Here is a 115,343-nt window from a genome sequence, read left to right as displayed (position 1 = left end):
GCTTCACTTCATAAATCGCCTTCTGAGTGTCCTTTTTGTTGAGGAGCGAAGTATAGTTTGCGGGCAATATGCTTTCGATTTCTTCATAGGAACCGATGCCGGGCCCCGCAAGGTCAGCCCTTTTTAGTTCTACGGTATTCATGTTGTCTGTTTTAAGGAAAAAGTTGCGGCAAAGCTATTCAGCAAATGGCGCGGGGAAAATGACTTATATCAGTAACAGTTTTGATTTGCGTCATGCCATCGAGGTGATAATGGATTGCAGCTTATTCCAGGTGAAAGCTCAAAGTGATATAAACACCACCTATTGTTCATTATGGCATCCAGTTCAAAAAGAAGGTAATGATGATGGCATTCGTGAAATCAATAAAAAATGCGCCCACCATGGGAACGATAAGAAATGCTCTCGGCGCAGGGCCATATTTATGTACAAGTGTTCTCATATTAGCCACCGCATTGGCTGTTGTGCCGAGCACGAAACCAATGAAGCCGCTGGCCATAACGGCCGACTGATAGTCCTTTCCCATTAAACGATAAGAGATCATCAAGGCAAAAAGCACAACGAGTATCACTTGCGTAAAAAGTATGGCAGCAAGCGGAATAGCAAGATGCACAAGTTCCCAGAGCTTAAGATCCATGAGGGCAACAATGAGAAAAATATTCAATGCAATCCCTCCCACAAAATCCATGATAGGCTGACTGATTCTGAACCATCTTGTGTTGTCGTCCATATTACGAAGCAGCGCACCAATGATCATTGCACCAATATAAGCCGGCAAGGTCCATCCGATGGATTGAAAATAATAACTCACAATGCTGCCAAGTCCCATGGCAAACGCTGCGATCATGATCGTGAGCACAAATCCCGAATCTTCACGCTCGGTATCAATGGTAACCGTATGTGGAGCATCTGTGACTTCCTTCTGCAGTTCCGTGTTAGAAATATCCTTCGGTGATTGCAGATGAAAATGCGTGATCAGCCAGGTTCCGGCGGGGCCGCCGAGAATGCCGCCGCAGACAATACCTATAGTGGCTGCGGTAATGGCAATGGTTGATGCGCCGGTGACACCTGCACTTTCAAATAGTGGCGCGAAGGCCAGGCCTGTTGCAGGACCGCCTACCAGCGTAACGGATCCTGCAATTACTCCGAGCAATGGATTCACGCCAAAAAGCGAAGCGACACCCATGCCGGCAAAATTCTGCAGGAAACAAAAAACAGTAGCCATCAGCAGAAACAGCACTACCTGTATGCCTCCTTTTTTCAGTAATGGAAGACTGGCACTGATGCCGATGGTGGTGAAGAACAAAACCATGCAGAGTGATTGCATGGAGGTGTCGAATTTCAGGTTAAGATACCGGTCGTGCAACACGAGGTTCATTGCGGCGAAAAGCAGGCCACCAATGACGGCAGATGGAATATTGAGTTGTTCAAGTATGCCGATCCTTTTCCTCAGTTGCATACCGATGAAATACATGATACTGGCAATGGCCAGTGTCTGAATGAGATCAAGCTGAAGCGAGGAGATAGCGGCAACGGATGCTGGCATATTACTTTTGTATGGAGCAAGATCGAAATTGTTCCACTGAAAAACGAAACATTAAGTGTACTGCCCGTTGATTTTCACCTCCGTTCATTCGTTTGCCTTGCTGTGTCAGGATGCAATCGCTGATAATTAACGCGGAACAAGCTTCGCGCGTTTCGCTTCCCATCGGCGCTTAAAAAATTTCCTTTCCAGGTATTTCCGTGTGAACCGCTCTTTCCAGTTGCCCCAGCCAAGATGTATGCCTTGTGACTGCCCGTTCTTTTTTATTGCGAGGTAGCCTTTCCTCGTGTGCGGACTGGGAGGATGATAAATAATTCTTTCGGGCACATAAATGTCAGGATATCGGCCGGCGTAATAAACCCTCGTTAGCAGGCCTGGTCCTGTAGCTTCGGCCACATCATATTCATCTCTTACTTTTGGAATATTTTGCAAGAGTTCCTCAATCACATCATGCCAGAATGGATGCCGTGGTATGGAAGCGAAGAAAGCATTCCCGATTCCTTCATAGCCGTCACCAAAGGCAATACTTCTTTCCCGTGGCAACACCACCGGCGCCTGATCCACATCAAAAGGAACAAGTAATTCATAGTCAAGGTCAAGGTATAATCCGCCGATTTCAAACATTAACAGGTAACGTATGACATCGGCCCGCATAATGTTATAACGATAACGGGCAAATGACGGGTAGAGAGCGGGAAACTTATGGCTGACAAATTCCATGATGGCTTCATCGGTCCACAGCCGGTATTCAAACCCCGGCGACAGCGCGATGTTCTGCTGCTGAATTTTCAGCCAGCGCTTCGGAATCACATCAGTCTTCCAGGTCTGATGAATAATTTTTGGAATAGCCATGACCTGCAAATATGATTAAATTATGCAGTTGGTTGCTCCGGAAAAAGTGTGACTGAACAAATGGCTGCGTAAATGAATGTGCTGGTGGATTTTTTATCAATGATCCTTCAACAGCAACTTACCGTAAGCATGCGACTTGTCACTGACCCGTGCTTAGTTATGTTACCTGCTTCAAAAAAATGCATAACTTTCCAATATCATGTGCAGATGGCTGGCATATACCGGAGCTCCGATCCTGATGAGTGACCTTATCATTAAACCTAAGGACAATCTCATTCATCAAAGCTTGCATGCAAGGGCACCACGAACACCAACCAATGGTGATGGATTTGGTATGGGCTGGTATGATAAACAACCTTTTCCCGGCCTGTTTCGCAGCATTCGCCCGGCATGGAATGATGCTAACCTGCAGGATCTTGCAGCGCATATTGAATCACCATTGTTCATGGCGCATGTACGCGCTACTTCACTCGCCACCATACAGGAAACAAACTGTCATCCCTTCCGCTATAAACAGTGGTTGTTCCTGCATAACGGACAGATAGCAGAATTTGGCAAGGTGCGGCAATCTTTACTGGCAATGGTGGATGAGAAATATTTTGAAAACATCCTGGGCAGCACCGATTCAGAACTCATGTTTCATCTCGCACTCACCTTTGGATTGGAGACTGATACCGTTGGCGCTGTCTCACAAATGGTGAAGGTGGTGGAGTCCACTGCCAAAGCACAGGGCGTGGAGGAATCGCTTTGGATGACACTCGGTATTTCCGACGGGAAAAGTCTTTGGGGATTCCGCTATGGCAGCAACGGGAAAGGCCCCACTTTATATATCAGTCCAAGCGTAGAAGAACTCACACAGGTGAATCCGGCTGTAGAAGGCAGGTTCGGCGACTTTGCGGCCTGCCTCGTATCAGAACCTATCGGTAACTACCAGGAAATCTGGGATCTCATGGATGAAAACTCGATGGTACATATCAGCAATGAAGATATTGTGAGAGGCACATTCAATCCCTGAACCCACTTCATCCGGTATTGGAACCATAAAGCAGACAGAGCACGCTTCCCGGTTAAAGAATCTCTCACCAATCATGAAGTTAAAGCTGGCTGGCCTCTTTAATCAGTCTGTTACAGCAAAATGATTGACGGATTACAACTATACTCTCCTGCGAAGATCATTTGACGTCATGATTTTTATCATCATTTCCGGCAGCTCAACATTTTAAATTCGCTTCGCTTCTAATGGAATATATCAACGTGATGAGCAATACGATATTCAGGAAGGGTTGTGCCTTGCTGTTGGTTGTCATTATGTGTTTTATAAAGTCGGAAGCACAAACAATAAGTTCCTTCACTCCCACGTCGGGCCCGGTAGGAACGGTTGTTACTATCGCGGGCACAGGGTTCAGCACCACTACCACTGCCAACATTGTTTTCTTTGGTGCTGCTATGGCAACCGTATCAGCGGCAACGGCAACATCACTGACAGTAACGGTGCCGTATGGTGTCAACTATCAGTATATCACTGTTACCAATCTCAGTACCAACTTAACCGCATACTCCGCCAAACCCTTTAATGTAACAACTTTGTGCAGCACGGCTTCCACCTTTGCAGCAGCTGTCAGTGTACAGGGCGGCTCTCATAATGTTGAAATCTGTGATATGGATCTCGATGGCAAGCCGGACCTGATCATTCCGGATTATTTCAACAACTACCTTACCGTAACAAGAAACACGAGCACGTCAGGTGTTATCTCTTTTGCCGCAAAGGTCACCTTCCCGTGGGCATCAGGCGGACAACCCAATGAAGTTTCTATCGGTGACTTCGACGGCGACGGCAAACCCGATGTTGCCCTTGGCGGCAATGGCGGTGGCACTTTTGTTTCTGTATATAGAAATACATCTACTCCCGGTACTATCTCTTTTGCTACACGCATGGATTTCACAGCATCATCCGGTCAGGGAAACGGAAACAAAGTGATTGATATTGATGGTGACGGTAAACCCGACCTGTTGTCCGTACACTGGTCGGGCAATTGTCTCTGGGTTTTAAGAAATACAAGTTCCGGCTCCGGAAATATTTCTTTTGCAACAGGCGTAAGTTTTGGTACTACGTCACAACCTCATAAAATTGATGTAGGCGACCTTGATGGCGATGGTAAACCGGATGTGGTGATAACCGCCTTCACCAGCAATACCATGTCAGTATTCAGAAATACCAGTGCTCCCGGAATGATCTCTTTTGCCACCAGGCAGGATTTTGCGCCGGGAACGGTTCCCTATTTCGTGCATATCGGTGACCTCGATGGTGATAACAAAGCGGATATAGCAGTTGTGAATCGCGATGTTGCCACACTGGCCGTTTACAGAAACACGAGCGTAGCTGGCACCATCTCTTTCGCCACCAAACAGGATTTTGCAACCATGGCAGGCACGATGACACACTACGGTGTTGCCTTCGGTGATCTGGACGGCGATGGCAAACCTGATATCGCCGTTGGAAATTATACCCTTAACAAAACCAGCGTATTTAAAAATACCAGCACCACCGGCGCTATTTCATTTGCCACAAGAGTGGATATTTCGTCAGGTGTTTCCTATGATGTGGGTATAGATGATTTTGATGGCGATGGGCGCCCTGACATTGCCGTCACCAACAGCGGCAGTACGGTTTCCATTCTGAGAAATACCTGTCTCACTTTGCCGATTGAACTTTATTCCTTTAAAGCATCCCTGCAATCGGAAAAGGTGCTGTTGCAATGGAGTACGGCTTCAGAGTTAAACAACGATTTCTTTACGATAGAAAGAAGCAGGGATGCCTTTGTCTTCAAAAGCATTGGCGAGGTGAATGGTGCCGGTGTCTCGGGCGTAACACTTAGTTATGCCTTTACCGACGATCATCCTCTTGACGGTCTCAATTATTACCGGCTGAAACAAACGGATTTTGATGGCCGGTATTCTTACTCTGCCGTGGAGGTTGTAGAGGTAATTTCAGGAGAGCAGGCCATTATTGCATATCCAAATCCTTTCATGCATGAACTGATGGTGCAAGCTACGAAGGCTGGTGGCATTGTGACGATCTATGATATTGTCGGCCAGGAAATATTTCGCGGTACAACCAATGAAGGCATGACGAAAATCAGCACAACAAATTTGTTATCCGGCATTTACCTGGTCCGTTATACAAGGAATAATCAAACGGTGCAGCTTCGCATGGTGAAAGATGATTAGATAGCAGTTAAATGGCCGTAAAGTCAAATAGAAGTGCAGGGCTGAGTGTATTCGCGGTGTACTTAGAAAGCCCTGCTGTTGAATTCATCCGTGGTATTGGAATGAGGAAAAGGAGATGCAGGAACCGGAACTTCTAAAAAGCGGCAAAGCGGTTCCCAGCCCTGCTTTGCATCAAACACTAATATTTTTTCTTTGGGCACCGTCTCCAGCACCTGCCGGTTCCATTCATGAAATGTGGCAATGGTTTTTTCTTTGTCCTCAAAACCATGCGGCATTAAAGATTTCAAAAATGCACCGGCAAACTTAAATACACGAAGCTGCCCTCTCAGCTTTGATGAGAATGGCAGGCGTAAACTCATGCTGAGCATTTTTGCTACGGAAGGCTTCGATTGCCTGATGATTGTTGCACCAAAACTTTTGTACCAGCTTTCTGCATCGCGTGTGGTGTGAATGATCTTCGCATCCGGATATTTTTGCATGAGTTCTTTATAAAAAATGAATGTTGGTATGTCAACGGCTGCCGTATATCCTGTAAACAAGGTATCCCAGTCAACGGGCTTGCCTGCCATTGCTGCTTCCCAGTGTACGATATCGGCAGGATGCTCCAAAAGGGATATCATGTGATAACATTGTGTGAATCCCAGTTCTTCCAGTGCCAGTTTCAGTGAATGTGTTCCTGTGCGGCCGAGGCCGGTGCCTATTATTTTCAATGCCATGTTTTATAAGATTGATGCATCACAAATTAATTCTTTTAATGTGTAAATTAAAAATTTATCGTATCGGTTGTTTCAACTTTTGTTTGTGAGACTCACTGCATTTGCTAAAATTTACGCTTTCATCGGCGCATGGTTCAATTTAATACAACCGTCTTGAAGTTTGACCGGCAGGGAGAAAAAACCGGCTGGACCTATATCGTTATTCCTTCCTCTATTGCAGAAAAGATCAGGCCGGGCAACAAAAAATCTTTCCGGGTAAAAGGAAATCTGAACGGACAGACCATCAGGCAAAAAGCATTGCTGCCAATGGGTAATGGCGACTTTATTCTCCCGCTGAATGGTACGCTGCGCAAGCAACTCGGCATCCGTAAAGGTGAAAAACTGAAGGTACGGCTGGAAGAAGATGCTAAGCCTTTACAGCTTTCTCCCGCACTCTTAAGCTGCCTTGCCGATGAGCCGGATGCGCTTGCTTACTTCAATACTTTACCTCCGTCGCACCGCCGGTACTATTCGAAATGGATTGAAGATGCAAAGTCGGCATCTACACAGGCAAAGCGCATTACGCAGGCTATAAACGCATTTGTTCGCAAACAAAGCTTCTCGGAGATGATGCGTTCACTGAAAAAAGACAGGAATGAATTGCATACATGAAACTATGGTATTGCATCCGGCACTGTGAACAAAAACTTATTTCTGTCGCGTCTGTCTGTGCATCTGCCTGCTGAGGAGGCAATCGTGGTTGCTGCAATACTTCCGCAGCGTTAGGTTAAAAGGATGGTTGATTTATGGAGAAGCTTTTCACTATTGCACCAACAGCATTTTCACCAGCACCTGATCAGCTAACTGCACTTTAACAAGATAGGTGCCCGGCAACAGGTTGTGATCAAATACAAGATCAAACTGAAGCACGCCTTCTGACACTATCCTGTTTTCCATGTACACGATGCGGCCCATCAGATCCGACAGTTCAATTGTTGCTTCTTCTTCCGCCATTTGTTGAAACCGCGCATCAACCATCACATGGCCGCTGGCAGGGTTAGGATAAACAGACATCTTTCCATTTTCAATCGGATCATTCAATGAAGATGCTTTGCAGGAAGAGGTCACCTTAGTAATGGTGGATGTTTTTACACACCCTCCTTCATTGGTCACGACAACCCGATAACTACCCTTGGAGGTAGCAGTGTATAAACTGTTTGTGGCGCCGGCAAGCAGCGTGCTGCCTTTTTTCCATTGGTAAAGTAGTGACGCACCTTGATTGGCCTGCAAGTCAACGGAACCTGTTCCGCAAATATCAAGATTGCCCAGCGGAGTGACTACTGCAAGCGGCTTATCAATACGGTTGATGACGGTGGTTGCTGAAGTAGCTGTGCAGCCCGCAACGGTACTCACTTTCACGAGAAAATTTCCGGCTTTCGTGGTTGAATAGGTATTGCCTGTTGCGCCATTCTGCAATGCATTAGCCTTATACCATTGATAACTCAACGATGGATCAAAAGTTGTTGTAAGCTCTACATTCTCTCCGGTGCAGGCAACAACGGTTCCCGACGGTGTCACAACAGGTACTGGCAATGGATTTTCATCCGTAACAAAATTGCAGTTATCATCTATGCCATTGCACTGATCATATACGCCAGGGTTCACTGCTGCATTGTTGTCGTTGCAATCACCGGAAGAGACGGAGGTAAAAGCAGGCTGCAAACATGCTGTGATGCCAATGCCGGCTCCATAAGTATCTTGATCATTATCCGTAAAATAAGTGCCCTGTCCTATGATTTCAGGGTCGGCATCATCTGCTAATCCATTGCAGTTATCATCAATGCCGGCATCACATATTTCCACGGCACCCGGATGAATGCTGGTATTATTGTCATCGCAATCATTGTCTTGCAGGGCCGTACCTGCAGGTTGAATACAAGCGAATAAGGCGGTGCCTGTTCCGTAACTATCAAGGTCATTGTCGGTATAGTAGGAGGTTTGTCCTGTAACAGCCGGGTCGGCATCATCTGCTAATCCATTGCAGTTATCATCAATGCCGGCATCACATATTTCCACGGCACCCGGATGAATGCTGGTATTATTGTCATCGCAATCATTGTCTTGCAGGGCCGTACCTGCAGGTTGAATACAAGCGAATAAAGCGGCGCCTGTTCCGTAACTATCAAGGTCATTGTCGGTATAGTAGGAGGTTTGTCCTGTGACAGCCGGATCCGCATCATCAGCAAATCCATTACAGTTGTCATCAATACCCGCATTACATATTTCCGCGGCACCCGGATGAACGCTGGCAATATTGTCATCGCAATCATTGTCTTGCAGGGCCGTACCTGCCGGTGGAATACAAGCGAATAAGGCAGTGCCGGTTCCATAATTATCAAGGTCATTGTCGGTATAGTAGGCGGTTTGTCCTGTAACAGCCGGGTCCGCATCATCAGCGAATCCGTTGCAGTTGTCATCAATACCTGCATTGCAAATTTCTGCGGCATCAGGGCGGATAGCAGCATTGGCATCGTTGCAGTCGGTGTTGTTACTCACATATCCCTGCGGCGCCGTCAGTGCCAGTGTGTCTGACGCAGCATCACCAAACCCATCGCCATCATCATCTGCATAAAATGTCTGATTATTTGCTTCTGCCGAAACTTTCACAATCCAGTAATCGTCAATGCCATTATTGGCTTGCGATTTATCTCCGTTCTTTCCTGAATAAGAATGGCCGCCGATAATAAACCCGCCATCGCTTGTTTGCGGCACATCATGCAATCGTTCTTCATTGGTAGCACCAAAGTCAATGTCCCAGATTTTATTGCCTGCGGCGTCCATTCTCACGAGCCAGTAATCGGTTGCGCCTCGTGTATCCTGTGACTTATCGCCGCTGATTAACGATTCTGACCATCCTCCCATAATAAATCCGCCGTCACTGGTCTGGAAAATGGACTTTCCTTTTTCGTCCAGTTGTCCGCCATATCGTTTATCCCAGAGCTTAATCCCATTACCGTCTGTTTTCACGATCCAGAAATCAAAACCGCCTTTTCCCGGAACAGACACTTCACCATTGACATTGGAACGAGTGTATCCTGCCAGGATAAATCCTCCATCATTCGTCTGATCGAGTGCATATAAATACTCATTGTCATTCCCGCCATAACGGCCATCCCACTGTTTCACACCATTGCCATCTGTCTTAATCAGCCACATGTCCGATGATCCTCTGCCGGGTTGCGTCACATCAAAGCCAACCGGTGAAATGGTCCATGCGCCAATGATGTATCCGCCATCAGCGGTTTGCTGAATGGCATTCAGCCTGTCGTCAAGCAGGCCTCCATAAGAATCATCCCACTGCAGGTTGCCGTTAACGTCTGTTTTCACCACCCACACATCAAACTCACCATGGTTGCTCTGTGATTTTTCACCTCCAATCCCTGATGTTGACTCCCCTGCAAAAATGTAACCTCCGTCAGCCGTGGCTGTCATGGAACGCAACTCATCGTCCCCGGGCCCGCCATAACGCTTATCCCATAGTTTATTGCCATTCTCATCTATCCTGATAATCCAGTAATCGCTGCCTCCACGGCTGGCTTGTGTCTGATCACCGTTTATATTCGACATAGACCATCCGCCTAACAGGTAACCGTTGTCGGGCGTCTGCAGTACTGTGAAGAGTTCTTCTTTTGAATTACCGCCAAAGCGCTTATCCCATTGCTTGTTGCCAAGCGCATCTGTCTTCACAATCCAGTAATCACTATAACCCTGGCTGCCCTGTGATTTTTGTCCGCTGACAGGAGAATCAGAATCGCCACCCAAAAGGTAACCACCATCATTGGTCTGTATGATGACATACATTTCATCGGTCTTGGATCCGCCAAAGCTTCTGTCCCATTCCTTAACCGGAACATTTTGAGCAAGCAAAGCACCTTCATCCATCAGCAAAACCGAACAAAAGAGTGCGAGTATCTTAAAGCGGTTGTTCATTGGCAGTATCCGTTGCAGGGTTAGGCGGAGAATGCCCGTGGTAAAAAAGTTTGACATGCAGATAATTTTAAACAGTGTGTTCTGTTTGATTCTAATTAAGGCGTGTTATGCGTTTTCTGTGAGCCCGGCTAACCATTACGCCATCGGGCGTGCTATGTTTCGTATAGCACTGAAGCATTGGGCAAATATAAAGCAATATGCTGCTTTTAACAGTACCGGTATGGTTTGAAGGCTTTGCAATATCCGCGTGAGCGGTTCCCGCTATGATTTATTAGGTTCACAATGGAAGCTTTCTAATTCAAGCTTGTACTATTGAAATTGGCATGGTCATGATATATCTGCTTTTTTCATCCGGCGGTTCAGCACCATGGTAATTAATTGCTGAATGCCATTGAAGTGATTTTATCCGAAGATCAGGCAGTTTCGATGCACCGGCAAATGCAACCTTGCCTATCACAATTCAATTTATCTTTACTGCTATGTTTCAGCATGCCATTACCCGCACACCTTGTAAGAATTATGTGCATGGACTTACGTCTGCACATCTCGGGCCACCTGATCTTCAACTTACACTCGAACAGCACAGGCAATATGTCCAGGCATTGATTCAATGCGGGCTGGAGGTAACCGTACTGGATGCCGATGAATCTTTTCCCGACAGTTGTTTTGTGGAAGATACTGCCGTAATCATTCCCGAAGCTGCCATCATTGCCAATCCGGGCGCCCCTTCAAGAAGAGGAGAGGTGTTGACGATGCAACAGATTTTACAACCACACAGGACATTGCATTTCATTCAGCCGCCGGGCACTTTGGAAGGCGGTGATGTGCTGCAGGTAAACCGTCATTTCTATATCGGCATTACTGCACGCACCAATAAGGAAGGTGGATTGCAGCTAAGCGCATTCCTCCAAAAATATGGGTATTCCAGCACGCTGATTCCAGTAACCAATTCCCTGCATTTAAAAACGGAGGTGAATTACCTAGGTAACAACTACCTGCTTGCTTCGGCCGGCATGGCTGCATTGGAAGCCTTCCGTGCATTCAATGTGATCGTGGTAGAAGAGAAAGATTTGTATGCCGCTAACTGCCTGATGATAAACGGGCACCTGATTATGCCTGCAGGGTTTGGTCGCGTGAAAGCAGTATTGCTGCGGGCCGGCTTTCATCCACTGGAACTGGAGATGTCGGAATTTGAAAAGATGGATGGTGGTCTTACTTGTTTATCGCTTAGGTTTTAATGCCCTGACTGTTGTAATAATTTCAAATATTCGGCACGGCTGATTTTCCTGGCACCCATGCTGGACAGGTGAGCAGTCTCCACCTGGCAATCAATCATACTGTACTTTCCGCTCCGGCATAGTGCAATCAATGCCGTCTTGGATGCGTTAGGCTGCAGCGCAAACATACTTTCGCCGCAAAATATCCTTCCGATGGTGATACCATATAGACCTCCCGCCAGTTGTTGCTGATGCCAGCATTCAACGGAGGTGGCATGACCCGCTTCAAAAAGTTTTTGGTATGCCCTGATAAAATCATCATTGATCCATGTGCCCGCATGCTGCTGTGCATGCACCTGAGCACATAAGCGAATAACGCGGTTGAATGCCTGATTTGCTGTTGTGCGAAACCTGCCCGACCGCATTAACTGTTGCATGCTTCTGCTTATATGAAGCTCATCGGGAAATAATACCATTCGTTCCGGCGGGCAAAACCAAAAGATCATACCTTCCTGAATAAACCAGGGAAAGATGCCGCTGCGATAGGCCAGCATCAGCCTTTCGGTGGAAAGGTCGCCTCCGATAGCAAGCAGGCCATCTGTATCCGCGAGCTCCGGATCAGGAAACCACAGCTCCTTCGTAAGCAACCGCATCGTAAAATTATTGGTTGGCCAAACTTACCTGTTCGCCCTGATATGCAGATAATGATAATGCACGGCTGCACCGTTCAGCGATTTGGCATATGGTGCAGATGCAATGCAGATTAGTGAATCCGTCATCCGTATCACGCCCTTTCCACTTTTTGAAATGCTCCAATAGGTAAATCAAGGTACTCCGGAACGGATGCTGCTTCCACTCAAAAAAATATTTGCGAAAAAACTTGCAGAAGATCATTTTGATGTGCTATCTTTGTGATATCAATTTAATATCAACCCTAAAAAAATGATACAGGAAAAAAATTTTACCGCCAGTTCAGGATTCCTGATGATTGGCGTTGCGGCAGGTTGCCTTGCTGTTTTGGTCTTTCTGCTAATCAATGAAATGCCTTTGGCAGCCATTCCTTTTATCCTTGCTTTTGTATTGATTGTTAAAGGAATTTTCATTGTCAACCCCAATGATGCGAAAGCGCTCACACTTTTTGGGAAGTATGCAGGCACAACCAAGCAGAACGGGCTGTTGTGGGCCAATCCGTTTTTCGCCCGTCAGCATGTTTCACTCCGTGCGCGCAACCTGAATGGTCAGCCGCTGAAGGTGAATGATAAAATCGGCAACCCGATCGAAATAGCGGCCGTCATTGTATGGAATGTGGTAGACACTGCCAAAGCACTGTATGAAGTGAACAACTACGAGCAGTTTGTTGCCATACAAAGTGAAGCAGCGGTACGTCACCTGGCCGGCACTTGTCCGTATGACTTTGCTGAAGATGAAAATGCCACAGTTACGCTTCGCGGCGGCGGCGACAAAGTGAATGAGATGCTCGTGAATGAATTGAATGAGCGGTTATCACAGGCCGGCATCATCGTGAGTGAAGCGCGTATCAGCCACCTCGCCTATGCACCGGAAATTGCCGGTGCCATGTTGCAGCGTCAACAGGCTTCAGCAGTAGTTTCCGCCCGCAAGCTGATTGTAGAAGGTGCTGTTGGTATGGTAGAGATGGCACTGGCAAGGCTTTCTGAAAAGGAAATCGTACAGCTGGATGAAGAAAGAAAAGCCGCGATGGTCAGCAACCTGCTCGTAGTGTTATGTGGTGATAAGAATGTCAGCCCGGTGCTCAATACGGGTACGTTATACGCTTGACCTGCCTGTAATTACTTTTTATGAACTGCATTTCCAACGGAGTGCAGTTCATATTTTCCTGAACTTCATTTCAGAATTACGATGTAATCATGCCTGCTGACAAAAAAGCTTTTGTATTACGCATCAATCCCGACACGCTCAAAGAGCTGGAGAAGTGGGCGGCTGATGAATTCCGCAGCGTGAATGGACAGATTGAATATTTGCTGCAGAAATCATTGACGGATAGCGGTCGCAGCAAAAATAAGTCAGCACAAAAGAAATAATGATTCCTTCCTGTTGTGTACCCTTCATTTCGCCGCCTCTTCACTGAATCTGTGTCAACCATTTTTCATAATGGGAACACCTGTTCACTGCCGGTTGCAAGTCGCTATTATTTTTCCTAAACACAATTATCTGGAATATATTTGCCTGAAGCACCATCGAATGAACAAATACCTCATTACCTTTTACCTGCTCGAGCTCGATGAACACTTCTGGAAGCTGATTCCGGAGCATCGCGAAATAGTAAATGAATTACTGCTCAAAGAGGTGATTGAAACATATGGTGTGAATATGGAACGAACCAAGGGATGGATTACGCTGAATGCCAAAGATGAGGCGGAAGCAATCAACATCATTGAATCATTTCCTATCAGCAATTATTATACTTACGATATTGATCAGCTTTTCATTTTTGAAAATGCACTCGGGTTGATGCCAAAGATGGTTTTTAACTGATGCATAGTGATTCCCACCCGGCAAACCAGTCTACCGCCTGCATAAATATTGCAATCATATGAAATCAGGATGGCCGGCAATGCTGTTCATTTTTCTGCTGATGGCAGTTTCCTGTCAGCATACAAATGATGCCGTACAAAAAGCAACAATCGATTCCCTTGCCGGTAAAGACAGCACGGATCCGCAGATACGGGCCCTCACCACTAAGATAAATGCGGAGCCGAAAAATGCCGAACTGCATTTTCTCAGGAGTAATGTCTTTTTGCAACTCGGCAATATCAACGCTGCTTACCGCGACATGTCTGCTGCCATTTCCCTCGACTCTGCCAATGCGAAATATTTTTTCGCGATAGCGGATATCTACCTTAAAGGCGGTTCTGCCGACGGCGCCATTGATGCTTTTAGACATGTCATCCGCAGCGACCCGGACAACCTCGATGCGCTGATTAAACTGAGCAAGGTCTATTTTTATAAAAAAGACTACAAAGCCTCCATGGAACAGTTGCTGCGTGTTCAGGAACTCGGCAAAGACAACTTTGAAACCTGGTTCATCCGCGGACTCAATTTTAAAGAAATGGGAGATACCGCACGTGCGATCAATTCTTTTCAGCGATCGGTGCAGGTAAAGCCTGATTTTTATGACGGATTCATGCAACTTGGCCTGCTCACCGGCAAGAAAAAATCATCTGCGGCGCCGCAGTATTTCGACAATGCCATACGCATCGACAGCACCACGGCGGAAGCTTACTATGCAAAAGGAATGTTTTACCAGGAACACGGAGAAAATGAAAAAGCAAAGTCAACTTACCAGTCACTGATCAGGGTTAACCCTCAATATGAATCCGCTTATTTCAACCTCGGTTATATTTATATCCTGCAGGATTCAATCGACAAAGCATACCGCATGTTTGATTTTGCCGTCAAGGTGAAACCCGCTTATGCGGAAGCGTATTACTATCGCGGACTTTGCTCCAGGGAAAAAGGAAATACCGAACAGGCTATGGCGGATTTCCGGCAGTCATTAACTTTGAGGCCTGGTTATGAACCGGCGCAGAAAGAATTGAATTCGTTAACACAATCATCCAAGTAAGGCGGGCAGCATGCAATGGCTGAACCGTCTGCAATAAATTTATGATCAACATCTCCTTCCCCGACGGAACCATCCGTCAGTTTGAAAAAGGAACCAATGCGCTTGAAATTGCTAAATCCATCAGTGAGGGATTGGCCAGAAAAGTATTGGCGGCAAAAGTGAACGGAAAAGTGGTGGATGCCTTCCGCCCGATTGAAACAGATGCAACACTCATGCTCCTCACCTGGGACGACCGGGAAGGGAAGGAAACCTTCTGGCATTCTTCCGCCCATTTGATGGCCGAAGCGCTCGAAGCAATGTACCCTGGCATTAAGTTCGGATACGGACCGCCGGTTGACAATGGCTTTTACTATGATGTGGACCTGGGCGGAAGAGACATTGGCGCGGATGACCTGAAAAAAATAGAGATAAAAATGGCGGAACTGGCCGGCTTGAACAACAGCTACCTGCGCACTGAAGTTGCCAAAGCAGACGCCCTGAAATTTTTTACGGAGAAAGGAGATGAGTATAAAGTTGAAACGATTCAGGAGCTGAACGATGGTGAAATCACCTTCTACCAACAGGGCAACTTTATTGATTTATGCCGTGGCCCGCATATTCCGAATACCGGTTTCATCAAAGCCGCCAAGCTCATGAACATCGCCGGCGCCTACTGGAAAGGAGATGAAAAAAACAAACAGTTGACAAGGATATACGGTATCACTTTCCCCAAGCAAAAAGAACTGGATGAATACCTGCAGCAACTGGAAGAAGCAAAGAAACGCGACCACCGGAAGATCGGGAAGGAGTTGGAGATTTTCGTTTTTGATGATGACGTAGGCCCCGGGCTTGCCTTGTGGCTGCCCAACGGTGGCGCCATTATTGAGCAGCTGGAAAGTCTCGCCAAAAAAACGGAGGAAGAGGCCGGCTACTACAGGGTAAAATCACCGCATATTGCCAAAGAGTCGATGTATCTCACCAGCGGCCACCTGCCTTACTATGCCGATTCTATGTTTCCGCCCATGGAGTTGGATGGCGGCAAGTATTACCTGAAAGCGATGAACTGCCCGCATCATCATAAGATTTTTGCCGCCTCTCCCAAGAGCTATAAAGATCTTCCGTTGCGTCTTGCAGAGTATGGAACATGCTACCGCTATGAGCAATCCGGTGAATTGTTCGGACTCATGCGGGTGCGTGCATTGAACATGAACGACGCGCATATTTATTGCACGGAAGAACAGTTTGAAGAGGAATTCCGTGCAGTGAATGAAATGTACCTGAAGTATTTCCGGATTTTCGGGATCGAAAAATATGTAATGCGTTTTTCTACGCATGATCCTGCCAAACGCGGAAAAAAGTACCTGGACCTGCCGGAATTATGGAAGAAGACCGAAGACATGGTGCGCCGTGTACTGATCGATTCCAATATTCCATATATTGAAGTGCCCGATGAAGCGGCTTTCTATGGTCCGAAGATTGACGTGCAGATATGGAGTGTCATTGGCCGTGAATTTACGCTGGCTACCAACCAGGTTGATTTTGGCCAGCCACTGCGGTTCGGCCTGACCTTCAAGAATAAAAACAACCAGGATGAAACCCCGCTTGTTATTCACCGCGCACCGCTTGGAACCCATGAGCGGTTTATCGGTTTTCTGATTGAACATTATGCCGGCAACTTCCCTGTGTGGCTGGCACCACGGCAGGTGGCCATCTTACCCATAAGCGACCGTCACCTCGAGTATGCAAAAAGACTGGAATCAATTTTCAGGAAACAACACATCCGGCTGGAGACAGATGCGCGAAGTGAAAAGATCGGCAAAAAAATAAGGGATGCGGAAATGAAAAAGATTCCATACATGCTCGTGATCGGCGATAAGGAAGAGCAGGAAGGCAAGGTCAGCGTGAGAAGGCATGGTGAAGGCGATAAAGGACAGATGTCCATTGATTCATTCATCGAGCTTGTATTGAAGGAATCTGCCATTGGATGAACACCCCCCAAAAACTATCATCTGATTGTACGGCAAGCCGCTGCGTTCTGCTTTTTTTGAAATGAAAATGCCGGTCGTACTCAAAGAATTCAATGCAACTATGTATAGTAATTTGGAACTTACTACCTTCGTTGCGTATCATTAGTTTATTCATCATTTTTTAACGAAAACATTAATCGATTGGCATTAGACCGTAGAAAACCCAGGGAACTCGAACACCGTATTAACCGCCTTGTGCACGCCCCACAGGTTCGATTGGTGGGAGACAATGTTCCCAACGGCGTATTCACCTCCAGGGAAGCGTTAAGTATGGCCGAAGAACAAGGCCTCGACCTCGTGGAAATTGCCGCCACCGCCAATCCGCCGGTGTGCCGTATTATCGACTACAACAAATTCCTCTACGACAAAAAGCGGAAAGAGAAGGAGATGAAGGCGAAAGCGGTAAAAAGTGTTTTGAAAGAAATCCGTTTCACGTCCAATACAGATGAGCATGATTTTGAATTCAAAACAAGACATGCCGAGCGTTTTTTACAGGAAGGCGCCAAAGTAAAGGCCTATGTGCAGTTTCGCGGCAGGAATATCCTGTTCAAGGAACGTGGCGAACTGCTGCTACTTAAGTTTGTGGAACGTCTTACAGAAGTAGGCACACTGGAACAATTACCGAAACTGGAAGGTAACCGCATGTCAATCCTCATCAATCCCAAGTCGCAAAAAGGAAAATAATCTTCCCGAACGTAAGGAGGGCAGTTGCAGCGGAAAATTCCATCCGAAGGAATATTTGCTGATTTATTCCTTGTGAAGAGAATATTACTATCTTTGCCGTCCCTAATTTTGCAGCAATGCCTAAAATGAAGACAAATTCGAGTGCCAAGAAGCGTTTCAAGCTCACCGGCACCGGAAAAGTGAAAAGAAAAAAAGCCTACAAGCGCCATATTCTCACCAAGAAGGCTCATGACAGGAAAAAGCAGCTCGGAAAATCCGGCCTGGTTGATTCCACCAATATGGCCAATGTGAAGAAAATGCTCCTAATCTGACTTTTTAAATTTTTGAAACATGCCACGTTCAGTAAATAGTGTTGCCTCCCGCGCCCGCCGCAAGCGGATGTTTTCACAGGCAAAAGGATATTTCGGTAAACGGAAAAATGTAACTTCTGTAGCCAAGAATGCCGTTGAAAAATCAATGGTATATGCCTACCAGGGCAGGAAGCAGAAAAAGCGTGATTACAGGGCACTTTGGATCGCCCGTATTAATGCCGCTATCCGTACAGAAGGAATGAGCTATTCGGTATTCATTTCAAAGCTGAAGAATGCCAATGTGATGCTCAACCGAAAAAGCCTTGCCGACCTGGCTATGAATGATATGGCTGCATTCAAGGCCATTGTGGCTTCCGTGAAATAACACCAACAGCAGGCGCTGTTCAACATATCAGCAAATCCGCACGAAAGTTTTCGTGCGGATTTTTTTTTGCCCTGCACGAAATAACCTTGTTGCCTTATTTGCTTAGCGGGCACGAATGTCCATCAACATAACTTCACGATCAGCATCTTTTCCATCAGCGATTGCTCAGACGGAGCATTATGACGATTGCTGCTATGTAATCAACGCAGTTTTGCAAAATCAAATAACAGCTGAACATAGGCCATACGCCCCACATACGGGCCGCCATACACTTCAAACTTTTTATTATTGAGCAGGTTGGAAGCACCCACTTTAATGTTCAGGTAAATCTTGGGAATTTCCTTATTCACCTGCACGTCAACCTTACCATAGGTCGGCACTTCTCCCGTAAACTGAGGGGAGCCTTCATACAGAAATCCTTCCACCCATTTGTAGTTGATGCTGAATCCGTAATTATTGAGTGGTATAACCGGCAGCTTATCCCAGAGTTGGTGAAACAGGCCGATTTGAGTGGCAATATCGCGGCCGCTGATGCCAATGTTAAATTTATTTTCCGGCGTATTGAAGGCAGGAATAATAGGATCAGTGGAACCCTGCCGGTTCAGTTTGTTATAGGAATAATTACCATTGATGGAATAGGATTCTCTGAAATAATAATTCAGCCCAACAGAGAAGCCGGTGGTGGTTACCCGGTCATCGGTATTAGCCGCCACCCGATAAACCTGGAAACCATTCAGGCGATTGAAGATTTCGTTGTAATCAATCACAGCACCCAACTTGTAACCGATAAAATAACGGTACCAGCTGTAATAGTAACTCATGTCAATATACAGGTGCTGAAACAGTGATGCGCGATAACCCACTTCAATGCTCTTTACCTGCTCGGGCCGGATGGGATTGATGTTAAAAAATTCAAGGGTATCATATTTCTGCGTATTGATGTAATCCAGCAACGATTCAGTGGTAACCAGCGAATCAAAACCGTTCAGATTTCCCACCAGGATGGCCCGGCCCACATTATAGTAAAGGTATTGATCAGCCAGGGTGGGGTTGCGGATAGCTGAGGAGAAAGATGCCCTGAATACACTTTTATTCAGCGTATACACGGCAGAAACGGCAGGTGAAAAAAGCGCGTCGTAATTCTCATTCTTGTCCATGCGCAGCGTTGCGTTGACCTTCAGCAGGCTGTCAAGAAATTTTTTTTCAATGCCGGCATAGATGCCATATTCCGAATTGGTGATTTTAACGCCGGCCGTATCACTGAAAATTGTTCCATGTGAATTTGGCCGGTACATCCTGTAGTTTGCACCAATGGTTACATCCATGAAACGTGGCGTGAATTTATATTCGCCATGCACATGATATAGCGCCGACTTATCAAAAAACCGAGATCCGCCTTCAGCATATGATTCATGTGAAATGATATAGTTGAATGCAGAATCAAAGGCTGCTGTGCCGGGAACATAGAATGCGTGCTGCCCGGGACTGATACTTTCGTTATTCGCATAATTCTCCGCATTGTTATGCAGCGAATCAATGAGCGGTACATAATTGGTCAGCAGGCTGCTGATGCTGTCAACATAATCCTGGTATCCGTTCGGGTTATCCGGATCAAACACATAGGTCGGGTAGCCGGGCAGATTCCTGATCACAGGCACTGCCTGCGTGGAGTAATTGGTAAAATAATCTGTGCCCCAGTCCACATCTCCTTTTGCGCCGCGTTCCAGCAAGAGCGCCGTGAAATACGCATCATAGGATTTTCCGGCATTTTCATTCGTAGCATAAGCCCTGATAAAAAATTTATCCTTCTGCTGCAGTTCAATCCTGTTTTGAAAGAACAAAATATCTTTCAGTGAATAGCGGTTGTCGCCCTGGTAAACCGTGGTGCCTGAACCGAAGTTGGTGGCATAAATGAGCTGCAGGTCTTTCCGCAGCCGGTAATGAAATGCGCCTGTCAATTTATAATTGCGGGTGTCGTAATCCACCATGTCTGTTTCGAGATAACCTGTACGGTAAAATCTTCCCAGCCCCGGATATGCCGCTATACTCTTCGAGTAATCATGTGCAAAATAGAATTCGTCACCATAGCGGTTCACGGCATCATATCCGCCCGGATTATGCTGATCGTCCAGTGTTTCAAATACGGGATCGAGATTGGTTGCTTCCCAGTCGTTGGCACGCAGCATAAACGCATTGATCTTATAGGCGAATTTTTCTATGCCAATTTTATTCCTGATCACCTGGTCCCAACGCAGCGCACCTTCAAACAAGCTGCGCTCACCTCCTTTAAGTGAGACGGAAAATCCCGGTGTCTGAAACGGGTCTTTCGTCGTCATGCTGATCACACCATTGAATGCATTGGGTCCGTAAAAAGCAGAACTGGCACCAACGACAAGATCCACTTTCAACACATCGAGATCCGGTGCGCCTAAGAAATTTCCCAGTGAAAAGCTGAGGCCGGGCGCCTGATTATCCACGCCATCAATAATCTGCAGCGAGCGTACTGGTGAAGTGGAATTGAATCCGCGTGTATTGATGATTTTAAATCCTAAACTTGCCGAGGTAACATCCACTCCTTTCAACTGCCCGAGCCCTTCATAAAAGTTAAATGCTGGTGTTTGCCTTATTGCCAGCTGATCCATTGATTCTATAGTAAGTGGAGATTCCTTTTGCTTTTCAGAAAGGCGGCTGCCCGTGACCTGCACCTCATTCAATATCACCTTGTCGGCGTTTAATTTAATCGTGATGGTATTGTTGCCGTCTCTCACTGTTACCTCACTATTCAGGTATCCGAGATAGGAAATAATCAGCGCTACAGGAAATGACTGCGCAATGTCCAGCGAAAATTTGCCGTCTTCATCTGTAACAGCACCAATGGTAGTACCTTTCACCACTACATTGGCTCCAATTAGTGCTTCTCCGGTCTGCGCATCCTTAACTATGCCGCGCACCGTTTGCGCGAACGCATGTTGTACCAGCAGAATGATGAATAAAGTAAGCGTAAGGCTTTTATACATAAGCAGCGCGTTATGATTTGCTTCTGTTAATATAGGTAAAGGAAGATTATTTCAAAACTTTCGCATGGAGGAGAAAAGAGGCGATAAATTTTGCGGTAGTATCTGTATTAACTGCAACAGATACTGTTATGGGCAGCATAACGGCACAGTGTAATTATGGGAGGATTTCGCTGACGAATATCCTGCGGCAGCATAGCAATCAGCGCATTAGTTTTTCTTAAGCCGTTCTTCGAGTTCGTGAAACTGCAAGGCTGTCAGTTTATCCTGTATTTGCTGAAATAGAATCCGTTCTTCTTTCCGGATATGTGTTTCCAGCAGCCTGCCCATTTCATCAAGGTATGATGCAACATCACTCTCCGTTTCAACATGGTGCAATATGATTTCCATCGCGCGGTGATCCGCTATCAGTTCATCAATCAACGTATTCATCTCCGGTGCGCTTTCCTTCACAAACGGAAACAATACCGATTCTTCTTCCTGAAAATGTCCCCGAAGCTCTTCTTTGACAAATTCCATCATGTATTGCCGTTTTGCCTGCAGTAATACGGGAAGCCCGCGAAATACCGGCGCTCCTATTTTCATGCTTTGCGCGATAATCAATGCCTTATGATGATCACGCGAAAGGCCGGCTAATACAGCGTGTCGTTTCATGCACCTAAGTTAACGAACATTCAGCATGTACTTTGCAACCATAAAATCCCTGTCTTCACTGTTGTTTTCTGTTGCACCGCAATAGCTTTGCAATCATCAATGTGCATCATCATTCACCATGGTGGCATGCAGTTTTTTCGCAAGGCCTTTCCATCCGCGCCTCATGACAACATCATGGTTCCATTTAAAGGCCGGCTTCAGTATGGGCGCGAGCACATTCATCCAGGCACGGGTAGTTTTTACATTCCAGTTGTATTGAATACGGACGACATCCTGGTCCATATCAAAAGTCCAGGTACCCGTTCCTTCCAGTTCACCACTGGCCTGGCCAATCATAAAGTGGTGATGTTGCAGCCGTATCAGCTCCAACTGAAAAACCAGCCGGTAGGGTAAAACAGATTTAAAAATAAACCGGGAAACTTTACCGATACAGTCCGCATCACCCTCTTTTATCGTGGTAACGCTGATGACACCTTTCCACCATTGCGGCCATTCTTCAACAGCCTTTATCGTATTCCAGGCTTCTGCCAACGATGTATGCTTCAGTTTCCACACAGTAACAAAAGTGTATTCATGCATCAGTCATCTGTTTTGAAAACTTACGTGATGTGTAACGACATGGATGTGCCGGAGCGGCACTGTAAAGTATGATCAATATATTACCTGCACCGAATGAGCATAAAATTCACGGTTACCTGTCAATGCCACCAGGTATATGCCTGCCGGCAACTTTCCGGTATTGATCCTGATTGGTGTCTCATCGGTCGCTCCGTTATTGTTGAAGGATTGGCTGATCATTACTTTTCCATTGATATCAATCAACCGGACAGTTCCTTCCGTAACGGGTTGTCCTTGCATGTTTATCATCAGGTAACCATTGCCGTCAGTGTAAGCGATCATGGAAGAAGCAGCAGTCTGTTCGCAGGAAGTGCTAACGGCCGGTGAGTAAATTTTACTCCCGTTGGCCGCAAGCTGTACCAACCGGTAATAGGCACGGCCCGGCACAGGATTGTTATCGGTCCAGTTATAATGTTGTACTGTGGCAGAGGTACCTGCACCCGGCAACTTCATGACTTCCAGGAAATGGATTCCGTCTTCTGATCGTTCAATAATAAAATATTCATTATTGATTTCAGAAAGTGTTTGCCATTGCAGCACCACTTCATTTTCATTCGTGCAATCAGCAGTGAACGATGCCAGATCCACCGGCAACAAAAGTGGCGACAGGCAGGCAGACTGCAGGTTACTTAAGGCACCTGTTGATGCGGTAAATCCAAAATACGGCGTTTGTGTTCCAAAAACCGTTAACGGGTTGAAGGCGTAAGAAAAGGTGGCGTAAGTGGTGGTGGCACTGCTGTTCATTACGCTGACGGTGAGCGTACCCGTAGCCCCCGACGGAACCCAGCTGATGCGCAATGTATGATCGAGGCCGTTTTCAATGTTATAAGCTGTAGCACCGTTCATCAGTGCCACTGCCGAAGGAATGATGCGTGCGCCTGCTGTACTGCCACAAACACCCGTGGGATTAACATTGCCATTCAGCCAAAGATCAATGTGATCCGGCGTGGAGCCACCGGAGCAAACTACGCCGGGCAATCCATCATCACGGTCCTCATAGTTGAGGTATGTATCCAGTTCAACAATCACACTGTTTGTAATTCCTCCGGCACCCATTCCTCCACCGGAAGAACCGCAGGCGCATAGCCCCAGCGGATCATGCTGCATAACGAAAGCCAATCCATCTGCACCGTCATCGGATGAACCAAGGTTTACAGTAAAATCATAGCTGAAAGCACTATTAAAATCGAGTGTTGAATTAACATCCCACGCACATCCGATATTGCCGGTGGCATCTGCAGTAAGCGTTGCACATCCGGAAGGAGCGGTAGCGGTTCCAACCAGTGCATATTCTGAAGTGATTGTATTCTGCGGTATCATTTTGTACATCAGCGTACCGGTAGACGCGCTGCTGTTGGAACAACCGGTTTTCGTGATGAAGATCCTGTAAGTTGAATTGGCCGAAGGCATCCATTCTAAATACGACTTTACCGAACAATAATCATCATTGTAACCGCCGGTGTTTGCGGCGCCTGTATTATCATCCACCGTCATCTCCGTGTTCCAGGATACAACGCCGCCATCTGCAGGACAAAAAGAAAATACATATTTGTTACAGCTTGAACCGTCAAACTTCCAATAGTCGCCGGCGCTGACGGACGTGACAGACTGAAATGAACTGGTGGGAACAAGGATGCCTTTGTAGTTGGCGCCGGAAGCTGAACTACAACCCTGCGATGACGAATACATCGGTTGAACAACCAACAGCATTGCCATTGCCGCATTCCATATGAAACATTGTCTTATCACTTGAGTGCTGACGTAAGCGAAACTATCAATTTTTCACCAGGCGTGAAACAGTTATTGTTTAACGAGCTTAACTGCCTGACGTCCCGCTTCAGTTGATATCACAAGCAGGTACATGCCGTTGGGATATGCTGCAAGATGCAATATGTTATCAGATGGTTTAAGCGCAGCACGATAAATTAATTTACCGCTTAACGTGTAAAGACTTGCCTCTGATTTTGAAAAATCACTGCCTTCCACCATCACCGCATCATCGGTAACCGTTGGATAAACCTGCAGATCATTCAATGTTGGAATAGGTAAAATATCGGTCAGCTCACCCTGGTAAGCGAGTTGATCTACGCGGTAAGCAAGGCTATCGGTATTAAAATCAGCTGTTCGGCTAAGGCGAAGCCAGCCATATAATGTATCGGTGGCGGCAATACGAAATGCCAGGTAACGAAAGGCCGGTATGGAAAACTGGCCATAGCTGTTTGATCCGCTTTTTACATATAAAACGGCACCATCAAAAGCAGATTCATCAAAGTCATAAGAATACTGATCAGCAAAGAGAGAATCGCCCGGCTTAAAGGCAACTACCGTCAGGTTATCAGCATTGCTAAGTGCCAGTTCTGCGGCAGCATTCGGGAAGGTGATATAGGCAGATTCATACAGTGCTGATAATTTTCTCTCGATATTGATGCTTATATCGCCGCTACCATCTGTATTCAGATCAAAATTTTGTGAAGTACTGCCAGAACCATACTGCACCACACTGATGACAGGGCTGAAGTTCAGTATAGAAACGTTGGCAGGATTTCCAAAGATAAGTTCAGGCAATTGCGCATAACTGATGATACATTGAGAGAGTGTCAACACCAGTAAGTAAAATTTTTTCATGGGATGGAGTAGATTGAAGTGAATGAATTTCAAAGGTACAATTACTATGAAAAGCGGCTAAGGTTATTTTAGCCGGATTAAATTAAGGCCAAGGTACGGCATAGCAGGTCTTCATGGATGCGGCATTAAGCTGCATACGTTGCCTTTAACTAAACCTTAACCACTAATGAAATGCCTGGCAGCCTGATGATTCAACGATGCGGTCCTGACATCCACATTAAAACATGAATACACTAGCAGGAAAAATTCATTTGCATGCTATCAGCGAATGCCGGGAGATAATTAGTGCAATTCAGTGAATTCAGTTTACGGCAGGTTCCTCTTCAGCCACTTTGTCTGCATCTGCTGATTTTGGTTTCGGCTTAAAAAAACGTTTCTGAAAAAGAATGATCAGCAATACGCCGGTGGTGATGGAGGCATCTGCAATATTAAATATCGGTCGGAAGAAGATGACATATTCACCGCCCCAATAGGGAATCCATGATGGAATAAACCCTTCATACAGTGGAAAATACAGCATGTCCACCACCCGGCCATGCAGCCATCCGGCATAACCTCCTGCAGCCGGCAAAAATGTGGCTGCGGTTTGCACGGTGCTGGCCGAGAAAATCATTCCATAGAATACGGAATCGAGAATATTCCCGATTGCGCCGGCCAGTATGAAGGAAATGGAAGTGATAAACCCGGGATGTGCATTTTGTTTAACCAGCCGCACGAGGTAATAGCCTATCAGGAATACTGCAACAAGCCTGAAAAGGCTCAGCAGTAATTTTCCCCATTCACCTCCCAGTGACCAGCCAAAAGCCATGCCTTCGTTCTCAATAAAATAAAGGTAAAACCAACTGGTGATGCGAATGCTTTCCGTATATGCAAAAGTCAACTTCACCCAAAACTTGAGGGTTTGGTCAATTATCAATACTGACAAGATAACTAAGAGAGGACGGAGGTACTTCAAGTGCACGACTAATGTGACTGCATCAGTTTGGCCTCCATGCTAAGCGTAGCGTGCGGCACAGATTTGAGGCGTTCTTTCTCGATCAGCTTACCGGTTACACGGCAAATGCCATAGGTCTTGTTTTGTATGCGTACCAGCGCCTTGTCAAGATGATCAAGATACATGATCTGGCGCGCCGCCATCTGGTTAAGATATTCACGCTCCATACTGCTGGAGCCGTCATCGGCGGAAGCAAACTTATTTTCAGTGTCGTCTGTACCGTTGTCATCCTTGCGGTTAATCTGGTCCTGCAGGTACTTCAGTTCCTTTTTTGCTGCATCCAGTTTATCAAGGATCAACAGTCTGAACTCTTCCAGTTCATCATCGCTATAGCGTGTTCTCAATTCCGGTTCTTTCTTTTTTGCAGGCTGAATGGTTTTTCTCACGATCGGCTTAACCACATCTTTGCCATGTACCTGCGGCGTTACTTTTGCTGTCGGTTTGATTACAGGTTTGATTTCTGCCTTTACAACTTTTTTCGCCTCGGGTTTTACCACTTTCTTTGCTGGGGTGGTTTTTACTACCTTCTTTATCAATGGTTTAGAAGTTGCCTTTTTTACCGCTTTGGAAACGTGCTTTGTGGCAGCTTTTGCCGGTTTTGCCTGTTTCTTAGAAGCAACAGCAGGTTTCGATTTTTTAGGTGCTGGTTTTACCACTTTTTTGGCAACAGGTTTTTTCTTGGTGGCGGCTGACTTCTTCGCGGGCTTGGGGGCAACCTTTTTTATGCTCTTTGCCATGTTCACGTTCACTTTTTTTGTTTGACAATTACCTCCACCTGAAAATCGTTCACCTCAATGAATGTTGCATCTGTCAGTGAATCAACCAATTCTAAAGTATCGGCTAAAATTTCGGCGCAAATATAGTTTTTAAAATTCATTACAGCCGAATTTATTGCCTCGCTTTGCCTGATGGAAACAGTGATCCGGTCGGTGACGCTCAGGCCCATATCTTTCCTTATTTTCTGGATTTTGTTTACCAGTTCGCGGGCATGTCCTTCTTCCTGCAATGCCGGAGTGATCGTTACATCCAGTGCCACCGTGAGGTCATTCTGATTGGCAACCTGCCAGCCAGGAATATCTTCTGAAATCACTTCCACTTCGGCAAGATTAACCACAACAGCTTCATTATCAAGTATTAATTCTACAAACCCTTCCAATTCCAGCATCTGTATCTGATCCTGATGGAGCGTCAGTAATTGTTCGCTTACGGCTTTCATCTTCTTTCCGAGGCGTGCTCCCAGCAACTTGAAATTGGGTTTTACCTTTTTGGTGACAAGTCCTGAGGTATCTGTTACAAAGTCGAGCTCCTTGACATTCACTTCCGACAAGATCAGTTCCCTGACTCTGAGCATCTGTGCCCTGAATGCATCACCGGAATAGGGGATCATTATCCTGCTCAATGGCTGTCGAACCTTGATATTCACCTTTTTTCGAAGCGATAAAACGAGGGAAGAGATATGCTGTGCCAGTTGCATCCGTTCTTCCAGCTGCTTATCAACGAGGTGTGCCCGGAAGGCTGGAAATGCGGTGAGGTGAACGGATGGTTCAGCCATTCTGCCGGTAACAAGGTTGAGGTTTCTGAACAGCCAGTCGGTGAAAAACGGCGATACCGATGACATGAGTTGCGTAAGTGTTTCCAGGCAGGTATAAAGTGTCTGATATGCCGCAATCTTATCTGCCTCATAATCTCCTTTCCAGAAGCGGCGCCGGCAAAGCCTGACATACCAGTTACTCAGGTGTTCATCAACGAAAGTCTGTATGGCCCTTGCAGCCTTAGTCGGTTCATAATCTTCATAGGCCGATTCCGTTTCTTTCACCAGCGAGTTTAATAAGGAAAGTATCCAGCGATCAATTTCCGGCCTTTCCGCTACGGGAACCTCTTCTTCCCGGTAGGTAAACCCGTCTATATTGGCATAGAGTGCAAAGAAGGCATACGTATTATAGAGTGTGCCAAACAGCTTTCTGCGAACCTCATCAATGCCATTGCTGTCAAACTTCAGGTTATCCCACGGTTGCGCATTGCTGATGAGGTACCAGCGCGTGGCATCTGCGCCATACTGACTCAGTGTTTCAAATGGTTCTACGATATTGCCCAGCCGTTTCGACATTTTGTTGCCGAACTTATCGAGCACCAGTCCATTCGCTATTACATTTTTGAATGCCACCGAATCAAAGAGCATTACAGCAATTACATGCAGGGTGAAAAACCAGCCGCGGGTCTGATCAACTCCTTCGGCAATATAGTCGGCAGGAAAATTTTCCGCAAGCGTCTCCCTATTTTCAAACGGAAAGTGTAACTGAGCATACGGCATAGCACCGGAGTCGAACCAAACGTCGATCAGGTCAGGCACCCGTTTCATGGGCTTGCCGGAAGGTGAGAGCAGTACGATCTCATCCACAAAGGGTTTATGCAAATCAATAACGAGCTTCCCGTCTTCGATCTCCAGCGCCAGCGATTGATTATAACCGGCTGCTTTTGCCTGCTGATAAGCCGTAGTGAGCTCCTCAATAGAACCGATGCAGCATTCTTCCGAACGGTCGTCTGTAATCCAAACCGGAAGCGGCGTACCCCAAAAGCGGGAGCGGGAAAGATTCCAGTCCTGCAGGTTTTCCAGCCAGTTGCCAAACCTGCCCGTACCGGTGGATTCGGGTTTCCAGTTGATCGATTTGTTGAGTTCAATAAGCCGTTCGCGTGCGGCGGTGGTTTTGATAAACCAAGAATCAAGCGGGTAATAAAGTATGGGTTTATCGGTGCGCCAGCAGTGCGGATAGCTGTGCTCGAGCTTTTCTACTTTAAAGGCTTTATTTTCCTGCTTCAGCCTGATGGCGATCCTTTCATCAACAGAAAGGTATTTATCACGTCCCTGCTTTTTCGTTTCCGCTGCCTTCTCTTCATCGGTGAGGTATTGCTCTTTCACAAATTCATTGGCAAAATCTGTTACTTCCGGCACAAACCTTCCGCGCTTGTCTACTAAGGTGAGTGACCCTATGCCATATTTTTTGGCCACGCGAAAATCATCCGCTCCAAAGCTCGGTGCAATATGAACGATACCAGTACCATCTTCTGTGGTAACAAAATCACCCGCAACCACCATTAAGGCTTTGCCTGCTGGCTGTACATAAGGCATGAGTTGCTCATATACGATGCCTTCCAGTTGTTTTCCGGTTACATCACCCAGTACAGCAAATGGAATATCCTTGTTGCCGGGCTGATAGTCATCCCAGTTCAGTGTGGCATTCTTCACCGGAAAATATTTACCGGTGAGCTCTTTGGCAAGAATCAGGATAACTTCTTTGTACGTGTAAGGGTTAAACGTTCTGACCAGTGAATAGGTAATTTTTTCTCCTATGGCCAATGCACAGTTAGAGGGCAATGTCCATGGCGTGGTGGTCCAGGCAAGAAAATAACAGGCGCTGTCGCCGGCCACAAATTTCGACAATGGGCTTTGTGCCAGCGAATCGGGGCTGATCTTGAACTGCGCCACAATGGCCGTATCGCGCAGTGGCTTGTAGGTACCCGGCTGATTGAGTTCGTGGCTGCTGAGGCCGGTGCCGGCTGCCGGTGAATACGGCTGAATGGAATAGCCTTCATACAAATATCCTTTTTCGTGAAACTGTTTCAACAGCCACCAAAGGGTTTCAATGTAATCGGTCTCGAAGGTGATATATGGATGATCAAGATCCAGCCAATAGCCCATCTTCCTGGTCAGGTCTTCCCATACATCTTTATATTTTAAAACTTCCTCTTTGCAGATCCGGTTGTATTCTTCCACCGATATTTTTTTACCGATATCATCTTTGCGGATACCCAGCAGTTTCTCAACAGCCAGTTCAACCGGCAATCCATGCGTATCCCATCCCGCCTTGCGTTTCACTTCAAATCCTTTAAGTGTTTTATAGCGGCAAAACAGATCCTTGATGGTACGGGAAATCACATGGTGAATGCCGGGCCGGCCATTGGCGGATGGCGGGCCATCATAAAAAATATACGGTGTATTTCCTTTGCGGGACGATACACTTTTCTCAAAAATGTGTTCATCGTTCCAGAACTGCAGGATCTCCTTGTCGATACCGGCGAGGTCCAGCGCTTTATACTCAGGATAGGATTTGTTCATATGCAAGTCAATTGTGAATTCAACCATTTATTGGCAGCACTGCCCTTTCCCGCTAAGTGACTGTTGTGTGCTGTATCGTTTTCTCTTCTTCACCTTCCGCATCAGCCCTGCCTTCAACCGTTAACAACCACACAATGATTCATTGAATCCTCAACCCTGTAATACAGTTCCGGCCGGAAGATAAAAAGTGGGCGAAGTTACAAAAAGAAGAGCCGCATGCATGCGAGGATGATGGTGGCTGAGACCATGTAAAACAGATTGCCCAATCAACCATTTTCATCCGCTGTGTGCTGATCCTGCATCTTTGATGCTGAAGTATCAGAAGCTATGTCCAAACAGGCCATCAATGCGGTCATGCCGAATTTATTTCGGTATCTGCCAATGAACTGAAGAGATCCTGATCCCGATCAATCGGAGCAACATGACTACAAGCATTTTGAGACAGCTTCCAGTAACTGCAACCGGCAACATGCCAGTGATGTAATAAAGCATGAGATGTCACGTTCCATTCCTCTGATCATTTCTTTCTATTTTCGCTACCTGATGATAAGAATATTTTTCCTTCTGTTTGTCGTATTCACTGCCGGCTTATGTCACTGTTCGTTTGCTCAGCCACTTGCCCTGGGTCAATGGAAAACCGAACTACCCTATCGCAATGCCATTGGTGTTACGGCCTCGGACAATAAGATTTATTGTGCTACAGAGCTGACGGTGTATGCAGTTGATAAAAGCGACAATTCAATGGAAGCGCTTACTACTGTTACCGGCCTCTCCGATATTCAGTCCAACATTGTGGCATTTGATAAAGCACATAATCAATTAATCATCTGCTATCTCAACAGCAACATTGATATTATTAAAAACGGCCAGGTTATTAATATCTCAGATATCAAGCGCAAGAGTATTGTTGGTGATAAATCCATTTACGGTGTGTATGTGTATGGTGATTATGCCTACCTCAGTTGCGGCTTCGGCATTGTAGTGCTGGATGTTCAGAAGTATGAGATCAAAGACACTTATTTTATTGGCGAGAATGGTGCTAACCTGCAGGTAAATGATCTGACCTGCGACGGCAGTTATTTATATGCAGCAACCACAGCAGGTGTACTTCGCGGGCAGCTTAACGACCCTACCCTGGTTGACTTCAGGAGCTGGTACACTTTTACCACCGCTGATGGTCTAGCGAAAGGCAACTATACAGATATTACCTACTTCAACGGACAGGTATACACTGCAAAGGGTGATACCTTGTTCAGGCAGCAGGATAACACATGGTCTGTCGGTCTTATCCGTCAAGGTTACCCTGTGCGCAAGATGGAACCGGGCAGCACCAGGCTGGTGATGTCGCAAATCGGCAGTTCGGGAACACGGGTGATGACGCTCAATACTTCCGGCGCATTAGATTCGATGTACAGCGGGCAACCTTATCAGGCCATTGAAGACGGCGATGCCTTGTGGATCGCCGATCTTTATGAAGGCCTGAAAAAAGTTTCAAACGACTACACGGAAGTGCTCTATCCTAACGGGCCGAATACGTCGAGCGTATTTGACCTTGCCGTAAACAGTACCACCAACAACCTGTATGTTGCGCCCGGCGGCTACAATGCATCTTATGGGTTTGTCTATAACCGCAGCGGATTTTTTGTACGCATAGATGACGAGTGGTCATCGTACGATGTGAATAATACGCCGATACTGAAGGATTCTTTTGACATTGTTTGCGTAACGGTGAATGCGGCTAATAATCATGCATACTTTGGCAGCCTTTGGCTTGGCATGTTTGAATATGATGATGTGCTGGGCATCGTGAATCAATACACGCAGGAAAACAGCTCACTTACCGGTGCCAATGGCGACATCGCCAGGGTTAAGGTAACCGACATTGCATTCGACCGTTATGGAAATCTGTGGGCGGCCAACTTCGGCTCATTGTCTCCCATCTGTGTAAAAACAACAGACGATAACTGGCTGAGTTTTGAACCCACCTTCCCCATCGATCAGCAATGGGTGTTGCAAATGACTTTTGATCAATACGATCAGGCCTGGTTTGTGCTTCCCCGGCAAGGGCTCATGGTTTTCAATTATGGCAGCGACCTGGAAAACAAGTCAGATGACCAATACAAGAAACTGATTACCGGACCCGGACAGGGCAACCTGCCTTCACAAAATGTGAACTGTGTGGCGACTGATAAGGATGGTAATATCTGGGTGGGCACGGATCAGGGTGTCACAGTTTATTATTGTCCCGGCGATATCTTTTCTGATTATCCCTGCGATGCACAACAGATTGTGATAACCGCTGCCGATGGATACAATGGTTATTTGCTGGGCACAGAAAATGTGAAAAAGATTGCCGTGGATGGCGCCAACAGAAAATGGTTTGCCACCGACAATGGTGTCTGGCTTTTTTCGGAAGACGGCACGCAGGAGATTCTTCATTTTACCACGGAAAACAGCCCGTTGCTTTCCGACTATATTACCGCGCTTGATATTGACAATACAACAGGCGAAGTGTTTATCGGCACTGAAAAGGGTATCATGGTATATCGCAGCGACGCGACTGCCGGTTCTGTAAAAAGCTGTGAGCCGGTTGTGTTTCCTAATCCTGTAAGGGAAAACTATACAGGGCCGATTGCCATCAGCCATGTTGTGAACAATGCGGAAGTGAAAATAACCGATGCGGAAGGCATTCTCATTTATAAAACCAATGCACTCGGCGGGCAGGTGATCTGGGATGGCAATGACTACAATGGCCGGCGTGCAAAAACAGGAGTGTACTTAGTGATGGCGTCGAACGAAGACGGTTCCGTAACCTGCGTCGCCAAGTTGCTGATCGTGAATTAATGGCTGCAGTATTTACTGCCATTCGGCGGAAATATGCTTATCGTAATCAGCAGACAATGAACGGCGGCAGAACCATCTCTTCCGTCGGGCAACACCACACCCTCAGGATGTCATTAACCGCTTGAAGATGCAGATGAAAACAGCTCCCGGAAAAAAATTCCTCACCCCTGCGCAGGCGCTGGAAAAATTGCGAAAGTATTGCACTTACCAGGAACGCTGTCAGCAGGAGGTGCGCTACAAACTGCTGGAATCAGGTCAGCGCGGTATTGCACTGGAGAATATTATCGTTGCCCTGATTGAAGAGAACTTCCTGAATGAAGAAAGATTTGCCGTGGCCTATGCACGGGGAAAATTCAGGATGAAGGGTTGGGGGAAAACAAAAATCAAACAGTCATTAAAGTTTAAGGGTGTGTCTGACTACTGCATCAACAAGGCAATGAAAGAAATTGAAGCGGGTGATTATGAAAAAACATTTATGCAGGAGCTCCAAAAGAAATCGGCGCTGATTAAAGGCGGAACGATGCCCGCCCGGCAGCAGAAGCTTGCTGCACACCTGATACGGAAGGGTTATGAGCCGGAGATGGTGTGGGAAGCGGTGAAAAAAGTTGTTAGAACTTAGTCGTTAGTCGTCAGATCACTAAAGACTAATGAATCAGGACTCACGACTTTTCTACCCTAAAACCAATTTTTTCTTTTGAAAAAATAAACCATCAACCCTGCAATAATAACCATCACGCCAAGCACAGTATAATATCCGTAATTCCAGTCAAGTTCCGGCATCACTCTAAAGTTCATGCCATAAACACCGACGATAAAGGTGAGTGGAATAAAAATGGTGGAAATAATCGTCAGTACTTTCATCACCTCATTCATCTTCAGGCTTAGCGTGCTGAGATAGAGATCCATGATATCTGAAAACAAGTCGCGATAGGTTTCGGTGGTATCAATTACCTGTATGGTATGATCATACAGATCGCGGAAGTAGGGAAGCACTTCGGTTTTGATAAGTTGCATGTCGCCGCGCAACATATAATTGATCACTTCGCGCAGCGGCCAGACCGATTTGCGGAGGTAAATGCCGTTTTGTTTGAGCTCATTGTACCGTTGTAAAAATTCCTTAGTAGGGTTTCCCGACACTTCATCTTCCATGTCTTCGAGTTCGGTTCCCATGGATTCAATGATGATAAAATATTCATCCACAATTTTATCCATCAGGCAATAGGCCAGGTAATCGGAGCCATATTTCCGGATGCGTGAATCAGCGTCCCTGAGCCGTATGCGGATGCTGTCGAAAAGGTCTCCTTCATTTTCCTGGAAAGAGATCACAAAATTTTTGCCCAGCACCAGGCTCACCTGTTCAATATTGAGGTTATGCTTCGCGGTATCGTAGGTCAGCATCTTCAGGATGATGAATGCATAATCCTTATTATCATCGATCTTAGGCCGCGAGTTGGTATTCACCACATCTTCGAGCACAAGCGTACTGATGCCAAAATGTTTCCCCACCTTTTCAATCACTTCCGTACGGTGAATGCCATCCACATTGATCCAGGTGCTGCTGGGCGTATCACGGTATTTGAAACATTCTTCTACGGTCAGCGCCTGTCTCTCTTCAATGAAATTCAGATCGTAATCAATCACGCTGATGTTTACTTGTTCCGTGCGGTCATCACCTACATAGATGATTTTACCCGGCGCCAGTCCGGGCGTCTTTTTATTGGTCTGTGGCTTGCGGAAGGGTTTCTTTCTTTTGTTTTTCAAAGTATAGCATTGTGGCAGAACAAAAGTAGGAGAATTCATTTGTGATGGATGCAGTGACGGCATCAGCCAAAAGATATACGGTATCAGTAAAGGGAGTTATTGAGAGCGCCACAAGCTTAAATATCCATTTCTAAAAGTTAATTACCCGGAAGAGAGCACTTCCTGGCATAGGCGAATCATGTTACCGGCAAATGAACCATCCTCCACCCCTTTTTGTTAACTTTGCTTCCTGTTCCTAAAATCATATCCATGGAAACCGCCCTGAAAATCAAGATAGTGGATGTCTATACTGAGATGACGCCCAACCCGGAAACAATGAAGTTTGTTACCGATGTAATGCTGTTTGCCGGCAGTTCCGCCGATTTTGCCGATGAAGCCAGTGCTAAAGATTCAGCGCTTGCCACGGAACTCTTCGGTTTTCCGTTTGTGAAAGGTGTCTTTATCATGAATAATTTCGTTACGGTTACCAAGACACCGGAATCGGAATGGACAGAGATTATTCCCACCATTCGTGAGTTTGTCAAAAACTACCTTGAAGCGGATAAAGAAGTATTGTCGAAAGACTTCAAGCCATCGAACAGAAATGAGGTGGCGCAGGATGAGTCGGCGGTGATCGGCAAGATAAAAGAGATGCTGGAAAATTATGTAAAGCCGGCAGTAGAAATGGATGGCGGCGCTATTCAGTTCAAATCATTTCATGAAGGAAAAGTAACACTGATGCTGCAGGGTTCCTGCAGCGGCTGTCCTTCTTCCATGATTACTTTGAAAGCCGGTATTGAAGGATTGCTGAAACGCATGGTACCGGAAGTGGAAGAAGTGGTGGCGGAAGCGATGTAATTTATGAATCTCCGGTATACAGATAAATGCAAACAGGCAAGATGCACTGAGTACCTGTTATGGAATCTACTGCTGATTATACAAAAGCTGAAATAAATTCCCCGGTACATTACAGGCCTGCTTAGGAAGTTACATTGTCCACTTCCAGCATCTTTTCCATCACCTCCATTGCCTGGTGCATGTTTCTCACCGATTGAATGGTAAGCAGCATATTCTTTTCCATCTGCCGCATGCTGCATCGATTGGGGTGCCTTAGCACAAATCCCATCACACGCGCAAAAATATCAGAGTCGTAATATGTGGATTCGGGATTTTCCACCGTATAGCATTTCAGGATGCCTTTACGTTGCTGCAGGCGTTCAAATCCAAGTTGCCGCGCGAGTTTACGTAACCTTACGCCATCCAATAATTCCTTCACCTCTTTGGGTACCGGCCCGAAGCGGTCGCGCAGCCGCTGTTCAAACAACTTAAGCCCTTCTTCATCACTAATATTATCCAGCTCTGTATAAAGTGCCAGCCGTTCATTGATATTGGAAACATAGCTGTCGGGGAATAGCATCTCCGCATCCGAATCAATCATACAGTCGCGCACAAACTTTTCTTCCGCTTTTACTTCATCGGCAAATAACTCCCTGAAGTCGGTATGTTTCAATTCACGGATCGCTTCATCGAGGATTTTGTGATAAGTATCATAGCCGATGTCGGCGATAAATCCGCTTTGTTCGCCACCCAATAGATTTCCCGCGCCCCGGATGTCCATGTCGCGCATTGATATCTGGAAACCACTGCCGAGATCAGCGAATTCTTCAATTGTTTTCAGTCGCTTGCGTGCATCGGTGGTAAGCGTTGACAATGGCGGCGTCACGAGATAACAAAACGCTTTTTTATTAGACCGTCCGACACGTCCGCGCAACTGATGCAAATCACTCAATCCGAAATGTTGCGCATCGTTGATGATGATGGTATTGGCGTTGGGAATGTCGAGCCCCGACTCCACAATATTTGTACAAACCAGCACATCATAGCGCCGTTCGATGAAGTCAATCATTTTTTCTTCGAGAATGTGGCCTTCAAGCTGTCCGTGCGCAACGGTGATGTCGGTATCCGGACAAATCTTTTTCAGCATGGCGGAAACTTCACCAATGTCTTTCACACGGTTGTGAATGAAAAAAACCTGTCCGCCACGACTGATTTCAAAATCTATCGCTTCCTTAATCTTATCAGGATCAAATACCATCAGCTCTGTCTCAATCGGTTGCCTGTTGGGCGGTGGCGTATTGATGATGGAGAGGTCGCGCGCGCCGAGCAGTGAGAATTGCAGGGTGCGCGGAATGGGTGTTGCCGTTAAGGTAAGGGTGTCAACATTCGCTTTCAGCTGCCGTAGTTTTTCTTTGGCTGCCACGCCGAATTTTTGTTCTTCATCAATAATCAGCAAGCCCAGGCTCTTGAACTTAACACGCTGACTGATGAGTGCCGAGGTGCCGATGATGATATCAATTTTCCCATCCTGCAGTTTGGTCAGCGTTTCTTTTTGCTGTTTGGCCGACTTGAAACGGTTGATATAATCCACCGTACAGGGAAAATCAGCGAGCCGTTCGCCGAAAGTTTTAAAATGCTGCAAGGCGAGAATGGTGGTGGGAACGAGTACAGCCACCTGCTTACCATCCGCCACGGCTTTGAATGCAGCACGTATGGCCACTTCTGTTTTACCAAATCCCACATCACCGCAGACGAGGCGGTCCATGGGAAATTCTCTTTCCATGTCGCGCTTGATGTCCGTGATGGATTTCATCTGATCGGGCGTGTCTTCATAGATGAAACTTGATTCCAGTTCCGCCTGCATATAGGAATCCGGTGTGAAGGCAAATCCTTTGGTCGCTTTGCGCTTTGCATAAAGCTCAATCAGGTCTTTGGCAATGTCTTTTACCTTCGATTTTGTTTTCCTTTTCAACGCCTCCCAGGCATCCGTTCCCAGTTTATTGATGCGTGGTGGCGTCCCGTCTTTGCCGATGTATTTGCTGATCTTATGCAGCGACTGAATATTGACATACAACAGGTCATTGTCGCGGTACACGATGCGAACGGCCTCCTGCAACTGTCCGTTCACCTCCATCTTTTCCAGTCCGCTGAACACACCCACGCCATGATCAATGTGCGTGACAAAATCGCCGGGGCGCAGCTCCCGCAGCAATTTCACCGTAAGTGATTTGCTTTTTGAAAATCCCTGTTTGAGATGATAGCGGTGATAGCGGTCGAATACCTGGTGATCGGTATAGCAGGCGATTTTCCGTTCTCTGTCAATAAACCCTTCGCGGATAGCGAAAGGAAACGGATGATAAATCACATTGGCCTTCAGGTCGTCGAGAATGGAATCGAGACGGCGGAACTGGTTGGCATTATCAGAAAACAATAAAATATCAATATGTTCATCACGGTACTTTTTCCAGTAGCCGATCAGCAGGTTAAAATTTTTGTTGATGCTTGGCTGTGGTTCCATATTAAACTGCAGCCATTCATCTTTTTCAAAGAAAAACTGCTTGCCGAATTCGATGACGGGAAATTTTTCAAGCGACTGCATCATCGCGGTCTCTTCGGAAAACAATTCTTCCGGCGTGGCCTGTACGATCAGTTCATCTTCATCCGGTAATGTTTCCTTTAAGCGGCCGAGTAATTCACCGGCTGTTTGAAAGCAGGTTTTGATGCGATCGCGGGCAAAGGCCACATCCTGGAACCAAAGCACACTGTCTTCTCCTATAAAATCGAGGAAAGAGATTTTCTCCGCGCCCGAAAAACGGGTTTGAATATTCGGCACAATGGTGACCTGTGCTATTCTCTTCTGCGACAGCTGTGTGAGCGGATCAAATACCCGGATGGATTCCACTTCATCTGTAAATAACTCTATGCGATAGGGTAATTCATTGCCGAAGGAAAAAATATCTATGATGCCTCCGCGGATGGCAAACTGTCCGGGCTCATATACGAAGTCGGTGCGGCTGAAACCGTAGCTGATGAGCATCTCAATCATAAAATCCTCATCCAGCCTTTCATTCATTCTTATCAGAATGGTTGACTTTTTCAAAGCCTGCGTGTTCACCACTTTCTCCATCAATGCTTCCGGGTAAGTAACCAGCAACTCATTCCTGGCGGGTGAATTCGCGATACGGTTCAGCGCTTCCGTCCGCAACTGTACATGGCTGTTGTTGAGCTCATCAAAATGGCCTGGTTTCTTGAAGGCATCCGTCAGATAGAGGACTTCCTTCTTCTCCATAAATTCCTGTAAATCATTTTGGAAATAGGCCGCTTCCTCTTTGTCATTCAGCACAAAAACAAATGGCCTGTTGAGCAGCTGATGCAATGCCGCGGCCACGAGTGAAGCGGATGAACCTGCCAGCCCTTTTAGATGAAGGCGCAGAGGATTCCCTCTTTCTTCCCCCAACAAAATCTTTTGTGTATCTCCGCCTGGCTGCGGATGACTGATAACTGAAGAAGGATGAAACCCGGATGCGATGCCTGTCAACCGCTCATCTGCAACATACTGTTGCAGCAATTCCGACTTATTCACGCGGCGAATTTAAAGCATTGACACCAATGATTTTCACGCTGTATAAAAAAACGAAGAGCAACGATAACAGCAACAAGGACGTGCTGATGAGCAACAGCCATTGCGTGAATGTTGTATCGAACCGGAACTCCACGCGGTGACTGCCGGCAGGCAACAGCACCGACATCATGGAAAAGTTGGCAATCAGCAGATTGGCCGGTTTATTATCCACCATCACCTTCCAGCCCGGGTAAAAGGTTTGCTGCAGGACGAGCAGCGCCATGCGATCAGTATGCACATTCGCCATCAGCCGGTTTGCGGAAAATGAAGTAAGCCGGATATCATACGCCAGTGAATCTGCCGTGAAAGGCGGCAACTGCCGAAGCACGGCATCATTTACCAGCACTGCATGACGGTTAATCAAGCGAACGCTGTCGGATGAGTTCGGCGGAACTTGTAGCAGGGTGCCGCTAATGTAAATGACCGGGCGATCCATCAGTTCCTCACTCACCGGTGAATGATCGAGATCCCGTTTTAGCTTCAGTACAAATGGAGAATAAGCATCTCTTGAAAATTGTTTCCTGAACAGGTTATTATTGAAGTAAGCAGGTGCAAAGCTGCCGTCACCGATATTGGTGGTTTCCGTCGCAGACATGGCATCCCAAAACGGCAGTCCTGCAGGCGTTGCTGATAGTTTTTTATTCAGCTCCCCTGAAGCAAACGGACTCGACATGATGGTGGTGAAGTTGATGCGGGAAGCGATAAATAAATCCAGCAGTAGCAAGAGTGTGACCATGCTATACCAGTTGCGGCTTTGCCATTGCTGTTTTGAAAAAAACACAGCCAACAATGCCAGCAGCAGGATCAGCTGCAGGATTGATTGCCAGACCATGTTGTTCACCGCGCTGCTTTCGCCAAAGAACTTCAGTAATCCGGCGGTGGAAAATGTTCGCGGCGCAAAAAAATTGGTGTTGTAATATACTGCAACGGTGCATAGCAGCAGCAGCAGCAAAATAAAAGTGACGATAAAAATCCGTAGTTTTTTCGATCTCGTAGATTGTTCCGTCATCATTACTGCTGCCGCAGAAAGCAGGCAACCGATGATGGCAAACAAACGGAAGGCTGCCGGAAAGCGAATATGATCGAAGAACGGAACAGTGTCGAAGAGCAATGGCCAAAGCGGAAGCGCATCACCGAAGGCAATCAGCAAAAAGAGGAAGGCCATAATAATGCCGGCACGCACAGCCTTCTGCCTTAAGTACACGATACCCAGCAAGAAAAACAGCAGTGCCGTGAGGCCGATGTAAATATTGGTCATCGAAGTATCGGTTTGGAAGACACCGTTTTGCCCCAACGGAACTGCCGGCAAGAAAAAGGTGACCAGGCTTTGCGGCGTGAAAGCACTGAAGCTGGTATTTCCTCTTACAAGCGCTTCGCCGCGTGTCATGAGCGGTATGCCTTGCAGGAAAGAAAAAATGTACGGGGCTGCAAGTGCTAAGTAAACGGCGAGTGTTGTACCGCTCCATCTCAACAGGTGAGAAACTGCTTTGCTTTTTTTCCGGAAAAAATTACGCGCAAGCTCATACAAAAAATGACCTCCGAGCAGATAGCCGAGGATAATAAGGAAGGCAGGATAGCCGCCTGTTGTAAACAAAAAAAGCGACAATGACATTTTTACACAATCTGAAAAATGCCCGTATAAAACCAGTCTCCTGTAATAGTGGAAGATATAAGGCAGCCAGGCGGCGCTGATGATCCATGAATAATGTTGGGCGTTGTTTACAAAAAAGCCACAAAACTGATATGACCATGACAGCCACAGGCAGATCATCACGGTATATTTCGATCCCCGCAACAAAAGATACATACCGCAACCTGCTATCACTAAGTGCAACAGGTATTCGATATTGATGATTAAAAAATCGTAACCGGCAAAATATCCGGTCAGCCAGGTGACGGGATAAAAAATGCCGCTTTGCGGATCTGCCGCCATTGGCACACCCATTCCTGTATATGGATTCCACCACGGAAACTGGTGCTGCTGCAAACATTCGCCGATGAAATAACGGTACGGCAAAAAATAATCGGCCATGTCATAAGCCATCGCCTGCGCATGCAGCCACAGGGGCCAGAAAATAATAAACGGCATGATCACCAGTAACAGGTAAGGAATGGCGCCGGCTGTCTTTTGATGTAAAGGGAACTTCATGAATGGAATCCGTCATCCTGTGACAGATTGAAGGTACAGGAAGTACCCTGAAAATGAAACCGCCGTTGTACTTTTGAAAATCATCATGCTGCAAAAGACACAAGGCATCGTATTCAGAACCATCAAGTTTTCCGAAACCAGCGTGGTGAGTAAAATCTATACGGAGAAGTTCGGCTTGCAGTCTTATATCGTGAATGGCGTGCGGTCGGCGCGGTCAAGAACACGGGCAAGCCTGCTGCAGTCATTATCGTTGCTCGATATGGAAGTCTATCACCGCGAGCACCGTAACCTGAACCGTATTAAAGAGATGCAGGCGGCGGTTGTCTTCCGGTCAATTCCGTTTAACCTGGTGAAAGGATCTGTTGGCTTGTTCATGATTGAAATACTGGGCAAATGCATACATGAAGAAGAAGCCAATGAACCGTTGTTTCATTTCCTGTTTCAAAAGATAAAGTCGCTTGATGAAAGCGGGTCGGTACCTTCCGGGTTTCTCGTTGAATTTCTGCTGGAACTGTCCGTGTACCTGGGATTTCATCCAAACGGAAGCAGTACGGAGCACGCGCCGTATTTCAACCTGCGCGAAGGCATTTTCATTGCTTCCGGCAACGGGCTGCCGAATACGCTGGATGCACAATTATCGAAAGAACTTTCGCTTTTCATGCAACGCACCGGCGCGGCGCTTCCGGCTGCCATGCGAAGGTTACTGCTGGAGGCGATGTTGCAGTATTATCAATTGCATGTGCCTAATTTCTCTATGCCTAAATCGCTGAAGGTTTTAGAAGAAGTGTTCAGGACAAATTGAATGAACTTCATTAGGCAACCTGATGAAAGCCATGCAAAAGAAGTGATAAGTGTAGTATGCCATTCTAACAATGCAGGCCCCAGCTTTCTTTCCTACCTTAGAAACGTGAAGCAAGTCATCACCCGCACCATCCTCGTCTTATCGCTCGTCAGTTTATTCACTGATATCTCCAGCGAAATGCTGTATCCCGTAATGCCGGTGTTTTTACAATCCATTGGTTTTTCCACGGTATTGATCGGCGTGCTCGAAGGATTGGCCGAAGCCATTGCGGGGCTGAGCAAAATGTATTTTGGAAGACTGTCGGATGAGGCAGGTAAAAGAATGCCGTTTGTGCGACTCGGCTATTTGCTGAGCGCGGTTTCAAAACCGATGCTGTCGCTGTTCACTTTTCCCGTCTGGATATTTACAGCGCGCACAATGGATCGTTTCGGAAAAGGTGTTCGTACCGGTGCAAGAGATGCGCTGCTTTCAGATGAAACGATGCCGGAAAATAAAGGCACGGTATTCGGTTTTCACCGGGCGATGGATACGGCAGGCGCTGCACTGGGCCCTTTGGCGGCTTTAATCTACCTTCATTTTTATCCGGAAGATTATAAAACGCTTTTCCTCCTTGCCTTTGTGCCGGCCATCTTAAGCGTGTTGCTCACGTTTATCATTCAGGAAAAGCAGCAGGTAACGCTCCCCGTAACGCAACGAAGTTCATTTGCGGAAAAATTTTTTTACTGGAAAAAATCACCAGTTGCATTCCGGCAACTTATGATTGGTTTGCTATTTTTCGCACTCATCAACAGCTCTGATGTATTCCTGTTGCTGCGCGCAAAGGAAATTGCAGGAGATGATTCATCCGTATTGCTCGCTTATATTTTTTACAACCTGGTATTCGCATTGTTTGCTTTCCCGGCAGGCAGACTTGCCGATACATTGGGACTGAAGCGCGTGATCATTACCGGCCTTCTGCTGTTTGGCATCGTGTATTCAATGATGGCATTTGCTGAAAGTTATGTTGTGGTGGTGTTTGCATTTTTTCTGTACGGAATATATGCCGCTGCCACGGAAGGTGTTGCCAAAGCATTCATCAGCAACATTGTTCCAAAAACAGCAACAGCATCCGCTATCGGATTTTATGCAGGATGGAATTCCATCTTTGCTTTCATCGCCAGCAGCCTGACCGGATTCATCTGGTATGCTGTTTCACCGGAAGCCGCTTTCCTCGCAAGTGCCGCGGGCAGCCTGCTCGTGGCAGTGTACCTGCTTTCTACAAAATTTTATCCTGCAACAGAAAATGCGTGATGCACCAGGATTCAGCAGTAGCTTATGACTATTGATCAGTCGTGTCGTTTGTCATACGTATATCATGGCGAATAACACTGACCGCTTTCTCATTCAGAAAGGTACAGGCAATGTTGGTATAGGAACATCTGCACCAAACGATAAGGTGGAAATCAATTCAGGCGCTGCTGCGAAAAGCGGATTGAGATTTACGCAACTTTCTGCGGCATCACCTACAACCGCTACCCCAAATGACTTTGATTGCAATAAGTTCCCTGCGGTTGATAGCAGCGGTGAAGTGATCCTGGTTGATAGAACCATTTGCGGTTCTTCTTCGAAATCTGACGGCAGCGATATTGAACATGCTGCACAACAGGCACAGGTGGATGCATTGCAACGCCAGGTGGAAACACTTAAAAATGAAATTGCTGAAATGAAGGCTATGTTTTCAACCGCTCCGGTGAAATCAACGAAGATGACTTCATCTGTCAATAATGTTCAACTCGGCCAGATCGCACCCAATCCTTTCTCTCAAAACGCAACTATCAGCTTCTCCCTTCCGCTGATATTACGGATGCACAATTGCTGATCAATGACCTGAGCGGAAAAACCTTGAAAAGCTATTCTATCCATTCAGGAGCTACACAAGAAGTGATCAATGGCAATGAACTGAGTGCCGGAAGTTATTTGTACTTGATTGCTGTAAATGGCAAAGAGATCGAAAGCAAACAAACGGTGGTTACGCATTAAGTGCACGGGTTAATGGTGATATTCTGCTAACTTTATTAATGATGAAACCGCCTCCTGACCGGGAGGCGGTTTCTTTGATAGTATTCTGTAGTCGGCAAGAAGAGCCGATCAGTAATTTGTTTTTCAATTTAGCCATCATAGATCTACAATATGCTTTTGCAACAAGAAAATACAAGCCGCGAAAACCTTTCCGGGCGTATTGATTTTGCCCAGCAATTAAACCTTCGCTTATCGGTAATTGATGAAGAAAGCAGTAATCATTTCCGGCCAGGTAAACCGCTGACCGATTTGTAACTGACAGCACTTATTGAAAGTACTCGCAAAAGCGGGAAAATATCAATTCAGGATGCTCATCAAATAATTCGAAAGAATTTAAATGCAGATTAAATATGCTATCACTGCATTTATTGCATTAACAGGCATTGTAAATTTTGTTGAAGCAAAAAACACGTCAGGTGTCGGAATCAGATAGTTGGAAAGATATGAAACGCATATGCATCAAAGACTTATTAAGACTGCTGCAATCAAACTTTGTAACAACGTTACATTCCATCGCATGCATTTAAGATGCATTAATTTCAATGATTGGGTAATTGCATTTTCCATGGATGGAGATGACGTTTTAACTCAAGCCATTCTTCATACTTCCAGATTAGTTGATTCGATTCTTTTCGCTGTACTTCTGTATAAAATCTTCAATTAAAGGTTTTTCATTTCCACCCCTTCATACAGCGCATTTCAATCACCGATTTGGTCCACCGCTCATACAAAAAAGCCATCTGGATGAAACGGCGAAGGATGAATTCTAAAATCAAAAATCATTAATCGATATTCGATATTCTCTTCAAATCTACTTTATCTGAAAAAAATTCTATAGGGAAACCTCATCCAGGTTGTATGCCCGAAGTAGTATATTTCCGTAATGCTTCGCCTCCTTTTCCTGGTAAGTTTTTGTTGCTGCTCCGGCAACATCTGCCGCGCGCAGTACGTGTACATGAAGCATTTAACATCCGCCGACGGCTTGCCCAGTAATGTGGTGTATGATGTGCTGCAGGATGATGACGGGTTTATCTGGTTTGCCACGGATCATGGGGTGAGCCGCTTTGACGGAAAACACTTCGTGAATTTTTTAAAAGCCGATGGCATTGCAGATGATGAAATCATCCGGCTCGGAAAAGATCACCTGCAAAGAATCTGGTTTCTTGGCTTCAACGGAAAAGCTTCCTTTTACCTACATGGAAAATTCTACCATGAAGGCAACTCCGCTGTAGCCGCGCAAACACAGTTGAATTCCGTTTTCTGCAAAGTACTGATCTCTAAAAAAGGCACCGTTTACCTTGTTTCCAACAGCGATGGATTTATTGCGGTGAATGGCGACACGGTTGAACGTTACTCCAAAAAAACCCTGCTCGATTTAACCGGCTTCAATTACCTGAACGGTTTAAAGTCAGTGAAGATGGACACGGCCGGTCAGCTTTTGCTTTTTACCGGAGACAGCGCAACTATCTTTAGCCGTGGCAAAGTAACCCCGTCGCCACAACATTATCCTGCAAATATCATTCATGGCTTTATGTTGTCTGACGGCGCCTGTGTGATTTTGGGTGACAATGGTTTCGTGCGCTACAATGGCAATAAAACAGATACGGCATACGGTTTTGAGCAGAATCCCCTGTCTGAATACAACAGCGTGGAAGAAGACGGTAACAACAACCTATGGCTGATGTCGAAGAGCGGAGCGCGGCTGTTCCGCAATAAAATGCTGGATACAGCGCATCAGCTGAAGATTCTGGAAGGCAAATACTGCGGCCATGTTTTTACCGACAGCGAAGGCAATACATGGATTGCTCCCCTGCGTGATGGTGTTTACATGATTCCCTCCGTTGATATCCGGTTTTTGAATCTGCAGGATGGTTTAGTGAATAATGATGCCATCGTGCTGGCCAACCATCCGGAAGGCGCGATCGCCGGATTCTCAAATGGCAATATTCAACTCATCCGTTTCCCCGGCGGGCATATTGTGGTGATGCCTCCCGAAGAAACCGGGGGTTATCCGGTAAATATTTTTCCGGGAGGGAATAACCGCTGGCAATGCATCACCAATAATGAACTGATTTTTACGGATGCACAATTCAGGCCATTGAAAAGGGTAGTGATCGGATGGACAAAATCCGCAGCACAGCTGCGTGATGGATCATTGTTGCTCGGCGGCGGTCAAAAACTATCTATGCTGCATGAAACCCGTTTATCGGTACTGTATCAGTTTCCGCACGATAAGCGAATCTATGCCGTTGCGGCAGACGATGATGGCAAGTTATGGATGGGCACAGAACAAGGATTGTACACGCTGCACGATACGACAATTCAGTATATGGGAGACAAGTTGCCTGCACTTGCCGGCAGAATAAACGATCTCCGGCTGGATGCGACAGGCAGGCTGTGGATTGCATCGGCAGAAAATGGTTTGCTGATGCTTGAAAACGAGCATCTGCAGATCATGACAGCGCCGGAAGAAAAAATTTCTGCGCGAAACATTTTTGTCGACGATGACCATGTGGTGTATGCCGGAACAGATGCCGGCCTTATCATGCTGAAAGAAATGGAGAACGGCCGCTTTCAGATTACACGGTTCAGGAAACAGGATGGTCTTCCTTCAGAGAAAATAAATGCGCTCCTCGTAAAAGACGGGATGATATGGATAGCGACGGATGAAGGCCTGCAGATTTTTCCCGTTAACAGCAAACTGAAAAAAATTGAAAGTGTCCCGATCTACCTTTCTTCATTCACGGTAAACAGCATGCCTGTCACGATAGCTCCGGACCTGGAATTTGATTCCCGGCAAAACAATATGCAGTTATCTTTTTCAGGCATCAGTTTCCGGGAAGCCGACGCCGTTACATACCGTTACAAGTTACGCGAGAATGATGGCGGCTGGCAATACACAACAAATTCCACTTTGGACTTACCGGCTTTGCCTGCCGGAAAATACCATGTTACAGTACAGGCGGCTACAACAACAGATAACTGGTCGAAGCAGCCATTGCAACTCACCTTCACCATTCAACTGCCATTCTGGAAGACGAACCTGTTTTATGCATTGATCATTTTCCTGTTTGCAGCAAGCGGTGTACTGCTGTTTCGCTACCGTTATACACTCAAATTGCAGAAGGAAGAACAGAAAAGAAAATCCATTGAAGCGGAACTTGCAGCATTGCGGTCGCAGATGAATCCGCATTTTATATTCAACTCGCTCAACGCGATCCAGGATTTTATCTTTCAGCACAAAACGGAAGAAGCCAATGAGTACCTGGCAAAATTTGCAAAGCTGATCCGCGCTGTTTTGCAGCAATCACGCAAAAAAACAGTCACCGTTGATGAAGAATGCGAGTTGCTGAAAACCTATCTTGAGTTGGAATCACTGCGTTTCAATTGTTCCTTCGACTGGGAGATTATCACCGGCAGTGAAATGGATACCGATGAACTGATGATTCCATCCATGCTGCTGCAACCGGTGGTGGAAAATTCCATACGGCATGGATTCAAGAACCTGCAGCGCAAGGGAAAGCTTTCGATCCGCTTTATGAAGGAAGGTGATGATATCTGCTGTGAGATCACCGACAATGGTACCGGCCGTGTTACCGAGAAAAATGGTAAAGGCAGTTCACTGGCGATGGCCATCATAGAGGAACGTATAAAAATTCTCAATCAGTCATTGCAATGGCCCTGTACCATGGAGGTTTTTGATCTCCATGATGGCGGAAATCCTGCAGGGCTAAAGACGGTTTTCAGGTTTCCCTTATCCATTGGGTCATGAAGCTTTTGGACAAACTTATACGCCCCGTAATTTCAAATTTCCTTTTTGCCTGCCAACTCCATTAATAATTAAACTATATTTCATGCGCTTCAAAAATCCCTGCAGATGTTCTCCTTTATTATTGTGGAAGACGAAGAGCATGGCGCAAATGTATTGTTGCAGATTATGATGCTGCATTTTCCCGCTATGCAGTTTAATGGCAGGGCCGCCGGCGTCGGCGAAGCGATAGCACTCATCAAAGAAAAAAAACCAGACCTGGTTTTCCTCGATGCGGAGTTGTCGGACGGCACCGGCCTTGATGTCTTAAGGCACTTTGATCAGCGGCCGTTCAAAACGATCTTCACCACGGCATATGATCATTATGCCTTGCCTGCCATCAAATTTTCTGCCGTTGACTTTCTGCTAAAACCCATCAGCATCGAAGAAACTAAATCGGCGGTAGAAAAAGCCATGCAGCAGTCGCAGACCGAGCGGATCGATCAGCTGGTGAAGACGCCGGAAAGCGGCGCTTTGAAACGCCTGGCGCTGCCTACGCTGGAAGGATTTGCATTTGTTGATATAAGCGATCTTGTTTTTCTGTCGGCGGAAGGAAGTTATACAGTCCTGCACACCACCGATGGACAGAAACATGTTGTTTCCAGGCCCTTGAAAGAATATGAAGAGTTGCTGGAGCCGCTGGGCTTTTTCAGGATTCACCACAGCCACATCGTACGGCTTCATCAGATCAGCAAGTATGTAAAAGGCAGCGGAGGATATGTTGTCATGAAAAACGGCAAATCACTCGATGTGTCGGCAAGACGAAAGGATGATTTTCTGAAGAAGCTGACAGAGATGTAAGCGCGCGCCGGCTTCCTGCTGATTATCTTCATTTACCTGTTCAATCCGCCGGTATTCCCTGGCGGGCAAACCGCTATTGATGACAGCCATCCGGCCCTGATTACACTTACCTGTCTAACGCAGACACTTATCAGCTAAAGCCCGACATATATGAGTTACGGCTTTTGCTACGTACGCTGTCCACGTATTTTTATTTTTCTGATGAAAGAACCGAAAATAATCATTGATCATGACGGTAATGAAAACTGGGAAACCTATCAACCTGAGGTGGCGCTGATTTCCATGAAAGAATACATTCAGATTCGATTCACCAAGAAAACCGCGGATGCCGTGAATATTTACAAACGTAAATCAGCAAGTGAATCCTGGGAATTTATTGCCACGGCTGTCAACTCACCATTTGACGATCATGAATCGGAGGAGACCTGGGAATACAGGATTCGCGGCGTCAGAGACAGCCGTGAAGTAGGGCTGCCGGTAGTGCTCGCATACCATTCACACAATCATTCAGCATAAAAAATTTTACAAACCCCAAATTCCAACAGTATGAAAAAATTTTTCCTACGGCTTACAGCTGCTATCATTGTTTTGATAAGTGCCCAGCAATTCAGCGCGGCACAATATGTAGCCAAGATCACACAAAATCCGACCTATCCCTGCGATGCCGGATCAGTGGGTGGTGGCACCGGGCAGGATTGTATCCATGTTTGCCTGGGTGATACTGTTGATTATACTACGGATGGGCAGGGCATTGATATCAAATGGAACATCAATGGCGATGGAACCATACTGAGCGGACAGGGAACACAGACCATAACCGTGGCCTGGAATTCACCGGGCACCTACCAGGTGATTGTAGTGATACAAGGCCCCGACGGCAATCCAACCGTTGCACACTTATGTGTGATTGTAGAACCCGGCGTCACGGCTGTCATTGGTTATGACCCCGGCCTTACGATCGTAAACGGCTGCATCAAAATCTGCAACAACACCACCATCAATTTTAACAGCACAGGATCCTATGCCAACATTGTAAGCAGCGACTGGGACTTCGGTGATGGCTTCACCACCACCACTACAGGAAGCACCATAAGTCATACATACACGACACCCGGCACTTATACTGTTATGCTGACTGCCCACAGTGCGTGCTGCAGCGATACTGCGCAATACTGTGTTACTGTCGACTCTTCTTCGGGGCCCGATATTTTTTGCATCTCACCGGTATGTGGCGGCACACAAGGTGTGCAATACTGTACCAATGCCGTTTGCAGTACCTATAGCTGGTCTATCCTCGGAGGCACCGGCACCATACAGGGGCCCAGCAATGCAACCTGTGTGACGGTAAACTGGGGAGCAGGCCCTGCAGGATCTCTTTCACTTGCCACCACGCTGTGCACTCCGGCCACTTGCCCTGTTGCAACTGTTGCAACGATACCCATCATGCCCAACGGGCCTTTTACCATTAACGGTCCCACTATTGTTTGTTCTCCCGCAACCAACACCTATTCGGCACCTATCATTCCAGGCGCACAATACACCTGGACGCTGACAGAACCTTGCACCAATAACACCACTACGTTACCGTCCGGCTCACCGGCTTATTTACAGACCATCAACTTCCCTTGTGTAGGCACGTATGTACTCACCTGTCACATGAGTAATGATGTGCTGGAGTGCGAAGGAGATGGAATCATCACCATCAATGTGCTGGATAAGTACAGCATCTCCGGACCGGATTCCGTGTGCGAAAATACCAGTGGCACTTTTTCAGCTTTGCAGAATTTTTTGCCTTTCAATTGTGACTGGACGACATCTCCATCCGTTGGCACCGTGCTGAACAGCCCGAATGCATCCTTGAATTTTACGACAGCAGGAACATACGTTATTACAGCGGTGCCCTCCGTCCCGAACACTGCATGCAACCCGCCACAGACATTAACGGTGGTGGTAATGCCCGCACCTTTACAGGCTACCATCACACCAAATCCGACCGTTTGCCCGGGAACACCTTATAACTACACGGCAGCGGGTTCAGGTCCCGGCGTCACCTATAACTGGACTTCAACGGGAGGAATAACCTTTGGCAATGCATCCGCCAATCCGGTAACAGCCAATATCCCGAATACATTTTCTACCGGCACCATAACCGTAACTCCGGTGAGTTCAATTGGCTGTGCAGGTCCATCCACCACCATCACGGTGAATGGATATTCCACTCCATCGCCCACCATCACCGGCCCGTCTTCTGCCTGTCCTGATGTGAATACTACCTACAACATTGCACTCTCTTATCCAGGCAGTTCAACGGTTAACATCACCATCTCACCAGCCAATGCCGGCGTGATTGTGAATCAGACCACCACCACGGTTGATATCAAGTGGTTTGTCATCAGTCCGCCCAATGCCACAATCACCATAACAGAAACAATTTGTGGCAACCTGACCGGCACTTTCACAACACCGCTCATCAATATTCTGCCATTGCCTACACCTACTGCTGCCGCTTCCGGCGGTTGCACTGGAAGCAATGTCACGCTCACTGCTACGGGCGGTACCAGCTATGCATGGTTTCTCGCCAATGGCATTCCCGTTGGATCGGGCAGTCCGTTATCTACGCCTTATGTAGCGCCCGGAAATTATTATGTTGTTGCCACCGGGGCGAATGGTTGCTCGAAAATAGCCTATGCATTAGCAGCCGCATTTCCGGAACCAACCGTTTCAAATCCTTTAGGCCCTGCAACCGGGTCATGCGATCCGTTGACCGGACTTTTCAGCCCTGCCGTTACGCTGCAAACAGTAAATGGCCCTTATACATTTTTATGGTCGAATGGCAGCACCACTTATTCGACCGCTGTAACCACGCCCGGCACCTATACCGTTACCGTTACTTCTGCCAATGGTTGCATAAAAACGCAAACGCATACAGTCCTTTGCGGATGCGGAGCACCATGTCCTACCTGTGTGGATGGCGGCAATTGTGACATCGTAACCGGAGACCTGTTATCGCCCGCAACGCTTACCTCACCGGCAGCGGTTAGTTACACGTGGAGCCCTGGTGGACAAACTACACAGACGATCAGTACTGTTGTTCCGGGACTTTATTCCGTTACTGTTCCTAATCCGGGCAACCTGGCTTGCCCGACGTCTACGTATTCATTTTATGTGCATTGCACTAATGATGTTTGTCCTTACAGCGGAAATCCGGTGTGTACGGCAAATCCGCCAACGGTAACACAAGGCGTTCCCATCTGCAATGATTTCACTTTTGTGACCAATAGCAATTGCGCGGGTACTGCGGTATGGAACTTTGGAGATGGTTCACCCGGCGCATCAGGAAATACGGTAATGCATACCTATTCACAGGTGGGCACCTACCAGGTGTGCTATACTTTCGGCGGTAATCCGCCCTGCGATCCGGGTGCAACAGCCTGTACGAACGTGACGGTGCCTGTTGCTGCCAACTTCAGTACGCTGGTGAACTGTTCCACCGTTCAGTTTACCGATCTCTCCACTTTCCTTTCAGGCTCCATCAGCGGATGGTTCTGGCAGTTCGGTGATCCCGGCAGCAATACTTCAACTTTGCAAAATCCTTCCTTCACCTATCCAAACGGCGGCGTTTACCTCGTGACACTCACCGTCACTGTCGGCCTCTGCCAGGCAAAGATTACTATTCCGGTAACCATCAATGCGCCGAACATTGCTGCAAATTTTGTAACGAGTGCCTGCAATGCGCCGGTGCAGTTTTCCGGCTTCGACCTGGGTTCCAGTCCGCCCATCGTGAGCTGGAACTGGAACTTTGGCGATGGCAGCTTTTCAACCGTTTCGAGTCCATCACATACTTTCCCGCCTCCAGGTCCGCTTTCGTATAATGTGACGGTAACAGCTACCAGTGGTGCAGGCTGCACGACTACAGCTTCCGGAACGGTAAATATTAATATTCCGCCGCCGCCATTCAACCTGCTATACAATTCACCGGATTGTGGTTTTGTATTGCTCGATGCCGGGCCGGGTTATGCCTCGTATCAATGGTACCTGAACGGAACAGCGCTCAGCGGCGAAACTTCTCCAATGCACCTGGCAATCGTTTCCGGTAACTACTATTGCGTGGTGACTGATATGAATGGTTGTATCATTCAAAGCAACATCGCTTCAATTGTGGTGAATCCTTTACCTGTCCTGACACTTTCGGCAAGCCCGCAGCCTTTGTGCTCGGGTCAGCCAATAACGCTCAGCTCAGGGCTTGGTGCGGGATATACCGTGAAGTGGTATGATAACACCTTTACATACCTGGCTACCGGTTCCACTTATTCACCGGGTATGCTGCCGGCAGGAACCTACACTTTCAATGCGATTGCTGAAGATAACGTTACAATGTGCCAGTCGAACGCTGCCATTACAATCACCGTTAACCCATCACCGTCTGTTACCATTTCCAATTCCAGTCCCGGTGGTATTTGCGCACCTAACGGCGTAACACTTACGGCTACTGGTCTGCCCCCAAGCGTAAATTATGCATGGAGCACCGGCGCCATCACCACTGCTATTACCGTATACAGCAGTGGGCTCTATACGGTAACCGTTACAGATCCTGCAAGCGGTTGTATGGCAACGGCCAGTGATAATGTAGTCATCTTTCCGCTACCTGACCTGAGCCTGCTGCCGATTGGCTGCGATTCAGGTTGTATCAGCCCTGTGGCAGATACCATTCATGGACCTCCCGGGATGATTATGTATGACTGGCAGATCAATGGCGTGAACGTCAGCAATCTTCAGGATCTTGGATTGAATCCAGGCAACATGCCCAACTACGGAGTTGCTTATGTAATAAAACTGATTGCCACTACGCCCTATGGCTGTGTCGACAGCACCAGCTTTGAATATACACCAAGAAGCTGTGACTCATCACACTGCTACGAGATGACCGACACGATCTGGTGTAACCTTGATGGAACCTATTCTTTCCAGCTGAATGTCAACAACCTCAATGCAACGCAGTCAGCTTCCATCATGCTGAATAATTTCACGTCACCGTTCATGGTAAACGGACTGAGTTATTATTACCAGTTCCTCAATCTTCCGCCAAACAGCTCAAGCGGTTGGTTCCCTGCCACTCCACTGATACTGAGTTTGCCGCCCAATTCGCCGGTACCCGCGGAATTCTGCCTGCATTCCATCATGATCTATGGTGATACCTGTTGCTACGATTCTATCTGCATCCCCATTCCGGATTGTGTGCCGTGTGATAACATCAGCATCAGTTCAACCGATGAAGATTCATCCTGCTGCAAAACCGTATCGTTGTATAACAATTACAACGGAGGGTATTTTTCAGGAATACAGGTTACGCCAATTACCGTGGGCGCCACAATTGGGTCCACGTACCTGGGAGGCGCTTATACGGGATCATGGAATTCTCCGGTGAATAATGCTTCGACGGTGATTTATGAGCCGAATGTTGGTTTCATTCCTACCGGGAATACGCCCGGACTGTTCACGATGTGCCTGTCACTGGCTCCCGGAACGCCTTCACCGCAGATTGTGGTGCTGAACTGGCTGACCCCAAATTCCATGGGCGACGATAGCATTGCCTGTTCCGATACCCTTAAATTCTACTGCATCTCAGAACCACTGAATCCATGTGGCACGGTAGAAGATACTATCATCTGCCTGGGCGACGGAACGTACCAATACAGCTTTACGCTCACGAATAACAGCCCTAATCCGATCAGCCAGGCCGTGATTGATTACATGAACCCAACAGGAATGCTCAACAACTTCCCGCTGGTATTCTTCTACCCGCCGCTTGCGCCCGGAGGCAGCTACACACAGACCTTTACCTTTAATACTGCATTACCCGCCGGCTCTGTTATATGCTACCATATCACTTTACTTGACAGCATCGGTTGCTGTTGCCATGCCGTAGATACCGTATGCTTTACTATACCGGATTGCGATGTGTCCTGCGCCTGTGGCCATTGGGATGATATTTTTGAGATTCATGTTGACCCTGTTCCCGCCGGATCATCCAATACACAGCTCATTGAATGCGGGGCTATGCTTACTAACCTGATGCCCGGTGCTGCTATCAGTTTCGTAACACCAATGTATTTCTGCACCGGCAACGATGCCACCTGTACCTCCAATATATCGTGGAACATTGCAGGTGCATCGCCTTCATCCGGAACAGGATTGCCTGTCTTTACACTGAATACAGCCGGCACGTATGTTCTTAAATTGTATGCATCCTGCGGAGGCAATATCTGCGATTCCTGTACGATTACATTTGTAGTGGAAGAGCCATGTGCCTGCGGTCACTGGTCAACATTTACTGCCGATATAGTAGCCGGTGGCATCACAAGCACGGGTGTTATGTATTGCGGCGCTCAGTTTGACCAGGTGCTAACGGGAACAAGCTATAACTTCACTTCCGGCGGATTTGGCTGCAACGGTGATCCCGCTGTCTGCCAGTCGCAAATTACATGGAGCCTGCCCGGTGCCATTCCTTCATCAGGAACAGGGTTGCCATCATTTACGTTTAATGCCGCCGGCAGCTACACGCTGCAACTGTATGGCTATTGCGGTGGTAACCTCTGCGACAGTTGTTCAATGACCTTCTATGTAACGGAAGACTGTAATTGCGGCGCGTGGGCTCCGTTTGATGTTACCACGAGTAATGTGTCTTACATCAATCAGGCATGTGGAACAACCTATAACTCGAAGTTAGGATTTCCGATTACCGTAGGCGGCGCCTATACCTGCCAGGGCGGGCCGGCCTGCAATGCATCCTATTCATGGGTGATAAACAAAGGAACAGTGCTCATTCAGAGCGGCACCTCGCTGCCGGTAACATTCACACCGGTAACAACAGGCAGCTATTCTGTAGTGATCACGGCTACCTGCAACGGTCAGTCATGCGGTACCTGCACCTTTACCTTCAAGGTGAAGAACCCCGCACTTGCTTTCGGAACACCGGCTGATGGCAGCGGTGAAAAGGCAGTGATTGAAACCGTGCAGCTTAAGGCAACGCCTAACCCGGCTCGCGGCATAGTGACGCTGCACATCACATCAACTGATACGGAAAGCGGTGTCATTGGCTGGTATGATGGATTAGGTATTGCACGTAAGCAAATCAGCGCATCATGGACCGGTCCTGAAACAGATATTGAGATGGATGTAAGCGACCTTGCGGAAGGAATCTATTTCGTGAGGTTCAATGGAACAGGAGGCAGTGGATTAACGAAGGTGATAATCATGCGATGATGAATATGCTTCACTGAATTAACCCCTCCTGTCGCTTCGGCAGGAGGGTTTTTTTATCCCTAAAGGAAAGTCATAAATCTGCTTTGCGGAGTATAAATTTCCGGTTAACGATAATTCATCCGCTGCTTCAGGCATATTTTTCAGCCATACAATTCAAGGCGCACCTGTTTGTCTTCATATCCCATGGCAATAATCCGGCGGCGCGCTTCATCAACCATGTTCTTCCATCCACATAAATAAAACTGTGCGGGCCGCTTATCGGAGAACAATGATTCATACACTTCATGTACATATCCTTTATGGCCGGTGAATGCCGCTGTTTCCCTGCTGAGGGCGATATGATAGTGGAACCCCTCCACTTTTTGTTGTAACACTTCCAGTTCTTCGCGATAGAGCAGGTCTTTCAGGAAGCGTGAGCCAAAAATCAAGTGCATCTCTTTATGCGCCCGCGGGTGATTTTCGAGGTCGAGCAGCATGGAACGAAAAGGAGCAATGCCCGTGCCGGTGGCAATCAGGCACAGGTCTTCTTTCATCTCCGGTGGTAGAATAAAATTGCCGGCAGGGCCTTTAAATAATAATGCAGAACCTTTATGAAGCTCTTTCCATAAATAGTTAGTGCCCAGTCCGTGGGGAGCATGCACAATCAGCAATTCAAAACAATTACTGCCATCAGGCGTTGAAGCTATCGAGTAACTGCGCCAGCGATGATTTTTTTTATGATGTATTGGCAAGTCAACGGTAATAAACTGCCCGGGAATGAAATCAAAGACCTCCAGCTCCGGCACTTTGAAAAAGAATCGCTTTGTGTTTTCAGTAACGTCAGTGATACCCGTCACCACGGCGGTATACCATTTATCCAATGCCATATCCAGTCACTTTTTATGATAATAGCAGATAACTGTATTTCGCGAAAGAATGTTCACTTTGGAAAGCCGGGAATATGATTAAGCAGGCTAACCCGCTTTGTTTTCAAAATACGGTATTTCATCATGCGGCTGCTTTTCCTGCTGCAGCCAATAGGCCAGCGTTACGATGTGGCCGCTTTCCGTTTTCAGCGATCGTCCAAAAACAGCATTCGTGGCATTAAACATCACATCCGTTACGCCGATGGTATATGTTTCGGGTGGTGAAGGCTGCGTTGGCAATGCCTCGCCGGAATTTGCGGCCGTTACAGGAACATCGGTGGCAGCTGCCGGTTTTGCGGCGGCGGCTTTGGGCGGAGGAGATTTAACCACAACTACTGCATAACCATTGAAGGCCAGCAGGTCCTTTAAAAAGGAAATGCGCGCAGGGGCGGCATTCTTTTCCACTATAGCGCATTTCACACCTTCCAGATCTTCAAACTCATGGTTTTTATTGATGGCCATCTGTCGCTTTCATTAAAAGGTGGGGCTCAATGCATAAATGTAATCATACAATGTTGTAGAGAATCCGATCGTCAGCAGGCCTGCCACGCATAGCAACAATGATATTTGAGGCAGCATACTGATCTCCAGTTTCTGAAGCGGTGTTTCATTGGTATCCATGAACATCGCTTTCACAATGCGCAGGTAATAATAAAGTGAAACCACCATGTTCAGTGCGGCAATTGTTATCAGCAGATAATTTCCTTTTCCCGCACCGGCCATCAAAAGAAAAAACTTTCCGAAAAACCCGGCCGTGGGTGGAATTCCCGCCAGCGAAAAAAGAGAAAGCGTAAGCACCAGTGCCGGCCACGGATTTGAATGATACAGGCCACGATAATCTTCCACACTTTCCTTTCCCGTTTTGGAAGCTATCAGCGTTACTACACCAAAAGCACCCAGATTGGAGAAAATGTAAATCATGATGAAGTAGATGACCGATGCCGTTGCTTCCTGCGAGCTGCCCGACAAGCCGATCAATATAAATCCCACTTGTGCAACAGATGAAAAAGCAAGGAATCGTTTGAGGTTGTTTTGTCGGATGGCGAAGAGATTTCCCGTAATCATGGTAAGCACAGCAAGCAGGAACAACATATTATACCAGGTTGCTGCCAATGGCTTAAATACAATATAGAGCACGGATGCCATCACAAAAAACATCGCACCTTTCGATATCACAGACAAATATGCCGTAACTGACACGGGTGATCCCTCATAAACATCGGCTGTCCACAGATGAAATGGTACCGCCGATATTTTAAATCCAAAACCCGCCAGTAACAGAATGAAGGACAACAATTGCAACGGGCTTCCGGTCAGGGCACCGGAAATCGCTGCAAAATTCAATGTGCCGGTAGTGCCGTAAAGGAGGGAAATGCCAAACAATAACATTCCGGAAGAGAATGCCGACGACATGATAAACTTCATAGCCGCTTCAGAAGAACGCCTTTTTTCAAGATCGAAATTGGAAAGCGCGGTTAATGGAATGGCCGACAGTTCAAGCCCGAGATAAAACATCAGCAGGTTATTGCTTGAAATCATGAAGAACATACCAACCAGCGTGGACAGCAGTAACAGGTAAAATTCACTTACGTGCTCGTGTTTCTTCAGCCAGTCATAAGTCTGCAGGGAAATAAGCAGGGTGCCAAGGTTGAGCAGGCTTTTTTCAAATGCAATCAGTGTCCCCGTAGTAAACATACCGCCGAAGAGTGATCCGGTTCTGTTGAAAAAACAACCGGCAATGAAATTCAGCAGCAGTAATATATTAACCAGGCGCAACAGGCTTTCGTTTTTCATCTCATCACTGCTGATCTTAATAATGAGCAGGATGAACATGATGACCAATACGATCAGCTCTGATTTCATTAAAATAAAAAACTCCTCCATCAAGATGTTCCTGTTTGAATGACAGTCAACTTATGATTACCTATTTCAAAACCGGGTTCGAAATGTGCCTCTGTATGATTGATTTCATACCCTGCTGAATTTTTCTCCACATGAAAAATATCACTCCGTACTTTTTTCATTTCAGCATCACCGTTCTTCCCAAACTATGCATGATCTCTTCTGCGCCGGGCTGAATCAGGTCGTTCAGCCAAAACGGCGCAACGCCTATAACAACAATTCCTGCCAGCAGCACTACTGCGGCAAGCTTTTCATTCCAGTCTGCATCGCCCAGCACAAGGAATTCTTTATTGACCAATGGCCCCATGATTGCTGATCCAACGGCACGCAAAATGTAAACTGCTGTTACAACGATGGATGCGCAGGCAAGCACCGTTGCAATACGGTAAAAGACATCCGCCCTTTGCCATGATCCCATGAATACTGTCATCTCTGCCACAAAGCCGCTGAAACCCGGTAGCCCGAGAGAACAAAGTCCTGCCAGGACAAACACCGTAGAAATGAAAGGCATGATCTTCATCACGCCACCCAATTGTGAAACCATCCGTGTATGCGTCCTGGAATATATCATCCCGATGGCAGCAAAGAAAAGGGCTGTCATTAATCCATGAGAAACCATTTGCATCACAGCACCGGTGATGGCGGTCTGCGTAAGCATGCCGATACCAAGTAACACGAAGCCGCAATGACTAACCGAAGAGTACGCGTTGATATACTTAAGATCCGTTTGCATCATGGTGGCGAAGGCGCCATAGATGATGGCTATGGTGGCAAGCAAAACAATGAGCCATGAATATTCCTGTGCTGCCTGCGGCATAAGATAGGTGGCCACACGCAGGCAGCCATATCCACCCAGCTTCATGGAAATGCCTGCAAGGAACATGGATGCTGCCGTAGGTGCTGAAGAGTGGCCATCGGGCACCCATGTATGAAAAGGAAACAAAGCCGTGAATATGCCGAAGCCCACGAATGCAAATGGAAAAAAGATGCGCTGCGTTTCGATCGGAATATTCATTTGGGAAATCTGAATCAAATCGAAACTGTATGATCCACCTGCTGCTGCCGTGCTGTAGTATAATCCAAGCAACCCTACCAGCACCAGTGCGGAACCACCCATGAGCATCAATGCAAGTTTCATGGCACTGTATGTTTTCTTCCCGCTGCCCCATATACCAATCAGGAGAAACTTTGGTATCACGGCCACTTCGAGAAAGAAAAACAGGGTAAAGAGATCCAGCGAAATAAAAAATCCATATGCTCCCGCGGCGAGCAGGGTGAGGAGGAAAAAAAATTCGCGGCTCATCGTCTCTTCCCTCCATGAAACCAGGATGCCGGCAAATACTACAAAAGCCGTCAGCAGTATCATGGCGATGGAAATGCCGTCAACACCCAAATGGAAGTTGATATGCAGCGGTGCAAACCACGCATAGCTTGATTGAAAAAGCATTTGTCCGGTATTGCCTGCAGCCCTTTCCTTCCAGTATAAGTACAGCAGGATTTTAGCGGCGGCTATTTGTAACGTGGCGCCGGCAAGGGCAATTATTCTCACCTGCTTAAGTCCTTTGCCAAAAAGTATTCCCAGCAATGTCAGCAGCGGCAATATCAGGAGCAGTGAAAGATTCATGGACAACAGGCAAAATTTGCTCTGGCAAAATAAGAAAGGCGAATTGAATTTGACTCATTAATTTATGAATGCATTGTCATTGCAAAATGCTTGCATTCACCGGCGATACTGATTTGTCTCCGATAATTTCGATCACACTCGTTTCTTTCTTAATATGAAAAAAATGCGGGTAACTATATCTGCAGAACGGTGCACCTGTACAGCATCGTTTTCATTTGCCATGGTTACATGCCTGGATAAACCCGCCGGTGTATCAAAATGATTTTATTCCACTGTCGGTAAAAAGAAATCAATTTTGGAATGGCAGTAATGATTCCTGCTATCACGATTCCTCGTATTTTAGCCAATAGCCGAACAGGTCTTGTGGTGCTTTCTCTGCTTATGACATTTCAATTCTTTTGCATGAACCGGTTATTGTTATTGCTCCTTCTTGTTGAATCTGGCATTGCATACGCTCAATTCGAGAATATTAAAATTGATGATAGCGGCGGGCCCGAAGAACCAAGCATTTGCATCAATCCGAAAAACACGAACAACATTGTGGCCGGTGCGAATATCAATTACGTGTATCAATCGCTTGACGGCGGATTAACCTGGGAAAAAGATGCACTGGAATCGCCCTATGGCGTATGGGGCGATCCCTGCGTGTTCGCCGATACCGGCGGTGTTTTTTATTTCATCCATCTTTCCAATCCGCCAAACGGAAACTGGATCGACCGCATCGTCTGCCAGCGGTCTGTCAACCAGGGCACTTCATGGTCGGGAGGAAGCTATACGGGTTTAAATAGCAACAAAGCGCAGGACAAGGCATGGGCCACCGTTGACCGTACTACCAATACCATTTATGTTACCTGGACACAATTTGATGAGTATGGCAGCGCCAACCCCAACGACAGCTCTGTCATTCTCTTTTCAAAATCAACTGACCATGCTTCCACATGGAGCACGCCGGTCCGCATCAGCAACATTGCCGGGGACTGCCTCGATGGCGACAACACAGCCGAAGGCGCAGTGCCTGCCATAGGTGCCAATGGCGAAATTTATGTTTGCTGGTCAAACCGCGACACGCTCTATTTCGACAGGTCACTCGACGGTGGCACCACCTGGCTGGATGATGATATTGTGGTAGCGGATCAGCCGGGCGGATGGGATTATTTTATTCCGGGCATGTTGCGTTGCAATGGATTGCCGGTTACTGAAACGGATTTGAGCAACGGTCCTTATCATGGAACTATTTATGTCAACTGGACCGATCAGCGCAATGGTACCGACAATACCGATGTGTGGTTATCGAAATCCGGTGACGGAGGATCGACATGGAGCGCACCATTCAAAGTGAATGATGATGCATTTGCCAAGCACCAGTTTCTTACATGGATGGATATTGATCAGTCAACCGGTTTTATTTACGTTATCTTCTATGACCGCCGCAACTATGTCGATCAGTCAACTGATGTGTACCTGGCATATTCAACTGATGGCGGCACAACGTTCACCAATCAAAAAATCAGCGAACAACCCTTTCAGCTCACCACCGATGTCTTCTTTGGCGATTATACCAACATCAGTGTCTGCGATGGAAAAATTGCGCCGATATGGACGCGGCAGGATGGTATCTCCACCTCCGTTTGGACAGCCATGGTGGATATTGCCACGCTCGCAGAAACTACAACAGCGCCGGAAGCCAGTCACTTCACCCTCTATCAAAACTATCCGAATCCATTCAGCGGACAGACCACCCTGGAAGTGAACATTACCCGGCCGGGAATTTACTCACTTACACTGTATGATTTGTTTGGAAAAAAAGTTGCTGAAATTATCACAAACGATTTTTTGCGATTGGGTTGGCACCGGTTTACGATTGATGCAAAAAAGCTGAACCTGTCGTCCAATACTTATTATTACACCCTGCAAAAAGGGAATGAAATACAAAGCAAAAAGCTGTTGGTTGTATATTGAGGTGGTAAACCCTGGTTTCAAAAAATTTCGGCTTCGGTCATAAAAGTGATGTTGCGCTTCATCATTTTCTTACTCATCTTGCCCCCGTTTTCACCAGCAGAAATTATGCAAAGCAGCTATAAAGAATATTCCCTTTTGTGCCTCGGCGACTCTTATACCATCGGCGAACGTGTTGACGAAGCCGACCGTTTTCCCAACCAAACTGTATTGCAACTGCATTCAAAAGGAATCTATCTGGAAAATCCGCGTATCATCGCCACAACCGGATGGACGACAGATGAACTGCTCCATGCCATTGAGCAGGCGGATATCCGGCAGAACTATGACTTCGTAACCTTGCTTATTGGTGTAAACAATCAATACCGCGGCAGAAGCGCTGCAGATTACAGGAAAGAATTTGTGGATTTGCTGCAGCTGGCAATCCGGTTTGCGGCCGGCAACAAGCTGCATGTGGTGGTGTTGTCCATTCCTGATTGGGGCGCCACACCGTTTGCCGAAGGTCGCGACAGGCTAAAGATTGCAGAGGAAATAGATCTTTTCAACGCAATCAATAAAGAGGAAAGTGAAAAATATGGTGTGCATTATATAGATGTGACGGCAATTTCAAGAAAGGGATTGAATGATCTTTCGCTGCTGACAGATGACGGACTCCATCCTTCAGCAAAAATGTATGCCGAATGGGCCACCTTACTGACAACAACGATTGCGGGAGTAGTGAACCAGTCCGGCAATAGTGTAACAAAATAATAACGGCAGTGACGATGCCGCAAACATCATAATATACATTTAGAATGACTAATACGATCTTCATCACCGGCGGCACCTCAGGCTTCGGCCATGCCATTGCACGCATCTTTGCAAAAAATAAATGGCGTATCATCATAACAGGCCGCAGAGTGGAGCGGTTGCAAAATGTTGCTTCAACATTAAAAGAAGAATTCAATGCTGAGGTGCTCACATTGCATTTCGATGTGCGCGACAAGGAGGCCGTTAACAAGGCTGTTGCATCAATGCCTGATGAATGGAAAAATGAAATTTCCATAATGGTGAATAATGCCGGCCTTGCCGCCGGCCTCGACCTGTTGCAGGATGGCAACACCGATGACTGGGACCAGATGATTGATACGAATGTGAAAGGATTGCTTTATGTAACCAGCGCAATTGTTCCGTTCCTCATAAAGAAACAACAAGGTCATATTTTCAATATGGGATCACTGGCTGCCAAACAGGTGTATGAAAAGGGAAACGTGTACTGCGCTTCTAAATTTGCAGTGGATGCCCTCTCCCAAAGCATGCGCATCGATCTGCTGAAACACAGAATTAAGGTGACAGCCATTCATCCTGGAGCAGTGGAAACGGAATTCTCCAATGTGCGTTTCAAAGGTGATACGGAAAGAGCAAAGGCTGTTTATAAAGGCTATCAGCCATTAGTGGCAGATGATATCGCCGGCGTGGTGTACTATTGTGCCACGCTCCCGCCGAATGTCTGTATCAACGAATTGCAGATTTCACCCATTGCACAGGCAAGCCCGTTTTACCTCGACCGCACATCGTAAATTTCCTTATCTTCAAGATGTATCTTCTGAAAACTATTGTTGATGCGTATCCTTCACACGGCTGATTGGCACCTTGGCAAACGCCTGGAGAATTTTTCCCGCTTACCCGAACAGGAAGCGGTGCTGGATGAGATCTGCCACATTGCCGAAGAGCATCAGGCAGCTGCCGTAATCATTGCAGGCGATTTATTCGATACCTTCAATCCTTCCACAGAAGCCGTTGAACTTTTTTACCGAACGGTAAAAAGATTAGCGGCCAATGGCAAACGCGCCGTGGTGGCTATTGCGGGAAATCATGATTCACCCGAACGCATTGAGGCACCTGATCCTCTTGCCCGCGAATGCGGAATCATCTTCGCCGGCTTTCCTGATTCAATGGTCAGGCCATTTGCACTCGCTGATGGAATATCCGTTACTAAAAGCGATGCCGGCTTCATCGAACTGCAGCTGCCGGGCATTTCCTTTCCGTTGCGGCTTTTACTTACACCTTATGCAAGTGAATTACGGCTGAAAACCTTCCTGGGAACGGAAGACGCTGAATCTGCCTTGCGTGACTTATTGCAGCGGCACTGGCAGCAACTTGCTGATAAGTATTGTGATGAGCAAGGTATCAACCTGCTTGCCGCGCATCTTTTCTTTATGAAGAAAGGCACAACGCCTCCCGGTGAACCGGAAGAAGAGAAACCCATTCTGCATCTCGGTGGGGCACAGGCTGTTTATTCAGAGAATATTCCTTCAGCAATACAATATGCGGCCCTCGGGCACTTGCACCGAAAACAGTTGATAGACACTTTTCCCTGCCCGGTCATTTACAGCAGCAGTCCGCTGGCCTGCAGTTTCAGTGAATCTAATCAGCAGAAGTATGTAATGCTGGTGGATGCCGAACCCGGACAACCTGTGGTGGTAATGGAAATTCCCCTGCAGCAAGGCCGGCGTTTGCTGCGTTACCGCGCCGAAAACATGACGGAAGCCATTGCATGGCTGCAAAATAATCAGGAAGCCTTAGTGGAACTCACGATGGTAACCGGCGATTTTCTTACTGCCGAAGAACGTAAGCAATTGATGTCGGCTCATCCTTTCCTGGTGAATATTATTCCAGAATTGAAAAATATCAGCCAGGAAGGAAAAAATAAGACGGTCCGTCCCGACATCACTAAAAGTATGCAGGAACTGTTTGAAGATTACTTCATGCACCGCTACGGTCAACAGCCCAACGAAAACATCAAACATCTTTTTAAAGAGCTGCTCGCTGTGGAGGATCACACATGATACCCGTCAGCCTTACATTGGCCGGTATCTATTCCTACCGGGAAAAACAAACTATCGACTTCCAGCCGCTGACCGGAGCCGGCATCTTCGGCATTTTCGGATCAGTGGGCAGCGGTAAATCCACCATCCTTGAAGCGATCTCTTATGCACTGTACGGCGAAACAGAACGGCTGCACAAACGCGATGATCGTGCTTATAATATGATGAATCTGAAATCGAAAGAACTTTTTATCGACTTCATTTTCAAGGCGGGCAAAGAGGAACAGGAATACCGCTTCATGGTAAAAGGAAAACGCAACAGCAAAAACTTTGAAAAGATCACCTCGCTGGACCGCACTGCTTATAAAAAGATAAATGACACATGGGAGCCGGTGGAGGTAACCACCATCGCTTCCATCCTGCAGCTGAGTTATGAAAACTTCCGGCGCACCATCATCATCCCGCAGGGAAAATTCCAGGAGTTCCTGGAGCTCGGCCAGGCGGAACGTAATGAGATGATGAAAGAACTGTTTCACCTGCAACGCTTCGACTTGTCAGAAAAAGCTGCCACGCTGGAAGCCGAAAACAATGAGCAACGCATCCGGCTGGAAGAACGGTTGCAACAGACAGGCAGCATAACCGCTGAAGAAATCAGCGCAAAAGAAAATGAATCGCAGCTGCTGTTGCAACAGCTTCAAAGTCATCAGCAGGAACTGGCACAGAAAAGAATAACGGAACAATCACTGCAGCAGCTTAAAAAAATAGCGGAACGGATCGTGGAACAAAAATCCATACAGCTGTCACTGCAACAACAGGAGGGAGAGATGCTCCTGCTCGAACAACGAATTAAAAACTATGAATTTTGTCTGCTGCAGTTCAAGCCACTCTTCGAACGGAGCGCTGCATTGCAGGCAGAAATGAACAGCCAGGACGCAACGCTGAAAGCACAGCATGATCAGTTGCAGCAAACCATACATGCTTTACAGGAAAAGGAAAATTTGTTTCCGGCCGTAAAAGCAGCATTCGAAAACAGGCAGGAACTGAAATCACGCTGTGATGAACTGATTAAAATAAAGCAGCTGCATCAGTTACAAAGTGATCTTCGCGCAACAGCGGAACGGAGCAGCAAAGGCACAATTTTTTTGCTAAGCGCCGATAGAGAACTTGCAGCATTGCAACTGCAGAAAGATGCCCTATCCGCACAACTGAAGGAACTGAAAACACAACTGCCCGATTTGCAGGAGCTCTCTGATATCAGCAACTGGTTTGTGCAGAAAAATGCCATGGTATCCGCCATTCAGGCATTGGAAAAGGAACAACAAAGTGTGATGGCAACCCGGAAAAAAGTTGCCAGTCAAAGGCAAGCATTGTTTACTCCGGCGATTAATAAGCTGATCCGGGAAATGCCGGACGATCTGTCCGCATCAGGAATGATCAGTGAACTGAGAACAGTTGTCGAAACGATTGAGGAAAACATAACCGAGCACGCAGCCGCCTTACAACATTTATTACTACAGCAGAAACTGGAAGAACATGCCGCGCAGCTGAAGCCCGGAGAGCCTTGCCCGCTTTGCGGCGCCACGGATCATCCGCACATACTGTCTGCCACAGCCGTAAAAGCTGCCGTAAAAAAAGCGTTGGCAGAAAAAGATGCTACACAAAAAAAGCTGGAAGCACTGCAGGCGCTGATTCACGAACTGGATATCATAAGCAGCCGAGAAGCAGGTTATGCGGAACAATTGTCATCGCTTCAGGAAAGGCTGTTACTGGCAACCACAATGTTGCAGGAACACGATAAAAATTTTACCTGGGCCGGCTGGAGCAGGGAAGCTGCTAAAAAAGTTAAGCTTCAGTTTGATGCAGCGTCGAAAAGTCAAACGGAGATCGCCGCAATAGAACTGCAGCTTGAAACCATTGAAAAATCGAAAATAGAAAAAGAGGCATTGCGTGAAAAGGGACGTTTGACTTTTGAAGCACTCAACGCAACATCAGCCTCACTTCAGGCGCAGGTAGATTTGCTGCTTTCACAGTTTGTATTAATCAGGCCTGCGGAATATGAAGACGTGGAAGAAGCTTTTTTGGATGAAGAAATCAGGCAACTGAATGACGGTTATCTCACCGCCGAAAAAAATTACCATGCCTTTGATCAGCAGCTGCAGCAGTTGCGTAACACTGCGGGCCAGCTGAAAGGAAGCATCACGGCCGGTCATGCTGCACAGGATCGTACTACATTGCTCTTGCAGGAAACGAACGGCAATATCGGAATGCTGGCAAGTGATTCCGGCATCAGCCAAAAAGAAGCCGCGGCACTGCTTGCCTCATCATTGCATATAGCTGATGCGAAACAGACCATTCTTTTGTATCAGCAAAAATTACACACCACCCAACAGCTGCTGCACGAATTGGAAACGGAAGCCGCGGGACGAACGTATGATCAGGCCCTGCATACGCAGCTGCTGTCGGAAATCACGGCGCTGACCGATGGCACCGAACAAACTCATCGGCAGCTGGCCGGCCTGGAGGCGATGATCAGACATGCAAAGCAGCAGCTGGTGCAACGCATACTGATTATGCAGCAACAAAGTGCCGTGCAGCTGCGTGGCGAAGACATTGCCACTATCCGGCAACTATTCAAAGCAAACGGATTTGTTACCTATGTATCCGGTGTTCATCTGCAGCAGTTATGCAATGCTGCCAATGAACGGTTCTATAAACTCACCCGGCAAAAGATGCGGCTCGAACTGAGCGAAGGCAACAATTTCCTGGTGCGCGACTATATGAACAACGGGCAGACACGCAGCGTGAAGACATTGTCGGGCGGACAAAAATTCCAGGCAGCGCTTTCGCTCGCCCTTGCCCTTGCCGACAGCATTCAGCAACATGCACAGTCGAACCAGAATTTCTTTTTCCTCGATGAAGGATTCGGATCACTTGATGCAGATTCGCTCGACCTTGTGTTTGAAACATTGCGTGCACTCAGAAAGGAAAACCGCATCGTCGGCATCATCTCTCATGTAAAGGAAATGCAGCAGGAGATTGATACCTGTCTCAGTATCGTGAATGATGAAGAAGCCGGCAGCAGGATTACTGCCAACTGGTAAACGGAGATGATATTCCTTTAACGTATTAGCATTTTTGTGCCACGCAATCAACACAGAAAAAACACAGATGATCCGCAATAACAGATGGCCGCAGTGTGAAACAGGCAGGTGACGGACTGTTTCGCAACCGCATTTTCAACTAAAAATTTTTAACACCTGCTTCTTATCTCCATGCTATTTTATTTACTTTTATCAAACTTACTTTTATTCCTGACGCATATATATACTTCGCCGCTATGTCATCACGCCGCAACTTCATCAGACAATCCGGAGCAGCCATGTTTGCTGCTGCAGGCATCCCTGCATTTTCAACCATCATCAGCATAGGAGAAGTAAGTGCAGCAGTAAAGTACAGGGCACAGTTACCCGCCGCTGATTTTGCGCAGGATGAAGATTTCTGGGCTATGATACGGCAAGCCTACACTGTTTCGCCCAATATCATCAACCTGAATAATGGCGGCGTAAGCCCGCAGACCATGCATGTTCAGGAGATGCAATACAAATACATTCAAATGAGCAATGAGGCGCCCAGCTATTACATGTGGCATGTACTAGACCTGGGACGGGAACCATTGCGCCAAAAGCTGGCACTCCTTGCCGGATGCAGCGCCGAGGAGATTGCCATCAACCGCAATGCAACGGAAGCGCTTGAGACGGTCATCTTCGGGCTCAACCTGTCAGCCGGCGATGAGGTGATTCTTACCCGTCAGGACTATCCCAACATGATACATGCCTGGGAACAGCGCGAAAAACGCGATGGCATCAAACTCATCTGGCTCAACCTGGAAGTGCCGCAGGAGAGTGATGATTATTTCGTGAGGCAGTTTGTAAGTGCCATAACGGAAAAAACCAGGATAGTGCATGTTACACACATGATCAACTGGATGGGGCAGATTCAGCCCGTGAAAAAAATCTCCGATGCCGTTAAGAAGATCAACCCGGCTATTGAAGTGATCTCCGACTCGGCACATACCTTTGGTCATTTCGAGTATAACATTCCCGACCTTGGCTGCGACTATTGGGGCACCAGCCTGCACAAGTGGTTGTGTGCACCCTTCGGCACCGGCTTGCTGTGGGTGAAGAAAGAAAAAATTCCTTCGGTGTGGCCACTCTTTGCCAACGGTGATCCGCAGAGTGCCGACATCAAAAAATTTGAAGCACAGGGCACCCGTTCGTTTCCGGCGGAGATGGCAATCGGCTATGCCCTCGATTTTCATAATGCTATTGGTACACAGCGAAAAGAGGCGCGCCTTCGTTACCTCAAAAACTATTGGGCCGGCCAGGTGAAGAACGTGCCCGGCGTAAAACTGCATACATCATTAAAAGACGCTTTCTCCTGCGCAATCTGCGGCGTGTCTGTGGATGGCATAACTACAGGAGCGTTGAATGACTTTCTCTTTGCTAAATATAAAATTCATACGGTGAATATTGAATGGGAAAACATCAAATGTGTCCGCATCACTCCGCATGTATATACTTCCCTCGCCGACCTTGACAAACTCGTGGCTGCACTCACGTATGCTGCCACCAATGGTGTAAAGTGATTTTGCTGCATGTAATTGCTCGGATAAATAACATTTATTGCAATGCCTTTTTCTTTGTCAGCTTTTTCCGTAAGACAACCGGCCTCTGCAATACCGCGAGAGGTTACAGCCTGGATGCATGCGTTACACAAAATCATTTGCATCGGTGAAAAGTACATCGCATTTCACCATGCTAGCACACACTCCATCTGTATTGATTTCAAACCACACCAACGAAAAGAAAAAACATATAAGTTCTGCCGCAAAAAAAATGCGCTTCAGGTGAAGTCATCAAGACAGCTGTTTCCATAGCAAAAAATTATCTGACAAATGGAACCAAATAAGAATTCTGTTATCCGTGGTTTTCATCCTATAAAGGAAAAAGATGAACCGCATTACTTACTCAACTGAATTCAACCTTTCACTATTGCTTGTGCAAGCGCCCAACCCGTACGAACATCATATATGATGTCCCCGCCAAAAGCTTGAATCAGGATCCTCTCGGGAAGTTGTACTTTTCAAATCGATACAATAAACTGCTAAGCAATGAAAAACGCGCTAAACTGGTTTGAGCTACCGGCACTGGATTTTACCCGGGCCAGGAAATTTTATGAAACCCTCTTCAACTATTCCATGCCGGTTATTATTGATGAAGAAAATTTTAAGATGGGACTATTGCCCGCCGATGCGGAAGCCACTGGTGGTGCCATTGTTTTTAACACCGGCTATTATCAGCCGGCCGGCACTGCAGGACCACTGATTTACCTCAATGCCAATCCTGACTTATCTGTCGTGCTGCAAAGGGTTGAACCTGCCGGCGGAAAAATACTGATTGTAAAACGGCAGGTGTCTGTGCAATTTGGGTACATGGCAATATTCACCGACAGCGAAGGAAACCGGCTTGCCCTTCATTCAAAATCATAATTTACTGCCGCAGGTTTTTAGGGCTTGTAAAATGAAGCCGGCACATTTCGGTTGGTGGCTGAAATGGCTTGTCATCCGGCAAAGTATCACGGATCGCTGCTTGCAATCCCGTCTCTTTTCATTTACTTTGCCGCCATCTGAAACATCTCTTCTATGAAAAAACTACTGCTGCTGCTTCCGGTACTGATCCTCGTCTCCTTCAAGCCAAAAGAAAAACGCCATACCGTGGAAATCACCACCGATTATGGCGTAATCAAAATCATGTTGTACAATGAAACACCGCAACACCGCGACAACATGCTGAAGCTGGTCAATGAACATTTCTACGACAGCACGCTTTTTCATAGGGTTATTAAAGAGTTTATGATTCAGGGTGGTGATCCGGAGTCAAAACATGCTGCAGCAGGCACGATGCTCGGCAGTGGCGACGTAGGTTATACAATTCCCGCAGAATTCAATGCTGCCCTCTTTCACAAAAAGGGAGCACTGGCAGCCGCGCGCGACAATAACCCCGAAAAAAAATCCTCCGGCTGCCAGTTTTACATCGTGCAGGGGAAAAAATATGCGGACAGCGACCTTGATAACATCGAAAAAAGAGCAGGCATCAAGTACACGCCGGAGCAACGTGAAGTTTACAAGACGGTCGGAGGCACTCCTTTCCTTGATCAGAACTACACCGTGTACGGAGAGGTGTATGAAGGATTGAATATTGTTGATTCAATCGCCAGCGTGGCTACGGCACCGGGCGACAGGCCGTTGAAGGATGTCCGCATGTATATGAAGGAAGGCAAAAAGATAAAGGTGAAGTAATAGCAAGAGCAAGATGGCTTTCACGCCATCAATATAATCGATAGTGGTGCTGGCATTTATTAGTCAATAAGACATTTTTTAAAGCGCTTGCGCGAACGGAGATTGGGCCACCACTGCTTACCGCGAACTCCTGTTGCCGGTTAAACTAATTCTGCATTATGTGCAATATGCCGCAATAATCCTGTTGCCTGCGGGCCGTTTCATCTATGCCCGCTGCACCAAATGAAGTAAATAAGTAGCGCCGGCAGGAAAGCTAATCGCTTCATTATTTTTATCTTTCCCCTATACACCGGTAATGCTTTACTATCTCTTCAAACGGCTGCTGCTTTTTATTCCAACGCTCATCGTAATCACGCTGCTTGCTTTCGTCATCAGCGTGCATGCTCCGGGCAATCCGGTGGAGCGCTTGCTGACATCAGCCGAATCAGGTGATATGAGCGCATCCGTAACAGCATCGATGCAGGAAGAGAAGCAATACTGGGCCCACCGGTTGGGCTTCGACCTTCCTGTATTTTATCTTACCATCGCCCCGCTTGCCTGGCCGGATACCTTATTTAAGATTATGGATAAGCAGGAAAATGCCGCTGCCAAAAGCCTGCTGCAGCAATATGGCAACTGGCCTGCAATTGAGAACTACCGGATCAGCGTAGAACAACTATGCAACACATTCCGGCAATTGCCCGGCGATACAACGCTGATCAGTCCGAATGGAAAAAATGAAATGTATGAAACAGACAGGCAAGCCGCATTCATCGCATATTCTCTTCCGGCAGCAAGTGATGCCAAAGTGATGCCTGCGAAATTAAATGCACTGGAAATGCATTGTAAAAAATATCCCGACTCAGATATGCGGTCCATTCGTCTGCAACAAACCCGGCTTGCTTACGAAACAATGATTGCCTCATCTGTGAGCTGGCGTAATTATTTTCCTGTTATACAATTTCACTTTGAGAATCAGTATCACCGGTGGATGTTCGGCGATGGCAACTGGCTCACCGGCGAAGGAAGCACCTTTTCAAAGGGCCTTATACGCGGGGATTTAGGCATGTCTTATGTCACCAGGATGCCGGTGAGCGAGGTGATATCTGCCCGTATCGGGTGGTCGTTGTTCTTCACCCTGCTCTCTGTATTGTTAGCTTACCTCATCAGTATTCCGGTCGGCATCAGGGCCGCTGAAAAGCCCGGTTCTTTCTACGATCGTGCATCATCTATCATATTGTTCGTGTTGCATTCAATGCCAGCATTCTGGCTGGCCACAATGCTGCTGATGCTGTTTGCCAATACGGATGCCTTTCGATGGTTTCCTGCCTCAGGCGTTAAGCCCATTTCAGGTTATCCCGCAGGTGCAGGGTTTTTTGAAAAGGTAAAACTATCATTGCCCTATATCGTACTGCCACTGATAGCATACACCTACAGCTCGCTCGCATTTCTCAGCAGGCTGACACGTGTATCACTGCTCGAAACCTTACAACAGGACTATATCAGAACGGCCCGGGCAAAGGGGCTTTCCGAATACCACGTTATCTACAAACATGCCTTTCGTAACGCATTGCTTCCCGTCATTACGGTGTTCGCCAATGTTTTTCCGGCTGCCATTGGCGGCTCGGTAATCCTCGAAACCATATTCACTATTCCCGGCATGGGGCTGGAAACATACCAGGCTATCCAGTCGCAGAATTATCCCGTGGTGATAGGTGTGTTGACGTTAACCGGTTTGCTTACACTGACAGGCTACCTCGTGGCCGACATACTTTATGCATTTGCTGATCCGCGCATTTCACTTTCAAAAGAAAAGGCATGAACGGCACGCATCATCAGCCATTACGTTTTGGCGCGCACGTAATACACGCGTTCAGAAAAAACAAACCTGCCATGATCTCATTGGTTGTGCTGCTGCTGATGATGATAATAGCATTGCTGGCACCGTTACTCGCCAATGAACGTCCGTGGTATATGCAATATCATGGAATGAATTATTACCCGGCCTTCACCTGGAAAAAAACTTATTACATCGGGAATGAAGGCGGTGCTGCGGAGAAAATTCAACTCGATATTACGGATTGGAAAAAGCTGAACACGGAAAAAATAATTTTCGCACCCATACCTTATTCGCCCGGCAAAAGTGATTATGCCAACGCGGGTTACATTTGTCCTGGCTGTGAACAGCACTTCACCAATGCCGAAGGTCATAAGGTGGCGATGCCTTTGCGCTTCAGGCACTGGCTAGGCACAGGCAACCGTGGTGATGACCTCCTGGCAGGCCTCATTCACGGATCACGTGTTTCGCTGACCATCGGTTTTCTCTCCATGGGTATAGCTACGTTGATCGGCATTCTGCTGGGAGCATTTGCCGGCTTTTTCGGCGATCATTCCCTCACCGCAAGCCGTGGAAAAATTGGATTCACCTGTCTCGGCATCTTCTTCGGCTGGTTCTATGGATTTCAGTTGCCGGCTACCTCGTTCAGTGAAAACATACTGCTCCGGCTGAGTGTTAGTACAGCGATCTTTCTCTTTATAGTATTTGCATTTTCATTGTTAGGCAACCTGGCAGGACGCATTTATGGTTTGCATAAAAAAGTGAAAGTACCGGTAGACAGACTGATTTCCCGCATCATTGAAATCATGGTTTCCTTGCCGCTGTTCATGCTGATGCTTGCAGTGGCCGCCGTCTCAAAGCCCTCACTGACCAATATGATGGTGATCATTGGTCTCACCAACTGGACCGGAATTGCAAGGCTTACCCGTGCAGAAATGCTGCGGATCAGGGAACAGGAATTTATTCAGTCGGCCAAAGCACTGGGTTTCAGTCAGACCAGGATTATGTTGCGGCATGCATTACCCAATGCCATAGCACCTGCCCTTATTTCCATTTCATTCGGTATCGCCAATGCCATTATTATTGAATCATCCTTGTCATTTCTTGGACTGGGAGTGCCACAAACAGTAACAACCTGGGGATCACTCTTGAGCGCCGGTCATGGTAACTTCAGCGCATGGTGGCTCGTGGTCTTTCCCGGCCTTTGCATATTCATCACTGTAACCGCTTATAACCTGATTGGGGAAGGTCTCCGCGATGCACTCGACCCTAAAATGAAATCATAGCGGATCAAGGATAGTAGTGGTGTACGCGCACAAACTGCCTCCTCAATTATTATATTGAAACAGCATGAAACCTGTCCACTGCAATCTGAACTTTCACTCTCCATCACTTGAAAATTCATGTACAAACCTGTAGGTTTGCTTCCGCAAAAAACAAGCAATATGACGCCCGAACAAATTATGAAGGAGACAAAGAGCCACATGGAGAAAACCATTCAACATCTTGAAGTGGAGCTGACAAAGGTTCGTGCTGGAAAAATTTCTGCTGGCATGCTCGACGGTATCATGGTGGATTATTATGGCTCGCACATTCCTATTAATCAGGCCGCCAATGTTTCTGTGCTTGATGCACGCACACTCAGCATACAACCATGGGAACGCAAAATGCTGGAAGTAATTGAAAAAGCTATCCTGGCCGCCAACATCGGTATCACCCCGCACAACGATGGCGTGGCCATTAAACTTTATCAGCCGCCGCTCACCGAAGAACGCCGAAAGGAATATGTGAAAAAAGCGCATTCCATCGCGGAGACTGCACGGGTGAGTATCCGCAATATTCGCCGCGAGGCTGTTGACCAGGTAAAGAAATTAGGAAAGGAACATGTATCTGAAGATCAGATAAAAGACGCTGAAGCTGAAATGCAAAATATTACCAATAAATACATAGCACAGATAGACAAGCATGTGGAGGTCAAGGAAAAAGAAATAATGACCGTCTAAAAAAATCCTTACTGTGCGGCAGTGTTAATCTTATAAACAAAATACTTCGTGTTGCCCTGCCATGGCATATTCTTCAGTTTTTCCCTGTAAAAAACGGTAATCACTTTTCCTTCATAGTTACTTAGTTCATTCACCACTTCTTTTTCAGAGCCCAACACGGAAAAGTCCCAAAGGTAATTGGCCACTGAGTTATTGTTTGCATTCATGCCACCGAGGTTCATTTCACCTTCATACGTTTTAAAAATATATCCTGTCCTGGCAAATTTTATCAGGTATCCTGTCCTGCTTCCTTCGCCGTAAGTATAGTTGCAAACCAACAGGTAACCGGCAATGCCTGCAGCCACTATAAGTAAAAGCACAAGAAGAAATTTTTTCATACGTACGTGAATTTGCCGTAAAAATAGTGTTTAACTGAAAAAATGAATGGATGAAATAAACCTTTCACAGCTGCACTACCGCTGCCGGTTTGAAATCAAAACAGGATTGCCCATCAGGTCCAGACTGTAGTGCCTTCCGAACAATTTGTGCAAATATCTATTTCCTTTCTCGAACGCAGCACTGCCCGCCTGAACTGCTGATAAGCATCGCTCTTCCAAATGGTAGCGAAACTGCTCGACTGCAAATCACCCATCTGATGGTGAGCGTCTTTGTCGAAACAACAGGGCACCACCTTGCCATCCCAGGTCACTACACTTGAATGCCACAGCTTCCAGCAATGATTGTACAACTTGTTTTTGATGTTGAATGACCCGTCTTCTTGCTGCTGATACCTGGAAAATTTTGGATTTGCAGGCATCAACGAATGGCCCTGCCTGAAATCATTAAGTTGTGCTGTCTTAAAGCGTAATTCATTCACACCAGTAGACTTTGCCAGTTCTTTTACCTCGTTTAGCTGATGCTCATTTGCTGCTACCACTAAGAACTGAAAAATCAGGTGTGGCGTTTCGGAATGTAATTGCTTTTTCCAGCGTACAATATTCCGGGTGCCTTCCAGCACTTTTTCCAGTGTTCCGCCTTTGCGGTACGATTCATAAACCTCCTGCGTGGTGCCATCAATGGAAATAATCAAACGGTGTAATCCAGATTCCACCGTTTTACGTGCTGTATCATCATCGAGGAAATGAGCGTTGGTGGAAGTGGCGGTGTATATGTTTTTCTGGGCAGCATAACGAACCATCTCTAAAAATCCAGGGTGAAGAAATGGCTCTCCCTGAAAATAAAACAACAGATACCATAAATGATCGCTTAGTTCATCAATAGTTTTTCTGAAAAAAGTAGGTTCCAGCATGCCTGTGTCGCGTGAAAATGAACGAAGCCCGCTCGGACATTCAGGGCATCGAAGGTTGCACGAGGTGGTTGGTTCAATCGAAATACTTACCGGCCATCCAATCTGCCGGAGATTGCCGGTCCAGCGGGATAAGTAATATGATAAAAGCAGTTTCCATAGATTCCAGGCTTTACTAAAAGTAAGTTTGGAAAGTAAGTTGATCTTGTCATTTAAATGAATCGCCGGCATCTTTCAAAAGTACTATAGTTTACCACGGAATATTCATTTCACAGACAATGTACCTTCCGGCATTTACAACGCTCGTTTCCTGTTGCAGATTGACCGGACACCCACTGGCTGGGGTAAAATAAAGATGCATTCGTTTTTGAGATTTGAACTTTTTTAAACTCATCAACAACTGTTAATAATAACCCGGGTTGAATGTGGATTATTAAAAAACAACAAACAACCCCGCAGAAAAAAAGTGAATGAAACGTTTGTAAACTGTGCACAACCCGTCGATTTCCAATCCAACTGTATAACCTTAAAAAGATGTTGATAGCAATGGATAATCTGTGGCTGTTATGCACGTTTCGAAATCAAATGTCTTCACAACTTTGGGAGAAATTTTCCCCATTGACTTTAATCAACACCATGTTAAGAAATACCTAATGCGCTGACATTCATCAGTGACCGGTGTGGATTGATTAACTTCGCCGGTGGACAGGATATGGATAAGCAGAAATGCATACTGAAAGGAATAGAGTTGTGAACCAATCCACATCCCTAATAACCTTTAATAGTAACTTTCAATTTACTTTAAAATAAATTATATGAGTGCATTACTTGAGCAAGCGAAGAAAAAAATAGAGGGAAACGGATTTCTTGACCTCGAAATTGATCCGTCGCTTGATTTGTTTGGTGAAATAAAAAAACTGAAGGAAGAAAAAAATGCTGTAGTTATAGCGCATTATTACCAGGAAGCCGATATTCAGGATGTTGCGGATTATATTGGTGACAGCCTCGGATTGTCGCAACAGGCGGCAAGTACCAATGCCGATATGATAGTGTTCGCAGGCGTGCATTTCATGGCCGAGACAGCCAAAATTTTATCGCCTCAGAAGAAAGTGCTACTGCCCGATCTGAAAGCCGGATGCTCACTGGCAGATGCATGTCCTGCTGAATTTTTTTCCCGTTTTAAAGCACGTCATCCTGATCATGTAGTGATTTCCTATATCAATTGCTCTGCCGAGATCAAGGCCCTGAGCGATATCATTTGCACTTCTTCCAATGCGCAGAAAGTGATTGAGTCAGTTCCACGTGATAAGAAAATAATCTTTGCACCGGATAAAAATCTAGGGAAATACCTTATCCTGAAAACAGGGCGCGATATGTTATTATGGGAAGGTGCCTGTATGGTACATGAAATTTTTTCTGTGGAAAAAATATGGAAGCTTAAAAGCCGGCACCCGCATGCAAAAGTGATTGCTCACCCGGAATGTGAAATTCCGGTACTTGATCTGGCTGATTACATCGCTTCCACTACCGGACTGCTGAAATACACAAAGAGTAATCCTGCCAGTGAATTTATTGTGGCTACGGAACCGGGTATTATTCATCAGATGCAGAAAGAGTCGCCCAATAAAGTATTTATTCCTGCTCCTCCGGATAATGGTTGTGCCTGTAATGATTGTCCGCATATGAAACGTAATACACTTGAAAAGCTATACCTCTGCATGAAGTATGAACTGCCGGAGATTATTGTTCCGGAGCCAGTCAGGGTGCAGGCGAAAAGATCAATTGACCGCATGCTGGAAATTTCAGCAATGCATGGCCTGTAGATGAACGCCGGTTTAAATTTCATTTTTTTGTGCCTCATTTCCTGTGTTTATTGCAATGATACTGCAGGCATTACTGTTAATGATAAGTCGGCTAATATTTTGATCATATGCAGCTGCGGACAGAAGTATTAAAGGAGCACTCAAAAAAACAAAGTGAAAAGATTGCTGCATGGGTTTGTAAAGACAGCAGCAGGTTTACGGAATTATTAAAATTACTGTTCGACACAGAAGGTAAAGTTGGGCAGCGCACTGCCTGGATTGTAAGGTTAGTGGCAACTCAACATCCTGAATGGATAGCACCGCATCTGCGGCAATTGCTGCTGTTATGCCGTAGGCCGGTGCATGCAGCTGTGAAAAGAAATATACTTGGCATGTTGCAGTATTATCCGTTGCCACGGCAATTACAGGGTTTAGCGGCAACTATTTGTTTTGATTTGCTTGCTGCGGCAGGAATACCGGTTGCCATAAAGGTATTTGCCATGACCGTGCTGCATAACATCACACTTGATCAGCCTGCATTGCGCCATGAACTGCAACTGGTGATTGAAGAACGATTGCAATGTGAAAAGCCGGCCTTCAGATCCAGGGGATTAAAAATATTAAAGCACATAACCGGCATTAATTAATATCAGCGGCAGTGTATTTCAAAAATGTATGGAAAGTCAGCGCAATACTTCGCTGATGATGCAGAATTTACAGCTTACAATGATAATGATATCAGCCTTTCTGTTGAATGATCTTCTTTTCAATGCGTTGATCCGGAATCAGCCACATAGCAGCTACGATTGCATATAACACCAATCCTATATAGCCGTTAATCAATGAAAGGAAAATAGCCAGTAAATAGATAACAACAGAGATAAGTCCCTTCTTATCTTTACCTACAGCAATGGCAAGTGTTGATTCCTTGCCATGAAGTTGTATCAAGGCCTGCGACAAAATATAGTAAGCTACACCGGCCATAAGTAAAATCACGCCATATAGAATGATTGGCAGGGTAGTGAAGTGATTTTCTCCCATCCAACCGGTAACAAATGGAAACAGGGAAAGCCAGAAGAGCAAATGAATGTTTGCCCATAACACCTTACTGTTTACATTACGAGCCGCATGAAACAGGTGGTGATGATTGTTCCAGTAGATCGCAACATTCAAAAAACTCAGTAGGTAGCTGATGAAAACAGGAAACAAGGGCGCCAGGTTTTGCCATTCATCACCATGTGGTACCTTCATTTCCAAAACCATAATGGTGATGATAATGGCAATCACACCATCACTGAATGCTTCAATTCTTGATTTTCCCACTTTTATATGCCAATTAGGTTCATGATTTAATGGCAATAAATGCTGCCAGTCATTTTTTATTCAGGTGCTGAATATGCTGAGTCCTTAACAATCAACTAAACAAGAAGTTTTTCGGCAACACCAATTAAGAAGCCTAGACCGTTATTCACCTTAGCAATGGCTGCTGCTTTTTGCTGATTGGAAAGTGTGTTTTTCTTGACCACATTAAGCAGTTCGGATAAGGCTTCTTTGTCAATTCCTGATTTATCCATGATGGCTTGCAGTTCGGGGCCTTGCAAACGGGTCAGTGATGCAATTTTTTCGGCAAAATGTGCATCCGTTTTAATGGCGGCACTTTTAGCGATTTTTTTAAAGTCAGTCATAGCGTCATTTATTTGTGTTAAGGATTTCATTCATAGTGTTGTCAAGTTCACTGATGGCATTGTCAATGCTGCCGGCACTTCCAGCTTTGGCAATAAATGCATCCAGTGAGTGTTCAACTTTGTTTAAATCTATTTTTTCTCCGCTGAGTTGCCTGATACGCTCATTGAGTGCAGCTCTTTCAGCATCAACATCAGCTGCCGATTGCAGCAAGGCGTGCAGCGCGTTGGATGCGTCGTAGTAAGCATCATACTCATTGTTCAGCTGACTGATCAGTTTAGTTTTCTGATCATCCAGCGCCTGTATCATGGCATCGCGCCGTTGATTGATTTCAGGAAGTATAGCCAGTAAAATTTGCTGAAGGCTGTCAGCGTCATAATTTTTGATGGTTAGTCCTGATGTAAAATCTTTGACATACTCCGGCAGGTAATCCTGTTCAATGAAATCCGATACGCTTTTTTTCTTTTCACTAAACAGTTCATTGATCACTGCAATATTGATGCTGTGCATACGTGTTCCTTCACGCAGGATAGCATCACTCAGTTGAACTGATTCCACTGGAATTTTTGCACAGCCGCTGAATATAGCTGAAAGAATTACGCAGACAGAGAAGAACTTTTTCATACGCATCGGAAGTTTAGTAGTTGCCTTGTAATTTATCTATTGAAGGTACTATTTTGGTACAACTAAACTGAACCGGTTTAAATAGTATGGTAATGCGCGGAAATTTTTGTACGTGTTCTTATTACAGGCAGCATACATTGAAAGAGGTAAACCACACCAATAGTAGTTCATTCAGTATTATTTGCCGGAAGTAAGACTATTTTCAGGGGTTGATGGAAATGCCCTGCAATTATTGCGAAACGCAGTCATGATGGTTACCCTTCAAATTTTTCAATAGCTGACTTCCAGGCTTCCTTCATGTTAATTGTTTGCTGCAATTCATAATCAAAACAAACCATTACTGTTGATCCTTCTGCAATAGTGATGTCCCCCGCATCTGTTTCTTTCGTAATCAGGTAATCAAAATCAAAACTCTTGGTTCCAAGGCGTGAACACCGAATTGAAATGAAGTAACCATCGTAGCCGTTAATTGGCTGACGGTATTCAATCACCGCCCGTGCAAGAATGATCCCTTCCTTTTTCCAGTCTACCCTTCCTTCGGCAATAATTTCTTCAAAATAACGAATGCGGGCAATTTCAAAGTAGGTGAGGTAATTGGCATTATTTACATGACCCAATGAATCAAAGTCGACAAAGCGAATTGCAAGCGGAATTTTCAATCTGAAGTTTTTCATGTTTTCCATGATTGCGCTATAAGTGATCCAGAACAGACTTACACTAAATATTAAATTAATTTATGCTTTGAGTATTGGTATTAATATAAGTAAAAGATAATGAACTACATAAGACAATTAATTTTATAAAGATCGTGGCTCTATCTTCCCAAATAAACCATTAGCACTGAGATATCGCTGGGTGAAACGCCGCTGATTCTGCTCGCTTGTCCAAGTGTAGCGGGCTTAATGCTGCTTAATTTTTGCCGTGCTTCCATGGAAAGTGATTTAATCGTTGAATAATCAAAATGTGGCACTATAGGTACATCTTCCAGCCTTCCGATTTTTGACACCATTTCCTTCTCCTTTTCAATGTATCCTTCATACTTCATCAGAATTTCCGCTTCTTCCAGAATTTCCGGTTCAAGACCTGCCACGATGCTTTGCACGGCTATAATAACTTTGGTAAGTGAAGTCAGATCAATCTGTGGGCGACTCAGCACTGAAAATAATGTTGTCCGTTCCTTGAGTGGTGAAGTTCCTTTTGCCAGCAGGAATTCATTGATTTCAGCCGGCTCCACTTTAACGCTCTTAAAGGCAAGGAGCACTTTATCCAGTAAATTCATCTTTTGTTTCACGCGGAACATCCTTTCATTGTCTGCAAGCCCGATGCCATGACCAAGAGCAGTGAGCCTGATATCGGCATTATCCTGCCTCAATAAAATTCGGTATTCAGCCCGCGATGTAAACATCCGATAAGGCTCATCGGTACCCTTATTGATCAGATCATCTATAAGTACGCCAATGTAGGCTTCCGACCGCTTTAAGACCACCGCTTCCAGCTGATTGATTTTACGATGTGCATTGATACCTGCCATAAGTCCCTGGCAGGCGGCCTCTTCATAGCCGGTTGTTCCATTGATCTGTCCGGCAAAGAATAAATTTTCAATCAGTTGCGTTTCAAGGCTCAGTTTTAACTGATGCGGCGGAAAGTAGTCGTATTCAATAGCATAGCCCGGCCTGAACATCTTTACATTTTCGAAGCCGGCAATTTTTTTCAGGGCTTTGTATTGCACCGCTTCAGGCAGAGAAGTGGAAAAACCATTCAGATAGATCTCAATGGTATTCCAACCTTCCGGTTCAACAAAGAGCTGATGCCGTTCCTTATCCGCAAACCTGTTGATCTTATCTTCAATAGAAGGGCAATATCTTGGACCAACACCCTTAATTCTACCGGCAAACATGGGCGACTGCGCGAAACCGGTTTTCAGAATTTCATGTACTGACTGATCCGTATAGGTAATGAAACATGACTTTTGCCTGGTAAGTACCTGTGTGCCCTTGTAAGAGAATTTACCGGGATTTTCGTCTCCCTGCTGCTCTTCCATCCTGTCATAATCAAGCGACCTTCCATCAACCCTTGGTGGTGTGCCTGTTTTCATCCTGCCGCTTTCGAATCCTGCTTCAATCAATTGCTCTGTTAAGCCGGAGGATGCTTTCTCTGCCATTCTGCCGCCGCCAAACTGCTTTTCACCAATATGTATGATGCCATTGAGAAATGTACCATTTGTCAGGATAACAGCGTCGGCGTCAATTTCTAACCCCAAACCAGTAACTACTCCGGTAACACGGCCATCATTAATATTAATGGCTCTTACCATATCTTGAAAGAAGTCAACATATTTTGTGTTTTCAAGCATGAGGCGCCATTCCTGTGCGAACAACATCCGGTCATTCTGTGCGCGCGGGCTCCACATGGCAGGGCCCTTGGAACGATTGAGCATTCTGAATTGTATCGCGCTCTTATCTGTTACGATTCCGGAATATCCTCCGAGAGCGTCAATTTCTCTTACAATCTGTCCTTTGGCTACGCCTCCCATGGCGGGATTGCAGCTCATCTGTGCAATTGTTTGCATATTCATGGTGATCAGTAAAACCTTTGATCCCATATTTGCCGCCGCCGCCGCCGCTTCGCAACCAGCATGACCTGCACCAACTACAATGATATCGTATTTATTAAACAAATGAACCCGGTGATTTTACGGTGAGTTGATACAATGTATCGCGACAAAGATACTGAAAGCAGCACTGTTAATAATCAGCATAATTCCAGTGTTGTTAGTTGGATATCGAAAGATCGCTGCATACACATTTTGCGTTTTAAAGACACAGCTGAAGATATATCAGTACGAACGGGACGGCAGCAAATTGAATGAGAAACCGGCGTTATAAAATCGCTGGTATTGAACTGTCTTCCTAAGAAACTAATGGTAAGAAATTGTTCGGCTATTTCAAATTTTTAAAATTGAAGACCGGTTTCCCGTGAAACATCACTTCATCTCTTTATAAAGCCGAAGATATTCCTGTTCCTTCTTTCTCATGATAAGTCTTTGCCGCTGCGTTTTATCTGAATAACCGATACAATGAAGCACACCATGTATAATAACCCGGCGAAGTTCTTCACGAAATGAGGTGCGATAGCTTATCGCGTTTTCATGAACACGTTCTGTGCTAATATAGATTTCCGCGGCAATTTTCCTTTTGGTGGAATTATCGAAAGTAATAATATCAGTGAGTGTTGAATGATGCAGGAATTGCTTGTTCAGTTTTAACAGGTAGGCATCATCGCATAGGATGTAATTGATATTATCTACTTCTTTTTTTTCGAGGTAAGAAACAAGCAGTATCCAGTTTATAACCTGCGCTTTCCCTGTCAGCAGGTGCTTTCTGAATTGATAGTTGAAGGAAATGGGCATATCAGGTAATAAGGAAACTCATGACTACTTTTCTTCCGCCATCAAAATATTCCATTTTATCGCAGAGGTTACGCATCAGGAATATTCCTCGTCCGGTAGGTTTGTCAAGGTTTTCAATAGCGGTGGGATCTCTGACGCATAACAAGTCAAATCCAACACCTTGATCTTCAACAGAAAAGACTATTTCCTTTTCTATTTTTTCGACACAAACCCTTACAGTTTTTAATGGGTCTGACTTATTCCCATGAAAAATGGCATTGTTAACAGCCTCACTCAGGGAAACAAGCATATTGGCTTCAGTTTCTTCAGTCAGTTTGAGTTCTGTCTTGAGTTCTTCTACCAATGCTTCAATAAGATTGATATTCTCGGGCCTGGATGAGAATAGCATATCGCGCAAAGTAATTAACGCAACCATAAGCAATAAGGATTGGTGTTTTTATTGCTGCAGTGACTTAAAATATTCTTCTACCAAATCGCGGTAAAAAGGTTTCAAATTGGGAGGCACAGTTTTATAAAGTTCAAGTTCAGCCTGCTTCTTTTTCAGGTACTCCTCAATCTCAGGCGGCAGTTGTTTTACCATTTCATGGGCGGCATTCGATTCCCGCTTATTATCAGTTTCCCTTTGCCGTTCGGCATTCTCCGCTTCCAGTAAACGTGTGAGTATCTCCTGCTGCCGCTTCAGCATTTCATTGGTGATTTGTTTATTTACCAGTTCCGTTTCCGATTTCTCCATTTCTTTTTGCAACTGTTCCAGGTTACCCAGCGAGTTTTTACCGTCCTTGTTCAACTCATCATTTAACTTCCTCAGGGCTTCCCTGACAGCAGCCTGCCTTGCAGCCACTTGTGCCATCTCTTTACTCATGCCGCCTTCACCATTGGGCATTTTACCATCTTTCATCTGCTGACTCATTTCCGATATCTTGTCATTCAGCTGTTGCTGCATTTGCCGGAGTGAATTCATGCTTTGCTTTTTTCCGCCGGGTTTCTGACAACTTTGATTTCCCGGCATTTGCTGTGCCATCTGTTGTTGCATTTGCTGCATGATTTCCTGGAACATCAATGCAAGATTATTGACGGAAGTCATTACGTATTGCTGCGCCGATGCAGCAGCGGCTGGCTGGCGTTGTTCCAGTGATCTAACAGCCTGGTCGATGTTTTTATTGATATCGCCAAGTTGTTCTGCAACAAAACTCTGAATCTGAAATACCCGTTTGCTTAATTCCTGAATGCTGTCTTCCACCATTTTGAGATCATCAATCAGCTTATACTGATCTTTCATGAGCTGCAGGTACTGCGGGTTATAGACGTTAACACCTTTCGATTTATTAAGCAGATCTTCCTGGTCAAAACTAACTTTGATCAGGTTTTCAAGTATTTGCCTTGTTGACTGCATATCCATTTCCATTTGCTGCATTGCTCCGCTTTGCATGGCCTCTTGCATTTTTTGAGACATGTCTTTCATCTCCTGCGCAGCATTCTTCTGATTTTCGCCCGCCTTCTTCATGTTACTCTTCTGCATGTTCTGCTTCGATTCATTCATTTGTTGATCTGCCTGTTGCTTTTCCTCATCCATATCCGGCATATCATTCGGATGCTCCAGCTCCTGATTCAGCGAATCCAGCTTGTCAAGGTCTTTTTTTATGTCTTCAAATTCATTTTTTACAGCATCCTGGCGCTGCATCAGGGAATCTTTATTGCTGTTGTTTTCCTTCTGTGCGGCTGTTTCTTTGCTCAGCGCTTCCTGTTTTTCAGCAAGCTTATCCAGTTTATTACTGGCATCATTCATCTGTTGCTCAAATTCCAGTTGCTTGAACAGTGCCAGCATCCTGTCCAATTCCTTCTCCAATTCCTGGTTCGATAGTTTGTTATTTTCAAGCTGATCCAATGCTTTATCCTTATTCAGCTCTTCCAGCATTTTCTGCATCTTATCAATCATCTCCTTCATCTCAGGGCTCAGTACATCGTCGAATAACTTTTTTAGCTCCTGCTGTTTCTCCTGTAGTTCGGGGCTGTATTCTTTATAGTCTGACTGGTTGGCAAGATTTTCTTTGAATGTTTCCTGCACCTTCTCAATCTTGCTGTTCAGTTCTTTCTGACGCTTAAGCAAGTCATCAATTTTCTTCTTGTCTTCCCATGATGGATTTTTCTTATTTAATAAATCCTGCTGCATCTTGTCGAATTCTTCCTTAAGCTTTTTCGTTTCCTGTATAGAAGAAGCAAGGTCTTCCTTGATTTTTTCATTGTTTTCTGCCATTTCCTGGTCCATCTCTGCCGCTGTTGGCATGGCATAGGTAAGGTAGGGCGAGTGTGTAGATTTGCTGCCGTTCACACCATCGTTATCCCACACTTCAAAATAGTACATCAACTCATCGCCGGGAGCTAAATTCAATTCATTCAAATCCCAGAATTGCGAAAACTGCGTGTATTTTCCGGAAGGAATACTAACCTTCTTTGATGTAAAGGCGGATGCATGGTCTTCCTCGTCCGCTCTTTTCAATTTATATTTCAGCTGCAGATTGGTTAATCCATAATCATCGGAAGCTTCCCCGATAAAGTACAGGTATTTCTTATTGGTGCTGTCATTAACCTGCGTAACCTGTATAGCGGGATAACGGTCCGGTATCACCGTAACAGCATACCTTATGGAGTCGGCTTTGGGTAACAGGTCACTGGAAACATAGACGGTGTAGGCAGCATCGCTTTTCCATCTCTTTGAAAAGGTAAACTCATCCTTACCTGACGGCCTGGCGTCATACATTGAATCGCCTGATGCAATTTTTATTTCAGCAGTGTTCTGAGAAAAAAACTGCCAGTCAATCTTGGTTCCTTCCGGAATGGTAACATCCCCGATATTCTGTAGAGTTTCATTCTTTTTTCCCAGGTATGCTGGATAATTCAAACTGGTTTTGAATTTAAGGATGATGGGTTTGGGTAGTACTTTCAGCACAAAATCCTTCGACCGGAATCCTGAGGCGGCGAAATAAAAATCAATATCCTTCTGTGGTTTATTAAAGGTATAGGTAAATTCTGTCGCTGATTTTTTGATAAGCGGATAATCAAATCCATTCATTTGAATGGTGGCCTGATCGGGTAGGATTTTGCCGGAAACTTTAATATGTAATTCAAAATCCTGGTATTGAACAGTCTGAACAGGATCATTCACTATGGAAAACTGAAAAGGGGACTGTCGTTCAAAATATTCGTTATGGTGGATGAGGCGCAGCGAACTGTCCCTGATGATATCAGGGGAAGAAAATAATATAAATGCCAGCACAAGCACCGGAAGCAGGAGAAAACGGAGATGTTGCCTGTTTAACTTTAAATTTATTGCTGAACTGAAAGGCACCGGTTGCAGCCGGGTTATCTTCTGGTTGATACTAGCTTCGATCAATGAAGCATCTTCAGTGGCGGAGACCTGTTGGTGCAACTGAAGGATATTGATTAAGCGGTCCTGCACTTCCTGGAAATGTTCACCAATGATGGCTGCGGCCTTTTCATGGGATATAATTTTGCCAAGACGGAAGTAATGCAGCAACGGAAGTATGATCCAGCGAATAATGATGAAAGCACCTCCGCCCAGGAACCCAAAAAAAAGAACAGACCGGATGACGGTAGAAAAGTAAATGAAGTACTCAAGCAGATTAATCAGGAGGAATGCCGCCAGCAATAGTGCGCTTGCATAGATAGTTCCGCGGATTAGCTGGTTTACATAGAATTTTCTTGTAAACTCGTCCAGTTTCTTAAGCAACAACTGATAATTATCGGTCAGCAAAATCTGATTTTTTTTGGTGTCAATTACGCGCTTAAACACTAAGATGTCAAATTATAAATTATTCCACAGAGCATCAAACGATTTTAGCTGCTGCAAATTTTATTCAGGTTATCCGGCTACCGAAGCTATCTTCTGGTCGGATTAATAAAAATGATCCCCATACGTTTGAGGATCATATAGCCTTTATCAACTGGGTAAAACAGGTAGGACTTCAAACATAGCGGTAATCTGCAACCGGGAATTGTCCCCTTTTTTGCATTAAGTTAAAATTTGTAAGTGCCATTCCGGTGTGAAATGAGGTTGAACTGCTTCGGGAACACACCGATGATTAATTAAAATTTGCAGTTGCCTGCGTTGAAATTTTCTGCCGATAAGACTGGAATTAATTAGATTGCTGCCACAGTAAGCATAACAGCTTCTGCTGCGAATGAAAACGAGTTCCAAATCTTTATTTTTTCTTATACAGGCATTAAGTAAGGAAGAAAAAAGGTATGTCCTTAGAACCGCCATTCACTATAGAAAAGGAGGGAAGAATATCCTCATGCAGTTATTTAAGGCAATGGAACATATGCCGCTGGAAAATTATGATGAAAAAAAGCTTGGCCAGAAGATTCCCAATCTGTCTGTCAGAAAGAATGAATTATATGAAACGATATTAACCAGTCTTGCCAACCGGGAAACCGAGAACCAGGCCATTGTAATGCTGGGAAAGCTGCGTTGGGCCGGCATGCTTCATTACCGTAAACTCTTTCCTGAAGCATTGTCTGTGCTGTCGGAGGTGGAAGATTGGGCCAGGGAGCAAAACCAGTTATACATTGAGGGCGTCATATTGCAGTATAAAGCATTTTTCGCCAATACGGGCCTTTACAAGAATCATAACATCAACTTCTCCGGTATTGGGGACAGTATGGTAAGGAATGCACAAAAAATTCTTCATATCACGGAGATATACCGTCAATATGTGGAAGTGGCAAAAATTACCCGTATCAGTTTCCTGTTAAGGTCAGCCGAAGAAGTTCAGCGCGTAAACGATCTCCTGCAGTCGCCCGTTTATGAAAAAGACCTAAGTGATCTCCCCGTCTCATCCAGGTGTTTTATGCACCTTTCCCGCTACTATCTCTACAAACTGAAGGGTGAATATGAGCAGGCCTTTTCAGCAGCGGAAAATTGCTGGAAACTGATGCAAGATGGAACGGTTAACTTCTCAAAACGACGTCCGCAGGAATACCTGATTGGCTTTGTAGCTTACCTCGCTGCATGTCTCGACAGCAAACGGCTTGATGAATGCAAAAAGTGGCTGCCGGAAATGAGAAAATTATGGCTGAATAATTATCATGGGCATGCAGTAGTTGGTGGCAAATACTATTCTTTGTGGCTTGCCTGCCATTACCTGGATGCGAAAAAACATTACATAGTTGCTGTAACAGATGAAGTGATGCAGTTTCACGCAAAGCATGAAGCAATACTGGAGGAGGGCGGTGAAGGCAGGGGCCTGAAATACTTACTCATGTTGTCTTATTTCCAACAAAAGGACTTAATAAATGCATGGGATTATTGCAGGATGATATTAAACAGCAGCGCCACGGCCTCCAGGAGAGAGTTATACGACTGTACACGTCTTGTATTCCTTTTCATATTGTTTGAATCTGGAAAGTTTGATGAACTTGAATATCAATGCAGGCAATTGACCGGCTTTATACGCAAGAAAAACGGGAAGGAATATCTGCTGGAAAGAATATTGCTCAAGCATTTAACCGGAATTCACGGTAAAGCCAACCTGAGAAAGGAGAGGCGTACTATGATGATTAATCTCAGCAAGGATTTGCAATCGCTTTCAATTGGCGAAAATCATTGTGCAAAACAACTATTGCATTGTTTTGATTTTATAAATTATGCAAGGGAAAAAGCAAAAATCAGTCCGGCTATGCGCTGAAGTAACTTCAGGTTTTGCGAAGCCGGTTAACCCTTACTTCCGTTCTGTTGCATTTCATACCACAACTGATCTATATCAGTAAAATCCATTTACTGCACATGTAATTTTGAAGAAAAAATGTGATATGAAACCGTGTATTCACTGCTTCTTATTCCTGTTCCTGTTCGCCGCTTCAAGCAGCACAGCGCAGATTGTTAATCCGCAAAAAATGCTGGAAGGAAAAATGATAAAGAAAACCAACCAGGCGATTGATAAAAAAACTGACGCGGCAATTGACAGCCTCTTGCTGGATAAAACTAACTCCGGTCCGGTTGAAAAAACGCAAAACACCGGAATAAAACAAGAAACTGCTGCGCAAACGGATACCGCTGTCGCTGTCACACAAAAGCAAGAGTCTGTCTTGCAAACATATTCAAAGTTTGATTTTGTGGCCGGCGAAAGGGTGATCTTTTACGATGATTTCAGCCAGGATAATGTTGGTGACTTACCTGTTGCCTGGAACACTAACGGTTCTGCCGAAATCGTCACCAATAATCTGTATGACGGACACTGGATGCAGGTAATTTCCCGGAATTCAGTGTGGACGGAGGCATTGCTCAACCTTCCGGAAAATTATACCATTGAATTTGATATTATACCTATCAAAGGAGAAGATGCGGGAATGGCCGGCTATCACTTCCGCCTGATGCAAAGCATCAACGAAAAGTCATTCGACCCCGGATCCGTGCCGGGCAAGGCAGGCTTTCAGTTTAAATGCGAATATTTCGGAAGGCCGGGTTACAGCACGTATATCAATGGCAATGAAGGCCAGGGACTGGCATTGAGCGGAGTTAAAGAAGACAAGAACCTCTTCGAAAAAATTAATCAAAAATATCACATCTCTATATGGGTGCAGAAATCCAGGATAAGACTGTATCAGAATGAAACCAAATTATTCGACCTGCCGAAAGCATTTCCAGTGAGCACGGTTAAGATGGACAGGATTCGGTTTGAAGACGGAGCAGCACTCATCAGCAATGTGCGAATTGCCATTGGCAATCCCGACATGCGCAGTAAACTACTTACAGAAGGTAAGCTGGTCACCTATGGAATCTACTTCGATGTAAACAAAGATGTGGTGAAACCTGAATCATATGGCACGCTAAAGAGTATAGCTGACGTTCTCAGCGAAAACCCGTCAGTGCGGATAAAAATTGTAGGACATACGGATGCTGATGGTAATGCTGCCGCCAACCTCGATCTTTCAAAACGAAGGGCTGCCGCCGTGAAGAATGAACTCACCGGCAATTTCGGAATTGATGCATCACGTATGGAAATCGATGGCAAGGGGGCAGCGCAACCGGTTGCGCCCAATGACAACAGCACTAATAAAGCACTTAACAGGCGGGTGGAATTCATAAAGCTTTGAAATATTCTTAATTTGCTCTGTCAAATCAGGTGATGTATTACCCTGTTGCAAATCCCGTTTATCCAATCATCATCCGATTTATCAGCATATTGTATCTGCCGGGCATAAAAACACTAAGTGGTCCACCTCAATCTTTTGAACACCGCTAATGCGTGATCAGGATTAAAGCGGAGTGCACGCTGTCTGATAGCTCCAATCGGCCTTGAATGCAGTTAACTCGTCAGCGGGGAATGATCGATCAGTAATATTGCGGACCCATATGGCATTCGTTATTATCCGCTAACTTTACCTGCCAAGATCTCTTCCTTTGAAATATTCATTCACATTATTGTTACTGTTCTCTATTGCTACTGTTCACGCGCAATCATTGCCATTTAATCCATTGTTTGATGTATCGAAAGTGAACAGCATATACATTATCATAGATGAAGATTCGCTCGCTGCATTATATACCTACGTGGAAAGCAATCATGAATACAAGGTCATATTCATCTATGATGATGGCACGCAACGCGATACACTGTCCAACACCGGTTTCAGGCTGCGGGGCAATACCTCCCGCTATTCGGCTAAAAAATCGTTTAAGGTTTCTTTCAACACCTATGATCCGGGAAGAAAATACGAAGGATTTGAAAAGTTAAATCTGAATGGTTCACATAATGACCCAAGTATGGTGCGTGAAAAGTTATTTTACGATGCATGGAATAAATTCGGAATGCCTGCAAGGAGAAGTTCTTTCGTGCGCGTTTACATCAATGATCTCTATTATGGACTTTATACAAATTTGGAGGAGATGGATGAAAACTGGTGCAAAGAACGATTTGGTGATGACAGCGGCAACCGGTATAAATGCACCTATCCCAGTGATCTTACCTACGAAGGTCCGGATCAGCAGGCCTATAAATCTATACAGTCAGCCGCTGCAACCGGCGGCAGGGCATATGACCTGCAAAACAATCAGCCGGCCGATGATTACAGCGACCTTGTCCAGTTTATCACGGTGCTTAATCAGTCATCATTAAGTGATCTTCCCTGTGCGCTGGAAAAAGTTTTTGATGTGGATGCATTTTTACGTGCCTATGCCATGGATGTGGCATCCGGTAACTGGGATGACTATGCATTTAACAAAAACAATTATTATCTCTATCATAATCCTTTTACTGATAAGCTTGAATTTATTGCATACGACTGCGATAATACTTTTGGCGTTGACTGGATTGGCATTGACTGGACCACGCGATCTGTTTACAGCTGGGAAAATGCGATTGAAAGGCCATTGGTATCGCGCCTGCTCGATGTGCCGGAATATAAAGACCGCTACAGCTATTACCTCAACCTGCTGGTGAATACCGTACTCAATCCTGTCAGCATAGGGCCGCATATTGACAGCATGAAAAACCTGATTACCGATGCTGCCCTGGAAGATGAATACAAAGGTTACGATTGGGGTTACACGGATAATGATTTTCTGAATTCATTTGGCAGCAATGGCATCGATGGCCACACTCCTTACGGGGTCAAGAATTTTATTGCGGCGCGGAAAACTGCGGCACAATCGGAGCTGGCATTAAACAATATTGTGCCGGTGCTGCGTGATGAACGTTTTGATCCGGTGTTGCCCGAAGCAGGGGAAGAAATTAATGTTATGGTTACGGCATTTGATAATGTAAGCGTCAGCAGCGTGAAGATTTTTTACGGCACCGATTCACTTTCCTTTACATCAGCTTCACTCTTTGATGATGGGCTGCATAATGATGGATTATCGGGCGATGCGCTTTACGGCGTTCAACTTCCATCGGTCGCCGTTAATGGTTATCTCTATTATCACCTGGAGGCAACCGACAATAGTAGTATCACCTCGCGGCATCCATTGTGCGGCGAATCGCGCATTAAGATTGGATTTGAACCACCAGCTATTTATATCAATGAGTTTCTTGCAGCAAATAATACGGTGATCGGTGACAACGCAGGGGAGTTTGATGATTATGTTGAACTGTATAATGCCGGTACTGTACCGGTTTATCTTGGCAATAAATACCTGACCGATGATTTCCAGGATCCGTCAAAGTGGCGCATGCCGGCCATCACCCTCAACGCCGATGCATACCTTCTCTTCTGGACCGACAATGATCCTGAACAAGGCTTTGATCATTCAAATTTCAGCCTCAATGCAGATGGAGAACAAATAGGGCTATTTGCCTCTGCGGAAGAACATTTTGCTGCAATCGATACCTTCAGTTTTGGAGTGCAGGCAACAGATGTTGCTGTTGGAAGATTGCCCAATGGCACCGGCCCTTTTGGCAACCTTGCCGCACCAACACCGGGATTTAATAATTATGCTGTTGGCATTGCCACGCCATTCAGTAACGGCAATTTTCTGCAAATTCTTTCCAGCCCGTCCTCCACGGCGGCAGTCATTCAACTTAGCTTGTCTGATGCTTCATCCAAAATCCGGCTGCAGTTATTTTCCATAAGAGGAGTGCTGCTGAAGGAAATACAGCCGGAAGGACTTGTCGCCGGCCGATATTTCTTCCCGTTGGAAACAGGAATGCTACCTCCGGGCATATATTTTATTAAAGCAACTATTGACGGAACCGGGCTCGTCAAAAAATTAGTGGTGCAATAACCACTCAATTTTCAATGTAACCGGACATTAATTGCCTAACGGCATCAGGAGATAATATCTTCCGTGCGGAACTAATCTGAAGGTGGAAGCATCCTTCAAAAATTACTTTTTCTGCTTCTTCTTATTTTTCTTTTCTTCCGTACTGTCTGCGGGCAACGCCGAATTACTGTTCTTGTTCTCACCGGCGATGGTATTTTGAGATGAGCCGGATGCAAGGTCTTTGTCTTTATAATAATCCTTTAGCGGATCATAAGCCACCTGAATCTTACCATCTGCCCCATCACGCATGCGCAGGAAAACGCTGGCACCAAGTTTAGTATCGGCACTTACGTTAGTGGGTTTGTAATCTTTCCCGCGCTTCTTCAGATTGCTCAGCGGTATCTGAATACTGATGTCCGTACCACCGTTAAATCCATATGTGCCCTCCACATATAACGTAGCTACATTGGATTGAATTTGCATGCGTGAAAGCGTCATCTTCTGCCCATTGATGGTTATGGTATCCTTTAACTGCGCAAATTCAATATTGCTGAAATCCCTGTTCTTGAAAACGTACTCCGAAATCTTGTCGAGGCCTTCCAGGTTCACCAGCGCTCCGTTTCTGATTGACATTTTGATCGTGCCGCGCATCGATTGCGGGTCAACGGCGTAATCCTTTTTAAGGAGGCTGCTGAAATTAATATTGGCAGTAAGCCGGCCTTTCAGATTGTCATTTGTGATGGCCTTCTGATTAAAATTGTTGAAAGAGTAGAAGAGTGAACTGATATCCGCGTTACCTATAGAAGCGGTTATAGCCATCTTATAGGGCGCTTTCTGCAGGTTTGTTATGCCGCCGTTTAATAAAAACGTTCCGCCCGAGGTATTCATTTGCAGGTTGTTGAACCGCAGGAAATCTTCATTCATAACGATATGTCCGCCAATATCGCTGGCGGAAAACTTACCTGAAATAACCTTGTCTGCCTCCAGCAGAATGTCTGCCTGCATTGTCTTAAAGATGTTATCAATAGAATTATTGATTTGTTTTTGCGAAGATTTCTTCTTCTTGCCGGCGCTTTTTTTCGGGGCTGTCTTCGCGGCCTTACTGTCCGATGCAAAGTTGTTGAAGTTGATGACACCGGCTTTTACCATCAGGTCTGCAAAAAGTGATTGCCCCGGCACAAACAGAAACGGGATAAAATGAATAACCTGGCCCGTTACACTTATTGCATTTTCATTCACCTTCATGCGCAGCTCATTAATCTTAAGCATGGAATCTCCAAACAACATAACAGCATTTACATCGGAAAAAACAAAACGGCGCGGCACATACTCAAACGATGCATTGCTGAGGTGAACGCTCCCTGTAATTTCTGCAAGGAAACGGTTGGTAATGGTATCAACATATTCCATCAGCTTGCCGTCATATTTAAAAGCAATGTCCAGTTTTCCGGAATTGAAGAGGAATTTCGAGGTATCCACAATTCCATAGACCTCTGCAAGGTCCATATTCACATTAGCATTCATCAGCATCGAAGGCTTGATAAGATCGGTGATGGCCACCTTCGACTTAATGGGAATACCACCGAGGTTGGCATTAAACCGGGCTAATATCACCTTTGAATTGTGATCATCGTTTATTTGTGTGGAATCGGCATGATTCATAAACCAGCCCAATGCATTCACTTCTGTAAATGTTTTGGTTTTCATGCTCAGCACGTTGTCGGTTGTCTTGAAAAATACATCTACGGCAGGCTTACTTCCGGGATACAAAGGTCCGTCAATCCTGATAGCGGCGATGAGCGGTTTTTCAAACTTAAATACAATCAGTTTTGCGGCAATGTGCTGCGTCACAATCGAATTTGCCTGTTCAACAGATATGTCAGGAGCATCTATTTCAAGATGCATGTGCGAGGTATCGCTGAAGGTGAAATTGCCACGCAGGAGCAGTTTTTTCTTGTCAACTTCAAGCGTGGAAGAAGTCAGTGTCAGCTTCTTTTCTGCAATATTAAAATCAGCATTCAGCTCAACTTTCACGGTCTTATTGGTGAGGTAACTGCCTTTGTCGGCATTGAAGGCAAGTCCCCCAAAATAGATTGTCCCTGTCATCTTATCGTTGATATGCGCGGGTGACATATCAAGTTTCTGTTCCAAGTCTTTAAACTGAATTTTGAACCATTTGTTTTTCGCGGAATCCACCATGCTGAATTGCACATTCTTCCATAATACCTTATCAATGGATGCCGTGAAAGAAGATTGGGATGCAGTGTCTTTAGGGGCCGCTGAATTTTTCCGGATGATACTGGTATTACTGTATCCGTTTTTCATTTTTACAAGCGAAACGGAAGCATCGGAGATGGTGATACTCTTCAGTTTCAATTCACCTAACAGGAGTCTTCTCAGTATAAGCTGAAGGGTAATTTTTTTTGCATGAAATAGTTCAACATGGTGTACCGGATACAGTGAATCTCGCAATACAGCATCCTGAAGGGTAAGCGAGAAACTTGGAAAGTTATGCAAGACAGTGAAATCAATGTCTTTGATTTCAAGGGTGCCACTTATTTTATCGCTTATGGACCGGTTGACTTCCGCCAGGATTTCGTTCTTATACATTTTGGCAAGCAGGTAACCTCCTGTAATAATTAAAATAAAAAATATTACGAGGCCTATGGCGCCATTCCTGATATATCTTTTTGTCTTCTTCGTCACAAAACGTAATTATACTTGTAAAACTAACAAGATTTATGTTTTGATGCTATGAGATACATTGCAAAACACGTTATCCGGCGTATCATGTTTAACACTTAAAAATGAGATCACCATGGTAAGTAACCGGCAGGCATACTCGTACGATGGTGACTGTTTGGTATCAATTAATGGGACGCTGCTGCCTGAAGTGATAAACTTTTATTTTCATTACAATGCCGCAGTCATATAATGGGATGCATCATTATAGTGCAGATGCGCCGCCTGAAGGTTCACTGCACACTATGAAAATTAATACGCCACCTGGCTGGTTATGCAACAATTGCCTGCAGTAAATGTGTGGTAATTCTCAGGAAACCGAAAACTTTGGCAATTCGACGGGGATATCGGTTTTGGCAATAGCCTGCCATCCGCCTAAAATATTTTTTAAGCTGTGAATACCATTTCGTTTAAGCAGCGATGCGGCTATCATAGAGCGGTAACCGGCCTGGCAATGTATGTACAGATCTTCCTTGTCAGCTAATTTACTGAGTTGCTCATCAAACTGCTGCAGCACTACATTTACCGCACCTTCTACATGACCATTCTCATATTCGCTTTCTTTTCTCACATCCACCACGTTAATACTGTCGTGCTTATAGTCCAGATTAAATTCTTCCGCATCAATGGATATTACCATATCACAGGCGTTTCCCTTATTTTTCCAGTTGTCAAACCCGCCTTCAAGAAAACCAATCACGTTGTCATAACCTACTCTCGACATCCTGATTATCGCTTCCTTTTCTTTTCCAGGTTCAGTTACCAGCAGAACCGGTTCATCTATGTTTACCAGCGTTCCCACCCATTCTGCAAAACGGCCGTTCAGGCCAATAAATACTGAGCCCGGAACAAATCCCTTTTCAAATACGCTTTCATGCCGGGTGTCAATTACCAGCGTCCCCTTCTCCATTTCATGCATAAATGCTTCGGGTGATAGCGGGCGCATGCTTTTATGCAAGATATCATCAAGAGGGGCATAACCTTGTTTGTTAATCTTTGCATTTAAAGGAAAATACTGCGGCGGACGTGACAGGCCGGTTGTAATAGCTTTTATGAAATCTTCGCGGCTAATGTCCTGCAGTGCATAGTTCAGCTTCTTTTGCTGACCAATGGTACTCCAGGTTTCTTTGCCGATATTTTTTCCGCAGGAAGATCCCGGTCCATGTGCCGGATACACTATCACATGATCAGGAAGCTTTTTAACTTCATTCAGCGAATCATACATACGGGAGGCCAACTCTTCTTTGCTGATTGCGGCACCAAACAGATCGGGTCTGCCCACATCACCCACAAATAAAGTGTCGCCGGAAAAGATACAGTAGGGTTCTCCTGATTCATCCCGAAGCAAGTAGCAGGTTGATTCCGGCGTATGCCCCGGCGTATGTATTACTTCGATGTCAATGGCGCCTATCTTAAACCGCTGATGGTTTGCCGCAACAATAACAGGATAACTCGTGGTGGTCTCGGGTCCGTAGACAATTGGAGCACCGGTTTTCTTAGAAAGATCAATGTGGCCTGAAACAAAATCAGCATGAAAGTGCGTTTCAAAGATATATTTGATAGCCACGCCTTTTTGCGCTGCCAGGTCAATATAGCTCTGATAGTCCCGAAGAGGGTCAATTACTGCCGCTTCACCGTTTGACTCTATGAAATAGGCGGCCTCTGAAAGGCAATTCGTGTAAAGTTGTTCTACTTTCATTTAACACCTGATACCGGGGAAAGGAGATCCGTTACCGGGCGCGAAGATATTACTTTTTCGACTCAAACTTTCTAACGATATTCATCAGTTGTTTCACGTTAGCATAGTGAATCGAATAGAAAATGCGTTTGCCATCGCGACGGTACTTTACCAGTTCAGCGGTACGCAGTATTTTCAGATGTTGTGATGTAATAGATTGTTCCAGTCGCAGAGAACGGTAAATCTTATTTACATTGATCTCACCATTCTTATCAATAAAAGTGATAATAGAAAGACGTAATGGATGAGCGAGCGCTTTAATCCGGCTCAATCCCTTTTTTGCCAATGCATAATCAAGCAATAATGTTTCAGCCATTTGTGTATGTTGGTTTTAGAAATTCACACGTATAACGAAAAGAAGGATAAATAGTTTACTTAAAGGCAATGATTTTTTAACTACGGCTGCAAACGTAGCAAAAAATAATATTCTTTTCGTTTGACTGAAGTTACGATCTGCCTCTCAGCCCGTCTTTTACAATATAAAGACGGGACTCATAAGCACAAGCCGTAGGGAATTAATTTGCGAGTTCTTCAACCAGATCAGCAAGTTCTGCAATACGATCCTCATTCAGAGAATAGTAAATAAACTTGCCTTCGCGTTCTGTCTGAACAACTTCCGCATTCCGGAGTATGGCAAGGTGTTGTGAAGCCACTGATTGCTCAAGCCGCAATTTCACGTAGATCTCCGTCACTGTCATTTTTCCGTGATCTTCCAGCAGCTTGATCATTGATTGGCGAAGTTTATGATTCACCGCACGTAACACACCGGCAGCCTTTTTCAGGGCGCTGTAATCTATTTTGATAGGTGCTTTTGAACTTCCGTTTTTTGAAACGAGGGTAAGTTCAGGAACTGTTTTAGCCATGTTTAAAAATTTAACTCAATTGAAAAATAAAGGCACGTATAATTAACAAATTCAATGCCGAAGGGTTTTAAAATCTGCTAATTAATATGCAAAAATGAAGGTTATTTTAATATAAGCCTTATGTCATAGACTCAAATACTACCCAACAGGCAATTTTTATTACTGAATGAGCAAATGGCCGGCATCAACGGGGAATAACAATAAGCCGTAATGTGTCAATTTAGCAGGATATTTCAAATGATAATGACTGTATGGCCCGGTTATACTATTTCAAAGTACGCTGATAACTGGCAACAGCGTTATCCGGCACCTTATCTATCCTGTTGATGCAGTATTAGAGGGCATTAATCTTCAGCAGATTTAACCGGCAATAATACCAGGTACCTTAATAATACCTGGAGAGGACATCTCATTCATAATATCTTCTTTGCCGAAGTGACAAAAGCCGGCTTTATATAGTGGGGTTCAAAATATATGGGATCCGTGAAGGCTGCACTGGCAAACATTCTATCACCCCATTGGATCATCCATTTGGCGGAAGGCGTTGTAATTTCATCAAACTCCGGGCGATGCACCGATACAAATTGCCGGCATTTTGTGGCGCCGCTGCCGCCTATTAATATTTTTTCATCACCCTGCATATCACTTAAGAATCCGGGCGCTAAAATGTGATTTACAGGAGGACGAATGATGTCCACATTGTGCGAATACAATCCATAGTAAATCTCATTCCTTCTTGCATCAATGGTTGGACAATAAATGCACTTCCGTTCACCGACATTTGCACGCATCCCGTTTGCTAATGCCTGCAATGAATCCACAGCAATCAGGGGCTTATTCAATGCATAGCACATACCCTTGGCGGTGGCAGTGCCAATCCGAAGTCCGGTATAAGAGCCCGGGCCTGCGCTGAGTACAATTGCATCCAGCATTTTGGCATCGTATTTCGCTTCCTGCAAAACCTGTTCAATCATGACTATCAGCATTGCTGCATGATTTGCATGCTCCGTTGTTTCCTTCAGCGAAAGCAGGGAACTACCAAGGCTCAATGCTACGGAGCAAACCGGAGATGATGTTTCAATATGAAGCAGCAATGGAGCAGCCATAAGATTGTTGTTAGCGGAACCGGAGGAGAGATGGTGCTGTGTCTGCCAACCGGTATCCTGCATCATAACAGGCTGCGGTGCAGCAAGTGCTGACATACAGCCGGACAGATTGCAACAGTTTTACCATGAAAGCAATCAGCTGTTCTGCTAATAATGCTTTCATTAAAAGGTTGCCTTTAACTCAACATTCATATCGCCCCGCTTAACGATAATGGTTGTGCTCTCGCCTTTCTGAAATGCTGCCAGTGCTTTCATATACGCCATGATGTCAGCTACCTGATAATCGCCGATAGCCAGGATAATATCTCCTTTCTTAATACCGGCCAGCGCAGCAGGTTTTCCTTCATCAACACCATCGACGCGCAAACCTGTACCATCATAAAGATAGTCGGGAATGATGCCCAGCCTTACTTTAAACTGCGGGATATCGGCATTCTCGGTTTCTTTGGTTTTCACAAAGGGAAGCGGTGCAGTATCATCATCAAGCTGTGTGACGATGGTGGCAATCAACTGCACAATGGAGGCTTCAGCTTTATAATTGATCTTCTCCGCATCATCAGAAGGCTTATGATAATCTTCATGTGTACCTGTAAAGAAATTCAATACAGGAATATTTGCATAGTAGAATGAAGTATGATCTGTAGGACCGGTCCCGTTTTCTCCCAATTTAAATTTCAGGCTATCAAATGAAAGTGTACGGATGAAATTAAAGGCATCCGGTGACGTGCCGAGTCCGCTGAGTTCCATCCCCTTCTCACTGTCATAACGGCCAACCATATCCATGTTAACCATAAAATTGATGTTGTTGGTATCAATGGTCGGATGCTGAACCCAGTACTTCGATCCAACTAATCCCAGCTCTTCACCAGAAAAATTTAAAAACAGGTAGTTGTTCTTTTCCTTTATGCCATTGTTTTGAAAATAGCGCGCCAGTTCCAAGATGGCAGCGGTACCGCTGGCATTGTCATCGGCACCATTGTGAATAGCCGGTTCACCGCGATAAAGCGAGTTACCATATTCTCCATAGCCAAGGTGATCGTAATGCGCACCCATCACCACGGTATAAGAAGCGCCATTATCAATAAATGCTGCAACATTGTGTCCGGTCAGCGTCAGCTTATCAAGCTGTGTGCTGATAGATGCCACATTAAATTCAGTACGCCAGTTTTTTTTGAGAGAAGCTGATTTGACAAAGATTACCGGGATTTCAAATGTCGGCGAATTGATATCGAGGTTAGCCTTCAGATCTTCGGCATCGGCTGAGGTATTTGTAAAAATAATTGCAATGGCTCCCTTGTTCTTCGCGGTTTCAATCCTTGTTTTCAAATCTGCAAACGGGCCATATTTGGAATGCGGGTTGTCCCCTTCCGGCGTGCTGCATTCCATCAGGTAAATACTGCCTTTAAGATCCGACAGGTTTTTATAGCTGTCATAACCTATGGCAGGGGCTACGATGCCGAATCCAACATCCACTATTTTACCTTTTGCTTTTCCGTTGCCGGAAGAATTCAGCGGATAAAAATCTTCATTCAGATTCAGATTAATTCCATTTATGGTGAGCTGATTCCTGCCGCTCATCTCTTTGCCATAAGTGAAGTTGAATGGTTGCAGGTAACCGTTTTCACCTTTCGGTGCTAACCCCATTTTTTTATACTGTCCAATGAGATACTGATATGCCTGCTTTTCCCCCTTTGAGCCCGTATTTCTTCCCTTCAGCTTATCGGAAGCCAGGTAATAAACGTGCTCTTTCAAATGGCTCACCAGCAGTGTGTCCTGCGAATCGGCAAAGATTAATATTCCGGGATGGCACAGCAGCAGCAAAAGGTAAAGTGCAAATTTTTGCATGGTGGCAGTTTGTTTATTGCAATTGATGAAATGAAGGTATCAGGAAGAAATCAGATTCAGGCCTCAAAATTAATTCATAGTGGCTGAACAAACGGAAAGAAACGCCACAGCGGGTGGAATAAAAAAAAGCTGTTGCATTCACATCCAACAGCTTCTCTGCGGTATATTGCTGAAGTTACTTTTGTGCCATAAGTGCTTTTGAGTACACTTCCTGATTATTCAGCACCTCGATCGCTTTCTTAACATCAGGATCGTTTTTCAGTCCGGCCTCCAGCCGGCCATCCTTAAAATAGTAACGGCTGGCAATTTCTTCTTCCAGTAATTCGCTGATCTGTTCTTTGTTCTTCTGCAGATCATGTTCTTTGTCATGCATCATCGAGTTTTTCAATGCCGAAAATTGATCATGAATTGCCGCCCAGTAATCTTCCTTTTCTGCCGCTTCCTGCAAAGCTTTCAGTTTTTCTTCTGTCTTGGTGGAGTAGTCATAATCTTTCTGGCTCAGGAATGCAGTAAACTCATTATAGTCGGTATCTGTCAGCTTGAAATCCATTGGATCGGCAATCGTATTATGACGGAGGCGGTATTGCGTTGCAAAGTCGAAAATGAGTCCTTTATCAACCAGGCTGTAAGAAATCGGGGCAAGTTTTTCGGCGTCCGTTGCAAAATCAGGATCAACGCCGCCGCCGTCATAAACGGTCCTCCCGCTTTTCGTCTTAAATGCTGTTTTCAATGAATCCGGGATTTTTCCGACGCTGCCATCTTCATTACGGTGCGCATAATCAAGTGCCTGTATACATCGTCCGCTTGGAGTGAAATAATGAGCGGTTGTTACTTTCAGCTGAGTGCCATAGCTGAGCGGGCGTGTGGTTTGTACCAGTCCTTTTCCAAAGGTTTTTTGCCCGATAATCACTCCACGATCATAGTCCTGCACGGTTCCTGAGACAATTTCAGAAGCGGATGCAGATCCATTATTGGTAAGAATGGCTAATGGAATCCTGGTATCCACTGCAGCATCAATAGCGTAAAAAACCTTATCCCATTCTTTAACCTTGCCGCGGGTGCTGACAATCTCATTTCCCTTATCAATAAAAATATTGGCCACATTAACTGCTTCATTAAGCAAACCGCCGGGATTTCCTCTCAGATCGAGCACAATGGCTTTTAACTGATTTTTAGATTGCAGTTCTTTAAATGCATTTTCCACTTCCTGTCCGCAACCTTCCGTAAATTGTTCGAGCCGGATATATCCGATATTATTGTCGATCATACCGGAATAAGATACACTGCTGACCTTAATCTCTTCACGCTCCAGCGTTTTCAGCAACTGATTTTTTTCACCCGGACGCTGAATCAACAACTTTACTTCCGTACCCGGCGTGCCTTTCAGAATTTTGCTGATATCATCCACATCTTTTCCTTTGGTTGACTTACCATCCACTTCCAGGATGACATCACCGGCCATCAGGCCTGCCTTGTTGGCCGGATAATTAAGATATGGCTCAGCAATAACAATCAGGTCGCCCGATTTACGAATGAGTGCCCCAATTCCTCCATACTTTCCAGTAGTTTGGAAACGATAACCTTCAATATCGGCTTCAGAAATATAATTTGTATAAGGATCCAGTGTTTCAAGCATGGCATCCATACCGGTCTTCATGAACTTTGCCGGTTCAATATCATCCACGTAATAGGTATTTACTTCTTTATAGAGCGTTGCAAAAATGTCGAGGTTCTTGGAGATCTCGAAGTAATTGTTGGTGACTGCCGCAATTGGAAGAAAGGCAGCGACAGACAATCCTGCCAGCAGCAGCAGTGTTTTCATTTTCTTTTTCATAAGCATGTCGGGGTTTACTATTTAGCAGGCGCATATTTTAGGATAGCGCCTCTTAAAATTTTACGCTAAACGAAATTATGCGAAAAATATTGAACCGGCTGCTCATTTAGACGAATGCATTTTCGCTGGCGACCAGCAGCGTTTTTCGGGTAATGGAAGCAGCCAGCAAGACAAACAGCGATTGCATCGGATCATCTTTCATTGATCATCGCCGGAAAAGCCCGGAAACAATCATTTCATGGTACAGGATCATGGCCATGTCCGCCCCAGGGATTGCAACTCACTAAGCGCTTTAATGCCATCCAGCCGCCTTTGAAAGGGCCATACTTAACAATCGCTTCCACGGCATATTGCGAACAGGTGGGCGTGTACCGGCAGGCCGGCAGCAGCCATGGGGAGACGGCGCGCTGGTAAAATCGCACCAATCCGATCAGGACGCTACTTAATATGTTTTTCAGCACCTGCATTGTTTTGTAGGAGACGGTGGATAATGGCATTCATTTTCTCATTAATCAATTCATAAGGCTCCATCACCTTTGCTGCGTAAACAAATGCCAGGAGCAGCTTTTTTGGTTCCGGGTTAATCTGTTCCAGCAATACGTTTTTGTTTAGCCGGTAACATTCCCTCATCATTCTTTTCAACCGGTTACGATCAACGGAGCGCGGAAAATTTCTGGAAGAAACAGCCATCAGCACCTGAACCGAACCCGGGGCCGGGGCGGATTTCAGGAAGAGATGCACTTTAAAAGGGTACAAAAAAAAAGACGAACCGTTGTTAAACAGTTCGTCGATCAGTTTCTTGCCCGAAAGCCGCTCTTCCCTTTTAAAAGTAAATCTAAGTGGATTTGAGGCGTTGTGTTTCACATTGCTACCCGAAAAAGTAATCCAAAGACCGTAGCTCCGGAAAACGCTGATATTACTTCAGGCGTTTTTCATCGGAAACGGTCAGTTTCTTGCGGCCCTGCTTTCTGCGGCTGCTAAGAACGGCACGGCCATCTTTGCTTTTCATGCGCTCGCGGAACCCGTGTTTGTTTTTGCGCTTGGTAGTAGAGGGTTGATACGTTCTCTTCATGACTGTGTTGCTTCGTTTAGGGGGTGCGAAAATAGCACCTAATTCTCAAATTATAGCATTGCCGGGGAAAATTAAGCATTCATCGAAATGAGAAACTCTTCATTCGACTTGGTGCCTTTCATGCGATCGAGCAAGAATTTCATGGCTTCTTCACTCGTCATGTCAGCCAGGTGATTGCGGAGGATCCACATACGCTGCAGCATTTCACGATCGAGCAGCAGATCTTCGCGGCGTGTACTGGAGGCTGTGACATCCACCGCAGGGAATATCCGTTTGTTTGAAAGCTTGCGGTCGAGCTGTAACTCCATATTGCCTGTTCCTTTAAATTCTTCAAAGATCACTTCATCCATCTTCGATCCTGTATCAATCAACGCTGTAGCAAGGATCGTTAATGACCCGCCATTCTCAATATTCCGGGCGGCGCCAAAAAACTGTTTCGGTTTATGCAGGGCGTTTGCTTCCACGCCGCCCGATAAAACTTTTCCGGATGCCGGTGAAACTGTATTGTGGGCACGTGCCAGTCGTGTAATAGAGTCGAGCAGAATCACCACATCATTTCCGCATTCAACCATACGTTTAGCTTTTTCCAAAACGATGGCCGCCACCTTCACATGTTTTTCGGCCGGTTCGTCAAAAGTGGATGCAATTACTTCAGCGCGTACACTCCGCTCCATGTCGGTTACTTCTTCCGGCCGTTCATCAACCAGCAGGACGATGAGATAAACTTCAGGATGATTCTTGGCAATGGCATTGGCCACCGCTTTCAACAACATTGTTTTGCCGGTCTTCGGTTGCGAAACGATTAATCCACGCTGCCCTTTACCAATTGGTGTGAAAAGATCTATGACCCGGGTAGAATAATCATTTGGTTCCAGGAAGAGGTCCAGTTTTTCATTCGGAAACAGCGGCGTCAGGTAATCAAACGGCACCCTGTCGCGCACCTCTTCCGGTTTTTTGCCATTGATGGATTCTACTTTTAATAAGGCAAAATATTTTTCACCTTCTTTCGGAGGCCGTACAGAACCGGTAACGGTATCGCCGGTTTTGATGCCAAAAAGTTTAATTTGAGAAGGGGATACATAAATATCATCGGGTGAAGAGAGATAGTTATAATCTGAAGAACGCAGGAATCCATAGCCGTCACTCATAATTTCCAACACTCCTTCTCCATCCACCATGCCGTCGAGATCAACATTAAAGGCGGCTTCTTTTCGGAACGGAAGGCGTTGAAACTGACCGTTTTTCTCGTACCGAATAGCCTCTTCCATTTTCTCTTCTTTCGTCATTGGCTGTTCTTCTGCTTCTGTGGAAACAGCGGGCACTTCGGCAACCGGTTCAGGTAAAGCAACAACCTCAACGGGAGGCGCGGCATTTTCTCCGGCAACAACATGCTTTTTCCGGGTACGGCCTTTGGGCTTGGCATCTTCTGCCATGGTTTTGGCGAGCTCAGGAGCGATTGCCTGTTTATCCAGAATCTTATAGACAAGTTCCTGCTTTGGAAGCTTGTGATAATTTTCAATCTTCAGACTCTCGGCAACGTCTTTAAGTTCCGGAACGAGCATTTCGTTCAATTGAAGAATATCGTACATAAAAGGGGTTAAATGGTGTGAGCTATTACATTAAATGCAGTGGCTTTGCATGAAGTGCAAGTAAGAAAGCCTTGTCCTGCGTGAATGAATGGTTAAAAAATAACTTTTTGTTTTGATAAATCGAAATCCCGGAATGGGGAAAAACGAAGAGATGCAGGCAAATGTAGGGAAAGAAATTTAAACTGCAAATTTGATCCGCTTTTACAATCATTGCAGCATCTACTGCTAAATTGAATTAGCAAAAAACTAAATTTAAAGACCGGTGAGCAACATGCTTCACCTGAGGGCAGTCAGTCAGCACGGTGATTGATTACCTGCTTACCTCAAACAGATAAAATGGAACATCAAAGAAAGCTCACAAGGAATGAGAAAAGGGCACCGCGCAGTAAAGCGGATGCGGGGACGGATGCCAAGCAGAAAAATGACACGGGCCGCATTATTTTGTGGATGCGTCATTGGCCAGGGTTGATAGCTGCCGCATTCGGCTTTTTACTGTATGCACAGACCATCAATTACGAATATACTTTGGACGATGATGCTGTGATCGAAAACAATTACATCGTTCACCAGGGAATCAGCGCAACGGGAACGTTATTGAAAACATCGTACCTGGCTGGCTCAAATTCCGGGCAGGATGTTTTGTATCGTCCTTTATCACTGATCATGTTTGCCGCAGAATGGCAGCTGCAACCGGATTCTCCTGCGCTCAGTCATTTCATTAATGTTTTACTCTATGCACTCACGGGACTGTTACTATTCAGACTGCTGAGCAGACTTTTCAACAACAACATCCTTTTTTCTTTTCTCACCACCATGCTGTTCATGGCTCATCCGTTGCATACGGAAGTGATAGCCAATATCAAAAGCCGTGATGAAATTCTTGCTTTCCTTTTCAGCATCATCGCCATCGGCAGCCTGCTGGATTATCTCGCCTCGAATAAATCAATAAAAATTATTATAGCTGCCGGCGCATTTTTCCTGGCATTGCTGTCAAAAGAAAGTGCTGTTACCATGTTAGCGGTAATACCTTTGTTGTTGTTTGCCCGGTGCCATCTTCCGCTGCGGAAAATCGGGTTATACGTTATTCCATTCCTGATCGTATCGCTGCTGTATTTCATGATAAGGAATGCTGTGCTGCAAGGTTTTATGCATACCGGTAAGATTTCCATGCTCGACAACATACTGGCCGCCGCCCCCGATTTTTCAACCCGTTCCGCAACGGCCATCTATGTGCTTGGAAGATACCTTTTGCTGCTGATTTTCCCCGTTTATCTGTCTTACGATTATTCCTATGCCGCCATCACCTTGCTTGACTTTGCAGACTACCGTGTATGGGTTTCGCTGCTGGCATTATTGATCATCAGCGGATATGCGGCGGCCACCATCAGCCGAAAAGATACACTGGCAGTCGCCATTATTTATTTCCTGATCACGGTCTCGGTTGCATCAAACCTGTTTGTCACTATTGGAACCGTAATGGGAGAAAGATTACTGTATGCGCCTTCATTGGCGGTGTGCCTGTTGCTGGCTGCTTTGCCGGGACGGTGGCTCAAAGGCGGAGATGTGGCAACTAACTCGGCGATTGAACAATATCCGGGTGATTTTTTGAAGAAACATTCCAATATACTTATCATGGCAGCCATGCTCATTGCTTTGTTTTCATTTAAAACCATAAGCAGGAGTATGGTTTGGAAAAACAATTATTCGCTGGCACTGGCAGGAGTACAGGATGTTCCTAACAGCTCAAGGGCGCATTACTTCCTGGGAGGTGAGCTGACACATGTTATTGCTAAAGACGAAACAGATCCTCTAAAGCGCAATGCAATTTACAGGCAGGCAATTGATGAGTTGACAAAAGCCGTCACCATTGCTCCGGAAAATGCAGCGGTGTATACGGATATCGGACTTACTTACTTTGCGATGAACGATACCGTTAATGCCATTAAATACTACGACATAGCATTGCAGCATGACCGGCTGGACAAACGGGCTATGAATAACAAAGGGATTCTGCTGGTGAAAAAGGATAATAAAGCTGCCATGGCACTCTTTGCCGAAGCGATACGCATTGATCCGCATTTTGCAGATGCCCTGAAAAATCTGGGTAACCTGTATGGTTTCACCGGCGATCTTGATAATGCCATGCTGTATTTCAACAGGTCGATACCTTATCAGCACGACCGTAAAGCTCTTGCCGAGACTTACCGGTTTATGGCCATGATCAGTGAACACAGGGGCGATAAAGTGAAAGCCGAATATTACAATTCCCAAGCAAGAGAAAATACACAACCCTGATGCGACTTTACAATAATTTCCCCATGGCATTTTGCTGCAATGCCTTCCCGCCTGTAACCCGATTATGAATTACCTTTGCCCGCTTCATCAGTGACATGAAACAATACAAGCATATCTTTTTCGACCTTGATGAAACCTTATGGGATTTCAGGTCTAATTCGCAGGAAACGCTTACGGAAGTGTTTGGGTTATACCGCCTGGAAGAAAAAGGGATTGAGGAACAAACATTTTACAACCACTACTATTATCACAACAACATTTACTGGGAACTATTCAGAAAGGGTGCAATCGGAAGGGAAGTCCTGCGCGTGGAACGGTTTATAAAGACGTTACAGGAATTCAATGTGGCCGATGATACACTGGCTCAGAACATGTCGGGTTCCTATCTGCAGATTCTTCCCACCAAAACAAAGTTACATGATGATGCCATTGAGGTACTGACTTACCTGCAGCTGAAATATTCGCTGCACATTATCACCAATGGTTTTGAAGAAGTGCAGTTTATGAAGTTGCGCCACTCCGGTCTTGCGCCCTTTTTTAAATATGTTATCACCTCGGAGATGGCCGGCAGCCAGAAACCTAACCGTGCCATTTTCAAGTATGCTTTTGATATCACCAATGCTTGTGCTTTTAACAGCATTTTTATTGGTGACAGCATAGAGGCCGACATGCAGGGTGCCAAATCCGTTGGTATGGACCATGTGCTTTTCAATCCTGAAAAAGTATCGCACAACGAACAGGTGACGTATGAAGTGACCGCATTACGGGAACTGAAATCATTTCTCTGAGCAAGTGTGCTAAACAGTGATGATGGCCACCATGAGATACAATACAACGGTCATCAGCAATGCAATGAAATACAAGACGGATAGCGAGACCAGTTTACGCAATGTATTAAAGCCGGACAGGCGGTAACAATTTTTCATCGCGAGGAAAAGATAGATCATCAGGAGCAGCATCAGCCAGTTCGTGGAAACGGCAAAACCCGTAGCAAAATATAGCATAAGCAACAGCAGCATTGCGAGAAAGGCAAATGCATGAAAATGGAGCGTAAAGACGGCGTGATCAACAAAATATATTTTACGGCGGATGAAAATCAGTTTTAGCAACAATGCAAAAACCGGAATGAGCACAAACATCAGCTTAGGTAAATTATGGGTGACATTCTCCGTAAATCTTTCCATCGCCTCTTTTTCGTCCATGGTATTAAGGTGAATAATAAGGCGATCCATCGCCTGTTGCAGTTTCCCCGGCCTGTTTTCCGGCAGCAGCCTGTTTATGGAATCATTGTATGCGGCAATGCTGAGCGGCAATTCAGCATCGCGTATTTTTATCACAGACGGTTCCGTGGTATGTTCCTGCTGTCCGTCAACCACCAATGCCTGGCTGTTCGTATCAGCAGTTTTTGCCGTTATGAATTGTGGAGCAGTTACGCTGTCAGGAGATGCAGGTAAGGAAGGGACCTGCGGAAGATTTATTGCATCACGCGTTGAATCGAAGGCATCCGACATGCTGTCGCTGGTGAAAAGCTCACCTTCATTTAATGCATTGCGCAGCTTGCCCGTGGCGAGAAAAGAAAACGCGATGAAAAAAACGATGCTGATGAAGAGATACAGTTGTATGGGATGTACATAGCGTACTCTTCTACCCTCCATAAATTCTTTGCTGAGAAAGCCGGGCTTAAACACCAGCGGCCCCAAGGTATTCATAAACTTACCATCGAAGTGCCAGTAATGTGCAACAGCATGTGCCAGCATTACATAAAACGGTTCGTGGAGGGGTTCATCTTTCTGTCCGCAATGGTAACAGTAGTGACCTTGTAATACGGTTCCGCAATTGAGGCATCTTTTATTATCAAACGACCCGGCTGTTTCGCGCCTGTCAATGGGAATGGTATTGATCAATGCCGAAATATTTGCATTTGCATAAATGCCGAAAGCATCAGTGAGGGTTCCTTTTATTCCGGTAGTAGTTTTAATAAGATAGACGATGGCGCTTTCTTCCGGATCCGTTGCGCCTTCTATGCGGTGGAATGCTTCAATCACCAATTGAGCCGGAGAAAAAAGCTGACCTGTTTCCAGGCAACGCAACCCGGTTGGTTCGGCTGAAAAGCTAAAACGGAAATCCTGTTGCGCCGCGGCATCAATTGCATCCAGTACGGTTTCATATTGGTTGTCGGTCATTTGCAAGGCTATATCCTGAACCCACTGTCACCGGCTATTCGCCGCCAGCACCGGAGTGCTGCGGAAGGCATTCCATCTCTTCATCCGTGCCTCTTGGCTTCATTCTTCAAACACTTCAATCTCTTTATGCGCTTTCACCAATTCACCAAACTTGCCGATATACCGCGTGGCTCTCACAATATGATTGTCTATCCAGTGATAGTTTCCGCCGCGTGGTTTCCCCAGCAGAATGCCATGATATTTAAAACCATATTTGTTCAGCCAAGCTTCGGTGATGGCACGCAGGCTTTCTGTTCTGGAAGAAAAGAAATAAATGATGTGGCCTTCATCGTACCACTTGTTGATGGTTTGCAAAGCATCCGGAAAGGGTTCACAGGTCACCATTCTTTCCGGCTCTTCGTTGGGAATATCTTCCGTGATGGTGCCATCAATATCAATCAGGAAATTCTTTTTTTCCTCTGCTAACACAGGACTGATCGTATGTCCGTTTTCATCAAATGCGGGCTTCAGTACTTCTTCCGGGTTTTCCATACTATAATGTTTAGGCAAAATTATAAACTTTGACACGGAATGCCGCAGCAGTAATCTGCAGTGGTGTTAACAAACAGTTAGCAATAAGTTCACCAGCCAAGGATTCATTCAGTATTGCTCCGGAGAAAAAACCAAACAACACAGTAATGCAAAACGTAATTTGTATATGAACATTCAGGAACAAATCAAAGCGTATATGCTCAGCCAGCCTGGTCCAAGGCGCAGTGATATGCAGGCCTTGCACGAGACCATTCTGCAAATAATGCCCAACTGTAAACTATGGTTTATGGATGGCAAAAACAGCGAAAACAAAACTGTTTCCAATCCCAATATCGGTTATGGAATAATTACCATAAAATATGCAGATGGAAAAACCAGGGATTTTTACAAGATCGGTATGAGCAGCAACACAACAGGCATCTCTGTGTATATCATGGGGATGGAAGATAAGCAGTACCTGGCCCGAACGTATGGCAAAAAAATAGGCAAGGCAAGCGTGAGTAGCTATTGCATTAAATTCAGAAGGCTGGAAGACATAAACAGGGATGTGCTTGAAGCGGCAATATCAGCTTCTGTTGGGCACAGCTGATCAGTCAGACAAGATGAATGGTTACACATGAAGATTAACCTTGGAAGGAACAGGCTGCTGTAGCAATATAAAATGACGTCTGATACAATGGTTACGCGGTTCCGTTATTTTGAATGACGGATTTGCCGGTGCCGGAAATAAAGCAGCTATTGCAACCTGTGATTGTTGTTAAACGTGTAACTGCATTATCTCCTGTCTGCGTAACAAATCGTAAGCAAACGTATTTTATCTGCTCCGGCTATTACTATCTGTTCTTGTCTACCTTTGCTGCACAATTATTATTCATGGATTTAATGACCCCTGTGCCGCTCTCCGCCATCAATTCGCTGATCGGCGCAAAACTACTCGGCGATGAAAAATACAGGCTGAAAGGCATCAATGAAATACACATGGTGCGCGAGGGCGATCTCACTTTTGTTGATCATCCCAAATATTATGAGAAGGCTTTACACTCGGCGGCATCCGTTATCCTGATCAACAAAGCAGTGGAACCACCTGCAGGCAAACACCTGCTTATATCCGAGGATCCATTCCGCGATTACAATTTTTTAACTGCTTACTACAGGCCATTTGAAGGCGCCACCCGTTCCATCAGTGAGCATGCCGTAATAGGTGAGGGAACCGTTATTCAGCCCGGCGCTTTTATCGGGCATCATGTTACGATCGGTAAAAACTGTCTCATTCATTCCAATGTGAGCATTTATGATCATTGCATTATTGGCGATCATTGTGTGGTGCATGCCAACACGGTTATCGGCGGCGATGCATTTTATTTTAAAAAATACCCTATGAGGGGTTACGTGAAGATGCACTCCTGCGGCCGTGTGATCATACATGACAACGTGGAAATCGGTGCCTGCTGCACCATTGATAAAGGTGTGTCCGGGGATACGGTGATTGGTGCCGGCACCAAGCTCGACAATCAGGTACACATCGGGCACGATACGGTGGTGGGAAAAAATTGTCTTTTTGCCGCACAGGTTGGCATTGCGGGTGTAACAAAGATTGAAGATGATGTGATATTGTGGGGGCAGGTGGGCGTAAACAAAGACCTGGTGATCGGCAGGGGCGCTGTGGTTTATGCACAGTCAGGTGTTCCCTCCAGCATCGACGGAGGTAAGGTTTATTTCGGGTCGCCCGTGCAGGAAGCGCGGGAAACGATGAAACAGATTGCACTGCTGAAACGGTTGAAAGAATTGTTCGTAAAGACGGGCTGATCTTTGCATCTCACTTCATAGTTGCACAGAAACAGATAACACTATAACACAGGATTCATTTAAACATTATTCATACCATGAAGAAAATAACAGTACTTGGTGCCGGCATGGTTGGCCGCACCATTGCCATAGATCTTGCCAAGCATTATGCAGTAACGTCTGTTGACCTCCGCGCTTCCAACCTTGCATTGCTTCCTGCTCACATCGGAAAAACACAGGCCGACCTGGCTGATCAAAAAAAAATCCGTCAGGTGGTGGCCGGCGCCGACCTCGTTATTGGCGCTGTTCCGGGATTTATGGGTTTCGATATGCTATCAACGGTAATAGCACAGAAAAAGAATATTGTTGACATCTCATTTTTTCCTGAAGATCCATTTGCCCTTGATAAGCTGGCGAAGGCAAATGGTGTTACCGCCATTCTAGATTGCGGCGTGGCGCCCGGTATGGACAATGTGATACTTGGGTACCATGATCAACGGATGGAGATTGACAACTTCATTTGCCTGGTAGGCGGGCTTCCTGAAAAGAGAACGCTTCCCTTTCAGTATAAGGCTCCGTTTTCTCCCATCGATGTGCTCGAAGAATATACGAGGCCGGCGCGCATCGTTGAAAACGGAAAAGTGGTGACCAGGCCTGCGTTGTCGGAGGCAGAAGAAGTGCAGTTTGAACACATCGGAACGCTGGAGTCTTTTAACTCCGATGGACTTCGGTCGCTGGTAAAAACGATGAAGCATATTCCAAACATGAAAGAAAAGACCCTGCGCTATCCGGGCCATGCGAAGCTGATGGAAGCGTTGCGCGGCATGGGGTTGTTTGATAAAGCGCCGGTGATGGTGCGTGGCACATCCGTAGTTCCGCTGGATGTAACTGCCGCCCTGTTATTTCCCAAATGGCAGTATGAACAGGGTGAAGCAGAATTCACCGTCATGCGGGTGACCGTGGAAGGAAGGGAGAAGGGCCGGAAAAAATCCTATACGTATGATTTGCTCGACCGTTATGATATGACAACCCATACTTCTTCCATGGCGCGCACCACCGGCTATACCTGCACGGCAGCTGCCGTGATGTTGCTGGAAGGATTGTATAAGCGCAAAGGGATCATCCCACCGGAACTGCTGGGCAAAGAAGAAAAGTGTTTCCGTTTCATGCTGGCATACCTCGAAGAGCGCGGCATCTTCTATCATTGCAGGATATCCTGAACGCTTACAGCATTCGCCGGTTTTTGAAGACAGCAAGGAATTTGAAAACTGAAGTGATTTTTATTTCAACATTCCCGCTGATGAAACAGGGTATTCCCGAAAATGTAGAACTCAATCTGAGTAAGTATTTCACAGTATAGTGTGCAAAGAAAAAGCCCCAAATAAGTCACGAAGTGATCAAATTTGGGGCAGTAAAATTTGCACTACAAATGT

Annotated in this window: 88 protein-coding genes (1 of these 88 running past the window's edge); 44 read left to right on the top strand and 44 right to left on the bottom strand. The window is 45.7% G+C overall.

What is annotated here, in order from left to right; genetic code table 11:
• From asnA to K1X61_15325, 3 genes are all read right to left on the bottom strand, one after another.
• Positions 1 to 142, bottom strand: the start of a protein-coding gene (asnA, locus tag K1X61_15335) for an aspartate--ammonia ligase (GenBank protein MBX7110022.1). It extends 998 nt beyond the left edge of the window; only the first 142 of its 1,140 coding nucleotides appear in the window; its start codon is at positions 140 to 142; its stop codon lies beyond the left edge, outside the window.
• A gap of 169 nt (positions 143 to 311) precedes the next feature.
• Positions 312 to 1,544 (bottom strand): sodium/glutamate symporter, encoded by a 1,233-nt coding sequence (gene gltS / locus K1X61_15330; protein ID MBX7110021.1) that lies wholly within the window; start codon positions 1,542 to 1,544, stop codon positions 312 to 314.
• Between the two features lie 126 nt (positions 1,545 to 1,670).
• A complete protein-coding gene (locus K1X61_15325; GenBank protein MBX7110020.1) occupies positions 1,671 to 2,393 on the bottom strand; it encodes a hypothetical protein in 723 nt (240 codons plus the stop codon).
• Positions 2,394 to 2,592: 199 nt separating this feature from the next.
• Here K1X61_15325 and K1X61_15320 point away from each other — a divergent pair, with 199 nt between their 5' ends.
• Positions 2,593 to 3,408: a class II glutamine amidotransferase gene (locus K1X61_15320; protein ID MBX7110019.1), complete on the top strand. Its 816-nt coding sequence runs from the start codon at positions 2,593 to 2,595 to the stop codon at positions 3,406 to 3,408.
• A gap of 224 nt (positions 3,409 to 3,632) precedes the next feature.
• Positions 3,633 to 5,621: an FG-GAP-like repeat-containing protein gene (locus K1X61_15315; GenBank protein MBX7110018.1), complete on the top strand. Its 1,989-nt coding sequence runs from the start codon at positions 3,633 to 3,635 to the stop codon at positions 5,619 to 5,621.
• Between the two features lie 62 nt (positions 5,622 to 5,683).
• On the opposite strand, the gene K1X61_15310 is transcribed toward K1X61_15315, so the two are convergent.
• Positions 5,684 to 6,337, bottom strand: coding sequence for a hypothetical protein (locus K1X61_15310; GenBank protein ID MBX7110017.1), 654 nt, complete (start codon positions 6,335 to 6,337; stop codon positions 5,684 to 5,686).
• Between the two features lie 129 nt (positions 6,338 to 6,466).
• On the opposite strand from K1X61_15310, the gene K1X61_15305 reads away from it, so the two are divergent.
• Complete coding sequence (locus K1X61_15305) at positions 6,467 to 6,988, top strand: YdeI/OmpD-associated family protein (GenBank protein ID MBX7110016.1); 522 nt, start codon at positions 6,467 to 6,469, stop codon at positions 6,986 to 6,988.
• A gap of 150 nt (positions 6,989 to 7,138) precedes the next feature.
• Here K1X61_15305 and K1X61_15300 read toward each other — a convergent pair whose 3' ends face one another.
• Positions 7,139 to 10,363: a T9SS type A sorting domain-containing protein gene (locus K1X61_15300; protein MBX7110015.1), complete on the bottom strand. Its 3,225-nt coding sequence runs from the start codon at positions 10,361 to 10,363 to the stop codon at positions 7,139 to 7,141.
• Between the two features lie 389 nt (positions 10,364 to 10,752).
• Here K1X61_15300 and K1X61_15295 point away from each other — a divergent pair, with 389 nt between their 5' ends.
• Positions 10,753 to 11,544 (top strand): hypothetical protein, encoded by a 792-nt coding sequence (locus K1X61_15295; GenBank protein ID MBX7110014.1) that lies wholly within the window; start codon positions 10,753 to 10,755, stop codon positions 11,542 to 11,544.
• On the opposite strand, the gene aat is transcribed toward K1X61_15295, so the two are convergent.
• Positions 11,541 to 12,176, bottom strand: a complete 636-nt coding sequence (gene aat, locus K1X61_15290; GenBank protein ID MBX7110013.1) for a leucyl/phenylalanyl-tRNA--protein transferase — start codon at positions 12,174 to 12,176, stop codon at positions 11,541 to 11,543. The genes K1X61_15295 and aat overlap by 4 nt on opposite strands.
• Positions 12,177 to 12,465: 289 nt before the next feature.
• Here aat and K1X61_15285 point away from each other — a divergent pair, with 289 nt between their 5' ends.
• The 8 genes from K1X61_15285 (at position 12,466) to rplT (ending at position 18,492) form a co-directional block, all read left to right on the top strand.
• Complete coding sequence (locus K1X61_15285) at positions 12,466 to 13,320, top strand: SPFH domain-containing protein (protein MBX7110012.1); 855 nt, start codon at positions 12,466 to 12,468, stop codon at positions 13,318 to 13,320.
• Positions 13,321 to 13,409: 89 nt separating this feature from the next.
• Positions 13,410 to 13,583 carry an Arc family DNA binding domain-containing protein gene (locus K1X61_15280; GenBank protein ID MBX7110011.1) on the top strand — a complete coding sequence of 58 codons (174 nt, stop codon included), beginning with the start codon at positions 13,410 to 13,412 and terminating at the stop codon, positions 13,581 to 13,583.
• A 160-nt stretch (positions 13,584 to 13,743) separates the two neighbouring features.
• Positions 13,744 to 14,037, top strand: a complete 294-nt coding sequence (locus K1X61_15275; protein ID MBX7110010.1) for a hypothetical protein — start codon at positions 13,744 to 13,746, stop codon at positions 14,035 to 14,037.
• 79 nt (positions 14,038 to 14,116) lie between these two features.
• Positions 14,117 to 15,127 carry a tetratricopeptide repeat protein gene (locus K1X61_15270; GenBank protein ID MBX7110009.1) on the top strand — a complete coding sequence of 337 codons (1,011 nt, stop codon included), beginning with the start codon at positions 14,117 to 14,119 and terminating at the stop codon, positions 15,125 to 15,127.
• A 41-nt stretch (positions 15,128 to 15,168) separates the two neighbouring features.
• Positions 15,169 to 17,094 carry a threonine--tRNA ligase gene (gene thrS, locus K1X61_15265; GenBank protein ID MBX7110008.1) on the top strand — a complete coding sequence of 642 codons (1,926 nt, stop codon included), beginning with the start codon at positions 15,169 to 15,171 and terminating at the stop codon, positions 17,092 to 17,094.
• A 171-nt stretch (positions 17,095 to 17,265) separates the two neighbouring features.
• On the top strand, positions 17,266 to 17,817 hold the full coding sequence (gene infC, locus K1X61_15260; protein ID MBX7110007.1) for a translation initiation factor IF-3: 552 nt from the start codon (positions 17,266 to 17,268) through the stop codon (positions 17,815 to 17,817).
• A 116-nt stretch (positions 17,818 to 17,933) separates the two neighbouring features.
• Positions 17,934 to 18,128, top strand: a complete 195-nt coding sequence (gene rpmI / locus K1X61_15255; GenBank protein ID MBX7110006.1) for a 50S ribosomal protein L35 — start codon at positions 17,934 to 17,936, stop codon at positions 18,126 to 18,128.
• 19 nt (positions 18,129 to 18,147) lie between these two features.
• Positions 18,148 to 18,492 (top strand): 50S ribosomal protein L20, encoded by a 345-nt coding sequence (gene rplT, locus K1X61_15250; protein ID MBX7110005.1) that lies wholly within the window; start codon positions 18,148 to 18,150, stop codon positions 18,490 to 18,492.
• Positions 18,493 to 18,692: 200 nt separating this feature from the next.
• Here rplT and K1X61_15245 read toward each other — a convergent pair whose 3' ends face one another.
• The 8 genes from K1X61_15245 to ileS all read right to left on the bottom strand — a co-directional run bounded on the left by K1X61_15245 (position 18,693) and on the right by ileS (position 30,511).
• On the bottom strand, positions 18,693 to 21,509 hold the full coding sequence (locus tag K1X61_15245) for a carboxypeptidase-like regulatory domain-containing protein (protein MBX7110004.1): 2,817 nt from the start codon (positions 21,507 to 21,509) through the stop codon (positions 18,693 to 18,695).
• Between the two features lie 207 nt (positions 21,510 to 21,716).
• Positions 21,717 to 22,160, bottom strand: coding sequence for a hemerythrin domain-containing protein (locus tag K1X61_15240; protein MBX7110003.1), 444 nt, complete (start codon positions 22,158 to 22,160; stop codon positions 21,717 to 21,719).
• A 96-nt stretch (positions 22,161 to 22,256) separates the two neighbouring features.
• Positions 22,257 to 22,739, bottom strand: coding sequence for an SRPBCC family protein (locus K1X61_15235; GenBank protein MBX7110002.1), 483 nt, complete (start codon positions 22,737 to 22,739; stop codon positions 22,257 to 22,259).
• A gap of 72 nt (positions 22,740 to 22,811) precedes the next feature.
• Positions 22,812 to 24,494, bottom strand: a complete 1,683-nt coding sequence (locus K1X61_15230; GenBank protein ID MBX7110001.1) for a hypothetical protein — start codon at positions 24,492 to 24,494, stop codon at positions 22,812 to 22,814.
• Positions 24,495 to 24,578: 84 nt separating this feature from the next.
• Entirely contained in the window at positions 24,579 to 25,403 is an 825-nt protein-coding gene (locus K1X61_15225) for a T9SS type A sorting domain-containing protein (protein MBX7110000.1), read from the bottom strand.
• Between the two features lie 301 nt (positions 25,404 to 25,704).
• Positions 25,705 to 26,364 carry a lipoprotein signal peptidase gene (locus K1X61_15220; GenBank protein MBX7109999.1) on the bottom strand — a complete coding sequence of 220 codons (660 nt, stop codon included), beginning with the start codon at positions 26,362 to 26,364 and terminating at the stop codon, positions 25,705 to 25,707.
• Between the two features lie 2 nt (positions 26,365 to 26,366).
• The gene (locus tag K1X61_15215; GenBank protein ID MBX7109998.1) at positions 26,367 to 26,741 is read right to left on the bottom strand and encodes a TraR/DksA family transcriptional regulator; all 375 of its coding nucleotides are present in this window, start codon (positions 26,739 to 26,741) and stop codon (positions 26,367 to 26,369) included.
• Between the two features lie 401 nt (positions 26,742 to 27,142).
• Entirely contained in the window at positions 27,143 to 30,511 is a 3,369-nt protein-coding gene (gene ileS / locus K1X61_15210) for an isoleucine--tRNA ligase (protein ID MBX7109997.1), read from the bottom strand.
• Between the two features lie 495 nt (positions 30,512 to 31,006).
• Here ileS and K1X61_15205 point away from each other — a divergent pair, with 495 nt between their 5' ends.
• Together K1X61_15205 and K1X61_15200 are read left to right on the top strand one after the other, a co-directional pair.
• Positions 31,007 to 33,355 (top strand): hypothetical protein, encoded by a 2,349-nt coding sequence (locus K1X61_15205; GenBank protein ID MBX7109996.1) that lies wholly within the window; start codon positions 31,007 to 31,009, stop codon positions 33,353 to 33,355.
• Positions 33,356 to 33,488: 133 nt separating this feature from the next.
• Entirely contained in the window at positions 33,489 to 33,974 is a 486-nt protein-coding gene (locus K1X61_15200; GenBank protein MBX7109995.1) for a RecX family transcriptional regulator, read from the top strand.
• Positions 33,975 to 34,030: 56 nt separating this feature from the next.
• Here the strand turns inward: K1X61_15200 and corA are convergent, their stop codons facing one another.
• On the bottom strand, positions 34,031 to 35,116 hold the full coding sequence (gene corA / locus K1X61_15195; protein MBX7109994.1) for a magnesium/cobalt transporter CorA: 1,086 nt from the start codon (positions 35,114 to 35,116) through the stop codon (positions 34,031 to 34,033).
• Between the two features lie 294 nt (positions 35,117 to 35,410).
• On the opposite strand from corA, the gene K1X61_15190 reads away from it, so the two are divergent.
• Positions 35,411 to 35,953, top strand: coding sequence for a NifU family protein (locus tag K1X61_15190; GenBank protein MBX7109993.1), 543 nt, complete (start codon positions 35,411 to 35,413; stop codon positions 35,951 to 35,953).
• A gap of 121 nt (positions 35,954 to 36,074) precedes the next feature.
• On the opposite strand, the gene mfd is transcribed toward K1X61_15190, so the two are convergent.
• On the bottom strand, positions 36,075 to 39,515 hold the full coding sequence (gene mfd, locus K1X61_15185) for a transcription-repair coupling factor (GenBank protein MBX7109992.1): 3,441 nt from the start codon (positions 39,513 to 39,515) through the stop codon (positions 36,075 to 36,077).
• The gene (locus K1X61_15180; GenBank protein ID MBX7109991.1) at positions 39,508 to 41,703 is read right to left on the bottom strand and encodes a YfhO family protein; all 2,196 of its coding nucleotides are present in this window, start codon (positions 41,701 to 41,703) and stop codon (positions 39,508 to 39,510) included. Before K1X61_15180 ends, mfd begins: the two co-directional genes overlap by 8 nt.
• A 73-nt stretch (positions 41,704 to 41,776) precedes the next feature.
• Between K1X61_15180 and recO the strand changes: the two genes are divergently transcribed.
• The 8 genes from recO to K1X61_15140 all read left to right on the top strand — a co-directional run bounded on the left by recO (position 41,777) and on the right by K1X61_15140 (position 56,435).
• Entirely contained in the window at positions 41,777 to 42,505 is a 729-nt protein-coding gene (gene recO / locus K1X61_15175) for a DNA repair protein RecO (protein ID MBX7109990.1), read from the top strand.
• A complete protein-coding gene (locus K1X61_15170) occupies positions 42,506 to 43,795 on the top strand; it encodes an MFS transporter (protein ID MBX7109989.1) in 1,290 nt (429 codons plus the stop codon).
• A 64-nt stretch (positions 43,796 to 43,859) separates the two neighbouring features.
• Positions 43,860 to 44,363 carry a SlyX family protein gene (locus K1X61_15165; protein MBX7109988.1) on the top strand — a complete coding sequence of 168 codons (504 nt, stop codon included), beginning with the start codon at positions 43,860 to 43,862 and terminating at the stop codon, positions 44,361 to 44,363.
• 23 nt (positions 44,364 to 44,386) lie between these two features.
• On the top strand, positions 44,387 to 44,524 hold the full coding sequence (locus K1X61_15160) for a hypothetical protein (GenBank protein ID MBX7109987.1): 138 nt from the start codon (positions 44,387 to 44,389) through the stop codon (positions 44,522 to 44,524).
• A 994-nt stretch (positions 44,525 to 45,518) separates the two neighbouring features.
• Positions 45,519 to 48,335 carry a histidine kinase gene (locus K1X61_15155; protein MBX7109986.1) on the top strand — a complete coding sequence of 939 codons (2,817 nt, stop codon included), beginning with the start codon at positions 45,519 to 45,521 and terminating at the stop codon, positions 48,333 to 48,335.
• 105 nt (positions 48,336 to 48,440) lie between these two features.
• Entirely contained in the window at positions 48,441 to 49,172 is a 732-nt protein-coding gene (locus K1X61_15150) for a LytTR family DNA-binding domain-containing protein (protein ID MBX7109985.1), read from the top strand.
• 201 nt (positions 49,173 to 49,373) lie between these two features.
• Positions 49,374 to 49,688: a hypothetical protein gene (locus K1X61_15145; GenBank protein MBX7109984.1), complete on the top strand. Its 315-nt coding sequence runs from the start codon at positions 49,374 to 49,376 to the stop codon at positions 49,686 to 49,688.
• A 30-nt stretch (positions 49,689 to 49,718) separates the two neighbouring features.
• The gene (locus K1X61_15140) at positions 49,719 to 56,435 is read left to right on the top strand and encodes a PKD domain-containing protein (GenBank protein MBX7109983.1); all 6,717 of its coding nucleotides are present in this window, start codon (positions 49,719 to 49,721) and stop codon (positions 56,433 to 56,435) included.
• Positions 56,436 to 56,575: 140 nt separating this feature from the next.
• Here K1X61_15140 and K1X61_15135 read toward each other — a convergent pair whose 3' ends face one another.
• From K1X61_15135 to K1X61_15120, 4 genes are all read right to left on the bottom strand, one after another.
• A complete protein-coding gene (locus K1X61_15135) occupies positions 56,576 to 57,301 on the bottom strand; it encodes an oxidoreductase (protein MBX7109982.1) in 726 nt (241 codons plus the stop codon).
• Positions 57,302 to 57,388: 87 nt separating this feature from the next.
• A complete protein-coding gene (locus K1X61_15130) occupies positions 57,389 to 57,802 on the bottom strand; it encodes a hypothetical protein (GenBank protein MBX7109981.1) in 414 nt (137 codons plus the stop codon).
• A gap of 12 nt (positions 57,803 to 57,814) precedes the next feature.
• Complete coding sequence (locus tag K1X61_15125) at positions 57,815 to 59,224, bottom strand: NADH-quinone oxidoreductase subunit N (GenBank protein MBX7109980.1); 1,410 nt, start codon at positions 59,222 to 59,224, stop codon at positions 57,815 to 57,817.
• A gap of 136 nt (positions 59,225 to 59,360) precedes the next feature.
• Positions 59,361 to 60,866: an NADH-quinone oxidoreductase subunit M gene (locus K1X61_15120; protein MBX7109979.1), complete on the bottom strand. Its 1,506-nt coding sequence runs from the start codon at positions 60,864 to 60,866 to the stop codon at positions 59,361 to 59,363.
• 402 nt (positions 60,867 to 61,268) lie between these two features.
• On the opposite strand from K1X61_15120, the gene K1X61_15115 reads away from it, so the two are divergent.
• The 11 genes from K1X61_15115 to frr all read left to right on the top strand — a co-directional run bounded on the left by K1X61_15115 (position 61,269) and on the right by frr (position 75,806).
• Positions 61,269 to 62,825, top strand: a complete 1,557-nt coding sequence (locus tag K1X61_15115; protein MBX7109978.1) for a T9SS type A sorting domain-containing protein — start codon at positions 61,269 to 61,271, stop codon at positions 62,823 to 62,825.
• A gap of 105 nt (positions 62,826 to 62,930) precedes the next feature.
• Positions 62,931 to 63,572, top strand: a complete 642-nt coding sequence (locus K1X61_15110; protein MBX7109977.1) for an SGNH/GDSL hydrolase family protein — start codon at positions 62,931 to 62,933, stop codon at positions 63,570 to 63,572.
• A 44-nt stretch (positions 63,573 to 63,616) separates the two neighbouring features.
• A complete protein-coding gene (locus K1X61_15105; GenBank protein MBX7109976.1) occupies positions 63,617 to 64,381 on the top strand; it encodes an SDR family NAD(P)-dependent oxidoreductase in 765 nt (254 codons plus the stop codon).
• A gap of 42 nt (positions 64,382 to 64,423) precedes the next feature.
• A complete protein-coding gene (gene sbcD, locus K1X61_15100) occupies positions 64,424 to 65,650 on the top strand; it encodes an exonuclease subunit SbcD (protein ID MBX7109975.1) in 1,227 nt (408 codons plus the stop codon).
• Positions 65,647 to 68,730: a hypothetical protein gene (locus tag K1X61_15095; GenBank protein MBX7109974.1), complete on the top strand. Its 3,084-nt coding sequence runs from the start codon at positions 65,647 to 65,649 to the stop codon at positions 68,728 to 68,730. Before sbcD ends, K1X61_15095 begins: the two co-directional genes overlap by 4 nt.
• 236 nt (positions 68,731 to 68,966) lie before the next feature.
• The gene (locus K1X61_15090; protein MBX7109973.1) at positions 68,967 to 70,274 is read left to right on the top strand and encodes an aminotransferase class V-fold PLP-dependent enzyme; all 1,308 of its coding nucleotides are present in this window, start codon (positions 68,967 to 68,969) and stop codon (positions 70,272 to 70,274) included.
• A gap of 525 nt (positions 70,275 to 70,799) precedes the next feature.
• The gene (locus K1X61_15085; protein MBX7109972.1) at positions 70,800 to 71,177 is read left to right on the top strand and encodes a VOC family protein; all 378 of its coding nucleotides are present in this window, start codon (positions 70,800 to 70,802) and stop codon (positions 71,175 to 71,177) included.
• A gap of 153 nt (positions 71,178 to 71,330) precedes the next feature.
• Positions 71,331 to 71,987 (top strand): peptidylprolyl isomerase, encoded by a 657-nt coding sequence (locus K1X61_15080; GenBank protein ID MBX7109971.1) that lies wholly within the window; start codon positions 71,331 to 71,333, stop codon positions 71,985 to 71,987.
• 295 nt (positions 71,988 to 72,282) lie between these two features.
• Positions 72,283 to 73,788 carry an ABC transporter permease gene (locus K1X61_15075; protein MBX7109970.1) on the top strand — a complete coding sequence of 502 codons (1,506 nt, stop codon included), beginning with the start codon at positions 72,283 to 72,285 and terminating at the stop codon, positions 73,786 to 73,788.
• 71 nt (positions 73,789 to 73,859) lie between these two features.
• Positions 73,860 to 75,089 (top strand): ABC transporter permease, encoded by a 1,230-nt coding sequence (locus K1X61_15070; protein ID MBX7109969.1) that lies wholly within the window; start codon positions 73,860 to 73,862, stop codon positions 75,087 to 75,089.
• A 159-nt stretch (positions 75,090 to 75,248) separates the two neighbouring features.
• Positions 75,249 to 75,806: a ribosome recycling factor gene (gene frr / locus K1X61_15065; protein MBX7109968.1), complete on the top strand. Its 558-nt coding sequence runs from the start codon at positions 75,249 to 75,251 to the stop codon at positions 75,804 to 75,806.
• 8 nt (positions 75,807 to 75,814) lie between these two features.
• Here the strand turns inward: frr and K1X61_15060 are convergent, their stop codons facing one another.
• Both K1X61_15060 and K1X61_15055 read right to left on the bottom strand, forming a co-directional pair.
• Positions 75,815 to 76,183 (bottom strand): hypothetical protein, encoded by a 369-nt coding sequence (locus K1X61_15060; protein ID MBX7109967.1) that lies wholly within the window; start codon positions 76,181 to 76,183, stop codon positions 75,815 to 75,817.
• A gap of 113 nt (positions 76,184 to 76,296) precedes the next feature.
• Entirely contained in the window at positions 76,297 to 77,322 is a 1,026-nt protein-coding gene (locus tag K1X61_15055; GenBank protein MBX7109966.1) for an SPASM domain-containing protein, read from the bottom strand.
• A 584-nt stretch (positions 77,323 to 77,906) separates the two neighbouring features.
• Here K1X61_15055 and nadA point away from each other — a divergent pair.
• Together nadA and K1X61_15045 are read left to right on the top strand one after the other, a co-directional pair.
• Positions 77,907 to 78,914 carry a quinolinate synthase NadA gene (gene nadA / locus K1X61_15050; GenBank protein ID MBX7109965.1) on the top strand — a complete coding sequence of 336 codons (1,008 nt, stop codon included), beginning with the start codon at positions 77,907 to 77,909 and terminating at the stop codon, positions 78,912 to 78,914.
• A 107-nt stretch (positions 78,915 to 79,021) separates the two neighbouring features.
• Positions 79,022 to 79,540: a hypothetical protein gene (locus K1X61_15045; protein MBX7109964.1), complete on the top strand. Its 519-nt coding sequence runs from the start codon at positions 79,022 to 79,024 to the stop codon at positions 79,538 to 79,540.
• A gap of 91 nt (positions 79,541 to 79,631) precedes the next feature.
• Here K1X61_15045 and K1X61_15040 read toward each other — a convergent pair whose 3' ends face one another.
• From K1X61_15040 to K1X61_15005, 8 genes are all read right to left on the bottom strand, one after another.
• Complete coding sequence (locus K1X61_15040) at positions 79,632 to 80,216, bottom strand: TMEM175 family protein (protein ID MBX7109963.1); 585 nt, start codon at positions 80,214 to 80,216, stop codon at positions 79,632 to 79,634.
• Between the two features lie 95 nt (positions 80,217 to 80,311).
• Positions 80,312 to 80,578, bottom strand: a complete 267-nt coding sequence (locus K1X61_15035) for a hypothetical protein (GenBank protein MBX7109962.1) — start codon at positions 80,576 to 80,578, stop codon at positions 80,312 to 80,314.
• Positions 80,579 to 80,582: 4 nt separating this feature from the next.
• Positions 80,583 to 81,200, bottom strand: coding sequence for a hypothetical protein (locus K1X61_15030; GenBank protein MBX7109961.1), 618 nt, complete (start codon positions 81,198 to 81,200; stop codon positions 80,583 to 80,585).
• 254 nt (positions 81,201 to 81,454) lie between these two features.
• Positions 81,455 to 81,874, bottom strand: a complete 420-nt coding sequence (locus tag K1X61_15025) for an acyl-CoA thioesterase (GenBank protein ID MBX7109960.1) — start codon at positions 81,872 to 81,874, stop codon at positions 81,455 to 81,457.
• A gap of 140 nt (positions 81,875 to 82,014) precedes the next feature.
• Positions 82,015 to 83,877 (bottom strand): tRNA uridine-5-carboxymethylaminomethyl(34) synthesis enzyme MnmG, encoded by a 1,863-nt coding sequence (mnmG, locus tag K1X61_15020; GenBank protein ID MBX7109959.1) that lies wholly within the window; start codon positions 83,875 to 83,877, stop codon positions 82,015 to 82,017.
• Positions 83,878 to 84,183: 306 nt separating this feature from the next.
• Positions 84,184 to 84,609: an rRNA maturation RNase YbeY gene (gene ybeY / locus K1X61_15015; GenBank protein MBX7109958.1), complete on the bottom strand. Its 426-nt coding sequence runs from the start codon at positions 84,607 to 84,609 to the stop codon at positions 84,184 to 84,186.
• 1 nt (position 84,610) lies between these two features.
• Complete coding sequence (locus K1X61_15010; GenBank protein ID MBX7109957.1) at positions 84,611 to 85,024, bottom strand: ATP-binding protein; 414 nt, start codon at positions 85,022 to 85,024, stop codon at positions 84,611 to 84,613.
• A 21-nt stretch (positions 85,025 to 85,045) separates the two neighbouring features.
• On the bottom strand, positions 85,046 to 88,420 hold the full coding sequence (locus tag K1X61_15005; GenBank protein ID MBX7109956.1) for a DUF4175 family protein: 3,375 nt from the start codon (positions 88,418 to 88,420) through the stop codon (positions 85,046 to 85,048).
• 502 nt (positions 88,421 to 88,922) lie between these two features.
• On the opposite strand from K1X61_15005, the gene K1X61_15000 reads away from it, so the two are divergent.
• From K1X61_15000 to K1X61_14990, 3 genes are all read left to right on the top strand, one after another.
• Positions 88,923 to 90,314, top strand: coding sequence for a hypothetical protein (locus K1X61_15000; protein MBX7109955.1), 1,392 nt, complete (start codon positions 88,923 to 88,925; stop codon positions 90,312 to 90,314).
• A gap of 124 nt (positions 90,315 to 90,438) precedes the next feature.
• Positions 90,439 to 91,722 carry an OmpA family protein gene (locus K1X61_14995; protein MBX7109954.1) on the top strand — a complete coding sequence of 428 codons (1,284 nt, stop codon included), beginning with the start codon at positions 90,439 to 90,441 and terminating at the stop codon, positions 91,720 to 91,722.
• Positions 91,723 to 92,050: 328 nt separating this feature from the next.
• Entirely contained in the window at positions 92,051 to 94,348 is a 2,298-nt protein-coding gene (locus K1X61_14990; protein ID MBX7109953.1) for a CotH kinase family protein, read from the top strand.
• A 102-nt stretch (positions 94,349 to 94,450) separates the two neighbouring features.
• Here K1X61_14990 and K1X61_14985 read toward each other — a convergent pair whose 3' ends face one another.
• The 11 genes from K1X61_14985 to rho form a co-directional block, all read right to left on the bottom strand.
• Positions 94,451 to 97,033 carry an AsmA-like C-terminal region-containing protein gene (locus K1X61_14985; GenBank protein ID MBX7109952.1) on the bottom strand — a complete coding sequence of 861 codons (2,583 nt, stop codon included), beginning with the start codon at positions 97,031 to 97,033 and terminating at the stop codon, positions 94,451 to 94,453.
• A 346-nt stretch (positions 97,034 to 97,379) separates the two neighbouring features.
• Entirely contained in the window at positions 97,380 to 98,768 is a 1,389-nt protein-coding gene (locus tag K1X61_14980) for an MBL fold metallo-hydrolase (protein MBX7109951.1), read from the bottom strand.
• Between the two features lie 49 nt (positions 98,769 to 98,817).
• The gene (locus tag K1X61_14975; GenBank protein MBX7109950.1) at positions 98,818 to 99,123 is read right to left on the bottom strand and encodes a metalloregulator ArsR/SmtB family transcription factor; all 306 of its coding nucleotides are present in this window, start codon (positions 99,121 to 99,123) and stop codon (positions 98,818 to 98,820) included.
• 199 nt (positions 99,124 to 99,322) lie between these two features.
• On the bottom strand, positions 99,323 to 99,670 hold the full coding sequence (locus K1X61_14970) for a metalloregulator ArsR/SmtB family transcription factor (protein ID MBX7109949.1): 348 nt from the start codon (positions 99,668 to 99,670) through the stop codon (positions 99,323 to 99,325).
• 413 nt (positions 99,671 to 100,083) lie between these two features.
• Positions 100,084 to 100,872: a tRNA (adenosine(37)-N6)-threonylcarbamoyltransferase complex dimerization subunit type 1 TsaB gene (tsaB, locus tag K1X61_14965; GenBank protein MBX7109948.1), complete on the bottom strand. Its 789-nt coding sequence runs from the start codon at positions 100,870 to 100,872 to the stop codon at positions 100,084 to 100,086.
• 66 nt (positions 100,873 to 100,938) lie between these two features.
• Positions 100,939 to 102,621, bottom strand: coding sequence for a M28 family peptidase (locus K1X61_14960; protein MBX7109947.1), 1,683 nt, complete (start codon positions 102,619 to 102,621; stop codon positions 100,939 to 100,941).
• A 175-nt stretch (positions 102,622 to 102,796) separates the two neighbouring features.
• On the bottom strand, positions 102,797 to 104,455 hold the full coding sequence (locus tag K1X61_14955; protein ID MBX7109946.1) for a S41 family peptidase: 1,659 nt from the start codon (positions 104,453 to 104,455) through the stop codon (positions 102,797 to 102,799).
• 236 nt (positions 104,456 to 104,691) lie between these two features.
• Positions 104,692 to 104,922 (bottom strand): membrane protein insertion efficiency factor YidD, encoded by a 231-nt coding sequence (gene yidD / locus K1X61_14950; protein ID MBX7109945.1) that lies wholly within the window; start codon positions 104,920 to 104,922, stop codon positions 104,692 to 104,694.
• A complete protein-coding gene (locus K1X61_14945; GenBank protein ID MBX7109944.1) occupies positions 104,894 to 105,319 on the bottom strand; it encodes a ribonuclease P protein component in 426 nt (141 codons plus the stop codon). Before K1X61_14945 ends, yidD begins: the two co-directional genes overlap by 29 nt.
• 52 nt (positions 105,320 to 105,371) lie before the next feature.
• Entirely contained in the window at positions 105,372 to 105,527 is a 156-nt protein-coding gene (gene rpmH / locus K1X61_14940; protein ID MBX7109943.1) for a 50S ribosomal protein L34, read from the bottom strand.
• Between the two features lie 71 nt (positions 105,528 to 105,598).
• On the bottom strand, positions 105,599 to 107,116 hold the full coding sequence (gene rho / locus K1X61_14935; GenBank protein MBX7109942.1) for a transcription termination factor Rho: 1,518 nt from the start codon (positions 107,114 to 107,116) through the stop codon (positions 105,599 to 105,601).
• A gap of 336 nt (positions 107,117 to 107,452) precedes the next feature.
• Between rho and K1X61_14930 the strand changes: the two genes are divergently transcribed.
• Entirely contained in the window at positions 107,453 to 109,411 is a 1,959-nt protein-coding gene (locus K1X61_14930; protein MBX7109941.1) for a DUF1736 domain-containing protein, read from the top strand.
• 95 nt (positions 109,412 to 109,506) lie between these two features.
• Positions 109,507 to 110,199, top strand: a complete 693-nt coding sequence (locus tag K1X61_14925; GenBank protein ID MBX7109940.1) for a YjjG family noncanonical pyrimidine nucleotidase — start codon at positions 109,507 to 109,509, stop codon at positions 110,197 to 110,199.
• Between the two features lie 9 nt (positions 110,200 to 110,208).
• Here the strand turns inward: K1X61_14925 and K1X61_14920 are convergent, their stop codons facing one another.
• The gene (locus K1X61_14920; GenBank protein MBX7109939.1) at positions 110,209 to 111,594 is read right to left on the bottom strand and encodes a DUF3667 domain-containing protein; all 1,386 of its coding nucleotides are present in this window, start codon (positions 111,592 to 111,594) and stop codon (positions 110,209 to 110,211) included.
• A gap of 99 nt (positions 111,595 to 111,693) precedes the next feature.
• Positions 111,694 to 112,125 (bottom strand): hypothetical protein, encoded by a 432-nt coding sequence (locus K1X61_14915; protein ID MBX7109938.1) that lies wholly within the window; start codon positions 112,123 to 112,125, stop codon positions 111,694 to 111,696.
• 166 nt (positions 112,126 to 112,291) lie between these two features.
• Here K1X61_14915 and K1X61_14910 point away from each other — a divergent pair, with 166 nt between their 5' ends.
• The 3 genes from K1X61_14910 to K1X61_14900 all read left to right on the top strand — a co-directional run bounded on the left by K1X61_14910 (position 112,292) and on the right by K1X61_14900 (position 115,130).
• Complete coding sequence (locus tag K1X61_14910; GenBank protein MBX7109937.1) at positions 112,292 to 112,714, top strand: DUF1801 domain-containing protein; 423 nt, start codon at positions 112,292 to 112,294, stop codon at positions 112,712 to 112,714.
• Positions 112,715 to 112,998: 284 nt separating this feature from the next.
• Positions 112,999 to 113,931: a UDP-3-O-(3-hydroxymyristoyl)glucosamine N-acyltransferase gene (locus K1X61_14905; protein MBX7109936.1), complete on the top strand. Its 933-nt coding sequence runs from the start codon at positions 112,999 to 113,001 to the stop codon at positions 113,929 to 113,931.
• A gap of 77 nt (positions 113,932 to 114,008) precedes the next feature.
• Positions 114,009 to 115,130 (top strand): saccharopine dehydrogenase NADP-binding domain-containing protein, encoded by a 1,122-nt coding sequence (locus tag K1X61_14900; GenBank protein ID MBX7109935.1) that lies wholly within the window; start codon positions 114,009 to 114,011, stop codon positions 115,128 to 115,130.
• The last annotated feature ends 213 nt before the right edge of the window (positions 115,131 to 115,343 follow it).

Source organism: Chitinophagales bacterium, assembly GCA_019694975.1.
GTDB lineage: Bacteria > Bacteroidota > Bacteroidia > Chitinophagales > UBA10324 > JACCZZ01.
The sequence above is the reverse complement of the archived record's forward strand: the minus strand, read 5'-3'. Positions and strand labels throughout refer to the sequence as shown.

Coding starts and splice junctions, on each gene's coding strand:
- K1X61_15190 (MBX7109993.1), top strand. CDS start 35,411: ATGACGCCCAACCCGGAAACAATGAAGTTTGTTACCGATGTAATGCTG.
- K1X61_15200 (MBX7109995.1), top strand. CDS start 33,489: ATGAAAACAGCTCCCGGAAAAAAATTCCTCACCCCTGCGCAGGCGCTG.
- K1X61_15010 (MBX7109957.1), bottom strand. CDS start 85,024: ATGGTTGCGTTAATTACTTTGCGCGATATGCTATTCTCATCCAGGCCC.
- K1X61_14930 (MBX7109941.1), top strand. CDS start 107,453: ATGGAACATCAAAGAAAGCTCACAAGGAATGAGAAAAGGGCACCGCGC.
- K1X61_15095 (MBX7109974.1), top strand. CDS start 65,647: ATGATACCCGTCAGCCTTACATTGGCCGGTATCTATTCCTACCGGGAA.
- K1X61_15025 (MBX7109960.1), bottom strand. CDS start 81,874: ATGAAAAACTTCAGATTGAAAATTCCGCTTGCAATTCGCTTTGTCGAC.
- rpmI (MBX7110006.1), top strand. CDS start 17,934: ATGCCTAAAATGAAGACAAATTCGAGTGCCAAGAAGCGTTTCAAGCTC.
- K1X61_15300 (MBX7110015.1), bottom strand. CDS start 10,363: ATGTCAAACTTTTTTACCACGGGCATTCTCCGCCTAACCCTGCAACGG.
- gltS (MBX7110021.1), bottom strand. CDS start 1,544: ATGCCAGCATCCGTTGCCGCTATCTCCTCGCTTCAGCTTGATCTCATT.
- K1X61_14975 (MBX7109950.1), bottom strand. CDS start 99,123: ATGGCTGAAACATTATTGCTTGATTATGCATTGGCAAAAAAGGGATTG.
- K1X61_15035 (MBX7109962.1), bottom strand. CDS start 80,578: ATGACTGACTTTAAAAAAATCGCTAAAAGTGCCGCCATTAAAACGGAT.
- K1X61_15205 (MBX7109996.1), top strand. CDS start 31,007: ATGTCACGTTCCATTCCTCTGATCATTTCTTTCTATTTTCGCTACCTG.
- K1X61_15080 (MBX7109971.1), top strand. CDS start 71,331: ATGAAAAAACTACTGCTGCTGCTTCCGGTACTGATCCTCGTCTCCTTC.
- K1X61_15170 (MBX7109989.1), top strand. CDS start 42,506: ATGAACTTCATTAGGCAACCTGATGAAAGCCATGCAAAAGAAGTGATA.
- K1X61_15125 (MBX7109980.1), bottom strand. CDS start 59,224: ATGGAGGAGTTTTTTATTTTAATGAAATCAGAGCTGATCGTATTGGTC.
- K1X61_15320 (MBX7110019.1), top strand. CDS start 2,593: ATGTGCAGATGGCTGGCATATACCGGAGCTCCGATCCTGATGAGTGAC.
- K1X61_14920 (MBX7109939.1), bottom strand. CDS start 111,594: ATGACCGACAACCAATATGAAACCGTACTGGATGCAATTGATGCCGCG.
- K1X61_14905 (MBX7109936.1), top strand. CDS start 112,999: ATGGATTTAATGACCCCTGTGCCGCTCTCCGCCATCAATTCGCTGATC.
- K1X61_15140 (MBX7109983.1), top strand. CDS start 49,719: ATGAAAAAATTTTTCCTACGGCTTACAGCTGCTATCATTGTTTTGATA.
- K1X61_14900 (MBX7109935.1), top strand. CDS start 114,009: ATGAAGAAAATAACAGTACTTGGTGCCGGCATGGTTGGCCGCACCATT.
- yidD (MBX7109945.1), bottom strand. CDS start 104,922: ATGCAGGTGCTGAAAAACATATTAAGTAGCGTCCTGATCGGATTGGTG.
- K1X61_15270 (MBX7110009.1), top strand. CDS start 14,117: ATGCTGTTCATTTTTCTGCTGATGGCAGTTTCCTGTCAGCATACAAAT.
- K1X61_15285 (MBX7110012.1), top strand. CDS start 12,466: ATGATACAGGAAAAAAATTTTACCGCCAGTTCAGGATTCCTGATGATT.
- K1X61_15145 (MBX7109984.1), top strand. CDS start 49,374: ATGAAAGAACCGAAAATAATCATTGATCATGACGGTAATGAAAACTGG.
- K1X61_15155 (MBX7109986.1), top strand. CDS start 45,519: ATGAAGCATTTAACATCCGCCGACGGCTTGCCCAGTAATGTGGTGTAT.
- K1X61_15060 (MBX7109967.1), bottom strand. CDS start 76,183: ATGAAAAAATTTCTTCTTGTGCTTTTACTTATAGTGGCTGCAGGCATT.
- K1X61_15130 (MBX7109981.1), bottom strand. CDS start 57,802: ATGGCCATCAATAAAAACCATGAGTTTGAAGATCTGGAAGGTGTGAAA.
- K1X61_15310 (MBX7110017.1), bottom strand. CDS start 6,337: ATGGCATTGAAAATAATAGGCACCGGCCTCGGCCGCACAGGAACACAT.
- K1X61_15275 (MBX7110010.1), top strand. CDS start 13,744: ATGAACAAATACCTCATTACCTTTTACCTGCTCGAGCTCGATGAACAC.
- rpmH (MBX7109943.1), bottom strand. CDS start 105,527: ATGAAGAGAACGTATCAACCCTCTACTACCAAGCGCAAAAACAAACAC.
- K1X61_15110 (MBX7109977.1), top strand. CDS start 62,931: ATGCAAAGCAGCTATAAAGAATATTCCCTTTTGTGCCTCGGCGACTCT.
- sbcD (MBX7109975.1), top strand. CDS start 64,424: ATGCGTATCCTTCACACGGCTGATTGGCACCTTGGCAAACGCCTGGAG.
- K1X61_15305 (MBX7110016.1), top strand. CDS start 6,467: ATGGTTCAATTTAATACAACCGTCTTGAAGTTTGACCGGCAGGGAGAA.
- K1X61_14980 (MBX7109951.1), bottom strand. CDS start 98,768: ATGAAAGTAGAACAACTTTACACGAATTGCCTTTCAGAGGCCGCCTAT.
- K1X61_14970 (MBX7109949.1), bottom strand. CDS start 99,670: ATGGCTAAAACAGTTCCTGAACTTACCCTCGTTTCAAAAAACGGAAGT.
- K1X61_14925 (MBX7109940.1), top strand. CDS start 109,507: ATGAAACAATACAAGCATATCTTTTTCGACCTTGATGAAACCTTATGG.
- K1X61_15230 (MBX7110001.1), bottom strand. CDS start 24,494: ATGGCAATGCTGTTGGTTGTTCAACCGATGTATTCGTCATCGCAGGGT.
- K1X61_15045 (MBX7109964.1), top strand. CDS start 79,022: ATGCAGCTGCGGACAGAAGTATTAAAGGAGCACTCAAAAAAACAAAGT.
- rho (MBX7109942.1), bottom strand. CDS start 107,116: ATGTACGATATTCTTCAATTGAACGAAATGCTCGTTCCGGAACTTAAA.
- K1X61_15165 (MBX7109988.1), top strand. CDS start 43,860: ATGGCGAATAACACTGACCGCTTTCTCATTCAGAAAGGTACAGGCAAT.
- K1X61_15240 (MBX7110003.1), bottom strand. CDS start 22,160: ATGAAACGACACGCTGTATTAGCCGGCCTTTCGCGTGATCATCATAAG.
- thrS (MBX7110008.1), top strand. CDS start 15,169: ATGATCAACATCTCCTTCCCCGACGGAACCATCCGTCAGTTTGAAAAA.
- K1X61_15075 (MBX7109970.1), top strand. CDS start 72,283: ATGCTTTACTATCTCTTCAAACGGCTGCTGCTTTTTATTCCAACGCTC.
- K1X61_15000 (MBX7109955.1), top strand. CDS start 88,923: ATGCAGTTATTTAAGGCAATGGAACATATGCCGCTGGAAAATTATGAT.
- tsaB (MBX7109948.1), bottom strand. CDS start 100,872: ATGTCAGCACTTGCTGCACCGCAGCCTGTTATGATGCAGGATACCGGT.
- K1X61_15070 (MBX7109969.1), top strand. CDS start 73,860: ATGATCTCATTGGTTGTGCTGCTGCTGATGATGATAATAGCATTGCTG.
- K1X61_15235 (MBX7110002.1), bottom strand. CDS start 22,739: ATGCATGAATACACTTTTGTTACTGTGTGGAAACTGAAGCATACATCG.
- frr (MBX7109968.1), top strand. CDS start 75,249: ATGACGCCCGAACAAATTATGAAGGAGACAAAGAGCCACATGGAGAAA.
- K1X61_15325 (MBX7110020.1), bottom strand. CDS start 2,393: ATGGCTATTCCAAAAATTATTCATCAGACCTGGAAGACTGATGTGATT.
- nadA (MBX7109965.1), top strand. CDS start 77,907: ATGAGTGCATTACTTGAGCAAGCGAAGAAAAAAATAGAGGGAAACGGA.
- K1X61_15280 (MBX7110011.1), top strand. CDS start 13,410: ATGCCTGCTGACAAAAAAGCTTTTGTATTACGCATCAATCCCGACACG.
- K1X61_15085 (MBX7109972.1), top strand. CDS start 70,800: ATGAAAAACGCGCTAAACTGGTTTGAGCTACCGGCACTGGATTTTACC.
- K1X61_14910 (MBX7109937.1), top strand. CDS start 112,292: ATGAACATTCAGGAACAAATCAAAGCGTATATGCTCAGCCAGCCTGGT.
- K1X61_15105 (MBX7109976.1), top strand. CDS start 63,617: ATGACTAATACGATCTTCATCACCGGCGGCACCTCAGGCTTCGGCCAT.
- K1X61_15180 (MBX7109991.1), bottom strand. CDS start 41,703: ATGAAGTTCCCTTTACATCAAAAGACAGCCGGCGCCATTCCTTACCTG.
- K1X61_15150 (MBX7109985.1), top strand. CDS start 48,441: ATGTTCTCCTTTATTATTGTGGAAGACGAAGAGCATGGCGCAAATGTA.
- ybeY (MBX7109958.1), bottom strand. CDS start 84,609: ATGCCCATTTCCTTCAACTATCAATTCAGAAAGCACCTGCTGACAGGG.
- K1X61_14955 (MBX7109946.1), bottom strand. CDS start 104,455: ATGAAAAAGAAAATGAAAACACTGCTGCTGCTGGCAGGATTGTCTGTC.
- K1X61_15225 (MBX7110000.1), bottom strand. CDS start 25,403: ATGAAAAAATTTTACTTACTGGTGTTGACACTCTCTCAATGTATCATC.
- rplT (MBX7110005.1), top strand. CDS start 18,148: ATGCCACGTTCAGTAAATAGTGTTGCCTCCCGCGCCCGCCGCAAGCGG.
- K1X61_14915 (MBX7109938.1), bottom strand. CDS start 112,125: ATGGAAAACCCGGAAGAAGTACTGAAGCCCGCATTTGATGAAAACGGA.
- K1X61_15315 (MBX7110018.1), top strand. CDS start 3,633: ATGGAATATATCAACGTGATGAGCAATACGATATTCAGGAAGGGTTGT.
- K1X61_15115 (MBX7109978.1), top strand. CDS start 61,269: ATGAACCGGTTATTGTTATTGCTCCTTCTTGTTGAATCTGGCATTGCA.
- K1X61_15120 (MBX7109979.1), bottom strand. CDS start 60,866: ATGAATCTTTCACTGCTCCTGATATTGCCGCTGCTGACATTGCTGGGA.
- K1X61_15055 (MBX7109966.1), bottom strand. CDS start 77,322: ATGCCGGCGATTCATTTAAATGACAAGATCAACTTACTTTCCAAACTT.
- K1X61_14995 (MBX7109954.1), top strand. CDS start 90,439: ATGAAACCGTGTATTCACTGCTTCTTATTCCTGTTCCTGTTCGCCGCT.
- K1X61_15030 (MBX7109961.1), bottom strand. CDS start 81,200: ATGAAAAAGTTCTTCTCTGTCTGCGTAATTCTTTCAGCTATATTCAGC.
- ileS (MBX7109997.1), bottom strand. CDS start 30,511: ATGAACAAATCCTATCCTGAGTATAAAGCGCTGGACCTCGCCGGTATC.
- K1X61_15090 (MBX7109973.1), top strand. CDS start 68,967: ATGTCATCACGCCGCAACTTCATCAGACAATCCGGAGCAGCCATGTTT.
- K1X61_15245 (MBX7110004.1), bottom strand. CDS start 21,509: ATGTATAAAAGCCTTACGCTTACTTTATTCATCATTCTGCTGGTACAA.
- aat (MBX7110013.1), bottom strand. CDS start 12,176: ATGCGGTTGCTTACGAAGGAGCTGTGGTTTCCTGATCCGGAGCTCGCG.
- K1X61_15135 (MBX7109982.1), bottom strand. CDS start 57,301: ATGGCATTGGATAAATGGTATACCGCCGTGGTGACGGGTATCACTGAC.
- K1X61_14960 (MBX7109947.1), bottom strand. CDS start 102,621: ATGCAAAAATTTGCACTTTACCTTTTGCTGCTGCTGTGCCATCCCGGA.